Source organism: Cryobacterium sp. W22_MBD10_FK3, from assembly GCF_052113745.1.
GTDB lineage: Bacteria > Actinomycetota > Actinomycetes > Actinomycetales > Microbacteriaceae > Cryobacterium.
The window spans coordinates 1-113,314 of record NZ_JBGQOH010000005.1 but is presented as its reverse complement, the minus strand read 5'-3'; the positions used below and the strand labels follow the sequence as shown (position 1 = coordinate 113,314).

Genomic DNA, 113,314 nt, shown 5'->3' with positions numbered 1-113,314 from the left:
TCTCGGCCAGGTCGCTCGGCGTGTAGGTTTCGCCGGACTTCTCGGCGAACTCCTCGCCGGCCGCGGGCAGGGTGGTGTGCGCGGCGGTGTTGTCGGCGGAGTCGTAGAGCCAGAGGTCCGAGCCGTTCCGGATCAGATTGCGCTCGGACATGGTGTCCTGCACCTGCACCCGGCTCTGGTCGGCGCCGTTCTGGTAGACCCGCACTGTGTGGCTGCCGGTGAGCAGGTCGAGGGCGGCGGAGAATTCGGCGGCAGCAGCATCCCCGGTGCTGGGGATCTCGGGCAAGCCGAGGTCGGAGGTCTGCTCGAGGGTGCCGGAGAAGGTGTCGACGGTGCTGCCGGCGGCGAGCTCGAGCACGTCCTGCGGGGATTTGTCCGGCAGGTCGACGGTGGCACCGGCCTGCAGCGGAACCGCGAGGACCCCCACGGCGATGACGGCGGGCACCGCAACAGCGGGCATCCACTTCAGCCAGGTTCTGGACATGACGAGCAACCTCCAGTGTCGCAATTCGTACTGCCGACACTACGCTTTCAGGCTGAAAGTTCCACTCGACTTTGCTCAGCCGCGCAGGGCCGGCGCCATTGTCACCATCTGGGCCCGCAGCGCGTCCACCACGGCGGCGATCACTGGCTGGCGTTGCGCCTCCGGCCGCAGCACCAGCCAGTACGGCAGCTCCTCGGCGAACTCGCCCGTGAGCACCCGCACCAGGTCGTCGTGCCGGTCGGCCATGAAACAGGGCAGCAGGCCGATGCCGCCGCCCACCCGGGTGGCCTCGATCTGCACGAACACGTTGGTCGAGCTCAACGCGCCCCGCATGCTGGGCACCCGTCGGCGGGGCGCATCCAGGTCGTCCACCTGCAGCATCGAGTCCACGAAGTAGACCAGCGGATGCTCAACCAGCTCGGCGACGCTGCCGGGAGTGCCGTTCCGGGCCAGGTACTCCCGTGACGCGTACATGCCCAGCGTGTAGCGGCCCAGCTCGAAGGCCTCGGCCCGGTGCGCCTGCGGCTGGCCGACCACCACCTCGATGTCGAGACCGGAGCGGTGCTGCAGCGCCTGCCGGGTCACGGTGACGATCTCCACCCGTAGCAGCGGATGCCGCTGCTGCAGCTGGGCCACCGCCGGGGCCGCGATGAACGCGCTGAAACCATCCGTTGCCGAAAGCCGCACCACCCCCGACAGCTCGGTCGCTTTGCTCGACCCGCCCAGCAGGTCGAGCGCGGCCTCCACGTTCTCGGCCGCGCGCACCGCCCGGGTGCCGAGGTCGGTGAGCTCCCAGCCACCCGCCGTGCGGGAGAGCACCCGGCCGGCCAGAGCCGTCTCGAGGGTGCTGATGCGCCGGGAGATCGTGGTGTGGTTCAGCCCGAGCGACTCCGCGGCGGTGGTGAACCGGCCGGTGCGGGCGACGGCAAGCAGCACCAGCAGGTCGTCGGGGTTGGCCGGGGTGGGCCGCGCTTCGGTCATATCTGCAATTATGCACAGCGGGTGGGTGGAAGTGGTCATTGCCGCAGCCTGTTCGAGCAGGAATACTCAGGGGAGCCGTTCACCGTCCCGCAGCCCGCGAGCCGGCCCGGCACACCTTTCCCCCGCCCAGTGTCAATGCCGATACTCAAGGAGATCTCCATGAGCGCCACCCCGCGTGTCCAAGCCGCAAGCGGCACCTCACCCAGCAACGAAACCTCGGGCCTGAAGAAGATCGTCGCGGCCTCCATGGTCGGCACCGTCGTCGAATGGTACGAGTTCTTCCTCTACGCCACCGCCGCGAGTCTGGTCTTCGCCACGGTCTTCTTCCCCAACGCGGGCAGCCAGCTCGATGGCATCATCGCCGCGTTCCTCACCTACGCGGTGGGCTTCATCGCCCGGCCGCTCGGCGGCATCGTCTTCGGACAGATCGGCGACATGCTCGGCCGCAAGCACACCCTGCAGGTCACGATCATCCTGGTCGGCGTCGCCACCTTCCTGATGGGCTGCCTGCCCGGCTTCGACAGCATCGGCTACTGGGCGCCGGCCCTGCTGGTGGCGCTGCGCTTCATCCAGGGCTTCGCCGTCGGCGGCGAATGGGGCGGTGCGGTTCTGCTCGTGGCCGAGCACAGCCCCAACCAGTCCCGCGGGTTCTGGTCCAGCTGGCCGCAGTCGGCCGTTCCGGTCGGCAACCTGCTCGCCACCCTGGTGCTCCTGACCATGTCGTGGGTCCTGCCCGCCGACCAGTTCCTCAGCTGGGGTTGGCGCGTGGCGTTCTGGCTGTCCGCCATCATCGTCGTGGTGGGCTACTACATCCGCACCCACGTCAGCGAGGCGCCGATCTTCCTCGAGGCCCGCGCCCAGGTCGAGGCCGACAAGGCCGCCAACTACGGTGTGCTCGAGGTGGTGCGCAAGTACCCGAAGGGCATCCTCGGCGCCATGGGCCTGCGCTTCGCCGAGAACATCCTGTACTACATCATCGTGAGCTTCTCGATTGTCTACCTGGTCACCGTGCACGAGTACAACACCAGCAGCCTGTTGCTGGCGCTGCTGATCGCCCACGTTGTGCACTTCCTGGTGATCCCGCAGGTCGGCCGGCTCTCCGACCGCGTCGGACGGAAGCCTGTCTACCTCGCCGGCGCCATCCTCGGTTCCACCTGGGCGTTCTTCGCCTTCCCCATGTTCGACACCCAGAACCCGGCGCTGATCGTGCTGGCCATCACCATCGGGCTCTGCTTCCACGCCCTGATGTACGCCGGCCAGCCCGCGATCATGGCCGAGATGTTCCCCACCCGCATGCGCTACTCGGGCGTCTCCCTCGGCTACCAGGTCACCTCGATCCTGGCCGGCTCGCTGGCCCCGATCATCGCCACGGCGCTGCTGAAGGAATTCGACTCCTGGATTCCGGTGGCCCTCTACGTGGCCGCGGCCTGCGTCGTCACCCTGGTTGCCGTCGTGACCCTCAAGGAGACCCGCGGCATCTCGCTGCGTGAGATCGACAAGGTGGATGCCGAGAAGCACGGTCTCACCCCCGTCGGAAGCAACTGATGCTCAGCGACCTCTCCGGCCAGACGGCCCTGGTCACCGGCGGCGCCGGCGGCATCGGGGCGGCCTGCGCGGCGGCCCTCGCCGCCCAGGGCGCCCACGTGATCATCGCCGACCGCGACGCCGAAGCCGCCGACCGTGTGGCCGGGGAGGTCCGCGGCGAAGCCTGGGCCGTCGACCTGCTCGACACCGCCGTGCTGGAGGAGCTGACGCTCACGGCCGACATCCTGGTCAACAACGCCGGCTACCAGACCATCAGCCCGCTCGAGGCCTTCGACCCGGCCGAGTTCCGCCGCATGCTGACGCTCATGGTGGAGGTGCCGTTCCTGCTCATCCGGGCCGCGCTGCCGCACATGTACGCCAGAGGGCACGGCCGCATCATCAACATCTCCTCGGTGCACGGGCTGCGCGCGTCCCCGTTCAAGTCGGCCTACGTGACCGCCAAGCACGGCCTCGAGGGGCTGTCGAAGGTCACCGCTCTCGAGGGCGGCGACCACGGGGTCACCAGCAACTGCGTGAACCCCGGCTATGTGCGCACCCCGCTACTCGAGAGCCAGATCGCGGCGCAGGCCGAGGCACACGGCATCCCGGCCGACGAGGTGATGCACGAGGTGATCCTGGCCAAGAACGCCATCAAGCGCCTCGTCGAACCCGACGAGGTCGCCGCCCTGGTGGCCTTTCTCGCCTCCCGTGACGCCGCCATGGTCACCGGCTCGTCGTACGTGATGGATGGCGGCTGGACCGCCTGAGCGGTCTCGCCCGCCCATCCTCAGCCCGAAGGAGATTTCAATGACCACCCTGCACCTGACCGCCACCGACGCCCTGGCCGGCGCCCTCACCGACGGCTGCATCCTCGCGGTCGGCGGCTTCGGCCTCAGCGGCATCCCCGCCGACCTGATCGAGGCCGTGCGCGACTCTGGCGTCACCGGCCTCACCGTCGTGTCCAACAACATGGGCGTCGACGGACTGGGGCTCGGGCTGCTGCTGGAGGCCGGCCAGGTGCGGAAGGTGATCTCCTCTTATGTGGGCGAGAACAAGCTCTTCGCCGAGCAGTTCCTCGACGGCCGGCTGGAGGTGGAGTTCAGCCCGCAGGGCACCCTCGCCGAGCGGCTGCGGGCCGGCGGGGCGGGCATCCCCGCGTTCTACACGAAGACCGGCGTGGGCACCCAGGTGGCCGAGGGCAAGCCGCACGCCGACTTCGACGGCGCGAGCTACGTGCAGGAACGCGCCATCGTCGCCGACGTGTCGCTGGTGCGCGCCCACACGGCCGACACCGCCGGCAACCTCACCTACCGGTACACCGCCCGCAACTTCAACCCGGTGGTGGCCACCGCCGGCCGGCTCACCATCGCCGAGGCCGAGCACATCGTGCCGGCGGGCGATCTCGACCCCGATCACGTCGTCACCCCCGGCGTCTACGTGCAACGCCTCGTGCCGGCCACGGCCCGCGTGAAGCCGATCGAACAGCGCACGGTGCGCCAGCGCGACGCCGTCAGCACCGCTTTCAGCAGCGAAGGAGCCCTCCGATGAGTTGGACGAGAGACGAGATGGCCGCCATCGCGGCCGCCGAGCTGGCGGATGGCGACTACGTCAACCTCGGTATCGGCATCCCCACCCTGGTGGCCAACAACCTGCCCGCCGGGGTGAGCGTCACCCTGCAAAGCGAAAACGGGCTGCTGGGCATGGGACCGTTCCCGTTCGACGGTGAGGAAGACGCCGACCTGATCAACGCCGGCAAGCAGACCGTCACGGTGCTGCCCGGCGGCTCGGTGTTCGACTCGGCCACCTCGTTCGGCATGATCCGCGGCGGTCACGTCAAGGTCGCCATCCTCGGTGCCATGCAGGTCTCCGGCGCCGGTGACCTGGCCAACTGGACCATCCCCGGCAAGATGGTGAAGGGCATGGGCGGAGCGATGGATCTCGTGGCCGGCACACCGCGCGTGGTGGTGCTCACCGAGCACGTCGCCCGTGACGGCTCGGCCAAAATCGTCGCCGAGTGCACCCTGCCGCTGACCGGCGTGGGCGTGGTCGACCGCATCATCTCCGACCTCGCGGTGTTCGACGTCACGGATGCCGGGCTGCAGCTCGTCCGTCTCGCCCCCGGCGTCACCGTGGAACAGGTGCGTGACTGCACCGAGGCCGCGTTCACGGTGGCTGATCAGACCGAGGTCGTGGCATGAGCCTCGCCACCCGGTTCGGCCTCGACGTGCTGCTCACCGGCTGGGGGCACAGCCGGTTCGGCAAGCTCACCGACGACACCCTCGAGTCCCTCATCGTGCAGGTCACCCGCGAGGCCATCGCGGGCGCCGGCATCGACGCGGCCCAGATCGACGAGATCTACCTGGGCCAGTTCAACTCGGCCCTGGTGCCGTTGGCCTTTCCGTCGTCGCTGGTGTTGCAGGCCGACCCGGTGCTGGCGAACGTGCCGGCCACCCGGGTCGAGAACGCCTGCGCGTCGGGCTCCGCCGCCTTCCAGCAGGGTGTGAAGTCGCTGCTGGCCGGTACCGCGAAGACCGTGCTGGTGATCGGCGCGGAGAAGATGACCCACGCCCCGGCCGACCGGGTCGGTGCGGCCCTGCTCGGCGCGGACTACGACCTGGCCGGCACGCCATCCAGCACCGGGTTCGCCGGCCTGTTCGCGGTTGTCGCCGACGCGTACGCCGACCGCTACGGCGCCATCGGCGACGTGCTCGGCTCGATCGCGGCCAAGAACCACCGGAACGGCGTCGCCAACCCATACGCGCAGTTGCGCCGGGACCTCGGCGAGGAGTTCTGCCGGACGGTGTCGGAGAAAAACCCGATCGTGGCCGGGCAACTGCGCCGCACCGACTGCTCCCCCGTCTCCGACGGCGCCGCCGCGGTGATCCTCAGCACGGATGCCCGCCGCGGGTCCGGCGCGGCCACCGACCCGGTGCGCCTGGCCGGGTTCGGCCAGGCCAACGACTTCCTGCCCGCCGCGCGGCGTGACCCCACCGCGTTCGCGGCCACCCGGGTCTCGTTCGAACGCGCGTTGACCATGGCCGGCGTGGGCCTGGCCGACCTGGACTTCGCCGAGCTGCACGACTGCTTCACCATCGCGGAACTGGTGCTCTACGAGGCCATGGGCCTCACCCCGGCGGGTGAGGGCCGCCGGGCCGTCGAGGAGGGCTGGGTGCAGCCCGGTGGCAGGCTCCCGGTCAACCTGTCCGGCGGGCTCAAGGCCAAGGGGCATCCGGTGGGTGCGACCGGGGTGTCGCAGCACGTGATCGCGGCCATGCAGCTCACCGGCACCGCCGGCGACATGCAGCTGCCCGGCGCCCGCCGCGCCCTGGTGCAGAACATGGGCGGCGTGGGCGTGGCCAACTACGTCAGCATCCTCGAGGCCGTCGCCTAGCCCCAACTGTTCCCGATGCGGACAAATGGTCCCGGTGTGCTGGGTGCATTTGTCCGCACGGGTAACAGTTACACCGTCGGAGGGCGGGTCAGATCAGGCCGTGGCGGCGGAACGCGTTCCAGACGCCGTCGTCGAGCACGCTGGTGGTGACCTCGTCGGCGTGCGCCTTGACCAGATCGGTGGCGTTGCCCATGGCGATGCCGACGCCGCAGACCTGCAGCATCTCGATGTCGTTGTTGCTGTCGCCGATGCCGATGGCGGATGCCGCGTCGATGCCCAGCCGGTCGAGCAGCTGCAGAATCGTGGAGCCCTTGTTCACGCCGCCCAGGGTCACCTCGCCGCTGCCCTTGCCCATGTGCGGGATGGTGCCGGTGATCACGTGGAAGTCGTCGCTGAGCGCCTCGGACACCCGGTCGAAGGCCCGGAGGTCGCCGGCCAGGAAGACTGACTTCGCGATGCCGGTGTAGCTGAGCGGTCGCACATTGGCGAACGCCTTCAGGGCGGGGTGCTCGTCGGAGTCGGTCACGGACTCCAGATCGGTGCGGGTCTCACCCCTGCGCTCCTGGTCATCCTGGAGGTAACTGGCGAAACGCCCCCTAACGCCGGGACTCGGGTACAGCTCGGCGAACGCCTGCAGGTAGAAGTCGTACCCGGACTCCTCGTAGAAGCCGACCATGCGGGCCACGGCGTCCTCCGGCATCGTGCGGGAGATGACCAGCTCGTCGCCGATCTCGGCGAATCCCCCGCCGGCGCTGATGGCCCCGTCGAAGCCGATGTCGCGGATCGCCGCGTAAATCTCCACACTCGCCCGGCCGGTGCTCAGGTACACCAGGTGCCCGTTCGCCCGGGCGGTCTGCACCGCCTCGATGGTGGACGGGGCGATCACCTCGCCCGAGTCGATCAGGGTGCCGTCGACGTCGAGGAAGGCGATGCGGGGCGAAATCATGTGGAGCTCCAAACGAGGTTGTCTCCGGGATCGAAACGCATCCCGGAGACCACCTAAGGGGTGTAAACGTATCTCTCGACGCTAGCGCGTGAGGCTGGCCCCGTTGGACCGGATGACTTCGGCGTACCAGTCGAACGACTTCTTCTTGAAGCGGTCCAGGCTGCCGGTGCCGTCGTCGTTGCGGTCCACGTAGATGAAGCCGTACCGCTTGCTCATCTGCGCGGTGCTGGCGCTGACCAGGTCGATGCAGCCCCAGGGGGTGAAGCCCATGACGTCGACGCCGTCGGCAACGGCTTCGCCGACCTGCACGAGGTGGTCGTTCAGGTACGCGATCCGGTAGTCGTCGATGACGGTCTTGCGGCCGTCGACCTCGACGAGCTCGTCCTTGGCGCCGAGGCCGTTCTCCACGATGAAGAGCGGCTTCTGCCAGCGGTCCCAGAACTGGTTGAGCACGATGCGGAGGCCAACGGGGTCGATCTGCCAGCCCCATTCGGATGCCTTCAGGGTCGGGTTACGCACACCGGGGAACAGGTTGCCCGGGCCGGTGACGCGCTTGGACTCGTCGGCGGTGTCGGCCACGCTCACGTAGTAGCTGAACGAGACGAAGTCGACGGTGTTTTCCTTCAGCAGCGCCCGGTCCTCGGCGGTGATGACCAGGTCGACACCCTGGTCGCGCAGGCTCCGCAGGTAGTAGCCGGGGTATTCGCCGCGCACGTGGATGTCGCCGAAGGCGAGGTTGGTGCGCTCGGTGGTGAGCGATGCCATCACGTCGTCGGGGTCTGGCGTCAGCGGGTAGGTCGGCATCGCCAGGATCATGCAGCCGACCTGGGCGTTCGGGGCAAGCTCACGAGCGGCCTTGGTCGCCAGGGCGCTGGCAACCAGCTCGTTGTGCACCGCCTGGTAGAGGTCGGTCTTGGAGAGCTCCTCCTTGGGCGTGTTGATGCCGCCGGACATCAGCGGGGCGTGCAGCACGGAGTTGATCTCGTTGAAGGTGAGCCAGTACGTGACCCGGGCGCCGTAGCGGGCGAACAGCACCCGGGCGTAACGCTCGTAGAAGCCGATCAGGTCGCGGTTGACCCAGCCGTCGTAGGTGTCGGCGAGGTGCAGCGGCGTCTCGTAGTGCGAGATCGTGACGAGCGGCTCGATGCCGTGCTTCTCGCACTCGTCGATCACGCGGTCGTAGAACGCGAGGCCCTCCTCGTTGGGTTCGGTCTCGTCGCCGAGCGGGAAGATCCGGCTCCAGGCGATGGAGAAGCGGAAGGTCTTGAAGCCCATCTCGGCGAACAGGGCGATGTCTTCGGCGTAGCGGTGGTAGAAATCGATGGCCACCTGCTTGAGGTTGTCATCGGTCGGGCCGTCGGCACGCGGCGTGGTGATGCCCTGGGGCATGACGTCCTGGATCGACAGGCCCTTGCCGCCCTCGTTGTACGCGCCCTCGATCTGGTTCGCGGCAGTGGCGCCGCCCCAGAGGAAGTCAGCGGGGAAAATTGATGAGTTGGTCATTCGTGTACTCCTTTATTACGCACCGCGTGTGTGACGCAGTGCACGGGGTGGAGGAGCGGGCGGGCCGCCCCTCCACCGGGGCGTGCTGGGTGTGCTTTAAGCGAGGGACAATTCTTCTTCTTCGGCAATGGCGAGGAAGAGGGAATCGCCGTGCGCCACTGGGCCCGATGCGGGCGAGCCGATGGTGGGGTACTTCTTGGGGTTGGTGATGATCACCGGGGTGGTCACGTCGTAGCCGGCCGCGGTGATCGCGGCGATGTCGAACTCCACCAGGAGGTCACCGGCCTTGACCTGCTGGCCCTTCTCGACCTTGAGGGAGAAGTGCTTGCCACCGAGTTTGACGGTATCGATGCCGATGTGGATCAGAGCCTCCGCGCCATCGGCGTGCTGCAGGCCCACGGCGTGCCCGGTGGGGAACGCCGCGACGACGAGGGCGTCGAACGGGGCGTACAGGGCGCCGACGCGGGGAACGATCGCGACGCCCTTGCCCAGCGCGCCACCGGCGAACACGGCGTCGGGAACCTCGGTCAGCGGAACGGCGGTGCCGTCCAGCGGGCTGAGGACCTGGAGGTCGGTGCTCTCGATCGGGGCTGCGGTCTCGGCGACCGGGTCCTTGAAGCCGACGATGACGGTCAGGAGGAACGGCACGAGCACGGCGACGGCGAGTCCGAGCCACAGCATGACCAGGTTTCCGGTGCCGAGCAGCGCGGGGATGCCCAGGCCGGACGGAAGGACAAAGGCGTTGGCGGCGATGCCGCCGGCTGAGATGAGGCCACCACCGATGACACCACCGATGACGCCGTAGACGAACGGGCGCTTCAGCGGCAGGTTGACACCGTAGATGGCGGGTTCGGTGACACCGGCGAGGAAGCCGGACAACGCGGCGGGGGCGGCGAGGGACTTGAGGTTCTTGTCCTTGGTGCGCACCCAGACGCCGGTGACGGCAGCGGCCTGCGCCAGGACGGCCGCGAACAGCGGCGCGGTGAGGAAGATGAAGCCGCTGGTCTGAAGTTCAGCGGTCATCAGCGGCACGAAGCCCCAGTGCAGGCCGAAGATCACGAAGACCTGCCACAGGCCACCCATGATGGCGCCGCCGAGCCACGGCACGACGTCGAAGACCCAGCTGATGCCGCCGGCGAGGCCGCCGCTGATCAGGTTGGACAGCGGGCCGATGACGAGGAAGGTCAGCGGAACGAGGATGAGTACCAGGAGCATCGGGGTGACGAAGCGGCGGATGGCGGAGGGCAGCTTGGCGTAGAGCACCCGCTCGGCGTGGCTCTGCATCCAGACGATGACGATGATCGGGATGACGCTGGAGACGTAGCTGACCATCGTGACCGGGATGCCGAAGAAGGTGATGTCCGGTACGCCGTTGAGTGCCACGATCGACGGATACACGAAGGCACCCGCGATGGCGAGTGAGGTGAACTGGTCGGCCTTGAAGTACTTCGCGGCGGTGATCGCGAGCGCGAGCGGCAGGAAGTTGATGAACGCGTCGGAGAGCGCATTGAGGATCACGTAGGTGGTCGTGGTGTTGTCGAGCCAGCCGAAGGTGACCGCAGCGGCGAGGAACGCCTTGAGCAGGCCGGTGCCGGCCAGGGCCCAGAGCAGCGGGGTGAAGATCGCCGAGATCATCGCGATGAAGCGGTTCAGCAGGTTGCCCTTCGGGGCATCCGACGCCTTCTCGTTCGCGGACGGACCGGCGAGCTTGGAGATCTTGGCGATCTCGGCGAACACCTCGGGAACCTCGTTGCCGATGACGACCTGGTACTGGCCGCCGGCTTCTGCCGTGGCGATGACGCCGGCGGTGGCCTTCACTGCGGCCTTGTCGACCTTGGCGTCATCCTTGATCACAAAACGCAGCCTGGTCGCGCAGTGCACGAGCGAGGAGACATTCTCCTCGCCGCCTACGCCCTTGAGAACCGCAGCAGCGGTTTTGGAGTAATCCATCGTTCTGGTTCACCTTCCGCCGCGACATCGCGGCTTCTCTTTCGCAAATGGCAGCCGTTTTCGGGTTTTGGGCAAAAAAAAGACCTGAACTCCGTCACCGCTCATTGGCGGTTCGAGTTCAGGTTTTGCCTGCTTGCGCAGTAACAATCCGAAAAGCTACCACAGGTCGTCTTCGCCCTGCGTCGCTCACGCTATCACACCATCAGGACGTTCCGCCATCAACAACCTGGTTGGCCAGACGCTCGACGTGCACGATCACGTAGAGCAGTTCTTCGTCGGTGAGGTCGGAGCCGGTGGCTTCGCTGACGTAGAGCTTGACGTCGGCGGCGATGGCGTAGGAACGCGGGTAACTGCGCTTGGCGAACTCGAAGAACGACGTGTCGGAGCCGCGCAGCATCGACTGCGCCACGAGCCGTTGCAGGAGGAACTGGATGTGCAGGATGAACCGCGCGTAGTCCGGGCTCGCCGCGTCCAGCTGCACGCCCAGGCCTCTCTCGACCGTCGTGACGACGTGCTGAACCCGCCGGAACAGCAGCGCCGCGGTGCCGTTGGGCTCATCCCGGGTGGCATTCAGAATATGCATCGTGAGGAATACGGCCTCCTCTTCCGGGAGCTCGGCCTCCAGGCTGGCGCTGACCGATCGGGCCATGGCCGTCGCCGCGTCGAACTCCTGCGGGTGCAGCACGCGCAGTTCGGGCATCGCGGCACCCGGGATGCGGATGCCCTTCTGCATCCGCTCGAGCACGTACTGCACGTGGTCGATGATGGCCAACGGCAGGCGTCGCCCGAGGCTGCGGCCCAGGGTGCGCTCCGCCTCCTCGACCGCGGAGGTGACGGCCTCGATGACCGGGTACGGCACGGAGGCGAGCAGCTGGCGGGCATGGTCGGCGCCGCTGCCCTGCTCGAGGATGAAGGTCTTCTCCACCTTGGCGGGATCGATGCGGTCGGTGGGCTGCAGCTGGAAACCCAGCCCGCGACCCATCAGGACCCGTTCCTGGCCGCTCGCGTCGACGGAGATGACCACGTTGTTGTTGAGCACCTTGTGCGCCACCACCGCGGGGGTGCGCGCTCCCGTGGTGCGCGCCACGCTGCGGTCCGTCGTCATGGCCGCAGTTTACAGCTACGGATTTGGCGAAACTGTTGCCAATGCGGACATGTGGTCCCGGTGCGCCGGGTGCAATTGTCCGCAGCGGCAACAGTTGAGGCGGGGGGCTCAGCCGGCGACGTCGTGCAGGTGGTGGCTGGGGTCGTGGCTGAAGTACTGGGCCAGGGTGGTCACCGTGAAGCGGGCGCCGTCGCTGCGGCGGCCGGTGCGCTGCCGGTCGGCGGGCGGCACCGCGGCGAAATTGTCGGCGACGGATGCCGCGGCCGCGGCCAGCTCCGCAGCCACAACGCGCGGGTCCTGCTCGTTGTAGCGCTCGGCGACCGCCGTGGCGTCCTGGTCCCAGTTCGCGAAGAGGGGATCGTCCTCGCTGAGGATCAGGCCGAGCCTGGTGTCGAAGATGCGGAACACGTCGCGCACGTGGGCGGCGTACTCCAGGGCCGACCAGGTGTTCTCGTCGGGCCGCACCGCCACATCCGCCCGCGCGAGCACGGGCGCCCAGGCGGCCGCGTTCGCCCGCACGAGCGCGGGCACGTCGTCGTAGTCGAGGTCGGCGGCGGAGAATCCGCACTCGGCGCACGGGCGCTCGAGCACCCAGGTCCAGTCTTTGGTGTCGGGGGTGATCGGCATCCCCCCAGCGTAGGGATGCCCGCCGGCCCTGGCGCCGTGGCGACTGCCAATCCTCGGGCAACTCCTGCCACTCCCGGCGCCCCACCACCGGCAACTGGTCCCGATGCGGACAATTGGTCCCGGCGTACCGGGACCAGTTGTCCGCAGCGGGCACAGATGGCCTCGCGGAGGGCCGGGCGGGCGGCGGGCCGGGCGGACGGGCTAGGTGCCGGGCGCCAGGGACTCGTAGCGGCGCGGCTTGCCCTCGCCGAGGTCGAGCAGGGTCGGCACCGTGGTCACCGTCACCGGCCGCGCCAGCAACCGCCCGAGCGCCGCACCGATCTGCGCGGCATCGCCACCGACCACCGCGGCGGTCACGCTGCCGTCGGCGGCCTGGTGCACGGCCCAGCCCCTGGCACCGCCGGCCTGCAGCTGCTGGGTGAGGTCGACGCTGGGCACCAGGCTGCCGTCCAGGGCCAGGAACCGGGTGGCCTCGCGGCCCTCCAGATCGGCCAGCGCGGGCCGGCCGGCCACATCGACGAGCCGGCCGAAGTCGCCGGTGCGGTAGCGCACCAGCGGCAGCAGCGGGTTCTCCCCCGCGGTCACCACGATCTCCCCGCGCTGCCCCGCCGGCACCGGGCGGCCGGACGCATCGAGCACCTCGACGTGCACCCGGCGGTCCAGGATCACGAACGGTCCCCCGTCGGCGCTCACGGCGATGGGCCGGGTCTCGTGCAACCCGTAGACGTCGATCACCGGGCAGCCGTAGGCCCGCTCGAGGTCGCGGCGGAGGCCCAGGCTGAGCGCCATGGCCCCGCTGAACAGGGCGAGCGGCCGCAGGCCCGCCACCAGCTCGGGCTGCAGCAGCTCGGCCAGGCTGGTGGGGTTGCCGGTGATCACCTGCGGCTGCTGGTGAAGCAGAAATCCGGTGCGCTGCCCGGCGGCGGGCCACTGCGACGGGTGCAGGTTCAGCCTGGCCATCACGGCCTGACCAAAGCTGCTGATCACCGAGGTGTAGGTGAACGCCTGGCGCTGGTGCACCACGTAGGCCAGCGCCATCCGCCCGGGGTCGGGCCGCCAGTGGATGCCCTGCTCGGCCACCAGGCGCACGAGCAGGTGGAAGCTGCGGGCGACCTCCTCGATGTCGTCGGGAATCTGCAGCGCCCGCCCGGTGGTGCCGGAGCTGGAGCCCTCGATCATGCGGTCGAGGTCGGCATCCAGCGGTACGAAGGCCGAGACGTCGTCGAGCAGGTCGTCGCGGGTCACGGTGGGCCAGCTGGGCAGGTCGCCGAGCGTGTCGGCGACCCGGCGGTACGCGGGCAGCTTGCGCGCGGTGGCGAGGTGCCCGGCCAGCCAGTCGTCCACGGGCAGCGGGGTCCGGGCCCTGGCCACGCCGTCGGCGGTGAGCCGGTCCCCGGTGCGGTGCACCCAGGCCGGGGCGAGCGGATGCCGGGCCACGGCACCCAGCCGCGCGGCGCCGGCCTCGTCGAGGGTGGGCCAGCGCTCCGCGTCGGTCAGCGCCACCGCACCGCCCGCGGCGTACTCGGCCAGGGCCAGTGGGTCATCCGGGTCGGGCGACGGGGCGGCCGGTGCACACGGGTCACTCATTCGAGTACCGGGCGGCCGCCTCGCGGGCCCGGGCCTCCTGCAGCCGCTTGGTCACCTGCAACCGGTGTTCGTGATCGGCCATGGTCTGGGCCAGAGCCGTGTTCTGCTGCAGGGAATCGCGCATGGCCAGGATCGACCTGGCGGTGGCCTCGTCTTCGCCGGCCGGCAGGTGACCCGACCAGAGCAGGAAGGTGCGGGCCGCTTCGTCTCGCCGGTCGGCATCCCGCACCCACTCGGCCGGGTCGACGACCGCAGCCAACCTGAACGAGAGCGCGGCGATGGCTCGGCCGTACCAGACCGGGCTCAGGGGCACCGACAGCGGCCCGTTCAGGTCGTCGCTGGCCCAGAGCCACAGCACCAGGGCGGCGCCTCGGCGGGCGGCACGGGACCCGGTGCCCCGCACCTGGTCCACAATCAGGAGGACCTCCTGCCGTCGTCGGTCCGGTGGCGTCGTTCCAGATGCGCCGTATTCTGTTTCGAGAATATTCTCGGCGAGCTGCAGAACGTCCACGTCGTCGGCGAGAAATGCGGCCGGAACCAGGGACAGCCGGGTGGCGATTTCGGCGGTACTCGCACCGGGCAGGCACGTGCGCCAGACGATGACGTCGTCTTGCTCGCGGGCGAACCAGATATCAAGAAGGGCCTCGGAGTCGACGATGTTCGTGGCGGCCGGTTCCGGCGCGGCCGCGGGCCGGGGCACGCGGTCGGCGGGCGGGGAGAACGGCGTGGTGTTCGTCGCGGTTTCGTTGCGGTCCGGTTCCCTGAGCCCGGCCGAGTTGGTCAGCCGGCGCCAGAACGGCACGGGTCCCTCAGCCACGGAAACCTCCTGATGTTCGCCTGACGCCGCTCGGCTCGCTCTGCGTCAGTCGCCGGGCGAGCCGGGCGCAGGCGGCCGGGGCGTCGTCCATCCGTTGGATGTACTCCACGTCATAGCCGGCCGCGGCGGCGGGCTCCGTGATGGAGCGGCGCGGATCCTGCAGGATCAGGGTGGCCGTGTCGAGACCCCGGCGCACCCGCGCCGCAACGTCGGCATATTGCGGCTGACCCGCGCCGAACATCGACAGCAGGCCCTCGTCGGAGAGCACCACCACGTGCCGGCGCACGCTCGCGCTGGTGCGCCCGAGCCCGGCATAGCGGGTGCCGTACAGGTCGAGGGGAAAGACGGTGCCGCCGCCGAAGTAGTAGGTGAGGTCGCGCAGCGCCTCGAGGCGGTCGCGGGTGAACCTGTGGCCGCCGGCGACCTGCCCGGCCGCCGCGAACGAGGTCACCCGCACCCGGCCGCCACCCCGCAGCACCGAGAGGATGAGGATGGTGCCGGCCAGCACGGCCGGGGACTCGCGTGCCGGGCTCACCATGGACCCCGAGGAGTCGATGTAGAGGTCGAGGTCGAGGCTCACCGAGGCCACCGGCGGCACATCGGGCAGGTACTCGCGGCGGCGGGTCGTCACCCCGGGCACGATGGTGGGGCTCCGCGCCATCGACGCCGCCCAGTCGATGTCGGCCAGGTCGTCGCCCAGCTCCCACGATTCCAGCGGTCCCGGGATCTCGGTGTCGGTCGGCGGCGCTGTCGTGGACCGCTGCAGCAGCGGGCGCACGAAGTGTCGCGCCCGGGTCTGGTACCAGGCGGCGATCACATCGTTGGCGGCGCTGGCGCGGTACAGCTCGAGGGTTTTGGCCAGGCCGTACCCCTGCCCGGTCGACGTCGTGGGCGACCCCATCGAGGTGTCCGAGGTATCCGACATCCCGTGGGTGGTCGCCGGTGCCACCAGGCCGCGGGCCTTGGCCACCGCCGGATGCTCCGGGCTTTCCTGTAGGCGGGCGTCCCCGAGCACGGCCACGAGCTCACCGGCGGTCGCCGGGCCCGCCCCGGTCTCCCCGTCGCAGAGTCCGGCGGGTGCCCCCCGCTTGTTCGCATCCTGTTGCCCCACCAGGTACGGCGCCAGCAGCATCCCGAACCGCAGCGCGCCGCTGACCGGGTCGTCGCCGAAGGTGCGCACCGTTTCGGCCAGCAGTCCGGCGTCCAGGCGGGGGTTGGTCAGCGCCAGGGCGTCGAACTCGCGCTGCACCTCGGCGGCCGCGTCCTGCGCGAGGAAGTCCGCTTCCCGCTCGGCGACCTTCTGCTTGGGCTTGGTGGCCCGCATATTCTCGAGCACGGACTTGCGGTACTGCGCCGTCGACTGCGCCTCCCGACGGCGGCGCTTCTCCTCGGTCGGGTCCACCGGCGCGGCGGGCGGCTCGGCCGGGCAGAGTGCGCCGGCCGGGAGCCCCCAGAGCACCTCGTAGGCGCGCAGAACCACCCACCAGAGGGTGTCGCCGATGCCGTTGCCGCCCAGTACCGTCCACATCCGCACCATTTCGGGCGGCGCGGCGGGGCCGTCCCTGCGGCGCTGCGCCTCGGCCACCCGCACGTTGATGAGCATGTCCGACCACAGGTTCGAGAGCCTGTGCACCTCGTCCTGCACGTTCGGGATGCGGGTGGCGTCGGTGGCCGCCAGCGCCCGCGCGATCTGGTGCTGGATTTTCAGGCTCGTCAGCCGGGTCGACGGCGAGAGGGCGTGGTGGCCGATCTCGTGCGCGAAGATGCTCTCCAGAAAGTCGCCGACGCCCAGCCGGTCGGCCAATGGAAGGTCGAAGCTCACCTGGGGCGGGAAGGTGAACCAGGCGAACGACGGCGCCTTGGCGTGCGGCACGAGCTCGGGGTCGTGCAGCTCGACGCCCCAGAGCGCCTGGGCGCCCCGCCAGGCCGCGCGCTGCTCAGGGGTCAGCCGCGGGCCGGCCGCCACCGGGGTCACCGGCCGTCCTCCGGCATCCACAGCTGCGCGGTGTAGGCGCGCACGGTCAGCACCGCGCCACCCGCACCGGCCTCGGCCAGCCCGTGGGCCGTGTCGCCGGCCGCCAGCCAGCGCGCCTCGGCGCCGGCGGTCTCGGTCTCGGCCTCGTCTGCCGGGAGCCGCACGAGGGTGTGCCCGAAGACATCCGCGGTGAGCTGCCATTCCTCGGCCCCAGCGCCCGCCGTGCCGGTGCGGATGAGGAACGTGCCGGGTCGGTCACCGGCCAGAGCCGCCGCCGGGGGTGCCAGCCACGGGCCGTACAGGCCCCGGAAACCGCCGATCACGGCCAGGAGCTCGCCGGGGGCGTGCAGGCCCGGCCACCCGAAGCGCGAGGTCCGCTGCAGCTGGGTGAACGGGGCGACACCGCCCTCGCCCAGCCCCAACGCGGCGGCGACGGCGCTGAGCGGGGTGCTGCCGCCGGCCAGGGCCAGGTCGAGGCGACGCAGCGCATCCGTGCGAAATGCCAGGGCCCCGGCCCGCCAGGCGGCCAGGGCCGCGAGGGTGAGCAGGTCGTCCCGGCCGGCGCGGGGCTGGGCCGCGAGGGCCCGGCCGATGAAGTGCCGGTAGCGGGCGCCGGCCGCTGCGCCGTGCCGCTCCTGAATGCGGGTCGCCGAGAGGGCGAGGTTCACCGAAGTCTCGGGCAGCGGCTCGTCGGTGAGCACCAGTGACTCGTTCACCAGGTGCCGGGGGTGCTGGGTCACCCGCTGAACCCCAACCAGCTGACGTAGTTGGTGTAGCGCTGGTGCAGGTACTTCAGGGCGAGCAGGTCGTCGAAGTGCCGGCCGTACAGCTTGCCCTGCTTGGCGATCGTCGAGATGAGCGATTCGATGGCGGTGAGCCGCTGGGCGGCCTGCGCCGAGGTGACGCCATCCAGGCCCTGGTTGAACAGGTCGAGGGCGGCGCTGATCGGGTCGTGGTTGTCCAGGCCGAGGGCGGTGAACTGCCGGCGGGACTCGGCGAAGAGGTCGGCCAGCCAGCTGATCGAGTCGGTGGCCAGCTCCCGGTCGGCGCCCACGTCGAAGCGGGGGTGCAGTTCGTTGGGCAGCAGCTTGCCGCGCAGCGCAAACGGCAGCACCGCGGCCAGGTCGTCGAGGCCCACCACGGGCCGACCCCGGAAGTAGGCCATCGCCTTGGCGTAGCGGATCAGGGTCTGCAGCGACCGCACCGAGAGGCTGTTGCTGGTCTGGGAGCCGAGGTCGACCTGCAGGTCGGCACCGGAATTGGCCTCGATCACCTCGGCCGCCTCGCCGCCACCGGTGCGCACGGTGTCTTTGGTGCGGTACTCGAACCGGCGGCCGCCCTGCTGCACGAACTCGAAGTGGCTGGCGAAGAACTCCAGCTGGCGGCGCACGGCACCGGGCAGCGGCACGGCGCGGATGGCCGCCTCGAGCAGCCGCTGTTCGTCGGCGTCGAAGACGAGCTCGGCGGGCAGGTGGTCCTCGGGCCGTTCGCCGGCCTCGACCCTGGCCACGAGTTCGTCGAAGAACCGGTTGTTGAAGCCCTGCGCCGCGACGGTCACGTCCATCCGGTCGCGGAGCGCCTGGATCACCGGGAAGGTGCCGCCGCCGGCGTCGTCGTTGGCGGTGAAGAACCAGCTCTCCACGCCCGATTCTGGCGCGGTCGAGTGCATCTGGTCGTGGCTTTCCACGTACCCCTCGGCCACCATGGTGAGCAGCGCCGACTGGGTTTTGGTGGGGATGCGGTTGTACTCGTCGATGATCTTCACCGGCCGGGTGAGCCAGCTGCGCCAGGCGATCTCGATCTCGGCCAGGCTGCCGGCGGTCACTAGGTCGCGGGGCAGCGGCATCCCGACCAGGTCGCTGACGGTGACCTGCGGTTGGCCCTGCTGCACGTTGCGGCGCACCTCGCGGGCGCTCGACCCGGCGAGCACGCCCATCAGGATCGCCAGGGTGGTCTTGCCGCGGCCGGGCCCGCCGACGAGCAGGCACTTGCCGCCCACCGCGAAGGTGAGCAGCGGCAGCAGCACGTTCGACGAGTAGGACTGGTCGGTGGGCAGGTGCAGTTCGGCGCCGGCGTCGCCGAGGGTGAACGTGACCGGTGACCCGGTGGAGAACTCGACGTCGTAGAACGGCGAGATCACGGCCCGGTTCACCAGCCAGAAGTAGGCCTGGCGGAGCTTCTCGTCCAGCGCCGTGTCGGCCACCGCCGGGGCCTCGGTGAAGAGGTCCTCCGCGGTCAGCTCCTCGGCCAGTGTGGCGGCGTTAGCGCGCGTCGGTGATTCGGATACCTTGTTCCAACGATTCCCCAGCCCCATGGTTTTCAGCCTATCGGGCGGGCCCGGCCGGATCGGCGAGCGCCAGTGCCGCCTGCTGCTCCAGCGGCAGCGCAAAGTGGAAGGCGTCGGCGAGCATCCGGTCGATGGCCGCGGCCGACTGGGCGACCCGCTCGGGCACCGACCCGGTCACCTCCAGCCACGGCACCGCCTGGCCGGCCAGGGTCTCGCGGAAGCGCCGCTGCATGGCGTGCCGGATGTGCTCCCCGTCGCGCATGCCGTCTTGCACGAACGGGATCTCGTCGCCGGTGAGCAGGTAGAGGGCGGGCGGATGCGCCGCGGCGCGCGCCCGCAGCGCGGCCGGGGTGGGCGCCACGTAGCGTTCGTGCCACAGGGTGGTGGCGAGCACGTCGGTGTCGCAGATCAGCAGCGGCCGCGGCACCCGGCGCCGGTACTCGTTCTCCCAGCCGATCTGCCGGTCCACGATGAGGTCGAACTCGTCGCTTCGCCACGGGGTCTCCAGCCCGCCCGCCCGGGTTTCGCTGTGTTCCCGGCCGTATTCGGGCACCCACAGGGTGTCGTAGTGCTCGGCGAGGGCCTCGGCGAGGGTGGTGGAGCCGGTCGATTCGGCGCCGAGCACCACCACGCGGGGGGTCAGCCAGGCGCGCACGGCGGGGGCCAGCGCCCACCAGTGCCCCGGCACATCCGCCCGGATCGCGGTGCCCGACACCGGGGTGTGCCGACGATGGGGGTCGACCTGCACCCATTCGGCGCCCAGGCGCAGGGCGAGTTCGGCGCCGTAGCCGTCGCTGGAGAAGACGGCGTCAACCGGGGCGTCGAGCAGGGCCCGGATCGGCACCATGTGCTCCTCCCAGGCGTCGGCGGAGTCGAAGTCCACCGGGGCGTCGTCGATGGCGCACCTGATGCGGGCGGTGGGGTGCTCCTCGCGGAGCCACTGTTCGCGCACGCTCAGGGGAATGGACTCCTGGCTGGCGCCGAGCAACTGCACGGTGACAGCGTCGCAACGGGCCAGTGCCGTGCGGATCAGGGCCGAGTGCCCGGCGTGCAGCGGGTAGAACTTGCCGAGCACCAGGCCGTGCCGAAAGCGGGCCGGCGACGCGGCGGCATTAGGCACCGCGGCAGGCACCGCAGCAGGCGCGGGAGTCGGCACGGGTCAACCGCCGGCCGGGCCGGCCGGCACCGGCTCGCGGGGCGCGACGGCTTCGGTGTCGCTGCCCTGCCGCGCCCTGGCCCGCATCCAGCCGCGCAGCCCGAAGACGCAGAGCCCGATGAAGAGCAGGTAGAGCGCCGCGGTGATGTTCAGCCCCTTGTAGAGGAACAGTCCCACGTAGGCCACGTCGACGGCGATCCAGACGAACCAGTTCTCCAGCCAGCGCCGGTTGAGCATGTACTGCGCGACCAGGCTCACCGCCGTGGTGGCGGCATCGGCGATCTCGGTGGTGGAGTCGGTGTAGCTGTGCAGGGCGTAGGCGATGATCGCGGTGCCGGCCACCGCGGCCAGGGCCAGCGGGCCGATCGCGCGCCGCGGCATCCGGGTGATCAGGGCGCGGGAGTCGGCGGCCCGGTGCCGCGACCAGCCGTACCAGCCCATCACCCCGAGCACGAGGTAGACGATCTGCAGGCCCAGGTCGGCGTAGAGGGCGGCACCGAAGAACAGCACGATGAAGACCAGGTTGTTCGCGATGCCGAGCGGGAAGTTCCAGATGTTGCGGCGAGCGGCCAGGAACACGCACGCGGCCCCGGTTCCGAATCCCAAAACCTCGGTCCAGTTGTCGATCAGCCATTCCCCCATGCTCCCCATCCTAAAAGACCCACAACTGTTGCCCGTGCGGACAAGTGCACCCGGTGTACCGGATGCAATTGTCCGATTCGGGAACATAACCGGCGCATTCTGGTTGAAGCATGGGTACCTCATAGTGGGGTCGCACCAGTGCCCGTTCGTTAGGACCCCGATGACCGACTCCACCACCGCCACCAGCACCGCTCCCGGCCCCGCAGCCGGCCCCGCAGCATCCAGCGCCGCCCCCCACAGCGCCGCCCCGACCGGCAACACCCCGGATGCCGCGGGCACCAAACTCGTCATCTCGCTGCTGCTGGTCTCGGCGTTCGTCGTGATCCTCAACGAAACCATCATGGGTGTGGCCTTGCCGCACCTGATGAAGGACCTGAACATCACGGCCGGCGCCGCGCAGTGGTTGACCACCGCGTTCATGCTCACCATGGCCGTGGTGATCCCCATCACCGGCTTCCTGCTGCAGCGGTTCAACACCCGCCCGGTGTTCCTGGCCGCGATGACCCTGTTCAGCATCGGCACCCTCATCGCCGCGATCGCACCGGGCTTCGCCGTGCTGATCGTGGGCCGGGTGGTGCAGGCTTCCGGCACCGCCATCATGATGCCGCTGCTGATGACCACCGTGATGACCCTGGTGGCCCCGGCCGCCCGCGGCAAGACCATGGGCAACATCTCTATCGTCATCTCGGTCGCCCCGGCGATCGGCCCCACCATCTCCGGCCTGATCCTCAGTGTGCTCGACTGGCGCTGGATGTTCATCCTGGTGCTGCCGATCGCGCTGGGCTCCCTCGCGCTGGGCGCCGCGCGCATCAAGAATGTGACCACGCCCACCCGGGTGCCCCTCGACATCGTCTCGGTGATCCTGTCGGCGTTCGGCTTCGGTGGCCTGGTCTACGGCCTGAGCAACCTCGGCGAGTCGGCCACGGGCAGCGCCGCCGCCGGCCTGGTGCCGCTGGGTATCGGCGTCGTGGCGATCGCCCTGTTCGTCTGGCGTCAGATCGCGCTGCAGCGCACCGACCGGGCCCTGCTCGACCTGCGCACCTTCGTCTCACGCACCTTCAGCGTCGCCATCGTGATGCTCGCCGTGAGCATGATGGCCCTGTTCGGCACCCTGATCCTGCTGCCCATCTACATGCAGACCGTGCTGGGCCTGGATGCCCTCACCACCGGTCTGCTGCTGCTGCCGGGAGGCCTCACGATGGGCCTGCTCTCCCCGTTCGTCGGCCGGTTCTACGACCGGTTCGGTCCCACGGTGCTTCTCGTGCCCGGTTCGATCATCGTCAGCGGCGCGTTCTGGTTCCTCACCATGCTCACCGCCACGACGCCGTTCTGGTGGGTGCTCGTCGCCCACGTGGCGCTCAGCTTCGGCCTGGCTTTTCTCTTCACCCCGCTGTTCACCTCCGCGCTCGGCGCCCTGCGGCCGCGGCTGTACTCCCACGGCAGCGCCATCGTCGGCACCGCACAGCAGCTGGCCGGGGCGGCGGGCACGGCGTTGTTCGTCACGGTGATGTCCTCCACGGCGGCGACGCAGGTGGCCAACGGCGCCGGCGAGGTCGCCGCAACCGCGGCCGGCACCCAGAACGCGTTCCTCTACGGTGCGATCATCTCGCTCTTCGCGATCCCGCTTGCGTTCTTCATCCGCCGGCCGGCCCCGTCGGTCAGCGACGGGCACGATGCGCCGATGATGGCGCACTGACCGAAAGCCCGCCGAGCCCGGGTCACCGGTTGGCAGCCCGAGGTGCTCCGATTCCCCGCTCGATCTGGAACGGCCCGGCCGCCGACGGCCGCACGTCGAAGTCGAAGATGGCCGTGGGGATGTACACCGTCGAACAGGAGTTGGGGATGTCCACGACACCCGAAAGGCGGCCTTCGATGGGCGCGGCCCCGAGCAGCAGGTAGGCCTGCTCCGGGCTGTAGCCGAACTTCGTCAGGTAGTCGATCGCGTGCAGGCAGGCCCGCTGGTAGGACAGGTGCGAGTCCAGGTACTTCTGCTCCCCGTCCAGGGTCACCGAGGTGCCGGAGAAGGCCAGCCACTGGCTGAACCGCGGGTCGACGGTGCCCGGCAGGAAGATCGCGTTCTCCCCCACCCCGTAGGTCTCCATGCCGCCGCGGATGATGTCGACGCGCAGGTCGATGAAGCCGCCCATCTCGATCGCACCGCAGAAGGTGATTTCACCGTCGCCCTGGGAGAAGTGCAGGTCGCCCAGGGACAGGTTCGCGCCGTCGACGAACACCGGGTAGAAGATCCGGCTCCCCTTCGACAGGTTCTTGATGTCCTGGTTCCCGCCGTTCTCCCTCGGCGGGGCCGTGCGGGCCGCTTCACCGGCCACCCTGGCGAACTCGGCCTCGGGCAGGCTGCCCAGCACCGCATGTTCCGCCTCCGGCGGCAACGCCAGCGGCGGCACCCGGTGCGGGTCCGTGGCGATGAGGGCACCTTCGCGCTTATTCCAGGTGGCGAGCAGCTTCGCCGAGGGGGCCGTGCCCATCAGGCCGGGATGGATCAGTCCGGTGAACGAGACTCCCGGGATGTGCCGCGACGAGGCCACCTGCCCGGTGAAGTCCCAGATGGCCTTGTAGGCATCCGGGAACTGCTCGGTAAGGAAGCCACCGCCGTTGTTCCGGGAAAAAATGCCGGTGTATCCCCAGCCCTGACCGGCGAGGGGGCCGGAATCCTCCTGCGGGATGGCGCCGACGTCCAGGATGTCCACGATCAGGAGGTCGCCCGGCTTCGCTCCCTCCACCGCGAACGGTCCGCTGAGCTTGTGCACGGTGAGCAGCGGGGCGTTGAGGATGTCCTCGGCCGAGTCGTCATTGACGATCGCGCCGTCAAACCACTCCCGGCAGTCGACCCTGAAGGAGCTGCCTGGCTTGACGGTTGCGACCGGCGGGACCTCCGGATGCCACCGGTTGTGCCCCACCTTCTCCTGGTCTTCGAATTTCCTGCTCGAATCCAACGGGAACAGTTGCTCTGGCATGTGGAACCCCTCTTTTTCGGTGCCGGGCGTAGGCGAACTACGGGCGCGGCAGTTTCCTGTGGAGCGGATTGGCCGTGAATTGCGCACCGGAGCCTGGCCGTCGCCCCGGGAGCGCGGACTCGACCACCTCCGGTTCGGAGGCACTGCGCGCAGACGAGTCGATCAGGCCGAACGCGGCGGACCCCGCCGCAGACAGGTGGGGGGCACTCATCAGCCGGCGGGCGGGCGCTCGGCAGGTGGGACAGGCGACGCTCTCCGGGGCCGAACCCATCGGGTGCGTCTGCTCGAAACGGGCGCAGACGTCGCATCTGAACTCATATATCGGCACGGGTTGTCCACTGCATCGTCGTCTTCTCCCGGTGTCGCAGCATCGCTGGTGCGCTTCCTGACCTGGTTCTGGACCGTCGTGTGAACATATTCGGGGTGACACCCGAAGTCAACAACGGCACGGGACCGGCTGATTCGCTCGAAGCGGGGAGATTTGCAACAGAACGTTAACACTTCGGCACCACGTTGGACAGGTCCGCGACCTAGGATCGACATGCACGAGCTGCGTCTCCCTGACCCGCGCTGACACCCCCAAGCATTTCGTGATCCACAGTGCAAGTGACAAGCTCGACTACCCGGTTTTAGCCATTTCTTCACGCACCTACCAAGCAGGGCTCCACATTGACTTCCCCCCACTCCCCCCTTACGCCCGCTGAGACCCGAGACCGGGTCTTGGGCGCGCGCGGCGTGCTTTTCGACCTTGACGGGGTTCTCACCCCCACCGCCGAGGTGCACATGAGCGCCTGGTCGCGACTGTTCACGCCGTTCCTTGCATCTCACGACGTCAAGTCGTACACCGACGCCGACTACTTCGCCTACATCGACGGCAAACCCCGCTACGACGGTGTGCGCTCCCTCCTCGCCTCCCGCGGCCTCACCCTTCCCGATGGCGAGCCCACGGATGCGCCTGAGCTCGAAACCGTCTGCGGGCTCGGCAACCGCAAGAACAAGGCCTTCAACGAGACCCTCGCCGAAGACGGCGTGAGCCCGTATCCGGGTTCCCTCCGGTTCCTCGACGCCGTCGTCGCGGCCGGCCTCAAGGTCGCCGTGGTCACCAGCTCCCTCAACGGGGAGATGGTGCTCACCGCCGCGGGCCTGCGTGACAGGTTCGAGATCGTCGTCGACGGCGTGCGCGCCCGCGCCGAGAAGCTCGCCGGCAAGCCCGCGCCAGACACCTACGCGTTCGCCGCCGAACTGCTCGGCCTCACCGCCGCCCAGTGCGTTGTCGTCGAAGACGCCGAGTCCGGCATCCAGTCCGGCCGCGCCGGCGACTTCGGCCTGGTGCTCGGCGTCGACCGCGGAGTCGGCTCGCACGTGCTGTTCGAAGCCGGGGCCGACACCGTCGTCACCGACCTCGACGAGCTCCTGCCGCTGATCGGCAGCACCGTCCTCACCCCGAGCGGAGTCCACGCATGACCCTCGACGCGACAGTCCAGAACCTCGCCGATCCGCTCGACCGCAGCCGGTTCCCGCTCGACGAATGGGCCCTGGTGGAGACCGACTTCTCCGGCGACGACATGGGCCGCACCGAGACCCTGTTCGCCGTCGGCAACGGCTACCTGGGCCTCCGCGGCAACGTCGACGAGGGCCGCGACGGCCACGTGCACGGCACCTTCATCAACGGGTTCCACGAGACCTGGCCCATCCGGCACGCCGAAGAGGCGTTCGGTTTCGCCAGGGTCGGCCAGACCATCGTCAACGCCCCGGATGCGAAGATCATCCGCATCTACGTCGACGACGAGCCCCTCGTGCTCACCCTGGCCGAACTACTCAGCTACGAGCGCCGGCTCGACTTCGCCGACGGCATCCTGTCCCGCTCGCTGGTCTGGCGCACCCCGTCGGGCAAGCAGGTGCTCATCCGCTCGCGCCGCCTGGTCTCGTTCACCGAACGCCACCTCGCCGTGCTCGAGTACGAGGTCACGATGCTCGACTCCGACGCATCAGTCGTCATCTCCAGCCAGACCCTCAACCGGCAGGACGGCATCGGCGAGTACGACCGGCCCAAGTCCGGCTCTGCCAACGACTGGGATCCTCGCCGCGCGGAGTCGTTCACCGACCGGGTGCTGCAGCCGCGGTTCAAGCGCGCCAACAACGGCCGCTACATCCTCGGCTTCCGGTGCACGAACTCGGGCATGACCATCGCCACGGCGTCTGACCACTCGATCGACACCATCAACGACTTCGACGAGTCGTCGCAGCTCGGCGACGACCTCGCCAAGCACGTCTACAAGGTGAAGGCCAAGATGGGCAACCCCATCCGCATCACCAAGCTGCTCAGCTACCACACCTCCGCCGGGGTGCCCACGCACGAGCTCGCCGACCGCTGCGACCGCACCCTCGACCGCGCCAAGGAGACCGGCGTCGCCGCCATCATCCAGGAGCAGCGCGACTGGCTCGACGCGTTCTGGGCCCGCACGGATGTCGAACTGACCGGCCAGCCTGCCCTGCAGCAGGCCACCAGGTGGAACTTCTTCCAGCTCGCCCAGGCGTCCATGCGCGCCGACGGCCAGGGCGTCTCGGCCAAGGGGGTGTCCGGTTCCGGCTACGGCGGGCACTACTTCTGGGACACCGAGATCTACGTGCTGCCGTTCCTCACCTACACCTCACCGAACGCGGCCAGGAACGCGCTGCGGTTCAGGCACGGCCTGCTCGACCACGCCCGCGCCCGCGCCACCGAGCTCAACCAGCTGGGTGCGCTGTTCCCGTGGCGCACCATCAACGGCCTCGAATCCAGCGCCTATTACGCGGCCGGCACTGCGCAGTACCACATCGACGCCGACATCTCCTATGCGCTCAGCCAGTACGTCGCGGCCACCGGTGACGAGGACTTCCTCGCCCGCGAGGCCATCGACATCCTGGTGGAGACCGCTCGAATGTGGGCCGACCTGGGGTTCTGGCGTGGCAACGGCAACGACGTGTTCCACATCCACGGCGTCACCGGGCCCGACGAGTACACCACAGTCGTCAACGACAACCTGTACACGAACATCATGGCCCGCTCCAATCTGCGCGCCGCCGTGAAGAGCGTGCGCCGGCTGTACTCGGTGGACCGGGCGTCGTTCGACTCCATGTGCGCCAGGCTCAAGCTCGACGAGGCCGAGGTGATGGAATGGTCATTCGCCGCCGAGGCGATGCACATTCCCTTCGACCGCACCCTCGGCATCCACCCGCAGGACGCCCAGTTCCTCGAGAAGGAACGCTGGGACCTGGCCGCGACGCCGCCGGAGAACCGGCCGTTGCTGTTGCACTACCACCCGCTGGTGATCTACCGCTTCCAGGTGCTCAAGCAGGCCGACGTGGTGCTGGCGCTGCTCTTGCAGGGCGACCAGTTCACCCCGGAAGAGAAACGCGCCGACTTCGACTACTACGACCCGCTGACCACCGGCGACTCCACGCTGTCGGATGTGGTGCAGTCGATCATCGCCGCCGAGGTGGGTTACCACGAGCTCGCGCTGAACTACTTCACCTCCGGGCTGTTCGTGGACCTCGCCGACCTGCACCACAACGCGCAGGACGGCGTGCACGTCGCGTCCGCCGGTGGGGTGTGGAGCGCACTGGTCTTCGGGTTCGGCGGTCTGCGCGACCACAGCGGGCGCATCACGCTCGACCCGCGCCTGCCCGAGGACTGGGATGAGCTGATCTTCCGGGTCACGCTGAAGGGCAGCCGACTGCGCGTGGCCATCACGCAGACCAGCGTGCACCTCAGCCTCGAAGAAGGCACCGAAGCGCGCCTCACCGTGCGCGGCCTGCAGGTCGTCGTGACGGCCGGTCAGCCGGAAACGGTTCCGTTGTCGCACCAGGGCGCTCGCGACCCGGGTGCTCCCACGGCGGCGCTCATCGAGAGCAGCCGGCGCGCTGACGGCACCGTCATCACGTCGTCGATCCCCACGATCGCGCACATCACCGAGCAGATGCCCACGCTCGACTAGCGTTCGCGCCAGAGGGCCGTGCCTCCGTTTCGCACCAGCGAGCGGATGCGCGGCCCTTTCTCTGTCCGAACCACTCGACAACCGGTGGGTCACCAGGTCTCGACAAGCTCGACCAACGGGAAGCTCCCGCTCAGTAAAACCCCTCGCGACGTGCCCGCGATCCGCGATCCTGATACGGTGTGGCCACGAAGTTAGCCCGTGGCCGAGGCCACCCGTTGCAAGGATCCGCATGACGATTCAGGCGTATTTCGACTCGATCAAGGCCAAGACCGGCCTCGGCCCCGAGGACTTCCACCGGCTCGCCGCCGAGCGAGGGCTGCTCGGTCCCGATGTTAAGACCGCCGACATCGTCGCCTGGCTGAAGGCCGACTACGGCCTCGGCTCCGGTCACGCCATGGCCCTCGTCTCGGCGCTGGGCCAGGTGCCCGGCCAGCGGCTGTCGGTAAACGACAAGGTCGACGCCCAGTTCACCGGCGCCAGGGCGCACTGGCGCGGCACCTACGACGCCCTGCTGGCTCACGCCCGCCAGTTCGGTGAGGTGAACCTGGCACCCACCAACACCTACATCAGCCTGCGGAAGGGTGGCGGCAAGTTCGCGATCGTGCAGGTCACCGCAAGTCGCCTCGACCTGGGCCTCAAGCTGCCCGGCGTGCCCGGCACCGAGGCGCTGGAGGCATCCGGCAGCTGGAACAGCATGGTCACCCACCGCCTGCGCCTGGCCGACCCGGCCGACCTCACCGCCGAGGTGTTCGACTGGCTGCGCCGCGCCTACGAAACCGCCGCGTAGCCGCCGCGTAGCCCGCCGCGTAGCCCGCCGAGCCCGCGAGAGCGGCCTCGTGGCTGCTTCAGGTCGCTCGAGGTGACCACAGCCCCGCTTTCGCGGAGGCGCAGGCGCACCAGCGATACTGGATGAGCACCCCTCAGCAAGGAGATCATCGTGGATTCCGACACCGTCGTCGCACCCGTCCTTCCCGCCGACCGCGCCCGGCCGCCGCTGGCCATCCGCGGGGCCGTCCTGACGGCCACCGGTGCCGCCAGGCCCTACCGGTCGTCGAGGCCGCTGGAGATCCTCGACCTGCAGCTCGAGGGTCCAGGCCCCGGCGAGATCCTCGTCAAGATCGAGGCCGCGGGCCTCTGCCACTCCGACCTCTCGGTGGTCAACGGCAGCCGGGTGCGTCCCACCCCGATGCTGCTCGGCCACGAGGCGGCCGGCCGGGTGGTGGCGCTGGGCGCCGGGGTCGGTGACCTTCGGGTGGGCCAACGCGTGGTGATGGCGTTCCTGCCCCGTTGCGGCGCCTGCGCCGGCTGTCAGACCGACGGCAAACTGCCCTGCATCCCCGGCAGTGAGGCGAACAATGCGGGCACTCTGCTCGGCGGCGGCCGCAGGCTCACCCACGACGGCAGCCTGGTGAACCACCACCTCGGCGTCTCGGCCTTCGCCGATCACGCCGTGGTCAACCGTTTCTCGGTGGTGCCCGTCGATGACGACGTGCCACCGGACATCGCCGCCGTCCTCGGCTGCGCCGTGCTCACCGGCGGCGGCGCGGTCATCAACGCGGGCCGGCCCGGCCCCACCGACACCGTCGCCGTCGTCGGGCTCGGCGGCGTCGGCATGGCCGCCCTGATCACCGCGCTCTCCCTCGACGTTGCGGGCGTGATCGGCGTCGACTCGGTGCCCGCAAAACTCGATCAGGCCCGCACGCTCGGTGCCGGGGCGGTCTACACCCCCGCGGAGGCGCTCGAGCAGGGCATCCGGGCGAACGTCGTCATCGAGGCGGCCGGGCATCCCCGGGCCTTCGAAACGGCCGTGCGTATCACCGCCGCGGGCGGAACCACCGTCACGGTCGGGCTCCCCGCGGCCGATCAACTCGCGTCGGTGTCCCCGCTCACGATCACCGCCGAGGCGCGCACGATCATCGGCAGCTATCTCGGGTCCGCAGTTCCCGCGCGGGACATCCCGTTCTACGCCCAGCTCTGGCGGGAGGGCAAACTGCCCGTGGAGAGCCTGATCTCCAGCCACATCCGGCTCGACGACATCAACGAGGGCATGGACACCCTGGCCGACGGCAACGCCGTGCGCCAGATCATCCTCTTCGACTGAGCCACGCGCCCGGCTCCCGGGTCAGCCGCCCTGCCGCAACTGGTGCCGGTGCGGACAACTGCACCCGGCACACCGGGTGCACATGTCCGCACGGGCAACAGTTAGCCGCGACCGAAGCCCGCGCCGGAGCCGCCTAGAGGTGGCGGAGGGTCTCCAGGACCACCACGGCGGAGCGTTCGGCCGCGTCGTCCACGTGGGTGAGGTGATCGCCCACCGGACCGCACAGGTCCGAGATGCCCCGGATGGCCACGAACGGCACACCGTGCGCGAAGCAGGTCTGCGCGATGCCCTCGGACTCCATATCGGTGCAGAGCACCCCGGGGAACTCCTCGCGCAGGCTCTCGGCCAGCTCCGCGCCGACGAACTTGTCGTTGGAGACCATGAGCCCGCGCTGCACGACCAGGGCCGAGCCGTCGGGCATCCGGGTCGGGCTCTCGGCGGCGGTGAGTGCCGCCGCATCGCCGGCGTATCGGGCCGGCATGCCGGGCACCTGGCCGAGCACGTAGCCGAACGCCCGGGCATCCGCGTCGCTGCTCAGGTATTCGTGGCCGATCACGACCTCACCCACCTGCACCTGCACGCCCACCCCGCCGGCCGACCCGGCGCTGATCACCAGCGGCGTGGCCCCGGGATGCCCCGCGCGGGCGGTGAGAATCGCGGATGTCGCCGCTCCGGCCGCGTTGACCAGCCCGATGCCGCCCTGCACCAGCAGCACGTTTCGCCCGGCCAGCGTCAGCCGGTATTGCAGGGCCCTGCCCACGCTGACCGGTGGCGCGGCGGCAGCGGCGGCAGCGGCGGCCGCGAGGAACGGCGCCGCCTCCTCCGCCATCGCGACCAGGATGATCGCGTCAACGCTGCCGGCGTCAGTCGGGCCGGGCTCAAGGCTGGAGTCGTCGGTGCTCATGCGGTGACGTTGGCCCAGCCCGCGCGGCCGTCCAGGAACACCGTCACGGCGTCCTGGGCGGCACTGAGCGAGTGGTTCGCGCCCCAGCCGCACTGCACCTCGTTGGCCGCGGGCACCTCGGTGGCGCCGAGGATGTCGGTCATGGTGGCCTCGATCAGCTCGAGCACCTCGGTGTACTCCGGCTGGCCCTGCAGAATCAGGTAAAAACCGGTCTGGCAGCCCATCGGCGAGAAGTCGATGACGCGCGCAGAGTGGTTGCGGGAGTGCTCGGCGAACAGGTGCTCGATCGAGTGCACCGCCGGCATCTCCAGGTGGGCCACGTTGGGCTGGGTGAACCGCACGTCGTACTTCACGATGACGTCGCCCAGCGGCAGAACCTTGGTGTCGGCCAGGCGCACGTATGGCGCGACGACGGTGCGGTGATCGAGGTTGAACGACTCGACGTTCATGCGTGGCTGGTTCACGGGATCTCCTCAAGACGGTGGTGTCAGCTCGGTTCGAGGTGACCAATCGACAGTAACAGGCAGGCCTTGAGCCGGCCGGGAGTGTTTCCCGCACAGCCGGCGTCGAGGCACAGCCGCCCGGGCGGGTGCGGGATACTGGCCCGATGACAACACGGGGGTTCATCAGGATGACGGCCGGCGCTACGGTCCTCGCGCTCACGCTGGCGCTGACGGGGTGTGCGCCCTGGGCCGGGCTGGCCACCGGGGCGCCCGCGGAGATCAGGGCCGTGGTCGACGAGGCTCTGACCGAGATCCGGGCCACCCCCGGCGTCGCCAATGCGACCGCGGAGCTCCGGGTCAGCCGCAGCGACGCCCAGGATGGCGCACTGGCCACCGACCCGGACCTATGGGACGCCCAATTCACGGTGCAGGCCGACAACGAGGGCGTGGACGTGCCGGCCCTGGCCGTTTCGGTCGCCTCGGCCACGCGGAACGGCACCGTCTCGATGAGTTCCGTCGTGCGGATTCCGGGCGAGAAGGGCGCCGCCGATGTGTCGCTGAGCTTCTCGCCGCCCGGCATCGGCGTGATCACCAGCCTCGATCCCGAGCCGATGGCCAATGCTGCACTCGCCCTGCGCGACCTGCCCGGAACCCTGTCGGTATCGGTGTTCCAGCACGGCGAGCCCGTCGCCATCAACGTCGAATCGGCCGCGGTCTGGGCCGAGCTGACGACAACCATCCGGGCGCTGCCCGACTTCGGCAGCGGAGCCCTGCCGGCGGTCACCCTCACCGCGCCGGCGGCGGGCTCGGGCGAGAATTCCTCGCTGACGATCGACCCCACCTCGCCCGGAACCGGCCTCGTCCGGTTTCTCACCGAGCTCAGCACCGACCGGTCGGTCACGTCGGTGCGCTTCAACGGTGGCGACAGTCTCATGGACTCCGCAGCGTGGCGGCCGAACCTGAGCGTGCGGGTGGCCGCGCCCGGAGACATCGACGATGTGGCCGGACTCCTCACCACGCTCGATGGTTCTCAGACCCAGGTCGACGGCCTCCCGCTGGCCTCCTTCGACGTCTCTGCGGCCACCGGCTCAACCGAGACCGTCAGCGGCTACCTGGGTCTGCCGCTCGGTTCGGCCGAGCCCGACGACCGGCTGGCCGGGCTGCCCGGCGCCACTCCCCCGGCCGTCGTCGACCCGGCGGATGCGGCCACCCGGATTGCGGACGACCTCACCCTGGTGACGGCACTGCTGGATGCCGCCGGCGACACCGCGGGCATCCGCGGGCCGGCCGCGGTCGCCACCGCTCCCTGCACCGACGGCTCCGACGGCTCCGACGAGCAGGTTGCGGGCTCGGTCGTGATCCCGATCTTCGAGATCGCCGACAACGCCGACGAGGCGTTCGACGCGATCACAACGGCCTGGGAGATCGGTGGTTTCTCCCGCTCCGACCGCGCGATGGGAACCGACTTCTACTCCGTGCCGGACGGCAGCCTGGAGACCCTGTCGATCCGCGGCACCGCCGCCGGCATCGCCATCAACGCCACGGCGCCCTGCGTGCGCTCTCGATAGGTCAGTCACCCAGCCTGGGCGGATGCGCCATACTTGCAGCCTTGGTGATCGCGCCAGGGGGGATTCGGGGGAAACCATGTTCAGAGCCACGTCCACGCTGCCGATCGCGGCCCTGGTGCTGCTGGTGGCTCTCACCGGCTGCACGCCAGGCACCAGCCTGATCCCGGAAAGCGCCGCCGATGTCACCGCTCGGGAGCTCGACGAGGTGGCCACACCGGACTGGACCGTCGACGCGTCCCTGGTCGGCGACCCCGTCGTGGCGGACGGGGTGGTTCTCGCCTACACGAAGGCGTCCTCCGGCTCACTGCAGGTCGAGGCCTGGGACGCCGCTACCGGCGAACCGCTCTGGGCCGACAGTGCCGTGACCGGTGCGGTGACTGTCGGTGTGCAAGCCTCGGCCACCATCATCAGCGACGGCGACAAGCACTACGCCGCCTACCTGCGCCCTGGCGACGACAGGGACTGGCAGGACCTGGTGCTGGCGGACCTCACCACGGGAACCGTCGTTCCGCTGACCGACAACCGGGTCTGGGCCACCAGCCGACCGTCAGCCTGCGCCGACGAGACCGACATCTGCCTCACGGGCTGGAAGCAGACCGCCTACGACGCCGGCCGGCTGAACTACCGCTTCAGCACCGCCGGTGGCGAGATCGCCCCGGACACCGACCTGGTACTGCCGGACTCGGCGCGCCTGCTCGGCAACCGGGTCTACTCCACCGACAGCCGACCCCCGGAAGGCACCGAGATGCTCGGCAGCAGCGCCGACGGCGAAATTCTCTGGGAACGCCCCTACCAGGACGTCTTCGGTGCGGGCACCTCCTCCGACGGCGGTTGGGCCTGGGTAGAGGAGACGACCACCGGCCTGTTGATCGGCAGCGGAGGTGCGTTCGAGGCCTCCCGTGCGGAGGCCACCGAGTTCACCACCGACGCCACCCAGCGGAGCGTCGTCGCGTTGGATCCAGAAACCGGTGCAACCGTGTGGAGCATCGACGGTGCCGATTTCTGTGACCTGTACGTTGACGCAGAAGCCCGGGCCGACGGCAAGCGCACCCTCTGCGTCTTCAACTCCGGCACCACGTCTGTGGTCAAGAAGTCGGATGGATCGGGTTACGACTCCGCCAGCACCGACTTCGACGTCGATCTCGTCGGCGTCGACGTGGCGACGGGTGAGATCGACTGGACCCTGCCGCTGGGCGGCGATGACTACAACGGCACCAGCGAAGACAAGAAGGTGACCTTCGCCTCGTCCTCCGCCGACAGGGTCATTCTCATCGACGGCGAGTCGACAATCGTGAACGTCATCACCGGGGACCGCACCCAGCCTTCGGCGGAGGCCGTCTACGCCTGCAACGTCAAGCGGGAGCCGCTCGTCGTCCTGTATCCGGGTCTCGGCGAGACCCGGCCTTTCCCCGGCGGCTTCGACCTCCAGGGCTGCGACGAGGCCGGCGAGCTCAGCGACACGTTCTCGATCGGGGCGGTGCGGATGGTCGGAGTCGACGCCGGCGGCGGACACCTGATCGTCGCCTCCCCCGGCGCCCTCCTCGGCTTCACGGTCGAGGACTAGCCGGCTCAGGGCACCCGGTAGCCCGCGGCGCGGAACATCTCGTACCACTCGGCGCGGGTGAGCGGAATCTCCGAGCCCAGCGCGGCCCCGGCCACCCGCTCGGGGCTGGTGGTACCGAGCACAACCTGCATCCGGGCCGGGTGCCGGGTGATCCACGCCGTGGCGATCGCGATCGCGGGAACGTCGTAGGCCGCGGCGAGGCGGTCGATGACCGCGTTGAGCTCGGGGTATTCCGTCGAGCCCAGGAACACCCCGGTGAAGAAGCCCGCCTGGAACGGCGACCAGGCCTGCACGGTGATGTCGTTCAGTCGGCAGTAGTCCAGGATCCCGCCGCCGTCGAGGGTGAGGGACTGCTCCTCGCCGGCCATGTTCGCCGCCACGCCCTGCGCGATGATCGGCGCGTGGGTGATCGACAGCTGCAGCTGATTGGCCACGAGTGGCTGGCGCACGTGCTTCTTCAGCAGGTCGATCTGGCGCGGGGTGTGGTTGGAGACGCCGAAGGCACGAACCTTGCCGGCCGCCTCCAGCTCGTCGAACGCCCGGGCGACCTCTTCGGGTTCCACCAGGGCGTCGGGGCGGTGCAGCAACAGGATGTCGATGTGGTCGGTGTCAAGCGCGGCCAGCGAGCCATCCACGGACTCGATGATGTGCTCATAGGAGAAGTCGAAGTACGGCCCCTCCCCCACAATCCCGGTCTTGGTCTGGATGGTCAGCTCGTCCCGCTGCGACGGCGTCAGCCGCATCGCCTCGGCGAACCGGCGTTCGCAGCCGTGCAGGTCGCTGCCGTAGACATCCGCGTGGTCGAGGAAGTCGATGCCGGCGTCACGGGCGGTGCGCACCAGTTCGCGCACCTCGTCGTCGGTCTTCTCCTGGATCCGCATCAGGCCGAGCACAACATTCGGGGCGACGATCTCGGTACCGGGCATGGTGAAACGCTTCACAGTGGTCCTCTCAGGTGATGCACCGAGGCGGGTGCTGCACGATCGAGCTCGCGCCGCTGCGGTGTCATTCCACCGTATTGAGGCGTGCGCCAGAAGTACAACAACATGCGTCGATGCCATTGAGAACCCGGGAGGGTCAATGCGCCGACGCACGCTTAAGAGGACAAAGGCCGGAAATACGGACGCTGCGCCCGATCCCGTCCTTTTTAAGTCACTTCTTCCTCATTTCGGGCCGCGGGTCCGCCTGCGGATGCGCCGAGAAAGACGAAAGGCCCCCGGTTTCCCGGGGGCCTTTCCTGTTCGCGCAGATTATGTATCCATCGTGCACTTACGTACTGTGCGCGAGGGGGGACTTGAACCCCCACATCCTTTCGAATACTGGCACCTGAAGCCAGCGCGTCTGCCAATTCCGCCACTCGCGCGAACTTGGAAATCCTAGCATTCCCCAGGCCTCCAACGCCATTCGACGCAGATGGGTTGCCTCTTGCCCGTCGAAGCCGACCGCAACCCACCCCATTAGTGGCCTGGCACCAGTACCCCCGTAGGATGACTTCCCGTGCCCCGACCTTGCCCATTGGGCGAGTTAACACGTGGGCCAAGTAACATGCACATAGCCAAACGGACCGGATCGGGAGACCTGTGGGCATACTGGATAACTTTGAGAAAGGTCTTGAGCGCGCCGTAAACGGCGCATTCGCCAAGACCTTCAAGTCGGGCGTGCAGCCGGTGGAAATCACCTCGGCGCTGCGCCGCGAGCTTGACACCAAAGCCGCGGTCGTCTCGCGTGACCGCATCCTCGCGCCCAATCGGTTCACCGTTCGCCTGGCCGAAGCCGACTACCGCCGCATGACCGATCTGGGCACCGCCCTCATCGACGAACTCAGCCAGCTCGTGCAACAGCACGCCGCTTCACAGGGCTACCAGTTCACCGGCGCCGTATCGATCGCCTTCGCCAACGACCCCGGCCTCAGCGAGGGCATGGTGCAGGTCGACTCCACCTCGGTCAAGGGCACCGTCGCCTGGACTCCGGTCGTGGACATCAACGGTCACCGGCACCCGCTGATCAAGTCCCGCACCGTCATCGGCCGCGGTTCGGATGCCGACATCACGATCGACGACACCGGCACCTCTCGGCGTCACGTCGAGATCATCTGGGACGGTGCCCGCGCCCAGGTGCGCGACCTCGGCTCCACCAATGGTTCCCAGCTCAACGGCGCCTCGGTGAAACAGGCCATCCTCGAACCCGACTCGATCATCACGATCGGCCGCACCCGGATTGTCTTCAGGGTCGTCGCCCAGGCCGGCACCGACCGTGCCGAGGCCCGCCGCGTCGACGAGTCCACCCAGCGGCACGACATGGGCGGTTTCTGGGGGCCGAACACATGAATCCCAGTGAACTGACCCTGCTTGTGCTGCGCCTGGCCTTCCTGCTGGTGCTCTGGCTGTTCATCTTCGGCATCGTCTACGCCCTCCGCAGTGACCTGTTCGGTCAACGGGTGCGCAAGATGTCCACGGATGCGCCCGCAGCGGCCGCCGTGCCGTTCGCCACCCCGCCGCCCGCGCCCGTTCCCGCCGGAGCGTTCGCGCAGGCCCCCTCGGCCTCGGCGTCCGCGCCCACCGAGCAGCTCTCCCGCCAGCAGGCGCCCGCTCCGGCCGGCCCGCAGAAGGCCACCACGCAGACCGCCACCCGCCTGGTCATCACCTCAGGGCCCAAGGCAGGCACCGAGTTCCCGCTCGGTTCGGAGCCCATCACCATCGGCCGCTCGAGCGATTCGAGCCTGGTCATCCGTGACGACTACACCTCCACCCACCACGCGCGTCTGATGCTCTGGCACGACGACTGGATGCTGCAGGACCTCGACTCCACTAACGGCACCTTCCTGAGCGGCAAACGCGTGACGGTACCCACCTCGGTGCCGTTGGAGACCACCGTCAAGATCGGTGCGACCAGCTTCGAGCTTCGGCGGTAGTGCATGGCATCGGTTAGTCACAGCGCAGCCGCGTCCAACGTTGGCAAGATTCGGTCCAACAACCAGGACTCCGGGTACGCGGGACACTCCCTGTTCGTCGTGGCCGACGGCATGGGTGGGCACGCCGGCGGCGACGTGGCCTCCGCCATCGCCACCAAGCGCATCATGGAGGCCGACAAGACGTATCTGTCGGCCCAAGACGCCGAGTTCGCGCTGCAGGCCGCCCTGATCGCCGCCAACTCCCAGTTGGCCGAAACCGTGTTCGAGCACGCTGAGCTCACCGGCATGGGCACCACCGTCAGCGCCCTCGTGGTGCTCGGCGACCAGGTCGCCATCGCGCACATCGGCGACTCCCGCATCTACCTGTTCCGCGAAGGCGAGTTGTCCCAGATCACCACGGACCACACCTTCGTGCAGCGCCTCGTCGACAGCGGCCGCATCACCGAGGCCGAGGCGATGGTGCACCCTAGGCGCTCCGTTCTGATGCGGGTGCTCGGTGACGTCGAGTCCTCCCCCGAAATCGACACGTCGATCCTCGCCACCCGCGCGGGCGACCGCTGGCTGATCTGCTCCGACGGGCTCAGCGGCGTGGTGTCGAACACGGGCATCGCCAACGCGCTGAAATCCTCCCTCGATGCCCAGGCCGTCGCCGACCGCCTGGTCAAAGAGAGCCTGGACGGCGGCGCCCCCGACAACGTCACCATCGTCGTGGTCGACATCGGTTTGGGCGAGGAACGCCGCGGCGAACCCATCGTGGTCGGCTCGGCCGCCGCGCCGCTGGCCTTCGGTGAAGAGCCCACCCGCACCCGCGCCCCGCGCATCCCGTCGCTGCGTCTGCACCCGGTGCGCGAGACCCACTTCGAGCCCGACTCGCAGGATTACCTGTCCGAACTGATCGAAGAGGATGCGCGCCGGGCCCTCCGCCGCAAGGTCACCTGGCTGGCCGCCATCGTGCTGCTCGTCGTTGCGATCGTCGGCGCCGCCCTCCTCGGCTACCAGTGGTCGCAGAGCCGCTACTTCGTCGGCGTCGAAGGCAGCACCGTGGCCATCTACCAGGGCATCCAGCAAGACCTGGGTCCCATCAAACTGTCCAGCGTCTACGAAGACACCAACCTGGAACTGAACCAGCTGCGCGTCTACGACCGCCAGCAGGTGGAACGCACCATCAGCGCGTCGTCGCTGGAAGACGCCAAACTGATCGTGGAAAGGTTGAGCAATGCCCCGGCAGAGTAATCCGTCCACGGATGCCCGCGAGGCCGCTCCCCAGACCGGCAAGATCCGCCGGCTGCACCTGCCGCAGAAGCTGCGCAATCTCGAGCTGTTCCTGCTGATCATCGCCTGCGGCATCAACCTCGGTGCCGTCGTGCTCGTGCAACTCGGCGCGCTCGGCCGCATCGACACTACCCTGGTGCTTCTGGGCGCCAGCCTGTCCGGCCTGGTCTTCGCGATGCACGTCGTTCTGCGGTTCGTCGCGCGGGAGGCCGACCCGTTCATCCTGCCGATCGCCACGCTGCTCAACGGCATCGGCATCGCCATGATCTACCGCATCGACATCGCCAACGAGGAGTCCGGTTGGGCCAGCGCCGCCGTGCGCCAAACCGTGTGGAGCGGCCTGGCCATCGCCTGCGCCCTCGCCGTGATCCTCATCATCCGCAACCACCGCGTGCTGTTTCGGTACACCTACGTGGCCGGCTTCGTCGGTGTCGCTCTACTGTTGCTGCCGCTGGTTCCCGGTCTCGGCCGCGAAGTGAGCGGCGCCAGGGTCTGGATCGGCTTCGGCTCGTTCGCCACCTTCCAGCCCGGTGAGATCGCCAAGATCGCCCTGGCCGTGTTCTTCGCCGGTTACCTCGTGCGCAACCGCGACAGCCTGTCGATGGTGGGCAAGAAGTTCTTGGGCATGCGGTTCCCGCGTCTGCGCGACCTCGGCCCGATCCTCGTGGTCTGGGCCCTGTCGATGTCGGTCATCATCTTCCAGCGCGACCTGGGCACCGCACTGCTGTACTTCGGCCTGTTCCTGGTCATGCTCTACCTCGCCACCGGACGACTGAGCTGGGTCCTGCTGGGCATGGCCCTGTTCCTCGGCGGAGCCCTGATCGCCAGCCAGACCCTCGAATACGTCAACGGCCGGTTCACGAACTGGCTGGATGCGCTCAATCCGGCCGTGTACGGCGCCGACGGCGGCAGCTACCAGCTGGTGCAGGGACTCTTCGGCCTGGCCAAGGGCGGCCTACTCGGCACCGGCCTCGGCCAGGGCCGCCCTGAGCTCACCCCGGTTCCGCAGAGCGACTACATCATCGCCAGTCTCGGTGAGGAGCTCGGCCTGGCCGGTATCTTCGCGATCCTGGCCCTCTACCTGCTCCTGGTCGCCCGCGGCTTCCGCATCGGCTTCGCCGGGCAGGACGACTTCGGCAAGCTGCTCGGGGTCGGCCTCTCGTTCGTCATCGCCCTGCAGTGCTTCATCGTCATCGGCGGTGTCACCCGGGTCATCCCGCTCACCGGCCTCACCACCCCGTTCCTGGCCGCCGGTGGCTCTTCCCTCGTCGCCAACTGGATCATCGTGGCCCTGCTGCTGCGATTGAGTGACACAGTGCGCAACCAACCTCGGCTGGTGGTCTAGATGAATCGTGAACTCAAGCGCGTGAGCATCGTGGTGATGCTGATGTTCGTGGCCCTGCTGGCGTCCACCTCGGTCGTTCAGGTCTTCCAGTCCGACAACCTGTCAGCGGATGACCGCAACACCCGCACCCTGCTCGACAGCTACTCGGTCGAGCGTGGCGCGATCCTCGCCGGCGGCGAGCCCATCGCCCAGTCGCTGCCGGTCGACGACAACTACAAGTTCCAGCGCACGTACAGCAACGGCCCGCTCTACGCCCCGATCACCGGTTTCATCCCGGTCAACGGCGCACCCACCGGGTTGGAGCAGGCCCTGAACGGCGAGCTCAGCGGCACGTCCAACGCGCAGTTCTTCGACCAGATCTCCAGTGTCGTCACGGGGCAGGACCCGAAGGGCGCCGCCGTGGAGACCAGCATCGACCCGGTCGCCCAGCAGGCCGCCTGGGATGCCTTGGGCGAGAACACGGGCTCCGTGGTCGTCACCGAGCCCAAGACCGGCCGCGTCCTCGCGATGGTCTCCAAGCCGAGCTACGACCCGAATACCCTGGCCGTGCACGACAGCGCAGCGGTCAACGACACCTACGACGCCCTCGTCGACGCTCCCGGCGACCCGTTGATCAACCGCGCCATCAACTCACTCAACCCGCCCGGCTCGGTGTTCAAGCTGGTGGTGGTGGCCGCGGCCCTGGAGTCGGGCCAGTTCACCCCCGAGAGCACCTTCCCGAACCCGGCCACGTACACGCTGCCCAATTCCAGCTCCGTCGTGATCAACTCCGGCGGCGGCACCTGCGGATCCGGAGACACCGTCACCATCGCCACCGCCTTGCGACTGTCCTGCAACATCCCGATGGCCGAACTGGGTCTGCAGCTGGGTGACGACGCAATTCGGGAGATGGCTGAAAAGTTCGGATTCAACTCCGAATTCAGCATCCCGCTGCCGGTCACGGCCAGTGTTTACCCCGAAGACCCCGATGAGGCCCAGACCGCGCTGTCGGCGTTCGGCCAGACCAGCGTGCGGGCCACCCCGCTGCAGATGGCGCTGGTGTCGGCCACGATCGCCAACGGAGGCATCGAAATGCAACCCAACGTCGTCGACCAGATTCTGGCCCCTGACCTCAGCCCACTGCAAAAATTCGAACCCGTCGCCGCTGACCGTGTGATCAGTGCCGAAACAGCGGCCACCATGACCCAAATGATGGTCAACGGGGTCCAGGACGGGGCCGCGAGCAATGCAAGAATAGACGGAGTCGACGTGGCGGGAAAAACGGGGACTGCGGAGAACGGCGCCGACGATCCATACACCCTGTGGTTCACCGGATTCGCGCCCGCAGCAGATCCGCAATACGCGATCACCGTTCTCATCGAAGATGGCGGGGGACTCGGTCAGACGGGGTACGGCAACTTGCTTGCCGCACCGATAGCGAAACAGGTACTAGAGGCGGTGCTGAATAAATGAGACCCACAGCAGGGCTCACCTTCGGGGGACGATACGAACTGCAATCCCGCATCGCCATCGGCGGTATGGGCGAGGTTTGGCAGTCCGTCGACCTGGTGATCGGGCGCACCGTCGCCATCAAGATCCTTAAAGACGAATACCTCGGCGACCCCGGCTTCCTGGAGCGCTTCCGTGCCGAAGCCCGGCACGCCGCTCTGGTGAACCACGAGGGCATCGCCAACGTCTTCGACTACGGCGAAGAAGACGGCAGCGCCTTCCTGGTGATGGAGTTGGTGCCCGGTGAGGCACTGTCCACCATCCTCGAACGCGAGCACACTCTGCCCGCCGACAAGGTTCTCGACATCGTCGCCCAGACGGCCGCAGCGCTGCACGCCGCGCACGCCGCCGGTCTGGTGCACCGCGACATCAAGCCGGGCAACCTGCTGATCACGCCCGAGGGCCGCGTCAAGATCACCGACTTCGGCATCGCACGCATCGCCGACCAGGTGCCGCTCACCGCGACCGGCCAGGTCATGGGCACGGTGCAGTACCTGTCGCCCGAGCAGGCCAGCGGTCGTTCGGCGTCGCCGACCACGGATATCTACTCGCTGGGCATCGTTGCCTACGAGAGCCTCGCCGGCCGCCGCCCGTTCACGGGCGAATCTCAGGTGGCGATCGCCATGGCTCAGATCAACGAGCAGCCGCCGGACCTGCCGGACACCGTGTCGGAACCGGTACGCAACCTGGTGATCTCCTGCCTGGCCAAGAACCCTGCCGAGCGTCCCGCCTCCGCCGCGCACCTGGCGCGCGCCGCCATCGCCCTGCGGCGCGGCGACGTCGCGGCCGCGGCAGCATCCGTTCCTGCCGTGATGACCGGCCTCACCCCCACTGCAGCGACCATGCTGATGCCGGGAGCGGGCTCCGACGACGCCACCCAGCTGATGCCGGCCGCCGCTGGTGGAACGCAGCCGGGCACCCGCGCCGAGGCCGCCGCCGCGGCAGCCGACTCCAAGAAGAAGAAGAAACGCAGTCCCTGGACCTGGCCGCTGATCGCGCTCATTTCCATCCTGGGCCTGGTGCTTGTCGGCACCCTGGTGACGCTCTTCATGCAGCCCGCCGCCACGCCCGAACCTGCTCCCACCAAGACCTCGGCCGCTCCGGTTCCGTCGAAGACCCCCACGCCGACCCCCACGCCCACCTCCAACACGGTGTCGATCAACGAGGGCGACTTCCTCGGGCTCACGAGCTCCGCGGCCCGGGACAAGCTCAGCGAGCTGGGTCTCAGCGCGAACGTGGTGGCCGATCAGGCGGCCGAGTCAGCCGACCAGGTCGACACGGTCTACGGCATCAACCCCACCGGGTCGGTCGCCAAGGGCACCCAGATCGAGGTTCGCGTCTACGGCCCGATCGCCCTGCCCGAGGCGCCGACAGGTACGCCAACGGTCACGTCGGCGAAGCCGTCCCCGCCCGCCAGCGCCGTCACCATCAGCTGGCCGGCACAGTCCTGCCCGGCCGGCCAGGAACTGGCCGGTTACGAGGTACTCGCCGAGGGCAACGGCGCAACGTCGCCTGGGCCCATCGGAGCGGATACCACCACCGCCACGGTGACCGCGGGAACCGATGACTTCACGGTCAAGTTCCGCTACTTCTGCGGTGACGTGGACTCGGAGTACTCGGGCACGACCACTGTGGACGTCGCGGCGGTCGCCACCCCGCCCACCACCCCGCCAACCACCCCGCCTGCCGGTTAGGCGTTCCTTCCGAAGGCGGGCCGCCCCAGCGGCTGCCCGCCTTCAGATCTTGACTAAAATGACCAACAGTGTCCGCGAGCAGGGAGTTTTGCATTGACTGATGAGGGCCGTCTGCTTGCTGGTCGATACCGCGTCGGGTCGTCGATCGGTCATGGCGGCATGTCCGATGTGCACATCGGTACCGACTCCAGACTCGGCCGCACCGTGGCCATCAAGCTGCTCAAATCGTCTCTCGCCGCCGACCCCGCGTTCCGCACCCGGTTCCGCCAGGAGGCTCAGGCCGCCGCACGGATGGCGCACCCCACCATTGTGCGGGTCTTCGACGCCGGTGAGGAGACCATCACCGAGGACGACGGCTCCGAGTCGCAGATTCCGTTCATCATCATGGAGTTCGTCGACGGCCGCCTGCTCAAGGACATCATCAAGGAGGGCCCGATCGACGCGATCGAGGCCGTCCGCATCATCGACGGCGTCCTGACCGCCCTCGAGTACTCGCACCGCGCCGGTGTGGTGCACCGCGACATCAAGCCGGGCAACATCATGATCACCAAGGCCGGCCAGGTGAAGGTGATGGACTTCGGTATCGCCAGGGCGATCTCCGATTCGGCCACGACGGTCGCCCAGACCACCGCCATCCTCGGCACGGCCTCGTACTTCTCCCCCGAGCAGGCCAAGGGCGAATCCGTGGATGCGCGCACCGACCTGTACTCCAGCGGCGTGGTGCTTTTCGAGATGCTCACCGGGCGCCCGCCGTTCCGGGGCGACACCCCGGTTGCTGTGGCCTATCAGCACGTGAGTGAAGCGCCGGTCAAGCCCAGCTCGATCAACCCCAAGGTCTCGCCGGCTCTCGACGCCGTGGTCGTGCGCGCCCTGGCCAAGGACCGCTTCAGCAGGTACCAGAGCGCCGTGGAATTCCGCAACGACGTCGAGACGGCCGGGGCCGGGCACATCCCGGTGAAACGGCCGGCCGACGACCTGGTCGGCGGTTTGTTCGGTGCGCCGCCGGAAGTGGCATCCACTTCTGAGCTCGCCCTCAAGCAGCTCGCCGAAGACCAAACCATGGACCGTACCCAGCGCCGCCCACCGGTGATCTGGATCTGGGCCGGCATCGTCAGCGTGGTCGTCATCGTGATCGCCGTGATGTTCTGGGCGCTGAGCCTCACGCCCAGCGACAACCTGCCCGATTCGTCACGGCGGGTGCCTGTTCTGGTGGGCTTCAGCTACGACGCCGCCCAGGATGCCCTGCTCGAGCTGGATCTCGCGGCCACCAAGGCCGAAGAGAGCAGCCCCACGGTCGCCAAGGACGAGGTCATCCGCACCGATCCGCCCTCGGGCACCATCGCCCCGCCGGCCACCGTGATCAAGGTGTTCGTCTCGACGGGCGCCGAACTCGTGGCGATGCCCGACGTCGTCGGTCAGCCGTTCGCCGAGGCGGAACCGGCGCTGGTCGAGCAAGGCTTCGTCTCCGGCGCGGTCACCACCGAGAACTCCGCCAGTGCGGCCGAGGGCATCGTGCTGGCCACCACCCCGTTAGGAGGCGACCAGACGCCCGTAGGGTCGATTGTCGACTTCACGGTGTCCAGCGGGCAGGTGAGCATGCCAGACGTCGTGGGGCAGGCGCTGACCGCCGCCAACGCCCTGCTGCAGGCAGACGACCTTCAGCTCGTGCCGAGTCTGGTACCCGACTACACCTGCGAGAGCGAGTCGGGGTCACCCGTGAGCAAACAATCTCTGCCACCCGGTGATGTGCCGCAGAAGTCCGCGGTCGAACTCACCTACTGCGCCGGCTGAGCCGACAGTTCAACCGCTGGTCGAGCTTGTCGAGACCTAGCTGAGCTTGAGCATGGGGGTGAGGTGTTTTGCCCTCTCCCGGGCCTCCGGCAGGCCGGCCAACGCCAGCCAGTTGGCCACCATCAGGTAACCGCCCTCGGTGAGCACAGATTCAGGGTGGAATTGCACGCCGAGGATCGGCGCCGATGCGTGCCGCAGACCCATGATCACGCCGCCCTGGGTGCGTGACGTCACGATCAGGTCGCTGGGCACGGTGCCATTGACCACGGCCAGGGAGTGATAGCGAGTGGCGGTGAAAGGTTGGGGAACCCCGGCGTAGAACTCACTGTCATCGTGGGTGATCTGTGACGTCTTGCCGTGCATGAGCTCTTCGGCGTTGGTCACGGTCGCGCCGAAGGCCTCGGCGATGGCCTGATGCCCCAGGCAGACTCCGAACAGCGGCAGGTTGCTGTCGAGCGCAGCCTCGACGGCCGCGATGGAGACACCGGCGTCCGACGGCTTGCCGGGTCCCGGCGACACGAGCACGCCATCGAACTCGGCTATCCGCGCGGCGACATCCGTCTCGGGGAAGGCGTCGTTGCGCACCACCTCGGTCTCGGCACCCAGCTCACGCAGGTAGCCGTTGAGGGTATAGACAAAGCTGTCGTAGTTGTCGATGACCAGAATGCGCGTCATGGTGCACCCACCGTCACTTCCTGTTGGTTGACCATGGTGTCCACCCAGGGAAACACCCAGGTGGCGAGCGAGTAGAGCACGGCGGCCAACAGCACCAGCACGAGCAGGATGCGCACCCAGACCGGTCCGGGCATCAGTCGCCAGATTGCTGCGTACATGTGGTTGAGCCTCAGTCCTTGTCGTGTCGCTGGTGAATTGATGAGCCGCTACGCGGCAGGGAGCAGGGCGGCCAGCTCGGCCGGAGGACCGGCCGAGGTCGGCTGCCACGACTCGAAGACCCCGTAGGCGATGATCCGTTCCGCTGTGGAGAACAGCGGGTTGCAGGTGGTGAGGGCGATCAGCCGGTCCACGGCTGCGGTATCCGGGGCGTGTGGAACCGGTGCGATGGCTTCGACAGCGGTCGGCGGCACGTATTCGAAGTCCCGGAACCTGTAGGTGTAATAGCCGTCGGCGGTCTGCACGTAGATCGCATCCCCCAGCTGAAGCTCGTTGATGAGGTGCATCCCGCCACCGTTGGCGCTGCGGTGTGACGCGATGGCGAAGTTGCCCACTTCGCCGGGCATCTGCGTGCCCGGGTAGTGTCCGATGCCGAGATCCGGGCTGTTCAGCACGTTGGTGCCGACACCCTCGGCGATGGTGCGCTTGTAGGTGTCTCCGAAACGCGGCACGTACAGCACCGCGAAGGCCGCGGAGTCCCCAGGGGCTGTCGCTACGACGGGATCGCCGTAACCCTCGTCCGCCGCGGGGGCGGGAGCCGGGTCCGGCTTCACCTCGTCGAGCCAGCCCTGACTGATCGACTCTGCGGCGCGAGACTGGGAGGCGGCCATCACGGCGTCGTTCCACCAGAGCTGCCAACCGAGAAACAGGAGCACGAGGACGCCCCCGGTGATCAGCAGTTCGCCGAGCACACCGAACACACTCACCCGGGAGCGCGCCCGCTTCTGCGCCCCCCGCAGGGCTCTCCGCCCGCGCAGGGCCGGAACTTCGGTCTTGGCCGGCTCGGTCATGCAGTCGATTCTAATCGGGCCGACGCTGGTGATCCGCCGACGGTCCCCGGCGGGCCCGCGCAGGCAGTGACGCTAGAATCGCAGGCATGGCACGCACAAATCCCCGAACCAAGCCCGCCCGTCCCGAGGCCCGCGCGGGCGAAGAGGCCCCGAACGCCGTCTGGTTCAAGCCGGTGATGTTCGGCTTCATGCTCATCGGGCTGGCCTGGATCATCGTCTTCTACGTGAGTCAGGGTGCACTGCCGGTGGCGTCCTTCGGGTCATGGAACATCCTGGTCGGGTTCGGAATTGCCTTCATCGGCTTCCTGATGACCACCCGCTGGCGCTGAGACGTCGTTCACCACCTGTTCCTCCCGGTTTAACCACCCGTTCGGGTAGTCAATTACACCCGTGTAATTATCCCCAATGTGGAAACTCCTGTGGATAACTTTCCACCGGCTGTGTACAACCCTGGGGAAACGAGCGATCGGCGCCCGCCGCACCGGCGGGCCCGGCTCAGATGAACAGCTTGCTCAGACTGAGCGCCACGAGCAGGGCGGCGAAGGCGCCGAGCAGAACGAACTGTTGGGTGCGCTTGCTGCGCTCCCTGGTCTGCACGAAAATCAGGCCGATGACCGCTCCCCCGATGAGCCCGCCCACATGCGCCTGCCAGGCGACGTTGAGATTGGGTAAGAACCCGATCACCAGGTTGATACCGACCAGGATCAGCAGCTGGGTGGCGTTGCCGCCGAGCTTTCGCTGGATGACGAGGAACGCGCCCATCAGGCCGAAGATGGCGCCGGAGGCACCGACCACGGCGACACGCGGGTCGGCCAGGAAGAGCACCCCGAGCGAGCCGGCCAGGCCGCTGAGGAGGTAGAGCGAGAGGAACCGGCCGCGTCCGAGCATCCGCTCGAGGATCTGGCCGAAGATCCACAGTGTGTACATGTTCAGCAGCACGTGGAAGATGAACCCCGTGGAGTGCACGAAGACGCTGGTCAGCATGCGCCACGGTTCGAAGGCGATGGGGTAGGAGTAGATGCCGGCGTAGAGCAGCCGGTCGGTCACGCCCAGCCCGGGAACGAGCTGCAGAAGGAAGATGACCACCGTCAGGGCCATGATCGAGTAGGTGACCACCGGCTGGCCGGCCGCGGTCATGCGGCCGAACCCGGTTCGGGCGGCCGACTTGGTGCGGGGCGCGTTCTGGCGCTGCTCACGCATGCACTCGGGGCAGACGACGCCAACGGCGGCCTGGGTCTGGCACTCGGGGCAGATGGTGCGCCCGCAGCGCTGGCAGAGGATGAAGCTCTGCCTGCCCGGATGCCGATAGCAGAAGTTGGCGGCGGTTCCGGGCAGGCTGCTCATGTGCGAGTGGTCCTAGACCTGCTCGACGGTGATGCTCTCGATGACAACGTCGGTCAGCGGACGGTCGCGGCCGTCGGTGGGCACAACGGCGAGCTGGTCGACGATCTTGCGGGAAGCCTCGTCCTCGACGGCGCCGAAGATGCTGTGCTTGCCCTGCAGCCAGGTGGTCGGAACGACGGTGATGAAGAACTGCGAACCGTTGGTGCCGCGGCCGCCCTGGATGCCGGCGTTCGCCATGGCGAGCACGTACGGCTGGGTGAAGTCGAGCTCGGGGCTGATTTCGTCGTCGAACTGGAAGCCGGGTCCGCCGGTGCCCTGGCCCAGCGGGTCGCCGGCCTGGATCATGAAGTCCTTGATGATGCGGTGGAAGACGGTGCCGTTGTACAGGGGATCGGTGGAGGTCTTGCCCGTGGCCGGGTGCTTCCACTCGATTTCGCCGGTCGCGAGACCGACGAAGTTCTTGACGGTCTTCGGCGCGTGGTTGCCGAAGAGGTTGACCTTGATCGGTCCGAGGGTTGTATTGAGCGTTGCGACTGCAGTGTGCTTAGACATACGGATAATTCTTGCACAGCAGGATTCGCCGAATCCGTCTGCTTGTCAGGCATTCAGAGCGCTCACAGGCTATTCAGTGGCAAGATGGGCTGTGTTCACCACAAGAAACGATGGAGGGTCCAGATGAGCCTGTCACGCAAGCGCCGAAAGGAACTCACTCGTCTGCGCAAGAGCGCGGACGAACTGTGGAGTAATCAGCAGGAAGTTCTCGACCGCGCCAACGAGATTGCACGTGAGGCCGGCCGTCAGGCTGGTGTGCTCACTCGTGAAGAAGTAGTACCGCGCGTTCGCCAGGGATACGAGCACTACCTGCTCCCCGGAGTGCACGCCACCCAAGATTTTGCCGGTGGCGTTCGCCACCAGGTCACTGACAAGGTTCTGCCGGGGATCGGAACCGCACTGGGCACCGTTATGTCAGTTGGCGACATCGCCAAGGACGCCCGCATCGCCGCGCTCAACCGCGTTCGGTTCCAGAAGCCGGTCGTCGTTCAGAAGCAGGGTCTCGGCGCCGGAACGTACATTGCCATCGGCGTGGGCATCGCTGCCGCCGCCGGAGTGGCGTACGCCATCTGGCAGACCTTCCGAGCCGATGACGAGCTGTGGGTCTCAGAGGACGAGTCGCTGTTGGACTCGCCGATCGAGAAGTCCACGGACATCTAAGTTCGCAGCACTAACAGCCAAGGCCCTCGTCTCTGACGGGGGCCTTGTTGCGTCCCCCTCCACCCTTGAGCTGCTCCCCCGCCGCCGGTCGACTGTCAAGGCCCGCGCGACGACCTCACGCACGCCACCTGGGTCCGCCGTGGCCTCAGCGGCGCTGTGGGGCGGTGTGGGCGGATGCACCGCTCGTCCGTGCGTCCACGTGCCCAGACCGGCTCCAACGCGGTGACAGCGGCACTGGGGGCCTCTGACCGTTAAACACAAAACCCCCAGCCGGTGAACCGGATGAGGGCGGGTACTGCGGGAATTCTGTGGAGCCACGGGGAATCGAACCCCGGACCTCCTGCTTGCAAAGCAGGCGCTCTACCAATTGAGCTATGGCCCCGAACCGGTTCCTCGCGAGGCGAGGATCTGGCGGAGATGTAAGGCTTTTCAAGTACTACGTGGGGATACCGGGATTTGAACCTGGGACCTCTTCGTTATCAGCGAAGCGCTCTAACCAACTGAGCTATATCCCCCCATTGGGCAGGTTTCAGACTAACGGAAACCGACGGAAAGTCCCAATCGAGGCCGACACTCGGCCCCGATCGGGCATCCGACGGTCAGTTGTTGGTGAAACCGACGAGCAGGCCTCCGGTGACCTTGACGCTCAGGTTGTACAGAACGGCGAAGATCGCGCCCAGGGCGGTGATCACGACGGTGTTGATGACCGCTACGACCACGGCGAAGCCCATCACGTTGCCGATGGACAGAATCGTCGTGAGTTCAGAGGCGCTACCGGCAATATCGGTGTACAGCGCGTCGATCTTGGTGAAGATCCCGGTTCCGTTCAGCACCGTGAAGGTGAGGAACGTGGCGACGATGGTCACCACGGCCATGCACACGGCGATCAGGAAGGACAGCTTGACGCTCGACCAGAAGTCGATGTACACCAGCTTGAGGCGCACCTGTTTCGAGGACGTTGCACCCCGGCTCGACTTCTTGGCCAGTTTCTCGGCGACACTACTCATTTGCTGATTCTACTTTCCCCGGCTCGATCTCGGTTGCAGCCTCAAGTTCGACTACCAGATTGCGCTCGGTGTTTTTCGCGATCGCAATGATCCTGTCTTCGGTCGCGAACTTTGCAAAAACGACGCCCATGGTGTCCCGGCCCTTGGCCGGCACTTCGGCGACGTCAGAGCGTACCACCTTGCCGCTGGCAAGAACCACAAGGACTTCGTCTTCCTCGTCGACGATCAGCGAACCGACCAGGTCGCCGCGGTCGTCGTTCAACTTGGCCACCTTGATGCCCAGGCCGCCGCGGTTCTGCAGGCGGTACTGATCGGCCGAGGTGCGCTTGGCGTAGCCGCCCTCGGTCACCACGAAGACAAAACCGTCGTCGGAAACCACGGAGGCGTCCAGCAGGGTGTCCTCGCCACGGAAGTGCATGCCGATCACGCCGGAGGTGCTGCGGCCCATCGGGCGGAGGGCCTCGTCGGAGGCGGTGAACCGGATCGACATGCCCTTCTTGGACACCAGGAGCAGGTCGGAGTCCTCGTCGACGAGCAGTGCGGAGACGAGTTCGTCACCCTCGCGCAGCTTGATCGCGATGATGCCGCCGGTGCGGTTGGTGTCGTACTCGCTGAGCGCGGTCTTCTTGATCAGGCCCTCACGGGTGGCCAGGGTGAGGTACTGGGCCACGCCGTAGTCACGGATGTCCAGAATCTGGGCGATCTCCTCGCCGGGCTGCAGCGCCAACAGGTTCGCCACGTGCTGGCCCTTGGCGTCGCGGCCGGCTTCGACGGCTTCGTACGCCTTGGCCCGGTAGACCCGGCCGGTGTTGGTGAAGAACAACAGCCAGTGGTGGGTGGTGGTGACGAAGAAGTGCTCGACGACGTCGTCCGCGCGCAGCTGGGCGCCCTTGACGCCCTTGCCGCCGCGGTGCTGGTTGCGGTAGTTGTCGCTGCGGGTGCGCTTGATGTAACCGCCGCGGGTGACGGTGACCACCATCTCCTCTTCGGGGATGAGGTCCTCGACCGACATGTCGCCGTCGAAGCCGAACATGATCTCGGTGCGGCGGTCGTCGCCGAACTTCGCGGTGATCTCCGTGAGCTCTTCACTCACGATGGTGCGCTGGCGCTCCGGGCTGGCCAGGATCGACTTGAACTCGACGATCTGCAGTTCCAGTTCGGCGGCCTGGTCGATGATCTTCTGGCGTTCCAGGGCCGCCAGGCGGCGCAGCTGCATGGTGAGGATGGCGTCGGCCTGCAGCTTGTCGACCGTGAGCAGGTCCATCAGGCCCTCACGGGCATCGTCCACGGTGGGGGAGCGGCGGATCAGGGCGATGACCTCGTCGAGCGCGTCGAGCGCCTTGAGGTAACCGCGCAGGATGTGGGCATCCGCCTCGGCCTTGTTCAACCGGAACTGGGTGCGGCGCACGATGACGTCGATCTGGTGGGCGACCCAGGCGCTGATGAAGCCGTCCAGGGCGAGGGTGCGCGGGATCCCGTCGACGATCGCGAGCATGTTCGCGCCGAAGTTCTCCTGCAACGGAGTGTGCTTGTAGAGGTTGTTCAGCACGACCTTGGCCACGGCGTCGCGCTTGAGCACGATCACCAGGCGCTGGCCGGTGCGGCCGCTGGTCTCGTCGCGGATGTCGGCGATGCCGGTGATCTTGGCGTCCTTGACCAGGTCGGCGATCTTGATCGCCAGGTTGTCGGGGTTCACCTGGTACGGCAGTTCGGTGATCACCAGGCAGGTGCGACCCTGCAGCTCCTCGATGCTCACCACGGCGCGCATCGTGATGGAGCCGCGGCCGGTGCGGTAGGCATCCTGGATGCCCTTGATGCCGAGGATCTGCGCGCCGGTGGGGAAGTCCGGGCCCTTGATGCGCTGAATCAGCGCTTCGAGGAGCTCTTCGCGGTTGGCGTCGGGGTTCTCGAGGTACCAGAGGGCGCCGGCGGCCACCTCGCGCAGGTTGTGCGGCGGGATGTTGGTGGCCATACCCACGGCGATGCCGACGGAACCGTTGACCAGCAGGTTGGGGAACCGGCTGGGCAGCACCGTGGGCTCGAGGGTGCGGCCGTCGTAGTTGTCCTGGAAGTCGACGGTGTCTTCGTCGATGTCGCGCACCATCTCGAGGGCCAACGGGGCCATCTTGGTTTCGGTGTATCGCGGGGCGGCGGCGCCGTCATTGCCGGGGGAGCCGAAGTTGCCCTGGCCGAGGGCCAGCGGGTAGCGGAGGCTCCACGGCTGCACCAGACGCACCAGGGCGTCGTAGATGGAGGAGTCACCGTGCGGGTGGAACTGGCCCATGACGTCGCCGACCACGCGGGCGCACTTGGAGAACGCCTTGTCCGGGCGGTAACCGCCGTCGTACATGGCGTAGATCACGCGGCGGTGCACGGGCTTCATGCCGTCACGCACGTCGGGCAACGCACGGCCCACGATGACGCTCATGGCGTAGTCGAGGTAGGAGCGCTGCATTTCCAGCTGCAGGTCGACCTGGTCGATCCTGCCGTGCTGCGTGAGGTGCGCGGCTGCTGCCGCGATACCGGCAGCGTCCGGAGCGTCCGGCGTGGTGCCGGTGGTGTCGTCAGATGTCAAGGAAACGCACGTCCTTCGCGTTCTTCTGGATGAAGTTGCGTCGGGATTCGACGTCTTCGCCCATCAGGGTGGAGAAAATTTCGTCGGCGGCTGCCGCGTCGTCCAGGGTCACCTGGAGCAGGGTGCGGGACTCGGGGGCCATGGTGGTTTCCCACAGCTCCTTGTAGTCCATCTCGCCCAGGCCCTTGTAGCGCTGGATGCCGTTGTCCTTCGGGATCCGCTTGCCGGCGGCGGCGCCGTCGGCGAGCAGGGCATCCCGCTCGGCGTCGGAGTACACGTATTCGTGCGCCGAGTTGGCCCACTTCAACCTGTACAGCGGCGGCTGGGCGAGGTACACGTAGCCGAGGTCGATCAGCGGCCGCATGTAGCGGAACAGCAGGGTGAGCAGCAGCGTGGTGATGTGCTGGCCGTCCACATCGGCATCGGCCATCAGCACGATCTTGTGGTATCGCACCTTGTCCTGGTTGAAGTCCTCACCGATGCCGGCGCCGAACGCCGTGATCATCGCCTGTACTTCGGCGTTGCCGAGGGCACGGTCCAGACGGGCCTTCTCCACGTTGAGGATCTTGCCGCGCAGCGGCAGGATCGCCTGGGTCTCTGGATTGCGGCCCTGCACGGCGGAACCGCCGGCCGAGTCGCCCTCGACGATGAAGATCTCGGACGCGGCGGGGTCCTTGCTCTGGCAGTCCTTGAGCTTGCCTGGCATGCCGCCGCCCTCGAGCAGGCCCTTGCGGCGGGCGGTCTCGCGCGCCTTGCGAGCGGCCATCCGCGCGGTGGCGGCCTGCAGTGACTTCCGGATGATCTCCCTGGCCTGAACCGGGTTGCGGTTGAACCAGTCGGAAAGCTGGTCTCCGACGACCCGCTGCACGAAGGCCTTGGCCTCGGTGTTGCCCAGCTTGGTCTTGGTCTGGCCCTCGAACTGCGGTTCGGCGAGCTTGATCGAGACGACCGCGGTCAGTCCTTCGCGCACGTCGTCGCCGGAGAGGTTGTCATCCTTGTCCTTGAGGATGCCCTTTTCCCTGGCGTACTTGTTCACCAGGGTGGTCAGCGCCGCTCGGAAGCCCTCTTCGTGGGTGCCACCCTCGTGGGTGTTGATGGTGTTCGCGTAGGTGTGCACGCTCTCGGTGTACGCGGTCGTCCACTGCATGGCCACTTCGAGGGCGATCTTCTTCTCGGTGTCCTCGAACTCGAAGGAGATGATCTCTTCGTTGACCAGCTCGGCCTTCTTGGCCCGGTTGAGGTAGGCCACGTAGTCCATCAGGCCCTGCTCGTACATGAAGCTGTTGCTGAGCGGCTTGTCCTCGGCGTCCAGGCTGTCCGCGCGCTCATCGGTGAGCGTAAGGCGCAGGCCCTTGTTGAGGAAGGCCATCTGCTGGAATCGGGCACGGAGCGTCTCGTAGTCGAACACGACGGTCTCGAAGGTTTCGGCGCTCGGCCAGAAGGTGATGGTGGTTCCGGTCTCGTCGGAAACCTCGTCCTTGTGCAGGGACTCGTTCGGCACGCCGTTGTGGAAACTCTGCCGCCATGCGTTGCCCTGGCGGCGTACCTCGACCTCGAGGCGGCTGGAGAGCGCGTTGACGACGGAGCTGCCGACGCCGTGCAGGCCACCGGAAACCGCGTATCCGCCGCCGCCGAACTTTCCACCGGCGTGCAGCACGGTGAGAACGACCTCGACGGTCGACTTGCCCTCTGCCTTGTGGATGTCCACGGGGATGCCGCGGCCGTTGTCCTGCACGCGCACGGCGCCATCGGGCAGGATGCGGATGTCAATGGTGTCGCAGTAGCCGGCGAGGGCCTCGTCGACGGAGTTGTCGACGATCTCGTAGACCAGGTGGTGCAGACCGCGTGGACCGGTTGAACCGATGTACATTCCGGGTCGTTTGCGAACAGCTTCGAGGCCTTCGAGAACCTGGATGTCTTCTGCGCCGTAAGCGTGCTGCTCCGGCTCAGTTTTCGGTTCAATTGTCATGTGAAATTGGGCTCCTGACCGTCGCACAGGCGACCCCTCAGCCTACCAAACACCCCAAGCCCGAACCGCCAAAACCGCCGTTTGACGCGTTTTATTCGTGGGGTTGACCTGTTTTGGCTACCTAGCCGTAGGTATCGCGTGGACCACGCCCTGGGATTGATCTGGGACCCTTTTTCCAGGAGGGGGCGTTGGGCCCCTGAAAACGAATTGCGGCGATGCCGGCGTCCGGGAACTTTTTCATGATCTGCGTCATGATTTCGACCCGCATCATTCGCAGCTGCGTCGCCCAGGCGGTGGACTCGCAGTGCACGGTCAGGATGCCTTCGTCGATGCCGGCAGGGGTGGAGTGTTTCGCGGTTTCTTCCCCGGCCAGCTCGATCCACGACGCGAGCAGGTCGGACTGGGCCATCGGGGAGTTCCAGCCCAGCTGCGCGGTCAGCGAACTGATCGTCTCACCGAGGCCGCGCGGGTCCCGGCCGGCGCCGAACGGCACGCTCGATCCGATCTGCGGGCTGGCCTTGCGCCTGGCGCGGATCCGCTTCGCGTTCGGGTCGCCGAAGACGTCCTTGAACCGCAGGTACACCTTCGCGGCCTCGCTGTGTTCAGCCATGGTCGGTGCCGCTCTCGGGGCCGGGTGCGTCGACCACGGCGCCGGCGTGGATGTGGATGGCGTGGGCGGCGAGCACCGCGGGAACGTCCTCGAAGACGGCGGCCGTGATGAGCACCTGTTCGTACCCGGTGACGGCTTCGGCCAGGCGCCGGCGACGGGATTGGTCGAGTTCGGCGAACACGTCGTCGAGGATCAAGACCGGGTCGCCGCTGGACGAGTCGCGCCGGAGCAGCTCGGCCGACGCCAGTTTGAGAGCCAGGGCGAACGACCAGGATTCGCCGTGGCTGGCGTAGCCCTTGGCCGGCAGGTTGTTCAGTTCGAAGACGAGGTCGTCGCGGTGCGGCCCGGCCAGGGTCATCCCGCGGTCCAGTTCTTTGCGTCGCAGACCCACGAGTGCGGTGCGGAAGGTGTCGGCGGTTTCCGAGCCGGGGCCTACGGGCTGGGCGGCGGCGGCGGGGGAGGCGGTCTCATCTTCGTCGGCGCCGAGAATGCTCAGCGACGCCACCAGGTTCGGTCCGTGGTCAGCTCCGGCCACCGACCTGTACGCCGCGCTCAGGGGCGGCAAGAGTTGGGCGACCAGGTTGGCGCGCGCGTCGATGATTTCGGAACCGAGGGCCACCAGCCGCTCATCCCAGATATCGAGCGTGCCGAGCTGGGTGGTCTTCAACCCGGATGCCCGGGCCGATTTCAGCAGGGTGTTGCGTTGTTTGAGCACCCGGTCGTAGTCGGTGAGCACGCCGGAGAGGCGGGGGCTCTGCAACACCAGCAGTTGGTCGAGGAACCGGCGCCGGCCGGACGGGTCGCCGCGCACGAGAGCGAGGTCTTCGGGAGCGAAGAGCACGCTGGAGAAGTAGCGGGGGAGTTCGCGGGTTTTGATGACCGACCGGTTGATCTGGGCCCGGTTGAGGCCGGAGCGGTTGATCTGCACCTCGGCGAGGATGTCCCGGCCGTTGTACTCGAGCCGGGCGCGGATGATCGCGGAGTCTTCACCGGATCGCACCATGGCGCCGGTCTGGGACACCCGGTGCGAGCTCAGGGTGCTGAGAAAGCCCAGCGCCTCGACCAGGTTGGTCTTGCCCTGGCCGTTCCGGCCGACGATCAGATTGGGTCCGGCGCCGAACGGGACCTCCGCCTGGGCATAGTTGCGGAAGTCAGTGAGGGAGAGGTGTGTGACCCGCACGCGGGATCAGTCTGCCTTCTTTATGGCATGGCCGCCGAACTGGTTGCGCAGCGCGGCCACGGCCTTCATGGCCGGGGAATCATCTTGCCGGGAGGCGAAGCGCGCGAAGATCGACGCGCTGATCGCGGGTACGGGGACGGCGTTGTTGATGGCCTCTTCAATGGTCCAGCGTCCCTCGCCGGAATCCTCGACGTAGCCTTCGATGTCGGCCAGCTGCGGGTCGTCCTTGAGGGCGCGCACCAGCAATTCGAGAAGCCAGGACCGCACCACGGTGCCGCGCTGCCACGCGGTGAAGACGCCGGGGACGTCGTGGATGAGGTCGTCGCGCTTCTCGAGCAGTTCGTAACCCTCGGCATAGGCCTGCATCAGGGCGTATTCGATGCCGTTGTGCACCATCTTGGCGTAGTGGCCGGCGCCGACCTTGCCCGCGTGCACGAAGCCCTCTTCGCGCGGACCCTCCGGACGCAACGCGTCGAACACGGGCATCGCCCGTTCCACGTCGGCCGCGGAGCCGCCGACCATCAGCCCGAAACCGTTGGTGAGGCCCCAGACTCCGCCCGAAACCCCGGCGTCCACGTAGTGGATGCCCTGTTCGGCGAGCAACGCCTCGTGGGTGAAGTCGTCGGTGAACCTGGAATTTCCACCGTCGATGACCAGGTCGCCGGGGGAGAGCTGGGTGGCCAGGTCGGCGATCACCGAGGTGGTGATGGCACCGGCGGGAACCATGACCCAGACCAGGCGGGGCGCCGGCAGTGCGGCGACGAGCTCTGCGGTTGTCGCGACGTCGGACACCTCGGGGTTGCGGTCATAGCCGGTGACCGTCAGCCCGGCCGCACGAAGACGGTCGCGCATGTTGGCACCCATTTTGCCGAGGCCGACGATTCCGATGTGCATGGCTGTCCTTCGTGGTTCGAGTCGTGCTGGTGGGGCAGGCGCAGTTAGCGCAGCAGCAGGTTCGGCTGCAGCAGGTACCGGTAGCTGTCGGCCCCCGGCTGCTCGCGGGAGGTCTGGCTGGTGATGAGCACAGGTCCCGGCTTGTTGGGGTTCTCGGTCTTGGTGAATGAAATGCGCACGAATTCGGAGTGCACGGCGCCGAGGCCGTCCAGCAGGAACTGCGGCTTCAACGACACGACGGTGTCGCCGCCGGCGAGGATCGCGTCGATGGTCTCCGACGCCTGGGCCTGCTCGGAGCCGATCGCCTCGAGGGTAAGGCCGTCGGCCGTGAAGCTGAACCGCAAGGCCGCTTCGCGCTCGAGAACGAGCTGCACCCGGCGGGTGGCCTCGATGAGCTCCGCCGTGTTCATCACGGCATAGTTGTCGACGTTGTCGGGGAACAGGCGCCGGACCGGCGGGTAGTTGCCCTTGATGAGCAACGACGTCACGGTCTTCTTATCTGCGGTGAACGCGATCAGTTCCCGGTCGTCGGTGTTGGTGATGGCCACGGAGATCGTGCCGCTGTGGCCGAAGGTCTTGCCGACCTCCTGCAGGGTGCGGGCGGGCACCAGGGCGGTGATCGGTTCCTGCGCCTGATTGGTTCCCGGGTCCCAGTCGATCTCGCGAACCGCAACGCGGTACCGGTCGGTGGCGACCAGGCTGATGCTGTTCTCGGTGATCTGCAGCTGCACGCCGGTGATCACCGGGGTGACGTCGTCGCGGGATGCTGCGACGGCGACCTGGGAGACGGCTGCGGCGAATTCCTCGGCGGGGACGAGCCCGGATTGGGCGCTGACCTGGGGAATGCTTGGATATTCCTCTACCGGCATAGACAGCAAGGTGAAGTTTGCGGTGCCGCAGCTCACGGTGATGCGGGAGTCGTTGGTGGAGAACCGTACCGGTGCGTTGGGCATCCGGCTGGCAATCTCGGCCAGGAGCCGCCCGGAGACGAGAACCTTGCCGGTCTCTTCGACGTCGGCCGCGATCTCGGTCTGTGCCGAGACCTCGTAGTCGAACGAGGACAGGATCAGGCCGGTCTCTGTCGCTTCGATCAAGACGCCGCTCAGAATGGGCAGGGTGATGCGTTGCGGAAGGAGCTTGACAGCGAAAGATACGGCTTCGCTGAAGACATCCCGATTGGCCTGAAATCTCACGAAGTCACTCCTGTCGGTGGAGACCTGGATACGGCCTCAATGCTAGTCGGGTTTGTCGCCCGCCCATTTCTTGTGAGCTTCGGCGAGTAAAGGTTGTTGGACCTGGAGCTAATGAAGTTAATCGTTAATCTTCTTAACCGCTGTGGAAACTGTGGATAACTCGGTGGATAGCGCTCGGCGACTGGGAACTACAGACTTGTAACTTGTGGACGGCCTGTGAGCGTTAATGCCAATGAATCACACGAACCGGTCTGGGTAATTCGGAGTTTTCACAAGCGGAGCGTTTGTTTCTACAGGGCGGCCCCGGTTTTCCGTGCAGTTTCCACAGGGTTATCCACAGGTACGAAACACAAAAAAATTTTCTCTTACTTGTAGCGGTGATCCTGTTTGATGCGGTTTGTCAGTTCCGTCACCTGGTTGTAGATGGATCGACGCTCCTTCATGAGTTCGCTGATCTTCTTGTTCGCGTACATCACCGTCGTGTGATCCCGGTTGCCGAACAACTGCCCGATCTTGGGCAGCGACAGATTGGTGAGCTCGCGGCAGAGGTACATGGCGATCTGGCGGGCGGTCGCCACGGCCTGCGACCTGGAGGACCCGTAGAGGTCGTCCACGGTCAGTTTGAAGTAGTCCGCGGTGTTGGTGATGATGTCCACCGGGGCGATGACGTTGTCCTCGTCGAGGGTGATGACGTCTTTGAGTACCGTCTGCACCAGGTTCATGTCCACGGGGGTGCGGTTCAGGCTCGCGAACGCGGTCACCCGGATCAGGGTGCCCTCGAGTTCGCGGATGTTGGAGGACACCTTCGACGCCATGAACTCGAGGATGTCGTGCGGCACCTGCAATTTCTCGCTCTGCGCCTTCTTGCGCAGGATGGCGATCCGGGTTTCAAGGTCGGGCGCCTGCACATCCGTGATCAGGCCCCACTCGAAGCGGGAGCGCATCCGGTCTTCAAAGCCGGTGAGGGCCTTGGGCGGCAGGTCGCTGGTGATCACCACCTGCTTGTTGTGGTCATGCAGGGTGTTGAAGGTGTGGAAGAACGCTTCCTGCGTCTCCGCCTTGCCCTGCAGGAACTGGATGTCGTCGATCATCAGGATGTCGATGTTGCGATACCGGTTCTGGAACGCGGAACCCCGGTTGTTGGCGATCGAGTTGATGAAGTCGTTGGTGAATTCTTCCGAGCTGACATAACGAACCCGGATGCCCGGGTACAGGCTCATCGCGTAGTGGCCGATGGCGTGCAGCAGGTGGGTCTTGCCCAGTCCGGACGAACCGTAGATGAACAGCGGGTTGTAGGCCTTGGCCGGCGCCTCGGCGACGGCGACAGCCGCGGCGTGCGCGAACCGGTTGGACTGGCCGATGACGAAGTTGTCGAAGCTGTACTTGGAATTCAGCCGGGTGTCGTGCGGGCGTTCGGGGGAGGCGCTCTCAAAAACGGACTGCGGGGTGGCCGGCGTTTCGATGTCGGGCTGACGCTCGATGGGTTCCTGCACCGGGCGCAGGGATTCCTGCTCGAGCTCGGGATTGACCACGACGTAGAAGGTGGTGACGGCAGTGGACTCGCTGAGCTGGCCCATCGCGGTGAGCAGCGGGACTCGCATGCGCACGTTGAGCATGCTCGCGGTGAACTCGTTCGGCACCTCGAGGTAGAAGGTGCCGGCGGCGATGCCCTTGGGCTCGACCAGGTTCAGGAAGCCGTACAGCATGGGAGTGACGGTGTCGTCAGACTCCAACAGGGTCAGGACTGACCGCCATGTTTCGCTGATGGGCTGTTCCCCGTCTGCCATGGTTCCCCACATTCTTTTTCTGTCCACCGGTCGACGCGGCGCGATCATCCGTTTTTGTTCACACAGGATGTCCCACCGAGCGATTCATCCACAACGTTATCCACCGCCTGTGGGCAAATAACGACTGGATTCCCAGGGTTTACCCACAACCTGTGGATAACTTGTCCTCACGGTAGTCAATGACCGGCGGTCAGGCCAAATTAGCTTGAAGAATGCCAGCGTGTCTGTGCCGGAAATGGGAATTCAATGGGCAGAATCGTACGTTTGGGCCTCGTCAGTTTGACCGCGGGCGAGCGAAGCCGTAGTTTTAATCAGTTGACCCCAGCCCGTGGGCTACCTCACTCTTTCCCGGCCGCTCGTTTTGGCCTGCGGAGATCCAATACGTGGAGATTGAACAATGAGCAAGAGAACGTTCCAGCCGAACAACCGTCGTCGCGCGAAGGTGCACGGTTTCCGTCTTCGTATGCGCACCCGCGCCGGACGCGCCATCCTCGGTGCTCGTCGTCGCAAGGGTCGCACCGAACTCTCCGCGTAAGCACTCCCGTGCTCGCTCACGCCAATCGCATCACGAGCGGGAGCGACTACAAAGCTGTCGTTCGACGGGGTGTGCGGGTCGTTGGCCCGCACACGGTTGCGTATCTGCGCCAGAACCCTGACCCCACTCCGGTGCGGTTTGGTTTCATCGTCGCCAAGAACGTCGGCGGCGCGGTGGTACGCAACCGCGTGCGACGTCGAATGAAAGCCGCAAGCTTCGATCTCCTTCCTGGCGTTCCCGCCGGGACGGAGATCGTTTTTCGCGCATTGCCCGCCTCGGTGGATGTCAGTTGGCCCGTTCTCGTGGCCGAGCTGTCGAACGCCCTGAACAAAGGGCAGCGCGCACGATGAATTCGGCGATACTCACGCTGTGGTTGCTGCCCCGGAATCTCGGGGTGCTGCTGCTCCGCGTGTATCGCGCAGTAATCTCACCGCTGTACGGCGATGTTTGCCGGTATTACCCGTCTTGCTCGGCGTACGCCCTCGGCGCCGTTCAGGAATATGGCCTGATCGTCGGCTCTTTTTTCGCCGCACGCCGGGTCTTGCGTTGTCATCCTTGGGCTGAGGGCGGAATCGATGATGTTCCCCTGAAACGACACCGTCGCTACACCGTGACGTCGTTTGGATTTGTAGTTCCTTTAGCCACGGAAAGGGCTGACCCGCACGTATGGACCTCTTAGGTACTATCCTCTGGCCACTGAAATGGGCCGTCGAGCTGTTGCTCGTCGCCTTCCACTGGTTGTTCTCCAACATCGGGCTTGACTACAACGACGGCATCACCTGGGTGCTCTCCATCGTCGGCCTCGTGTTGGTGGTGCGTGCAGCGCTGATCCCCATCTTCGTTCGGCAGATCAAGAGCCAGCGCAAGATGCTCGAGGTTGCCCCGCAGCTCAAGAAGATCCAGGACAAGTACAAGGGCAAGAAAGACCAGTTCTCCCGCGAGGCGATGTCCCGCGAGACGATGGAGCTCTACAAGCGCACCGGCACCAACCCGCTCGCGTCGTGTTTGCCCCTGCTGCTGCAGATGCCGATCTTCTTCGCCCTCTTCTCAGTGCTCAACGACGCCCAGCGCTCCAACGCAGGCGTCGGCCCGCTCAACCAGGAACTGGCCACAAGCTTCGGCAACGCCACCCTGTTCGGCGTTGCCCCGCTGCACGACACGTTCGCCCAGCAGTGGACGCTCTGGACCGGCGGGCAGGAATTCAACCTCTCGGTCATGATCATCGCGGCCACCATGGTCATCCTGATGACGGCCTCGCAGTTCATCACCCAGCTGCAGATCGTTTCCAAGAACATGTCGCCGGAGACCAAGGCCAGCCCCATGTTCCGCCAGCAGAAGATCATGCTGTACCTGTTGCCCCTCGTCTTCGCCTTCTCCGGTGTGGCCTTCCCGCTCGGCGTGATGTTTTACTGGCTCACCTCGAACATCTGGACCATGGCCCAGCAGTTCCTGGTCATCCGCAACATGCCCACGCCGGGCAGCGAGGCCGCCAAGGCCCGTGAAGAGCGTCTGGCCCGCAAGGGCAAGCTCATCGCTACCGACGGTGACATCATCGTTGTCGAGGAACCCAAGAAGCCGGCCCAGCGTCAGCAGCCGGTCGGCAAGAACCGCGCCAAGAAGCAGACCGGGCCCAAGAAGTAAGAGGGATGGACAACGTGACTGAGAACACCGACGTGATCAATGCGGATGCCACGTCCGACGAGGCGCCCACCATCGGGCAGCTCGAGCAGGAAGGCGACATCGCCGCGGATTACATCGAGGAATTCCTCGACATCTGCGACCTTGACGGCGACATCGACATCGATGCCCGCAACGGCCGCGCCTACTTGTCGGTGAACTCGGCCGAGGCGAACAACCTGCGGCTGTTGTCTAAGCCCGACACCGTGAACGCGCTGCAGGAGCTCACGCGCCTGGCCGTTCAGAACAAGACCGGGTCATTCTCCAGGCTGATCCTCGACATCGGCGGGTCGCGCGAAGCCCGTCAGGCCGAGCTGACGGACCTTGTCAGCCATGCCATCGAGCGCATCAACGGCGGCGCAACGGAGGCTTCCCTCCCCCCGATGTCCTCCTATGAGCGCAAGCTTGTTCACGACATCGTCTCGGAGCGCGGCTTCGTGTCGGAGTCGCTTGGCGAGGGCCGCGACCGCCACACCGTCATCACCGCAGCGTAATCGCGCCGAGCATGACAGAGACCCTCGAGGCGGAACCCGCCGTCGTCGCCGCGCTGTTCGGTGACCGTATCGAGGTGGCTCGGGAGTTCACCCGGCACCTGGCCGAGCAGGGGGAGGAGCTGGGCCTGATCGGCCCGCTCGAACTCCCGCGGCTCTGGAGCCGACATATCCTCAATTGTGTGGTCGTCGCCCCGCTCCTTCACCCGGGTGTGGTCGGAGACGTCGGATCCGGTGCGGGTCTGCCCGGATTGGTCCTGGCGATCGCGCGGCCGGACGTCTCCTTTGTGCTCATCGAGCCGATGGAACGCCGGGTTGCCTGGCTGACCGGACAGGTCGCCGCCTTGGGATTGACCAACACCCGGGTGCTGCGCGCCCGCGCCGAAGACATCCGTCTCGATGCCCCGCTCGATCAGGTGACCGCTCGCGCGGTGAGTGCGTTCAAGACCCTCATCCCGTTGACGGCACCGCTGCTGCGTCCCGGCGGAGAGCTCGTTCTCATGAAGGGCGCGGGCGCTGCCGGCGAGATCTCTAACGCTGCCAAGGCGATCGCGCGGTTCCACCTGCGAAATGTCGAAGTTCTCACCCTCGGCGAGGGCGTGCTGCAGGACGTTACCCGGGTCATTAAGGCTACAGTGGACTAGTCCCCGGCAACATCCGCTTCCCGTGAGCGGACCGCACCGGGGCGCACTTTCGGGTGGCTCATCAACCGTCGAATGCAAAGGTTTCACGTGAAACATCCTGGTGAAGACCAGCAGGCCGGCACCGCCGGCTCAGGTGTCGACAACAGCACACCCTTGGCCCGCGAGATTTCGGACCTCACTCGTCGCCGGCAGGTGATCGCCGCGGAACGGCTGCCCAAGCCGGAGACCACGCGGGTCATCACCATCTCCAACCAGAAGGGCGGGGTCGGCAAGACCACCACCGCCGTCAACCTGGCAGCGGCGCTGGCCCGACAGGGCGCCCGGGTGCTCGTGATTGATCTTGACCCCCAGGGCAACGCCTCCACCGCGCTCGGTGTCGAGCATCGCGCAGAGACGTCCAGCGTGTACGACGTGATCATCAATGACCTGCCCATGGTCGATGTGGTGCAGAAGAGCCCGGAATTCGGGGCGCTCTACTGCGTGCCGGCCACCATCCACCTGGCTGGCGCCGAAATCGAGCTCGTCTCCCTCGTGGCCCGCGAACAGCGGCTGCGCCGGGCGCTCGATCTGCACATCAAGGAGATGGCGGACCCGTACGACTACGTGTTCATCGACTGCCCGCCGTCGCTTGGTCTTCTCACCATCAACGCCTTTGTCGCCGCGCGCGAAGTGCTCATTCCGATCCAGTGCGAGTACTACGCGCTGGAAGGCCTGAGCCAGCTGTTGAAGAACATCGAACTGATCGAGAAGCACCTGAACCCGCAGCTCCAGGTGTCCACGATTCTGCTCACCATGTACGACAGCCGAACCAATCTCGCGAACCAGGTGGCGCAGGATGTGCGCGATCACTTCCCGAAACAGGTCCTGGATACCCTGATTCCGCGCTCTGTGCGGGTTTCTGAGGCCCCGAGTTACGGGCAGAGTGTGATCAGCTACGACCTCAACTCGGCTGGATCGCTCTCCTACCTCGAGGCAGCGGCCGAAATAGCCCATCGGGGCGTTCCACGAACAGGAGATGCGCAGTAATGGCGAAACGAACAGGTCTGGGCCGCGGAATCGGATCGTTGATTCCGGTGCAGGACAACCCGTCGCAGGCGCGCCCGGTCGACGTATTCTTCCCGTACAACGAGGTGCCGCACGCGGAGGGCACCGCAGGCGCCTCTCCGGTAGCCGGTTCGGCGACGGCCCTGGCGACCGAGGCCGCCGTGACTGACGACACCGACGGCGCGCTCGACCTGCTGCCGGTTCCCGGCGCACGGCTGGCGCACCTGGACCCTGCCGACATCGTTCCGAACGCGGTTCAGCCGCGAAGAGTGTTCAACGAGGACGACCTGGCCGAACTGGTGCACAGCATCCGCGAAGTGGGCGTGCTGCAGCCCATCGTGGTTCGTCCGCTGGCCGAGCAACCGGGCAAGTACGAACTTGTGATGGGTGAGCGCCGTCTGCGCGCCACCAAGGAAGTCGGACTCGACAGCATTCCCGCCATTGTGCGCGATACCGCTGACATCGACATGCTGCGCGACGCGCTGCTGGAGAACCTGCACCGCGCTCAGCTCAACCCGCTCGAAGAGGCATCGGCCTACCAGCAGCTGCTCTCCGACTTCGGCATCACCCAGGAAGAGCTGGCCAGCCGAATCGGCCGGTCGCGACCCCAGATCACGAACACCCTGCGTCTGCTGAAACTGCCCGAAGCGGTTCAGCTTCGGGTGGCAGCCGGAGTGCTGTCCGCCGGCCACGCGCGCGCCGTGCTGTCAGTGGGGGAGCCCGAGGGCATGTTGCGCCTGGCGGACAAGATCGTGAACGAGGACCTGTCCGTTCGTGCAGCAGAAGCCGCCGCGGCCGCCGGACCCAAGCCCGTCACCGTGAAGCCTGCCCCCGGCAAGCGTCAGGGTCATCTCAACGAGATCGCCGATCACCTCGGAGATCGCCTGGATACCCGCGTGAAGATCAGTCTCGGCGCAAGAAAAGGTCAGATCACGGTCGATTTCGCAACGATTGGCGACCTAAACCGCATTCTCGGTGTGCTCGGAGAACCCGGCTTCGGAGCCAACTAGCGCCAGCATGTTTCACGTGAAACATGCCGTCTGCTGAGTCTTTACAGTCTCACCAGAAGAGGGAATCCCGCAGCACAATTCGACGAAAGCACGCCCGGGGTCTCGACAGGCTCGACCAGCGGCGTGGCTGGGTGAGCTTGCTGGTCATCGCGCCCATCGCGCATCTCACATTCCGCTGACTGAGCCTGTCGAAATCAGTGCCGCCAGGGGCCTTGCGGCTTACGAACCGGATGGCCCGGGTCTCGACAAGCTCGACCAGCGGTGTGGCTGTGTCTGATAAATGGCCGGCGCGCCCAGCCCGCTGATTGAGCTTGTCGGAATCGGACTTCAAACCACCTCGGCGCTGGGATCTAAGCGGAGTAGCGGGTCCCGCGGAAGCCCTCCAGCGAGCATGTTGTTGCTTGCGCCAGCCGATTGGACCGGCCAAATAGTCGAATATGGCGACAAATCTCCTGGATTGGGACGGGCTGAGCGAGTTTCTGTGCGCTTTCTCGGTGCGGCGCGACGGGGGAGAGGGCGCAGGATGGCGCACAGCGACGTCAAAATTGCGAAATACAGGCGTTCTAGTGCCGGATTTCGGTCAGATTGAGTCGGATTGGACAGCCGAAGCCGGCGGCCACGAGAAGTTCTGTTGCCGGCAGCGAGGGTTGCACGGTCGTTGCGACTGGTTCGGAAGTGCCGGAAACGAGATGTCGGCATTTGGGACGGCCTCACAAAGCGCGGGGGAGGGGTGTTGCCCGCGACTCGATTGAGGGTTTCACGTGAAACACTCCCAATACGCGGCGTGTGATCCGGAAACAGAAGCGAGAGGCGACACGTGTTTCACTTGAAACGGTTCCGAGATGCGCTGCAGGGACGGGAGGCAGAAGCAACTGGCTGCCTATGTTTCACGTGAAACAGCCCGCAGAATCAGTGCGAGTTTCACGTGAAACATCCGCGCTAACGCAAGCTGGTTGAGGCCGCGCGAGCGAGCGCAGCGTAGACCGTACCGAGGCTCTGGCCAGACGCCTCAATGGACTGCGGGGCGAGCGAGGTCTCGGTCAAGCCCGGCAGCACATTCGCCTCGAGGAACCAGGCGACGCCGTCGGCATCCACCATGAGGTCGATGCGGGAGAGCTGCGCGAGCCCGAGCAGGCTGTGGATCGCGACGGCGGTCTCCGCCACTCGCTGTGCGACATCCGGTGCGATGCGCGCGGGGGTGAAGAACAGGGTCTCACCAGCGTTGTAGCGTGCTTCGAAGCTGAAGACGCCGCTGACGGGCACGATTTCGACCGCGGGCAGCGCCACGGGACCGTCGCCGGTATCAATCACGGTCACCGCCAGCTCGGTGCCCTCGATCTTGGTCTCCACCAGCGCGGTCTCGTCGTAGGTGTACGCATCCACCATGGCGCGGGGGAGACCCGCGGGGGACTCGACGATGGTGACGCCCTGAGCTGACCCGCCTTGGGCGGGCTTGACGACGAGAGGAGTGCCGAGGGCAAGGGTGAGGTGCTCCAGAACACTGGCGGCGCCGAGGTCGCGGAAGGTCTCCCGGGAGAGGGCGATCCAGGTGGGGGTGGCATAGCCCGCGCGCCGCACGAGCTCCTTGGCCGTGGGCTTGGACCAGGCCAGACCGGCCGCGGTGCCACGCGGCCCGACGTGGGGGATGCCGGTCGTCTCCAGGAGGGACAGCAGTGCGCCGTCCTCGCCGGTGGCGCCGTGCAACACCGGCCAGATCACGTCGGGGCGGCGCTCGGCCAGCTCGGTGAGCAGCCCGGCCTGGGGGTCGAGCACCGTCACGGTGTGGCCGAGGCCGGTGAGTTCGTCGGCCACCCGGCGTCCGCTGCGCATGGAGACGTCTCGCTCGTGCGAGATTCCGCCCGCGAGCACCACAATGTCAAGAAACTCGGATTCGCTCATGATCTGGGATTTTCCTTAGCTCGAGCCGGAGGTACGCGGAGGTTAGTTGATGTCGGGCGGCGGGGCGCCGAAGCGACGGCCGTCATGCGCGGGAAACAGGGATCCGGTGCCGGCGAAGGTGTCGAGCAGCTCGAGCTCGTCGCGGATCACGGTGGCGAGTCGACGGATGCCGAGACGGATGTGGTCTGGGGTGGGATAGCAGAACGAGAGCCGGATATTCTGCCGGCCCTGACCATCCGCGAAGAAGGCGGTGCCGGGCGTGTATGCCACGAGTTCTTTCACGGCACGGGGCAGCATCGCCTTGGAGTCCAGCGTCTCCGGCAGGGTGAGCCAGACGTAGAAGCCACCGTTGGGGTTGGTCCAGGTGAGCTCGGGCAGGTACTCCGTGAGGGCGGAGAGCATCGCGGTTTTGCGTTCGCGGTAGACGCCCCGGAAGGTGTTGATCTGGCCCTTCCAATCCGCGGTCGAGAGGTATTCGGAGATCACCAGCTGGCTGAAAGAACTTGGCGAGAGCACGGCCGCTTCGTTGGCCAGCACGAGTTTCTCGCGAATGGCGTGGGGCGCCAGGGCCCAGCCCACCCGGAAGCCGGGGGCCAGGGTCTTGGAGAAGGTGCCGAGGTAGACCACGCCGTCGCGTTCGATCGAACGCATGGCGTCTGGTGCCTTCTGGTCGAAGTAGAGCAGCCCGTAGGGATTGTCTTCGAGAACCAGGATGTGGTTGGCCTTGGCGATCTCGAGAATCTCCAGGCGGCGCTCCCAGCTGAGGGTGACCCCGGCCGGGTTGTGGAAGCTGGGGATCGTGTAGAGGAACTTGATCTTGCGGCCGGCGGCGGTGAGCCGGGCGATGTGCTCGCGGAGGGCCTCGGGAATCATGCCGTGCTCGTCCATCGGCACATGGTCGACATCCGCTTGATAGGACTTGAAGATGACCATGGCGGTGACGTAGCTGGGGCCCTCGGAGATCACGACGTCGCCCGGATCGAGGAAAAGCTTGCTGACCAGTTCCAGGGCGTGCTGGGAGCCGGTGGTGACGACGACGTCATCGGCGTTGGCCCGGATGCCTTCCAGCGCCATGACCTCGAGAATCTGCTCCCGAAACAGGGGAACTCCCTGACCAGAGCCATATTGCAAGGCTACGGGGCCCTGCTTGCGCATGACGGTGTCCATGGCGTTGATGACCAGGTCCTGGGGCAGGGCGGCGACGTAGGGCATGCCCCCGGCGAGGGAGACGACCTCGGGGCGCGAGGCGACGGCGAACAGGGCCCGCACCTCGGAGGCCCGCAGGGCGGCGGCTCGCTCGGCGTAGTGGTGGTACCACGGGTCGAGGTTGTTGCCGGCCTGGGGGGTGCCTATCGCTGTCACGTCATAATCCGTTCTGGTGAGGCCTTAATCGTATGGGGTGTGCCTCGCGGTGGCCGCATCGATACCGAATATACGAAAACACCCGCCCGGCGGGTGCCGGGCGGGTGTGGGGTTCGCGAAGAACCGGCCGGCGGCTACTTGAGGTAGGCGGCCAGGTCGGCTTCGAGGGCGGGCTTCGGCTTGGCGCCGATGACGGTCTTGACGACCTCACCCTTCTGGAAGACCTTCATCGCGGGGATGGAGGTGATCATGTACTTCGCGGCCAGGGCCGGGTGGTCGTCTACGTTCAGCTTGACGATGTCGATCTTGTCGGAGTTCTCCGCGGCGATCTGGTCGAGGATCGGGCTGACGGCGCGACACGGACCACACCACTCGGCCCAGAAGTCCACCAGGACGGTCTTCTCGTTGTTGATGACTTCCTGGTCGAAGGTGGCGTCGGTGACGGCGCGTGCTGACATGTAGTGCTCCTTAGTTGGTGACGCTTGCAAATTCGGGGTCGCCGGCCTGGGCCAGGAGATCCTCGGGGAGGGTGGCCAGGTAGTGTTCGGCGTCCAGGGCCGCCACGGTGCCGCTGGCGGCCGCGGTGACGGCCTGGCGGTAGGTGGGGTCAATGACGTCTCCGGCGGCGAACACGCCCGCCTGGCTGGTCTTGGAGGACCGTCCGGCGACGGCGATGGTGCCCTCGCTGGTGAGGTCGAGCAGGTTGTGCACCAGGTGCGTGCGGGGATCGTTGCCGATCGCCACGAACAGCCCGCCGATCGGGAGGCTACTCTCGGCGCCGGTGACGGTGTCGCGCAGGCGCAGGCCCTCAACGGCCTCTTCGCCGTCGATGCCGACGACCTCGGTGTTCCAGACGAATTCGATCTTCGGGTGCGCGAAGGCGCGCTCCTGCATGATCTTGGAGGCACGCAGGGTGTCCTTGCGGTGGATGATGTACACCTTGCTTGCGAAGCGGGTGAGGAAGGTTGCTTCTTCCATGGCCGAGTCGCCGCCGCCGACAACGGCGATGACCTTCTCCTTGAAGAAGAAGCCGTCGCAGGTGGCACACCAGGACACGCCCCGGCCGCTCAGGCGCTCCTCGTCGTGGATGCCCAGCTTGCGGTACGCGGATCCGGTGGCAAAAATCACCGAGAGGGCCTCGTGCGTCTCTCCGTTGCCGAGGGTCACTGTCTTGACGGTGTCGCCGAACTCCAGCTTGGTGACGTCGTCGTACACGACCTCGGTGCCGAACCTCTCGGCCTGCTCCTGCATCTTGGCCATCAGCTCCGGGCCCTGAATGCCCTCGGCGAAACCGGGGAAGTTCTCCACATCGGTGGTGTTCATCAGTTCGCCGCCGGCCTCGACCGAACTGGCGATCAGCAGCGGCTTCATGTTGGCGCGCGCGGCATAGATGGCGGCCGTGTACCCGGCAGGGCCCGAACCGATGATGATGATCTGACGCACGCGTAGACTCCTTGAAATCAGTGGGAGAGACGCCCTTCGGCGCCTCACATTCGGGTACAACACATCCTAATCGGATGCTATTCCGCTCTGTCCGGCGCCCGGACCGGGTGCACAGCCGCCGTTCAGCAACCGGTCCTCCGTGGGTGGACCGCGACGGGGCCGGGTCAGCGCCGGAAACGGGCCTTCAGCGGCGCCAGGAAACCGTGCAGTTCACTGCTGCGCATGAGCAGCAGTAGGCCGAAGTACAGGCCGGACATGACCAGGCCGATCACAACCATGGACAGGATCGCCGGGACGATGCCCGACACGGCGAAACCGCCGTCGCGGTTGCCGCCCAGCGTGACCAGGAGGCCGAGCCCGGCGGCGACGGGCAGGATAACCGCCACGAAGTACTTCACGAGGCTGCGCAGAATTCGCCGACCGTCGATGCCACCCAGCCGGGTGCGCAGCAGCCAGGCCGCCAGGATCGCCTGCAGAATGCCCGAGATCGTGACGACCAATGCAATGCCGAAGGCGGTCCATTCGCGGGGGAGCAGCGTGCAGGCAAGCACGCCGATGACGACCAGCACAACCTGGAAGAGGGTGAAGAAGAAGGGGGTGCGGGTGTCGCCGAGGGCATAGAAGGTGCGCTGCACGACGAAAAGCACACAGAATGCGACGAGACCCAGCAGGTAGGCGATGATGACGTTGCCGATGGCCTGGGTCTGTTCGAAACTCTCGTGCACGAAGACCGCGGCGAACGGGTAGGCGCACACCATGATGACGGCGCTCGCGAGCACGATCAGAAGGGTGGTGCCGCGGATGGCAGACGACGCATCCGTTCGGAGGCGTGCGGTGTCGTGCCGTGAGGCGTGTTCGCTCATGCGGGTGAAGTAGGCCGTGGCCACCGACACCGTGATGATCGAGTGCGGCAGCATGAAGATCAGCCAGGCCGTACCGAGCACGGCGGTCGACGCATCCTTGCCGGAGGCTCCCGAAACGACCTGCGTCTCGATGATGCCGGCGCCGGTGGTGAGCAGCAGCATGCCGAAGGTCCAGCCGGCCATCTTGCCCGCGGTGCCGAGCCCGACGCCCCGGAACTTGAAGTCGGGACGATAGCGCAGGCCGATGCGCCGCCAGAAGTAATAGAGGACCAAGGCCTGCAGCACGACGCCGAGGGTGGCGCTGCCGGCCAGCAACGCGATCATCGGTGGTGTGAACTCGGTGGCCAGTCTGTGACCGAGGGGATCGGCACCGAACAACGCCATGAAGACGAGCAGCCCGGCGATGGCGATGACATTGTTGAGCACGGGCACCCAGGTGAAGGGACCGAACGATTTGCGGGCGTTCAGGACCTCGCCCAGCACCGTGTACAGGCCGTAGAAGAAGATCTGGGGCAGGCACCAGTACGCGAACGCGATGGCCAGAGACATCTGGTCCGGCGAATAGCCCAGGCCGATGACGCGGGTGATGACGGGTGCTAGCAGGCTGGCCGCGAGCGTGGTGACGGCCAGGATGCCCAGCGCCAGGGTGACGAGTTTGTTGATGTAGGCGGTGCCGCCGTCGTCGTGCAGGCTGGCTCGCACGATCTGGGGAACGAGCACCGCGGTGAGCACGCCGCCGGCGACGATCGTATAGACGGTGTTCGGCAGCTGATTGGCCAGGGCGAAAGCGTCGGCGCTCTGACCGAACTGGCCGATCACCCGCGCGAAGACGATGACCTTCAGGAACCCGAGCAGGCGGGACACCATGGTGCCGGATGCCAGGATCGCGCTGGCCCGGCCGATGCCGCCCTGACTAGCCACGAGGAGCCGGGGGCAGGTCGTCGGAGGCCGGGGGAGTGAGCGTAGGTTCGCCGGGAGCACGGTCGCCCGTGGTCGGTGGCGTGGCCTCCGGGTCGGCGTCAGCGTCGGCAACAGCGTCGGCGGCCGCCGCGTCAGATTCCGACTGGGCCGCCATGGCGCGGTCGTGACGACGGTGCACGATGTTGCGCCACACGCCGAAGCCGAAGAACAGCACGACCATTGCGGCGAAGATGCGGGAGCCGATGCCTTCCCAGTCCGCCCGAACGTTGACCGAGATCTGGGAGGACTGGCCCATCTCGGCTCCGGCGGGTGTGTACAGGGTCACCCGCAGGGTCACCGCGCCGTTGCCGACTGCGGCCGTCACGGGGATGGAGACGGTCTTGGCGGAGCTGGCATCGAGGACGGCCTCGACATCGTTGCCCACGACCAGGCGACCGTTCGAGGGCACCACCTGCACCCGCACGCTGACGGCCTGGCCGAGAGAGTTGTTGAGGGTGACCGGGATGTCGACCTTGCTCCCGACGACGTTGATCGGACCCTTGGTGCTGACGGTGACGGATTGCAGGACGTTGTGGGACGACACCAGAGTCTCACCGACGACAGTGCGCCACTCGTCGGTGTCGGCCTGCCAGGACGTGGCCAGCAGCGCCAGCAGGGTCAGTCGGTACGGTGCCGCAACGGACGCCGGGTCGGCGAGGGCGCCGGAGAAGTCGATGATCTCCGATTCCCGTTCGATCAGTCGGCGTGCGAGGTCGACGCTGCTCTCTGGTTCGGACTGCGCCTTGAAGGTGACGTCGGCAGCGACCGGCGTCGCGGCGGCGACAGTCAGGGTTGTGGGCGCGTACCACGGCAGGGCGGTGAGCGCGTCGAGGGTCTGGGCGAGCCGACCCGCAGTGGGCGGCCAGCCCCGATCGAGGCTCGCGAGAAGGGTGCGGGCCTGGTCGGGGCTCGCTGCGGCGACGACGGCGATCTGGGAGGACAGCTCGGCCATGGCTCCGCGCCAGTGGTCGTCGGTGGTGGCCATGACGGCCGCACGCAGCGCCTGAGAAATGCCGGTGTCGGCGACCAGGCCGAGTTCGCCCGATCCCAGGTCGACGGTGGTGCCGGGTGTGAGCTCGGCGTCCTCCCCGGAGACATTGCCCGACGAGAGAAGCGTGGTGGTCAGGCCGACGGCGGCGAAGGCAGGCAGGTCGGCCTGAGCGACCGAGTTGTCGGCAGGCCAGGCGATGGTTGTGGAGGTGTAATCCCAGGCCAGGAGCTGCTCGAGGGTCGGCACGGCGTCGTCGGCGGGCTGCTCGGGTTGAGGGGTGGCGTCAGTAGATGTCGGTTCGGGAATATTCGGATCGACGTTTCCGTCTTCCGGCGCCGGCACCTCGGTGGGCTCGGCCGGCAGGAATAACTCAGGATCGGTCGCGAAGGCGAGCGAGGTCGGCGTGAGTGGTCCCGTCGCCCCGGATTGCACCGCGAGAGACGGATCCGCATCTGCATACCCGAGTGGGAATGTGTTGTTCTCCGCCTGCGCGAGCCTGGCCAACCAGTCGACCGCGGATGGCGGTGCGCTGGTACCGAGCACCCTGATGGACGCGATGATCATGGGATCGATCGCCAGTGCGACGGAACGATTGACGGCGCCGTCGAGCTGGCGCGTGAGGATCCCGGATTCGGCGGTATACGTCGCGAGGTCCTCGGCGCTGATGAGGCCGGTGCTATTCGAAGGGGTGGTGACCGGCATCGCCACCGCGAGATTGACCGGAGTGACCGCCGGCGGCTGCACGGTTGAGGTGTCCGGGTACCAGACGAAGGTGGACTGGTCGGTGGCGCGCACCGAGTCACCGGCCGTCAGGGAGGCCGCGATCCCGCGCGGTCCCCACGGGCTCCACTCGAACAGGCCAAGCGAGGCGCGCGGAACAGTGATCCCGACGGTGACCGAGCTGTGCGGCTGCACGGGAACGGAGAGCGGCACGCTCGTCATCAGCTCGCCGTCTTCGTCATCCGCGTCGACGTCGAGCCAGTCGTCGAGGTCGGTCCGGGTGGTGAGCGCCCGCTCGGCGAGGTAGACGTCCACGGTTCCGGTGGGAACAGAGGTAGCGGAGTCGTTGGTGACGGTGACGGAGAGTTCAAGGTCCTGGTCGAGGCGCAGGATCGAGGATCCGCTCGGCGTGACCGTCAGGGCGACCGTGTCTTCGGTGGCGGCGGCACCGACGGCCGCGCTCGTGGCTGCGGTGGCGGGGTTCGCCGCGGCGAGGGCCGGCCAGAGCAGCAGGGGAGCGCAGAGCAGTGCGGCGACAAGGCGGCTCTTGTTTCTGGGGAGCGCAGGCCGACGCGCGTGATTCGGATCGGCCAGCATGTACGGGATTCTACGGCGTACCCGGGGGAGAACCCTCCGCGCAGGCTGGGCGGCGCGCGAGCGCGGCGAGCGAGCAACTACCATTGGGGCATGCAGAGCGTCACGGCAGCCCTCGCGAGACTGGGCGACCTGGCTGCCTCCCCCACGGTGTCCCGTCTGGCGAACTCGTTCGCGCAGGCCGGTTTCGAACTCGCCCTGGTCGGTGGTCCGGTGCGGGATGCGTTCCTGGATCGCGTCACCAACGACCTCGACTTCACCACCAACGCCACGCCGGACCAGATCCTGGGCATCGTCAAACCGATCGCCGAGGCGCACTGGGACATCGGCCGGGCATTCGGCACGATCGGCGCGCAGATCGCCGGCGAAAAGGTGGAGATCACCACCTACCGCGCCGACAGCTACGACGGTCAGACCCGCCGTCCCGATGTGGTCTTCGGCAGCAGCCTCGACGATGACCTGCTCCGGCGCGACTTCACAGTGAACGCCCTCGCCCTGCGGCTGCCGCAGGTGACCCTGGTCGACCCCTCCAACGGCATCGACGACCTCCTCAACGGCGTGCTGCGCACCCCCACCTCGCCGGAGATCTCCTTCGGCGACGATCCGCTGCGGATGATGCGGGCCGCGCGCTTCACCGCGCAGCTGGGCTTCACCCTGGAGATCGACACCGCGATCGCGATGGCCGCCATGGCCGAGAGCATCAACATCATCTCGGCCGAACGCATCGGCGACGAACTCGGCAAGCTGCTGCGCTCGGCTAACCCGCGGGCCGGCATTGAACTGCTCGTGGAGTCCGGGCTGGCTGCGATCGTGCTGCCGGAGATCCCCGCCCTGCGGCTGGAGATCGACGAGCACCACCATCACAAGGACGTCTACCAGCACACCCTGACCGTGCTCGATCAGGCCATCGGCTACGAGCGCACCCGCCGGAACCTGACCGAACCCGACCTCGTGGTGCGCCTGGCTGCGCTGTTGCACGACATCGGCAAGCCGGCCACCCGACGGCTCGAGGCCGGCGGGGTGGTGAGTTTCTACCACCATGACGTGGTGGGTGCGAAGCTGGCCAAGAAGCGCTTGCGTGCCCTGCGTTTCGACAACGACACGATCTCTGCCGTCGGCACCCTTGTCGAACTGCACCTGCGCTTCTTCGGCTACACCGAGGGCGCCTGGACCGACTCCGCTGTGCGCCGGTACGTGCGAGACGCCGGCGACCAGCTCGAGCGGCTGCACATCCTCACCAGAGCCGACGTGACAACCCGCAACCGCCGCAAGGCCGATCGCCTGGGCTTCGCCTATGACGACCTGGAACAGCGCATCAGCGAGCTCAAGGCACAGGAACAGATGGACTCGGTTCGCCCCGACCTCGACGGCGAAGAGATCATGGCGATTCTCGAGCTGAAGCCGGGCCGCGAGGTCGGTGAGGCCTACAGGTACCTTCTGGAGCAGCGGCTCGACGACGGCCCGCTCGGCACCGAGGAGGCCACTCGCCGCCTGCAGTCGTGGTGGGCGACCCGCTCCGCCTGACCCCTCCGCCTGGTTCGCACCACCAGGCCGTCCTCCACAGGTCGCGCCCACACGGGTTGTGCACCGGCACCGCTGCGGGCACCGTCGCGCGGAGGCCGGTGCGTGACGCTTTTTGGCGAGGCGCACCTTGATGCGGAGGGCATCGGGAGGAATTGTGGCGGAAGAGCCACGGTTCCGGTAGTCTTGGCAGGTTGTCTGTGCGCCGGAGTCCCGGCCTCCACGTTCAACACATGCACAACCCTCCTGTTGCAGAAATACTGCAGCCGTTTTAGTCCGAAGGAGGTGGGTTAGTCATGCACCAGTACGAATTGATGGTTATCCTCGATCCCGAGATCGATGAGCGCACCGTAGCTCCCAGCCTTGACAAGTTCCTCAACGTTGTTCGCAACGATGGCGGAACCATTGACAAGGTTGATGTTTGGGGTCGCCGCCGTCTCGCATACGAGATCAACAAGAAGGCCGAGGGCATCTACGCCGTCGTCGACTTCACCGCAAACGCCGCAGCAACTGCCGAGCTCGACCGTCAGCTGAAGCTGTCGGAAGCCGTCATGCGCACCAAGGTGCTTCGCGCAGAAGAGGGCATCGCCCAGGTTGCCGTTGCAAGCAAGCTTGCCGCCGAGAAGGCCGCCCGCAAGGCAGCCAACCCGAAGGCTGCTGTTGCTCCGGTCAAGGCCGACGCTCCTGCCGCAGCTCCCGCTGCCAAGGTCGCCGCATCCGCCAAGCCTGCAGCTGCTCCGGCAGCCCCGGCCGCCGTGGACGCTCCTGCCGAGGCAGACGCCGACAAGGCAAGCGACAAGTAGCCCATGGCCGGCGAGACCGTAATCACCGTGGTGGGCAACCTCACCAGCGATCCGGAACTGCGTTACACGCAGAACGGGCTGGCGGTAGCCAACTTCACCATTGCCTCCACTCCGCGCAATTTCGATCGCGCAACCAGTGAGTGGAAAGATGGCGAGGCACTGTTCCTGCGCGCGAGCGTTTGGCGTGAATTCGCCGAACACGTGGCCGGTTCACTGACCAAGGGTTCCCGTGTCATCGCTTCCGGGCGTCTCAAGCAGCGTTCGTATGAGACCAAGGAAGGTGAAAAGCGCACGAGCATGGAGCTCGAGATCGACGAAATCGGTCCTTCGCTGCGCTACGCCACCGCCTCTCTCACTCGCGCGCAGTCATCCTCTGCTCCCCGCGGCGGCGCGCCCGTCGCGCAGCAGCAGGGTAACGACGAGCCCTGGGCACCCAGCGCCCCCGCAGCCAACACCGGCGGCGGAGATGTCTGGAACACCCCGGGTAACTTCAGCGACGAGACCCCCTTCTAAGCCGAACCTTCACGGTTGACGGCTGCACTCACACGTTTTAAGAAAGTAAGGAAATCATGGCTGGAAAGTCGAGCGGCGACCGCCGCAAGCCGCTCCGCGGTGCTAAGGGTGGCAAGAACGCTGCCCCCGCGAAGTCGATCCGGGTTGGTGTCATCGATTACAAGGATGTCCCCACTCTTCGGAAGTTCATCTCAGAGCGTGGAAAGATCCGCGCCCGCCGCATCACCGGCGTCTCCGTCCAGGAGCAGCGCCTGATCGCGCGTGCCGTCAAGAACGCCCGCGAAATGGCCTTGCTGCCCTACGCCGGCTCAGGCCGGTAAGGAGCCCTCACATGTCGAAACTGATTCTGACGCACGAGGTCTCTGGCCTCGGTACCCCCGGTGACATCGTTGATGTCAAGAACGGGTTCGCTCGCAACTACCTTCTCCCCCAGGGCTTCGCTGTTGCGTGGACCCGCGGTGGCGAAAAGCAGATCGAGCAGATCAAGGCCGCCCGCGTAGCCCGCGAGCACGCCACCCTCGAAGAGGCCCAGGCTCTCAAGGTCACCCTTGAGAACACCAAGGTCAAGCTGGTCGTCAAGGCCGGCGCCGGCGGACGCCTGTTCGGCTCCGTCAAGACCACCGACGTGGCCGAAGCGGTTGCCGCTGCCGGTCTCGGTGCCATCGACAAGCGCAAGATCGAGCTCAGCCCGATCAAGGCGACCGGTGAGCACACGGCGACGGTTCGTCTCCGCGACGAGGTCAGCGCGACGATCACCCTTCAGGTGGTTGCTGCCAAGTAGTCTCGTTTCACCGGGAGTAGCGGTGGTTCCGACAGGAGCCACCGCTACTCCTTTTTAATGCAAGCGCCATACCCCCGTTATTGGCACATTTGTCGCGAGTTTTGCACCCCTTTGTGCACAGGTGTCCACCTATTTCATCAACATTCAATCCACCGTTGAAACTAGTTTCCCCACACAGGTGTGAATAGTTTAAAAGCCCGGTCAGGTCCGGTTAAAAGTTAGAAACTCGTGAGTTCTCCACAGGACAGTGCACAGGTTGTGCACAAGCCGCACGGCGTTTCGCGCAGATTACTCACAGAGTTATCCACAGGGTGGTTTGGCTGCGGCGGGGAGTCTCTCTAGGGTGGGCAAGCGGGTAGTCGCGCAGAGTGCGCCTTCGTGCCGGAGGACCGCTGTCTGCGGCTCCTGATACACCTGAACCACACCAACACGAGGAGGCTCGGCGTGTCGATTGCTCACCTGGGTTACGCCGATCAACGCGGCTCAGATCAACGCGGCTCCGAGTACCGGGGTAACTCCGAACCACGTCACTCCGAGCGCACCCCGCCACACGACCTGCTGGCCGAGCAGAGCGCACTGGGCGGCATGATGCTGAGCAAGGATGCCGTCGCCGACGTTGTCGAGACCGTGCGCGCCGCCGACTTCTACGTTCCCAAGCACGAGATCATCTTCGACGCGATCCTGTCCCTCTATGCCCAGGGTGAACCCACCGACGTCATCACCGTCACCGACGAGTTGACCAAACTGGGCGAGATCTCCCGGGCCGGCGGCGCTGACTACCTGCACACACTGACCAGCCTGGTCCCCACCGCCGCCAACGCCGGCTTCTACGCCACCATCGTGGCCGAACGCTCCATGCTGCGAAAGCTCGTGGACGCCGGCACCCGGATCGCCCAGATGGGCTACGCGGGGGAGGGCGAGGTGCTGGACCTGGTCAACACGGCCCAGGCCGAGATCTACTCCATCACCGGCAGCACCGAGACCGAAGACTACGTGCCGCTCACCGACGCCGTCACCGCCGCCATCGAGGACATCGAGGCGGCCAAGCTCAAGGACGGCCAGTTCACCGGTGTGCCCACCGGCTTCGCCGACCTCGACGAGCTCACCAACGGATTCCACGGCGGCCAGCTCATCATCGTCGCCGCGCGCCCCGCCCTGGGTAAGTCCACCCTGGCGCTGGACTTCGCCCGGGCGGCGTCCATTCACCACGACATGCCCAGCATCTTCTTCTCGCTCGAAATGGGTCGCAGTGAGATCGCCATGCGCCTGCTCGCCGCGGAGGCCTCGGTGCCCCTGCAGAGCATGCGCAAGGGCAACGTGGAGGCCCGGGACTGGACCACCATCGCGGCGACCCGTGGGCGCATCAACGACGCTCCGCTCTACATCGACGACAGCCCCAACATGACTCTCGTCGAAATCCGCGCCAAGTGCCGCCGGCTCAAGCAGCGGGTGGGCCTCAAGCTGGTCGTGATCGACTACCTGCAGCTGATGACCTCGGGCAAGAAGGTCGAATCCCGCCAGCAGGAGGTCAGCGAGTTCTCCCGGGCGCTCAAGCTCCTGGCCAAGGAACTGCAGGTTCCCGTGATCGCCCTCTCTCAGCTGAACCGTGGGCCGGAGCAACGGGCAGACAAGATGCCCGCCATCTCCGACCTCCGTGAGTCGGGCTCGCTCGAGCAGGACGCCGACATGGTGATCCTGTTGCACCGCGAGAGCGCGTACGAAAAGGACAACCCCCGCGCGGGCGAGGCCGACCTGATCGTGGCCAAGCACCGTAACGGCCCCACCCGCACCGTGACGGTGGCCTTCCACGGTCACTACTCCCGCTTCGCCGACATGGTGCCCGGCGCATAGCTGTCGGCTGACCGTTGGGTGTGTCGCTGCCCTAGCCCAGGGCTGCGCGGCGCGTGGTGTGCCGGGTGGGTACGGCGGACCAGGGGTCCTCCGGCCAGGGGTGCTTCGGGTAGCGTCCGCGCATCTCCGCTCGCACCTGCGAGTACGGACCTGCCCAGAAAGATGCGAGGTCGTCGGTCACGGCAAGGGGATGCCCGGCGGGGGAAAGCAAGTGGAACAACACCGGCACTCGTCCTCTGCAGATTCGTGGGGTCTCTGCCCATCCGAAGCATTCCTGGAGTTTCACAGCCACAACGGGACGAGCCGACGCATCATCGACGGGTGGGTAGCTGAGACGGACCTGCGAACCGCTGGGAACCCGGAAGCGCTCCGGAACCAGAGCGTCCAGGTCGACCGCGGCGGGCCAGGGCAGGGTACGGCGGAGAGCAGGGGCAAGGTCGATGCGCGCGGCCGGAGTGCCGGCGGCCAGGTCGCTCAGCTCGGGGCCGAGCCAGGCATCGAGCGTAGCGAGCAGACCCGCGTCTGAGACATCCGGCCAGGGCGATCCGAGCTCGCGATGCAGCAGCGCGAGGCGACGCCGCAGAGCGTCCGCGGCGTCTGACCAGATGAACACTCCAAGGCCGTGCGCTGCGACGGCACGGCGCACGGCATCCCGTCCGCCATCGTCCGCCGGTACGCGCACCGGCACGGACGAGCGAATGATCGCACCGATCCGACGTTCACGGCGCGCAACGACGCGCCCGTTCACGAACTGGGCTTCGACCCGGTCTGTGCAGAGCTGGGGCGCCACCTGCTCCGCCTGGTCCTCGGAGATGACGGCGGCAGAGCGGATGAGCGCTCCGGTTCCCGCGGCCGCTCGCCCCTGTGCGCGAGTCACGTCCGCCACCGCCAACCAGTCGGCACTCGCGAGCTGACCGGTGATCCCGGCACGGGTGCCGGAGGCGAGAAGGAAGGTTGCACCGTTGGGCGATTGATCGACGCGGCGGGCGATCCACTCGGGAAAGGCGAGCGCGATGATCAGTCCGGTCTGATCAGCGCCACCTCGCGCCGTGTCACTCGCCCCGGCGAAGCGCTCGAGACGGCGGACATCCTGCTCCCATCGGCGGGCATCCGGGCTTCGTCCAGTGCGCAGCGCGTTGAGCGTGGCCTGGGCGTCTCCGTCGTGAACGCGGAGATCACCTGTGAGCAGCGCGACGACCTCGGCCGCGGTGCGCCCGCCGACCAGGTCACTCCCGGCGCGCAGTGCGCGGGCGAGGCGCGGAGCCGTCGGGACGCGGGCGAGCGCTCGCCCTTCGTCGGTGGCGCGGCCATCGGCATCGATCGCGCCGAGCCCACGCAGCGCGGCAAGGGCCTCGTCCAGGCTGCCAGACGGGAGCGGATCGACCAGCCGCAGGCCCACGCCACTGGGGGCGCCCCAGCAGGCGAGGAGCAGGGCTGCATCGGTGAGATCTGCCGCCTGGATCTCGGGGGCAGCGTGCGACGGCGCCGTGGCGAAGGTGCGCTCGTCGACGCAGCGGACCACGACGCCAGGCCCCTGCCGGGTGGCGCGCCCCGAGCGCTGGATGGCGGAGGCCTTGGGCGTCGGGCCGGTGACGAGACCGCTCATGCCGCGCGCAGCATCCCGCTGCGGAGCACGAGACAGGCAGGTGTCGACGACCAGGCGTACGCCGGGCACGGTCAGAGAGGATTCGGCCAGTGACGTCGTGACGATGATCCGTGCCGCAGCATCGGGGCTCCGCCCGCTGATCACCGCATCCTGCTCTGCGGCGGGGATCTGGCCGTGCAGTTCCCGCACGTCGAACTCCGCGGCGAGAGAACGGATGCGTCCGGCGATCTCGGAGACCTCACGCGCACCCGGAGCGAAGACGAGAGCATCGGCGGCCGGATCGGTGCGCACGAGGGTGCGGTGTGCGGCAACCGCGGTGCTCGCGACGTGGTCGAGGAAAGCCCAGGTGACCCCCCGCTCATCCAGTCGAGGTGTGGGAGAGGGCGCCCAGCGCACCTCGAGCGGATGGGCCGGTGCGCTCTGGGTCACGATCGGGGCCGGGCACGCATCCGTGCCGAGAATGGTCGCGAACCTCTCGGCGTCGAGGGTCGCGGACATCGCGATGAGGATGAGGTCGTCGCGCAGCTCGCGGACCTCGCCGAGCAGCCCGATCAGCAGGTCCGTCTCCAAAGCCCGTTCGTGCACTTCGTCGATGATAACCGCATCGATCCCGTCGAGACCAGGGTCATCGAGCAGTCGGCGCAGAAGCACGCCGGCGGTAACGAACTCGATCAGGGTGGATGGACTCACCTGGCGGTCGCCACGGACGGTGTATCCGACGCGAGAGCCGAGAGCGGATCCGTCCAACTGCGCGAGTCGCCGGGCGGCAGCGCGGGCAGCGACCCGGCGTGGCTGAGTGACGATCACACGACCCGGAACCCGATCGGCGACGATGGGCGGCACGAGTGTGGTCTTTCCCGTGCCCGGCGGCGCGCTGACGACCACGGTGCGGCTCCGATCAAGCGCAGCACTCAGATCATCGATCGCCGAGGCGAATGCGAGCCCGCGACCGAGTCTCGGCGGATTGAACGAAAGACGGGTCACGTCCTCAGTCTGTCGCGTTTGGGGGGTGTGTGCTCACGTGTCGCAGGTACCGAGCCTCGACTCTGGGGCCCACACGACTTGCCTCAGCGAGCCGACAGGCGGCACGGGCAACCCTCCACCTAGAAGGTCGGGGCCACCGTCGGTCATCCGGGCAGGGTCTTTGGGCCCTGAAAACCGCCTCGGACCGCCAGAGCCCGACGGTACGCTACGAAGTGAGATCGCCCTGGGACGCGCGAACGACCCCGTTTACGCTCGTCCGGTGGCAGATGCGTCAAAGGAGTGGTTACCCGTGAAGGTTGGCATTGGGCGAGAACGCCGAGACGGCGAAAAACGTGTCGCCGCAACACCGGAAACGGTGACCCAACTCACCGGGCTCGGGGTCGACGTCACCGTCGAGGCCGGTGCAGGCCTGGCCTCCGGATACTCCGACTCCGCCTATGAAAAGGCCGGCGCGCAGCTGGTGACCGAGTTCGATCCCGCCGCATTCGACGTGCTCTGCCACGTGCGCCCGCTCACGGCCGAGCTGGCCGCGTCGCTGTCGGCCGGCACCATCACGGTGGGCCTGGCCTCACCGGCGTCGGAGCTGCCCACCGTCAAGGCCCTCGCGGCCGCGAAGGTCACTTCGTTCGCCCTGGAACTGGTGCCGCGCATCTCCCGGGCCCAGTCCATGGACGCGCTCACCTCACAGGCCCTCGTCGCCGGCTACCGGGCGGTGCTCGAAGCCACCATCCGCTTCCCCAGGTTCTTCCCGCTCTACATGACCGCCGCCGGCACCATCCCGCCGGCCCGCGTGCTCGTGCTCGGTGCCGGCGTCGCCGGCCTCCAGGCCATCGGCACCGCCAAGCGCCTCGGTGCCAGGGTGTCCGCCTACGACGTGCGCCCGGCCTCGGCCGATGAGGTCACCTCCATGGGCGGCACCTTCATCAGCCTCGACCTGGCCGCGGTGGAGGGCGCCGGCGGATACGCCAGCGAACTCGCCGAGGATCGGGCCGTGCGCCAGCGCGAGCTGCTCGCCCCGCACGTGGCCAAGGCGGATGTGCTCATCACCACCGCGGCGATTCCAGGCCGGCCTGCCCCGCTGCTGGTGACCCAGGAGATGGTCGCGGCCATGCCCGCCGGCTCCGTGATCATCGACCTCGCCGCCGAAACCGGCGGCAACGTGGAGGGCGTCCTGCCCGGTGTCGACCAGCCCGTGGCCACCACGGCCGGTGACGGTTTCGTCACCCTGGTCGGCATGCGCGATGCCGCGTCCGCGATGGCGTCCGACGCATCCAGGCTGTATGCGAAGAACGTCGCCAACCTGCTCGCGCTGATGACCACCGACGGCCAGGTCGTTCCCGACTTCGCCGACGAGGTCGTCGCCGGCGCCTGCCTCACCGCGGACGGCGAGGTGCGTCACGCACCGACCGCTGCCGCGCTGGAAGGAAAAAACTGATGGATCCGATCACCCTCCTGACGGTCATCGTCTTGACCGTCTTCGTCGGCTTCGAGGTGGTCTCCAAGGTGTCCAGCACCCTGCACACCCCCCTGATGAGCGGCGCCAACGCCATCCACGGCATCATCCTGATCGGCGCAATCATCGTCGCCGGCCAGCTGGACGACCCGTGGCTGATATTCGTGGCCCTGCTCGCCGTCGCCCTCGCCACCGCCAACCTCGTCGGCGGCTTCGTCGTCACCGACCGCATGCTGGGCATGTTCCGCGGCCGTAAGCCCGCCGCCACCCCGAAGGACACCACCAAATGAGCATCCTGAACGCCGAGTGGACCGCACTGCTCTACCTCGTCGCGGCCGTCTGCTTCATCCTCGCCCTCAAGGGCCTGAGCTCACCCAAGACCGCGCGCCGCGGCAACCTGATCGGCGCCGGCGGCGCCACGCTCGCCGTGATCACGGTGTTCCTGTCGGCCAAGCTCGACAACATCCCGTTCATTCTGCTCGCCATCGCCGTGGGCTCCGCGATCGCCGCCCCCATCTCCCGGCGGGTGCAGATGACCCAGATGCCCCAACTGGTGGCCCTGTTCAACGGCGTCGGCGGCGGTGCCGCGGCCCTGGTCGCGATGCTCGAACTCGGGCACAGCGAGGGCCCGTGGGTTCTCGTGGCCGTGGTCTTCACCATGCTCGTCGGTGCGGTCTCGTTCGCCGGCTCGGCGATCACCGTGGCCAAGCTGCAGGAACTGATCACCACCCGGCCCGTCGTGTTCCCCGGCATGAAGTGGGTCATGACCCTCGCCGTGGTGGCCGCGCTGGTCATCGGCGGCTTCGTCGTTGCCACCGGGTCGACCGGCTGGGCCATCCTGCTGCTGGTGATCGGCCTGGCCGTCGGCCTGCTGCTCGTGCTGCCCGTGGGCGGGGCCGATGTGCCCATCGTCATCTCGCTGCTGAACGCCTTCACCGGGCTCGCGGTCGCCGCCTCCGGTGTGGTGCTCGACAACGTGCTGCTGGTGGTCGCCGGCACCCTGGTGGGTGCCAGCGGTACCATCCTCACCCGGGCGATGGCCTCAGCCATGGGCCGTGGTGTCAGCGGCATCATGTTCGGCGCTTTCCGCGGCGGGTCGACGGCCGGTTCCACGGTGCAGAGCAACCGCCCGGTGCGTTCGTCCAACGCGGAGGATGTCGCCGTGATGCTCGCCTACGCGCAGCGGGTCGTCATCGTGCCCGGCTACGGCCTGGCCGTGGCCCAGGGGCAGCACACCATCGCCGAGCTCGCCACGACCCTCGAGGCGCGGGGCGTCGACGTGGCCTTCGCCATCCACCCCGTCGCCGGTCGGATGCCCGGCCACATGAACGTGCTGCTCGCCGAGGCCAACGTGCCCTACGAGTCGCTCAAGGAGATGGCCGAGGTCAACCCCGAGTTCAAGAACACCGATGTGGTGCTCGTCGTCGGCGCGAACGATGTGGTCAACCCGGCCGCCAAGACCTCGCCCGGTTCGCCGATCTACGGCATGCCCATCCTCGAGGTTGAAGACGGCCGGCAGATCGTGTTCCTCAAGCGGTCGATGCGACCGGGTTTCGCCGGCATCGAGAACGAGCTGCTCTTCGACCCGAAGACCACGCTGCTGTTCGGCGACGCGAAGGACTCGCTCACGAAGGTGCTCGGCGCCGTCAACGCCCTCTAGCGCTCGTTTGCCGGGGCGGCGGCTGGGTGAGCGGTAGGCGGGCTCAGCCGAGGGTGCCCCAGAGGTTGCGGTCGGCGAGCACCGACCGCAGGCGTGCCTTGGTGTGGTTGGAGCGCACTATCCAGCGGGCGTCCGGGTGATCGCTTTGGGTGAGGCCGCGGAAGGCGGCCAGGCCCGCCTCTGGGCTCGCGGCGATCGCGACACTCCAGCCGTAGCCGAGGGCCTGCCGCAGCACCCGGTGCGCCTCCCGAGCGCGAACCGGATCGGCCTCCAGCGGCGCGCCCTGCAGCAGCAGGGCGGTGGCCCGGTCGCAGACCCGCAGGGCCAACGCCTGGGCATCTGCGGATTGCAGCAGCCTGGGCTCGCAGATCGCAGCGACGGCGGCCCGGGCCAGCCAGGCATTCTGCTCAGCCGACCAGTCTTCGATGATGCCCTGCATCAGAACCGGATCGGCATCCCCGATCAGCTGCAGCGCGCGGGCGGCGCCCTCCCGCACGCGCCAGCGCTCGTCCGCGGCCGCGCGGCGGAGCGTGAGGAGGGCATCGGGCCGGTCCGGGGGAGTGAGTGCCAGCCGGCCGAGCCCTACGGTGGCGCAGAAGGCCAGGTACTCGTCCGGGGACTCCGCCAGGAGCCGGATCAGCCCCGCCGGGGCCGAGGCGGCGAAGACGTCGGCGAGCGGCAGGTTGGCGCGCGGCCCGGGCAGACCCGAGCGGCTGGTCAGAAAGGCGGGAACCTCGCCCGGCGAACGCGCGAGCAGGTCCGCCAAGGCGGCCTCGTCTTCGGCGGGACTGACCCGCACACTGCCTGCCGGAACGTTCGATGCGACCACGATGGACTCCCTATCGCGCCTGACGGTAGTCGCTGATCCCGCCGCCCGCTACGCCCGACACCGAACCCGGCCAGATGCGCCGCGTAGACTGGGAGGACTCCCTGCGACGAAAGAGGTGCCCGCGTGGCGCATGCCCCGGCAGCAGCCGTCATCGGTGCCCGATACTGGACCGTGCCCGTCGCGCGAGCCCTCGTGGCCCTCGTGCCGGCCGCGGTGATCACATTCAACGCCGATCACTCCGCCGAATTCGGCCTTCTGGTGTTCGGCGCGTTCGCGCTGGTCAGCGGCCTGGTCACCGGGGTGCTGAGCTGGAGGACCGTCACCGACCCCCGGGACCGAAGCCTCTTCACGATTCAGGGCGTCGTCGGTGTCATCGCGGGCGTGCTCGCGCTCGCCCTGAATGCCGGCGGGCTGGGCTTCTTCCTCTACATCGTCTCGGTGTGGGCGGCGGTCACCGGCGTGCTCGAGGTGTACGCGGGCATCCGGGTGCGTGGACGCGGGCAGGTCACCAGGGACTGGCTGGTCGTCGGTGCGCTCACCGCGGTGCTCGCCCTGGTCTTCCTGCTCCTGCCACCGCACGCCGTCGTGGCGGTGGGTCTGCTCGGCGCCTACCTGGTGATCATCGGTGTCTACCTGGTCATCGCCGGCGTCTCCCTCTCCTCTGCGCACGCGGATGCGCCGCGCGACCTGGCCTCCTCCTCCACAGATTCGGACACCCCGTGACCCAGAACACCCCGCACAAGCCCAGCCGGTCTGAGATTCTCAAGCCCATCGAACTCGTCGGCATCTCCGCCGCCATGGGCCTCTTCGTCGGGCTCACCATCCTGCTGGCCACGCGCAACTGGGCGCTCTCGTCCATCGCCCTGGGCATCACCTTCATCATCGCCCTGGTGGTCATCGCGATGCTCGCCCTGGGCATGAAGCCCAACGCGGCCGAGAAGAGCGACCTCGACGAGCAGAACAAGACCGGCGAAACCCCCGGCCACTAGCCGACAGGCATCCCGGGGCTGCTAGTCCGGGATGCCCGATCGAGGGCGCTCAGCCCAGGTAGTCCACCAGCGGGTCGGCCAGGCCGACGTAGCCGCCCGGAGTGAGTTCGAGCAGGCGGGCCTTGGCCGCATCGCCGATCTCGAGGTCCTGCACGAAGGCCACCAGGTCGGCCCGGTTGATCCGCTTTCCGCGGGTGAGCTCCTTGAGTAGGGCGTACGGGTCGGCGATCGAGGAGCGGCCGGCGCTGACCTCGGCGCGGATGACCGTCTGGATGGCCTCGCCGAGGATCTCCCAGTTGGTGTCCAGATCGTGGGCGAGCAGCTCACGGTCCAGGTCGATCTCGCCCAGACCCCGCACGAGGTTGTCGAGCGCGAGCAGCGAGTGCCCGAAGCCCACGCCGATGTTGCGCTGGGTGGTGGAGTCGGTGAGGTCGCGCTGCAGCCTGGAGGTGACCAGGGTGGCCGCCAGCGAATCCAGTAGGGCGCTGGAGAGTTCGAGGTTGGCCTCGGCGTTCTCGAACCGGATCGGGTTGATCTTGTGCGGCATGGTGGAGGAGCCGGTGGCGCCGGCCTGCGGCACCTGGCGGAAGTAGCCGATCGAGATGTAGGTCCAGATGTCGGTGGCGAGATTGTGCAGCACCCGGTTGGCGTGCGAGACCTTGCCGTAGAGCTCCGCCTGCCAGTCATGCGACTCGATCTGGGTGGTCAGCGGGTTCCAGCCCAGGCCAAGGCCCTCGACGAACTCGCGGGACACCGCCGGCCAGTCCACCGAGGGGTCGGCGGCCACGTGGGCAGCAAAGGTGCCGGTGGCGCCGCTGAACTTGCCGAGGTACTCGTTCGCCTCGACCTGCTTCTGAATGCGCTCGAGCCGGTAGACGAAGACCGCCAGTTCCTTGCCCATGGTGGTGGGGGTGGCGGGCTGGCCGTGGGTGCGGGCGAGCATCGCGTCGGCCCGGTAGTCGGTGGACAGGGCCCGGAGAGCGCCGATCAGGGCGCGGAGCTTGGGCAGCCACACCTCCCGGACGGCCTCGGAGACGGTGAGGGCGTAGGCGAGGTTGTTGATGTCTTCGCTGGTGGCGGCGAAGTGGGTGAGTTCGCTGATCTGTTCCAGCGCCAGCGGAACCAGGCGGCGGCGCACGAGGTACTCCACGGCCTTGACGTCGTGCCGGGTGACGGCCTCCAGGGCGGCCAACTCGTCGATCTCGGCCTGCCCGAAGTCGACGACCAGTGCCCGCAGGCCGGTCTTCTGGTCGATGCTGAGCGGGCTCGAGCCGAACAGGCTGCGGTCCGTGAGGGCGATCAGCCACTCCACCTCGACCTTGACCCTGGCCCGGTTCAGTCCAGCCTCGGACAGGTGCTCGCCCAGTTCGGTGACGGCGGCCTGATAGCGGCCGTCGAGTGGACTGAGGACCTGCGGGGGTAGAGGACTCATCGGACTCCCTGTCTGATTGCGGGTGCGAGCTGCGCGAAGAGCGCAAGATTGGCTCTCTCAATCATGCCTAATACGGAGTCAAACAACGCATCGTCGGAATAGTAGGGGTCCGGCACGTCCCGCAGCGCGGCCTGTTCCCGGTCGAAGCTGAGCAGCAGGCGCACCTTGTTGCGGTCCCGCTCGGTGGGCGCCCAGTTGCGCAGGATGCGTTCCTGCGAGCGGTCGAGCACCACCACGAGGTCGAGGTCGTCGAACCAACCCGCATCGAACTGCCGTGCCCGGTGGTGGCTGCCGTCGTAGCCGCGCTTGGCCAGCGCCGAGATCGTGCGGGTGTCGGCCTGCTCGCCGACGTGCCAGTCGCCGGTTCCGGCGGAGCTCGTCGTGATGAGCCGACCCAGCCCGGAGCGCGTGACCAGGTCGCGCAGCATCACCTCGGCCATGGGCGACCGGCAGATGTTGCCGGTGCAGACGAAAATGATCCGGAATGGCGTCGACTCATCGGGACTGAGCGCCGCAAAATTCATGTGTCCATTGTGTTCCACAATCCCCTCCTCCACATCCGCCCGACCAGGCGACTTTCCCCGACTCGACCGGGAGCCGAAAAACCCGCGCCCGAGCCGGTTCAGTCTGGGCGGAACGAGGAGGGGCGATGGAAACTGCGGGTGCCGGCATCCTGCCGGATGTGAGCGGCGCGCCTAATGCCGAAACTCTCGCCAGGTTGCGCAGGCAGCGCGGGCTGGTGCGGGAACTGCGGGACGCTGTGGAGGTGTCGGGTCGCCGGCTGGCGGGCCGGGAGGCCGGCCCGGCGTGGCGGTCGCCGGCTCAGCGGGCGTACGGCACCGGACTGGTCGAGCTGAGCGCCACAGTGCAGAGTGCCTGGCGCGCCCTTGATGATGCGCTCTGGGCCGTGGACGAGGCCATCGAACGGGTGAAGGCGGCCCTGTGAGCGATTCAGACGGCACTGGCGGAGGCACTGGCAACGGTTTGGACGGCGGTGCCGGCACAGGCGGCGGCGTCGGCACGCTCACGGTGTCCGGCGGCGGCATCCAGGTCGCCACCGACACCGTGTTCGCCGAGTTGGCCGCGCTCACCCTGCTGCACGATGACGCCGGGCACTGGCAGGGGCAGATCGACCGCATCCGGGCGTTGGGCCTCGGCCCCGCACCGGGCTGGCAGCCGGATGACCTCGGCGCCTGCGTGTTCGGCGCCTCCGTCGCGATCGACGCGATCGCCGAGCGGAGCCGCCGGCTGGCCGATGCCCTCACCCAGACGGCCGAGGAATACGGCCACCTCGAGGCGGGCCTGGCGACGGCGATGCGGGTCGCCGGCGGCTGGCTCGGGCACACCCTCGGCCTGCTGGCGCCGCTGGTGGCGCTCTCCGTGGCGACGCCGCTGGCGTATCTGGCCGCCGGTTCTCTCCTGGCCAATGCGGTCCTCGGCCGCTCCACGTCGGTCGTGCCGCCAGGGCTCAGCGACTGGCTGCGGGAGAACCCCCGACTGCTCACGAATCCGGTAACCGTGGCCATGGTCAGGGCTCTCGTGTCCTCCGCCGACGACGTGGTCCTGGGCCGGATGGGGGTGCCGTACCCGGTGGCGGCGCTGCTGGGCGAAGACGGTGCCGGCGTGCTCGATGCCCGGGCGTCGGCGCTCGGCCTGCTGGTGGCGGCTCGGGCGGCCGGGATGCTGCGCGAGACGCCGGTGCGGGTGACCCAGGTGAGATCGTCGACGGCACCGGTCGGCGGGGGCGGCGCACAGTTTCTGTCCCCGGGCCCGGCGACCGGGCTGCCGGGCCTGCCCCTTGGACCTGCGCTCGGCCGACCGGGCCTGCCGGTTGGCCCTGCGACCAGCAGGCCGGGCCCGCCGCCGCCCTTTCCGCTGGGCCCCGGTGCCGGCCCTCCGGCCCTGCCGTCGACCCTGCCGCCGACGCCGCCGTCGACCATGCTGCGAAGCCCAGCGGCCGGCACTGAGGGGAGGAATCTGCCGCCGGTCACGGTCGACCTGCCGCAGCCGGTGCCGCCGGCGGGATTCGGCGACCTCGCCGACCGCATCCCCACCGAGGAGGATGGCGGCCAGGTACGCATCGAGCGGTACGGCGACGCGGAGCATCCGGCCTGGCTCGTCTACATCGGCGGCACCGTGGAATGGAGCCCGACCGGCTCGAGCGACCCGTGGGACATGACCTCCAACGTAACGGCGGTGGCCGACCAGGAGGCCGGATCGTACCGGGCGGTGCTGCAGGCAATGCAGGCCGCCGGGGTGCAGCCGGGCGACCCGGTGCTGCCGGTGGCGCACTCGCAGGGCGGGTTGATCGCGAACGAGCTGGTCGCCCGCGGCGAGATCAACGCCGTGGGCATGGTCACCTTCGGGTCGCCGGAAACCGGCCTGCCCCTGCCCGACGGACTGCCGGCCATCGCTGTGGAACACTCCGACGACATCGTCCCCGCGTTGGGCAGCACCGCGCACGAGGACGGGCGTCTCTACGTGCGCCGTGAGCTGTTCGCGGGAACCGCGGTGCCGGCCGACGAGCCTCTGCCCGCCCACCAGCTGGTCGGCTACCGCGACACGGCCCGCCTCGTCGACGGCTCCCCGGATCCCACGGTGCTGGCGTTCCGGGAGCGGCTCGACCAGATCGTGGGCACGACGCCCGGCCAGCAAAGCCTGTGGCGTTCCGAACGGGCGGAGTGACGTGAGCGGTGCGGTGGCGTCGGCCTACGAGCTGGAGTTGTTCAGCGGTCGCACGAGCAGGCCGAACAACCAGCTGAAGATGCCGAGCACGAACGCGCCCAGCACGCCCCACCAGAAGTTCTCGACGACCAGGCCGAAGCCGAGCAGACCGGAGATCCAGGCCACCAGCATCAGCAGCAGCCCGTTCACGATGAAGGAGAGCAGCCCGAGCGTGAGCACATAGAGGGGGAAGGCGACGATGCGCACGAAGCCGCCGATGAACCCGTTGACGAAGCCGAAGATCAGCGAGATCAGCAGGTAGGTGAGCACCACGGCGACGGTGTCCGGCGCGTACGGCTCGACCCGCACACCGGCCACGATCAGCGTGGTCACCCAGAGGGCCACGGCATTGACGATGAGCTTGATCAGGAAACTACCCATGCCTCCACTATGGCAGCCGGGGCCGGCACCCGGGAGGTTTTCGGCGCCGGCATACACGGTGCGAGCATGCGGCACCGCGAATATGTCGCGGCGTAGACTCGCCGAGTGAGCCCTACTGACCAGCCCTCGGTCCGCCTGCGCCCAGAGATCGTTGCGCTGCCGGCGTACCGGCAGGGCAAGGCGGCCAACGCATCCGCCTTCAAGCTGTCAAGCAACGAAAACCCGTTCGACCCGCTGCCCGGCGTCGTCGACGCAGTGAACGCGGTCTCGGCATTCAACCGCTACCCGGATGCGTCCGCCCTCGCCCTCCGCGAGCGGCTCGCCGCCCGCTACGGGCTGTCCTCCGACGAGGTGCACATCGGCGCCGGCTCCGTGGCGCTGCTCTCCCAGCTGATCCTGGCCGCGGCCGGCCCCGGCGACGAAGTGCTCTACTCCTGGCGCTCCTTCGAGGCCTACCCGAGCCTGGTCACGGTGTCCGGCGCCACCAGCGTCACCGCCCCGAACCGAGCCGACCACGGTCACGACCTGCCCGCGATGGCCGCGCTGGTCACGCCGCGCACCCGCGTTGTGATCGTCTGCAGCCCCAACAACCCCACCGGCGTGGTCGTCACCGCCGACGAATTCGCGGCCTTCATGGCGCTGGTGCCCACCGACCTGCTCGTGATCCTCGACGAGGCGTACGCCGAATTCGTCACCGACCCGGCCGCCGTCAACGGGACGACGCTGCTGAAGCGCTACCCCAACCTCGTCGTGCTGCGCACGTTCTCCAAGGCCTACGGGCTCGCCGGACTCCGGGTCGGCTACGGACTCGGCCCCGTCGGCATCCTCGATGCCGCCCGCGCCACCGCGATCCCGCTCTCGGTCACCGGTCAGGCCTCGGCCGCCGCCCTCGCCTCACTCGATGCCGAACCCGAGCTGCTGGCCCGGGTCGGCGTGATCGCCGAGCGCCGCGACGGCATCCGTGCCGCTCTCGTGGCCGCTGGCCTGGAGATCCCGGTGTCGCAGGCCAACTTCGTCTGGCTGCCGCTGGGCGAGGCGACGGCCGCGACCACCGACACTTTCACCGATGCCGGGCTCGTCGTCCGGCCCTTCCACCCGGAGGGCATCCGGGTCTCGATTGGCGAGGAGGAATCTGTGGCAACGCTCCTACGGATCGGCGCTGAGATTGTTCAGGATCTACCAACAGGCCATCCGGCCCGGCGGCTAGGTTAGTACGGTGCCAGTGACCTCCAACGACGCACCCGTGCGCACCCTGACCTCTCCCACCGTGCAGCTCCTGTCGACGGATGGGTCGTTCGCGCCGTCCGAATCGGCGGCCGAGTTCCTGCCCTACTTCGAGCGCCTCACCGAGGCCGACTACCGCAAGTTCTACCGCGACATGGTCGTCGTGCGGAAGTTCGACACCGAGGCCGCCAACCTGCAGCGCCAGGGCCAGCTCGCCCTCTGGGTGCCCAGCCACGGCCAGGAGGCCGCCCAGGTCGGCTCCGCCTACGCCACCCGGCCACAGGACCACGTCTTCCCCTCCTACCGGGAGCACGTCGTCGGCATGATCCGCGGACTCGACATGGTCGACATCCTGCGGATGCTGCGCGGCGTCACCCTCGGCGGCTGGACCCCGGAGGAGCACGGCAACTTCCACCTCTACACGCTGGTGCTCGCCTCGCAGACCCTGCACGCCACCGGCTACGCCATGGGTATGCAGCTGGACGGCGCCACCGCGACCGGCAACCCCGAGACCGACCAGGCGGTGATCGTCTACTACGGTGACGGCGCCTCCTCGCAGGGCGACGCCAACGAGGCCCTGGTCTTCGCGGCCAGCTACCAGACCCCGCAGGTCTTCTTCCTGCAGAACAACCACTGGGCCATCTCGGTGCCGGTGTCGCGCCAGTCGCGCTCCCCGCTCTACCTGCGCGCCGGCGGCTTCGGCATGCCCGGCATCCAGGTCGACGGCAACGACGTGCTCGCCAGCTACGCCGTGACCGCCAAGGCCATGGACGACGCCCGCGCCGGCCACGGCCCGTCGCTGATCGAGGCGCTCACCTACCGGGTCGGTGCCCACACCACCGCAGACGACCCCACCAAGTACCGCGACCCCGACGAGCTCGCCTACTGGGTCGCCCGCGACCCGATCGTGCGCTTCCGCGCCTACCTCAAGGGTCTCGGCGTGGAGCAGGAGTTCCTGGACTCCGTCGACGAAGAGGCCGCGGACCACGCCGCGGATGTGCGTCGCCGCGCCCTGGAGATCACTTCGCCGGACCGCGACGTGATCTTCGACAACGTCTACGCCGAACCGCACCCGCTGGTGGTGGAGCAGAAGGCCTGGCTCGACGGCTACGAGACCTCGTTCGACGGGAGTGAGTCCTGATGACCATTGCAGACACCACGACCGTGGCACCGACCAGCGCGAACCTGCCCATGGCCAAGGCCCTCAACCAGGGCCTGCGCCAAGCGATGCTCGACGACCCCAAGGTGCTCATGATGGGTGAGGACATCGGCCCGCTCGGCGGCGTCTTCAGGGTCACCGAGGGCCTGCACGCCGAGTTCGGCGAGAAGCGGGTGCTGGACACCCCGCTGGCCGAATCCGGCATCATCGGCACCGCCATCGGCCTGGCCATGCGCGGCTACCGGCCGGTCTGCGAGATCCAGTTCGACGGTTTCGTCTTCCCCGGCTTCGACCAGATCACCAGCCAGCTGGCCCGGATGCGCAACCGGCACGAGGGCGGCGTCACCATGCCCGTCGTCGTGCGGATTCCCTACGGCGGCCACATCGGCTCGATCGAGCACCACCAGGAGAGCCCGGAGGCGTACTTCGCACACACCCCGGGACTGCGCGTGGTGAGCCCGTCGAACCCGCACGACGCCTACTGGATGATGCAGGAAGCGATCGCGTCGAACGACCCGGTGATCTTCTTCGAACCCAAGAGCCGCTACTGGCCCAAGGGATTGGTGGACTTCACCGCGGCCGGAACACCCCTGCACGCCAGCAAGGTGGTGCGCACAGGCACGAGCGTCACCGTCGTCGGCCACGGCGCCATGGTGAGCGTGCTGCTGCAGGCTGCCGAACTGGCCGCGGCCGAGGGCATCAGCCTCGAGGTCATCGACCTGCGCTCGATCTCACCGATCGACTACGGGCCGGTTCTCGAGTCGGTGCACAAGACCGGGCACCTCGTCGTGGCGCAGGAGGCCGCCGGCTTCGTCAGCGTCGGCTCTGAGATCGCCGCCACCGTCACCGAGCGGGCGTTCTACTCGCTCGAGGCACCCGTACTGCGGGTGTCCGGCTTCGACACCCCGTTCCCGCCCGCCGCGGTGGAGACGCACTTCCTGCCCAGCCCCGACCGGGTGCTCGAAGCCGTCGACCGCTCCCTCGCCTACTAACCACACACCGCCGGAAAGGCACCCCATGAGCGTCTCCCGATTCACCCTGCCCGATGTGGGCGAGGGCCTGACCGAGGCCGAAATCGTCGAGTGGAAGGTCGCCCCCGGCGACACCATCTCGATCAACCAGGTGCTCGTCGAGATCGAAACCGCCAAGTCCCTGGTTGAGCTGCCGTCGCCGTACGTGGGCGTCGTCGGTGAGATCCTCGTCGAATCCGGCACCACCGTCGACGTCGGCACCGTCATCATCACGATCCTCTCCGAGGCCGGCGCCACCGACGACGATGCCCCGGAGGCCGCCGCCCCGGCCGGCACCGCCCCGGCCGTCGACGACCTCACCGCCGCCGCCCAGGATGCCGGTGGCACCATCTCGCAGGAACCCGCCGAGGAGTCCCCGGCCGTACTCGTGGGTCGCGGCGCGGCCGCCTCGATGCCCACCCGTCGTCGCCGGCACGTCGTGGCGCCGGCCGCGCACGAGGCCCTCGCGCCCGCCCCGACCGCGCCCCCGCAGGGTGGCCCGGCTGCCTCCGGCCCGCGCTCGACCAGCGCCGCCACGGGCCCGGCCCGTACGGCTCCGCCGGCCCGTTCGGCCGCCGCGCCCGCCGCATCCGCCAAGCCCGCCGCCGCGCCCGCCCGCCCGGCCGGCCCGGTGATCACCAAACCGCCGATCCGCAAGCTGGCCAAGGACCTCGGCGTCGACCTCAGCCAGGTGGAACCAACCGGCCGGTTCGGCGACGTCACCCGGGAGGACGTGCTGCGGGAGGCCACCCAGGCCAGCGTGTTCCGCAATATCCAGACGCCGGAGTGGCCCACCGACCGTGAGGAGCACATCCCGGTGAAGGGTGTGCGCAAGGTGATCGCGCAGACCATGGTGCGCAGCGCCTTCACCGCGCCGCACGTGAGCCTGTTCGTCGACGTGGATGCCACCCGCACCATGGAGTTCGTCAAGCGGCTCAAGGTCTCCACCGACTTCGCCGGCGTCAAGGTGTCGCCGCTGCTGATCATGGCCAAGGCCATGATCTGGGCCGTACGCCGCAACCCCACGGTCAACTCGGTCTTCACCGACGAGGAGATCGTGATCAAGCACTACGTGAACCTCGGCATCGCCGCGGCCACCCCGCGCGGCCTTATCGTGCCGAACATCAAGGAAGCCCAGGACATGAGCCTGCTCGAGCTGGCATCCGCCCTCGAGAAGCTCACCATCACGGCTCGCGACGGCAAGACCAGCCCGGCCGAGATGGCCAACGGCACCATCACCATCACCAACATCGGTGTCTTCGGTATGGACACCGGCACGCCGATCCTCAACTCCGGCGAGGCCGGCATCGTGGCGCTGGGCACGATCAAGCAGAAGCCCTGGGTCGTCGACGGCGAGGTGCGCCCGCGCTTTGTGACCACCATCGGCGCCAGCTTCGACCACCGCGTGGTCGACGGCGACGTGGCCAGCCGGTTCCTGGCCGATGTGGCCAGCATCATCGAGGAGCCGGCGCTGCTCCTGGAGTAGCCCGCTCGGCTTCCGGCCGCCGGCCCCCGGCCCGCGAGGGCGGCGGCGCGCCGCGGCCCTCGGCGCACCCGGCCTCGGCGCACCCCGTGCGGGCGAATGCGCCCGCTACAGCGGGCGCATTGAGCCACAGGGGGTGCAGCGATGAGCCGACGTCGTGATCACGCCGTGCCGGTTACGCCGTGCCGATTAAGCCGTGCCGATCACGCCGTGCCGATCACCACGGTGGCGTCCAGCGCTTTCGATCTGACCACGCGCGGCGCGAGTCCCTGCCGGGCGAAGGTCTCCACCGTCTGCGCGGCCTGCCCGGCGCTGGTCTCGATGAGCAGGTGACCGCCGGGGGCCAGCCATTCCGGGGCCGCCGCCACGAGCCGGCGCTGCACGTCGAGCCCGTCCGCGCCGCCATCCAGCGCCACGTGGGCCTCGTGCAGTCGCGCCTCGGGCGGCATCCGGGAAATGGCATCCGTGGGCACGTACGGGGCGTTGGCCACGATGAGGTCGACCTGCCCGCGCAGCGTGCGCGGCAGCGGCGAGAACAGGTCGCCGGTGAGAACCCTTCCGCCCAGCGGCTCAAGGTTCTCCCGCGCGCAGGCCGTGGCCGCCGGGTCGATGTCGACGGCGTAGAGCAGCAGCCCCGGCTCTGCGCTGAGCAGGGCGGCCCCCACGGCGCCGGTGCCGCAGCACATGTCGACCGCCACCGAGCCGGGTCGACCGAGCCGTGCCGCCCGGCGCACCAACAGGCCGGTGCGGCGGCGCGGCACGAAGACGCCCGGCCGCACGGTGATGCGCAGCCCGCAGAACTCCACCCAGCCCAGCACCTGTTCGAGCGGCAGGCCGGACGTGCGCCGGGTGAGCAGGTGCTCCAGCTCGGCCGGGGTGCCGGCGGCCGCCATCAGCAGCCTGGCCTCGTCTTCGGCGAAGACGCATCCGGCCGCGCGCAGGCGGTCGATCACCTCGGTGGGGGCAGCTGGGCGCGGCGGCATGGCGGGTCAGCCGGCCGGGTGCTGTCGCCAGCCGCGCAGCGCGGCCAGTTCGAGGTCGGTGAGCCCCGCCGCGGCGAGCAGGGCAGGGAGGTGGAGGCCGGCCAGCGCCGCGCGGAAGGCCGCCTCCGTCGAGGTGCCCAGCGATCGGCAGAGGGCCTCGCTGGCGGCTTCGTCGTCTGCGCGCCCGGATGCGACGGCGCGTTGCTCCGCGCGACGCACCGTCTCCAGGTAGTCGTCCACGATCGCCTCCGGTTCGGCGCCGACGATGCTCAGCAGCAGCAGGGCAATCTGCCCGGTGCGGTCCCGCCCGGCGACGCAGTGGAACAGCACGCCGCCCGGCGGCGCCGTTGCCAGCGCTGCCAGTGCGGCCCCGGAGCGCTCCGGCATCGTGGCGAGGTGCGGCAGGTAGTACAGGGCGGTGCCCACGAGCCCGTTGTCCCAGTAGTCGGCCCAGAAAGCCGTGTTCTCCAGGCCGTCGAGGTCGACGTTCACGGTGGTCAGCCAAGCGGGGCGCGGCTGGGTGTCGCGGGCTCGCTCGCCCGGTTGCCGCAGGTCGACGACGGTGCGGATGCCCGCCGCGCGCAACTGCTCCCAGCCCGCGCTGGTGGCCTGGTCCAGGTTCTCCGACCTGAAGAAGACCCCGCGCGGGGTGGTTCCGCCGCTCCGGAGCGGGATGCCGCCCAGGTCCCGGGCGTTGGCGAGCCCGTCAACGGCCAGATGCCGCTCGGCCGCCCGGAACGACGGCGAGCCCGGCGGCTGGACGGACGGCGACGCGGCCATGCTGCTAGGCGAGGAAGGTGGGCAGCAGGCGGACCGGGGGAGGCGCATCCGTGCGCAGTCTGGCGTGGGTCTCCACGTCGAAGCGTTCGGTGCCGTACTTTAGCTTCTGCCGTTCGACGCCCTCCGCGACGAATCCGGCCTTGGTCGCGACCTGGCAGGAGGCCGGGTTGTTGGTGCGGTGGCCGAGCTCCAGCCGGTAGAGGCCCTGGTCGGTAAAGGCCCAGTCGGCGATCGACGCGAGGGCGAGTGTCGCCAGGCCGCGCCCGCGCACCGCGGCCGAGACCCAGTAGTACACCCAGCCGGTGCCGTGTCGGTGTTCCATGCTGCCGACCCCCACGTTGCCCACCGCGACACCGTCCACGCTGATGGCGAGGTTCTGCCTGGCCGTCGTCCCGGTTGCCAGGTTGTCGGTGATGAAGCTCTCGCAGCGGGCGACTGTGGACAGCTCGATGGCGCCGAGCTGGGCGGCGAGGTCGCCGCTCACCGTGAAGGCGGTCTGCAGGCTGATGGCATCGTCGAGCCGCCAGGGCCGCAGCACCGCCTCCGGGGCGGGGGCAACCGGCCGGATGGCCCGGGTCGCGCGAGCGAATCGGCCGGGTGTGGCCTGTCTCCTGGCGGGAGTGGCGCTGCCCGTGCCTGCTGCTGCTCTCATGGCAACAGAGTAGACGGCGGCAGGGCTCGCCCGCGAGTTGCGGCAGATACCCCAGCCCACCCAGTGCGGGGGAGCGTGGTGCATGTCGACGGTGGTGCGCCCGCCCTGACTCCGCCCAGTGCCCCTGGCGAGCAGCGGGGATGTGGCGGAACTCCCGAACGGCGGGGGAGGATGGGGCATGGCCTTTGAGCGCTACCCCCTCCGCCGCGTCGAGGAGGACCCGGACCACGGGATGGACCGCGGCTCCTGGCCGGCCACCCTGCCGCCGGTGGCCCAGCTGCTCGCCGACGGGCTCGACCTGGGGCCGGCGACGGTCTTCGTGGGCGAAAACGGTGCGGGCAAGTCCACCCTCGTGGAGGCGATCGCGCTGGCCTGGGGCCTCTCGCCGGAGGGTGGCTCCACCGGCGCCCGCAATTCCAGCCGGGTGAGCGAGTCCCCGCTGCACGATCATCTGCGGCTGGTGCGAAGCGGCGGCAGCACCCGGCGTGGTTACTTCCTGCGCGCTGAGACCATGCACGGCTTCTTCACCTACCTGGAGGAGAACCCGGGCAGTAGGCCGGAACCGCGTTTCCACGAGATCTCGCACGGCGAATCGTTCCTCGAGCTCGCCATCGACAGGTTCCGCGGCCGGGGTTTGTGGGTGCTCGACGAGCCGGAATCCGCGCTCTCGTTCTCGGGCTGTCTGGCGTTGCTCGGCCACCTCAAGGATCTGCTGGCCGAGGGCGGTTCCCAGGTGATCATGTCGACACACTCCCCGTTGCTCGCGGCCCTGCCCGGCGCCCGCATCCTCGAGGTGGGCGAATGGGGCCTGCGCGAGAGGGCCTGGCGCGACCTCGACCTGGTCACGAACTGGGCCAGCTTCCTCGACGCACCGGAACGGTACCTCCGGCACCTGTAACCGGCCGCCCTCCGCTCTAATGGTTTTGACAATCATTATCAATAGGCGTAGCGTTTCGAAGGTGAAGACCCCCAGACTCCTCCTCCCCGCCCTGGCCGCCTCCGCAGCGCTCGTGCTGGCCGGATGCTCAACGCCCGCCACGTCAGCGTCCGAGGGATCGGACGGCGACCTCCAGGTCGTCGCAACGACCACCCAGATTGCCGATCTCACCCGCAACATCGTCGGTGACGCGGCCGGAGTCACGGTCACCCAGCTGATCCAGCCCAACCAGAGCGCGCACAGCTACGACCCCTCGGTCGCCGACCTCACCGCACTCGGCGAGGCCGACGTGCTCGTGATCAACGGCGTCGGGCTCGAAGAATGGCTCGACGACGCGATGGAGGCCTCCGGCTTCGACGGCGTGACCATCGACTCCGACGAGGGCATCACCATTCTGGACGGCGAGGCCGGCAACGAGGACGAGGCCGCGCATGAGGATGAGGCCGCGCACGACGACGAGGCCGCCGAGGAGCACGACCACGCCGGGGGCAACCCGCACATCTGGACCGACGTGGCCAACACCGAGAAGATGGTCGCCACCATCGCCGAGGGACTGGTCGGTGCCAGCGCCACGCACGCCACGGACTTCGAAGCCAACGAGACCGCCTACGCCGGCCAGCTCGCCGAGTTGGATGCCTGGATCCGTGAGAACGTCGATGCCGTGCCCGCCGACGAGCGTCTGCTGGTGAGCAACCACGACGCCTTCGGCTACTTCACCGCCGCCTACGGCATCACCTACGTCGGCAGCGTCATCCCGAGCTTCGACGACAACGCCGAGCCGAGTGCCGCCGAGATCGACGCCCTCGTGGCCGCCGTCAAGGCCACCGGAGTGAAGGCGGTCTTCTCGGAGGCCTCGATCAATCCCAAGGCCGCCGACACCATCGCCGCCGAGGCCGGTGTGGCGGTCTACTCCGGCGACGACGCCCTCTACGGCGACTCGCTCGGTCCGGCAGACAGCGACGGCGCCACCTACATCGCCTCCCAGCTGCACAATGTCAGCCTGATCCTGGAGTCCTGGGGTGTGACGCCCAGCGCCGTACCCGCCGACCTGCAATAGTTGAACAGTGAACGAGAACCCTTCTCAGCAGCGGATGCCCGCAGCGCTCGCCCTCCGCGTAGCCGGGGCCTCGTTCGCCTACGCCCAGACGCCTGCCCTCACCGGCATCGACTTCGATCTGCACGCCGGTGAGGCCGTCGCGCTGATCGGGCCCAACGGCTCGGGAAAGTCCACCCTGCTCAAGGGCATCCTGGGCCTGATCCACCGCACCGCGGGCACCGTGGAGGTGCTCGGCCACGCCACGGCCCCGGCCGGCACTGTCGGCTACGTTCCGCAAACGGACGAGCTCGACCCCGAGTTTCCGGTGAGCCTCGAGCAGGTCGTGATGATGGGCCGCTACCGCGCGCTCGGCTGGTTGCGCCTGCCCGGCAAGAAGGACCGCCAGGCCGTGGCGGCCGCCCTGGACACCGTCGGCCTGAGCCATCTGGCCAAGACCAGGTTCGGGGAGCTCTCCGGCGGTCAGCAGCAGCGCGGTCTGCTCGCCCGCGCCGTGGCCGCCGGACCCCGCCTGTTGCTGCTCGACGAGCCGTTCAACGGGCTCGACCAATCCAACCGGGACGCCCTTGTCGGTACCGTCGAACGGCTCAAGGCCGACGGCGTCGCCGTGCTCGTCTCCACCCACGACCTCGAACTGGCTCGGGCGGTCTGCGAGCGGGTGCTGCTGCTCAACGGCAGTCAGGTTGCCTTCGGCGCGCGCGAGAGCGTGCTCACCCTCGAGAACGTGCAGCGCACCTTCCACGAGGTCGGCGTCGAGATGGACCAGCACACCCTGGTCATCCCCGGCCACGAAGGCCACTGAATGGCCGAGTTCTTCGGGCCGCTGGTCTCCGCGTTCGCCCTGCCGTTCATGGCGAGGGCGCTCGTGGTGCTGCTCGCCCTCAGCCTGGTGGCCGGCATCGTCGGGGTACTGGTCAACCTGCGCAGCCTCGAATTCATCAGCGACGGCCTCACCCACTCGGTCTTCCCCGGCATCGCGATCGGGTTCGTCTGGGGCGGCCGCGAGGGACTCTTCGTCGGCGCCATGGTCGCCGCCATCCTGGCCGCGATAGTGCTCACCCTGATCACCCGGCGAGCCGTCTCGGGGGATGCGGCCATCGCGATCGTCTTCACCGCCATGTTCAGCATCGGCATCCTGGTGGTCTCCCGGCAAACCAACTACGCCGGCCAGCTCGAACAGCTGCTCTTCGGCCGGCTGCTCACGGTGACGACCGCCGAGGTGGCCCAGACCCTGACGATCTGCGCGATCGCCCTGCTGCTTGTGGGCCTCACCCTCAAGCAGCAGGTCTTCCGGGCGTTCGACCGCACCGCCCTGGCGGCGGCCGGCTACCGCCCGCTCCTGCTGGACCTGGTGCTCAACATCGCCATCGCCCTCGTCGTGGTCGCCGCGTCGAGCGCTGTCGGCAACCTGTTGGTGCTCGCCGTGCTCATCGTGCCCGGCGCCGTCGCCCGCCTGATCACGGTGCGGCTCTGGCTGCTCTTCCCGCTCGCGGCGGTGTTCGCCGCACTGTGCGCCTGGGTGGGTCTGGCCGTCGGCTACGAGGCCTCCGTGACCGCCGGCATCGATCTGCCCAGCGGAGCTACCGTCGTGCTCGTGCTCGTGGCCGGCTACCTGCTCGTGCTCGTCGGCCGGCTCGCGGTCGACCGGATGCGCCGCCCCGCCTCGGCGGTGCCGACAGCCGGGGCCCAGCCGGAAACGGTGGCCACCTGATGGGCTACTTCGAGAAGGCCCTGTTCGCGGCCGCCGTGATCGGCGCGTTGAGCGGCCTGGTGGGCACGCTGGTGCTCCTGCGCCGCCGCACCTTCTTCGCCCAGGCGCTCACCCACGCCACCTTCCCCGGCGCCGTCGCCGCGGCCCTGCTGGGTGTCAGCATCCCGCTCGGTGCCGCCGTCGCTGCGGCCGTGATCGTCATGATCATGACCCTGCTGGGCCGGGTGCGCCGGCAGGGCAGCCAGGTGGCGTCCGGCATCATGCTGACCGCCGGGTTCGCGCTCGGCGTGCTGCTCCAGGCCCTCAACCCGTCGTTGCCCGTGCACGTGGAGTCCTATCTGGTCGGCTCGATCCTCACCGTCACCGATGGCGACGTGATACTGGCCGCCACGGTGCTCGGCGTGGCGGTGCTGGTTGCGGTTCTCTTCGGCAAGGAGATCCTGTTCTCCACCTTCGATCGCACCGGTTTCCGTGCGGCCGGCTACCGGGAGTGGCCCATCGAGCTGCTCACCCTGGTGCTCATCACCGCCACCGTGGTCACGGCGATGCCCGCGGTGGGCGCCATCCTCGCGATCGCCCTGATCGCCGCCCCGGCCGCGGCCGCCCGCCTGGTGGTGCGCACCGCGGCAGGCATCGTCGTGCTGGCGCCCCTGATCGGCGCCGGATCCGGCATCATCGGCGTGCTGCTCTCCCGCTCCCTCGACGTGGCGGCAGGGCCGGCCATCGCGCTCGCCGCCGCCGCCTGCTTCCTGCTCGCACTGGGGGTGCGTTCGCTCGGGGCACGCGTGCGAGGGGTTCATGCACCCGGCCGGGCGGGGTTACGGTTGGAAACATGAAGCGAAACACCTGGCAGCGAGAGGCCGTGCGCACCGAGCTCGGTCGCGCCGAAGGGTTCGTCAGCGCCCAGGGCCTGCACTCCGCCCTGCACACCAGCGGTTCCCCGATCGGCCTGGCCACGGTGTACCGCGCCCTCGCCGACCTGGCGCTGGAGGGCGACGCCGATTCGCTGCAGTCGCCCGACGGGGAGAGCCTGTACCGGGCGTGCAGCACCACGGAGCACCACCACCACCTGATCTGCCGCAACTGCGGGCTCACGGTGGAGATCGAGGTCGCCGCGATCGAGAATTGGGCCACCGACGAGGCGTCCAAGCACGGCTTCACCGAGGCCGCCCACGTGATTGACATCTTCGGCCTCTGCGCGGCCTGCACCGCGCTTGCGTCGACCCGCCCGACCCCGTAGGCTGGGTAGCTGCTGCGCATATCTGTGCGTGCATTGCTTGTTCGTGTCTTTTCCTCCCATTCGAACCAGCCACCGGAAGTCACCTTTCGGCAGGCCGCTTCCGGGTGGAATCCCACGCGAATTGGCCGACAAGAGATCTTGGGAAGGGCAATCGCCCTTCGGTATTGGAGGAAAACCATGGCAGCAACCTGCCAGGTGACCGGAGCCGTTCCCGGCTTTGGACACAACATTTCACACTCGCACCGGCGCACCAAGCGTCGTTTCGACCCGAACGTGCAGACCAAGAAGTACTTCGTGCCGTCGCTTCGCCGCAACGTCACGTTGACCCTCTCGGCAAAGGGCATCAAGGTTATTGATGCTCGCGGCATCGAGTCGGTCGTCAAGGACCTGCTCGCACGTGGGGAGAAAATCTAATGGCTAAGGCACAGGACGTACGTCCGATCATCAAGCTGCGTTCGACGGCAGGCACCGGTTACACGTACGTGACCAAGAAGAACCGTCGCAACAACCCCGACCGTCTCGTACTCAAGAAGTACGACCCGGTCATCCGCAAGCACGTTGACTTCCGTGAGGAGCGCTAAAAATGGCGAAGAAGAGCATGATTGCCAAGAACAACCAGCGCAAGGTCATCGTCGAGCGCTACGCCGCGAAGCGCCTTGAGCTCAAGAAGGCCCTGGTCAACCCGGCCGGCACCGATGAGTCCCGCGAAGAGGCTCGCAAGGGCCTCCAGAAGCTGCCCCGCAACGCCTCGCCGGTTCGCCTGCGCAACCGCGACGCGGTTGACGGTCGTCCCCGTGGCCACCTCTCCAAGTTCGGCATCTCGCGCGTGCGTTTCCGCGACATGGCGCACCGCGGCGAGCTGCCCGGCATCACCAAGTCCAGCTGGTAATTACCAGCTACTGGTCGCCTGAACGCGATCAGCGCAGCATCCACAGGGGATGCCGACCTCGGTCGGCATCCCCTGTTTTGTGTTCGGCGTGGGTGACACGGTTCGGCCCGAACGGGGGCGACCAGTTCGCGCACAGCGAAAACGGGCCCGTTCGGCGCCCTAAAGAGCTCCGAAACGCCGTAAATCCGCGGAATCCTGCGGATCAATGCTAGATTCAACCCGGTCGAACCGACCAACGGAGGCGTTTTCCAAACGCGCCCGCTTCACCTGAATACCTGTTTTTTACAGACGAAGGTCCGAGGAGGACACTCAATGGCTGACAAGTCGCTGAACAAGACCGAGCTCGTTGCCAAGGTTGCCGCAGACTCTGGCCAGAGCCAGGCTGCTGTCGATGGCGTTCTGAACGCTTTCTTTGCAACCCTCGCCGACACCGTTGCAAACGACGGCAAGGTCACCATCCCGGGATGGCTCGGCGTCGAGCGCACCGCAACCGCTGCTCGCACCGGCCGCAACCCGCAGACCGGCGAAGAGATCGCCATCGCAGCAGGCCACCGCGTCAAGCTGACCGCTGGTAGCAAGCTCAAGGCCGCCGCCAAGTAGGCAGCAGGTCTAGAACGTATCGGTGGGCGTCGACTTCGGTCGGCGCCCACCGTTCGTTAACCGGGCGGTCCGGCGCCCAGGCCAGGGACGGCAAGTCTCGCCCCGCCGGTTAAGCTGGACTGGTGCCTCGTTATGTGCGGATAGTCGGGCCGGCAGCGCTGCTGCTGGCCGCGATTCTGGCGACGCTGGCGGCGCTCGCCTACGGCGGTGGCGCCGAGGCGCAACTGCTCGCCGACCCCGGCAGTGTCGTGCGGTGGGGCCTGCCGGTGGCCAAGCTGCTCGTGAACATCGGTGCGGCCGGCACCATCGGTGCCCTGGTGCTCACCTGCTTCGCGCTCAGCCCCGACAAGCCCGAGTACGGCACCGCGATCGACCTGGCCGCCGCCTCCGCCGCCTTCCTCACCATCGCGTCCGCGACCACCGGCTTCCTCACCTTCCTGCAGGTGACCAACGTCACCATCAGCTTCGACGACAGGTTCAGCGCCACCGTCGGGCAGTTCTTCAGCCAGATCGAACTCGGCCAGGCGTGGCTGGCCACCACCCTGATCGCCGCAGCGGTCACGGTGCTCTGCTTCGCGGTGCGCAACCAGACCGCGCTGGTCTTCGTCACGGTGCTCGCCCTGCTCGCACTGCTGCCGATGGCCCAGCAGGGCCACTCCGCCGGCGCCGCTGGCCACGACGCGGCCATCACCGCCCTGGGCCTTCACCTGATCTTCGCCGCCGTGTGGCTGGGTGGCCTGCTCACCATCATCCTGCTGCACCGGCAGCTCACCTCCGCACGTCTGCGCGAGGTCATCGGCCGGTACTCCACCCTCGCTCTGGTCAGCTTCGTCGTCGTCGCGGCCTCCGGGTATGTCAGCGCCGAGCTCCGCATCGGCAGCTGGGACAACCTGCTCACCGGGTACGGCGTCCTGGTGCTCGCCAAGGTGGCCCTCTTGTTCGTGCTCGGCGGTTTCGGGGTGCTGCAGCGCCGTTACCTGATCGGCCGGATGCAGAGCGGCGCCGGCCGCACCGACAGCTTCTTCTGGTGGCTCGTCGTGGGCGAGATCGCGTTCATGGGACTGGCCAGCGGCGTGGCCGCTGCCCTCGCCAGGACCGCCACCCCGGTGACCCAGGTGATCACCACGGCGATCCCCACCGCCACCCCGGCCCAAATCCTCACCGGCGAGCCGTTGCCGCCGGAACTCACCTTCGCCCGGTACTTCACCGAGTGGAACTTCGACCTCGCCTGGGTGCTGTTCTGCGCGTTCGGCATCTTCTTCTATCTTGCCGGCGTGTGGCGGTTGCGGCGCCGCGGCGATAAGTGGCCGCTGCACCGCACCATCCTCTGGGTGGTCGGCATGATCACACTGTTCTACATCACCAACGGCGGCGTAAACGTCTACGAGAAGTACCTGTTCTCCACGCACATGCTCGCGCACATGGCCCTGACGATGCTGGTGCCGGTGCTGCTGGTTCCCGGCGCCCCGGTGACGTTGGCGGCCCGCGCCATCCGGATGCGCCGCGACGGCAGCCGGGGCCCGCGCGAGTGGATCCTGCTGGCCGTGCACTCCAAGTTCGCGGGCGTCATCTCCAACCCGCTCGTGGCCGCGGTGCTCTTTGCCGGCTCGCTGTGGGTGTTCTACTACACGTTGTTGTTCAGCTGGGCCACGACCGACCACATCGGCCACCAGTGGATGATCGTGCACTTCCTGATCACCGGCTACCTGTTCGTGCAGTCGTTGATCGGCATCGACCCGGTGCCCTACCGGCTGCCTTACACGTTCCGGCTGCTGTTGCTGCTGGGCACCATGGCGTTCCACGCCTTCTTCGGTCTGGCCCTGATGACCGGCACCGGTCTGCTCCTGGCGGACTGGTACGGCGCGATGGGCCGTGACTGGGGCGTGAGTGCCCTGGCCGACCAGCAGGCCGGCGGCGGCATCGCCTGGAGCGTCGGGGAGATCCCGACCATCGCTCTGGCGATCATCGTGGCGATCCAGTGGGGACGCAGCGACGACAAGGAAACCAAGCGTCGCGACCGCACCGCCGATCGCACCGGCGAGGCGGAGCTGAACGAGTACAACGAGCGCCTCGCCCGGCTGGCCGCGCACGACCGTTAGAGCTAGCGCAGCTGGATGGCCAGGGCGCCGTCGGACTGGATCGTGACGCTCAGGCCGACCGAGAACGGCACATCCTCTTCGCGGGTGCTGAGGTCACCGTCGTACAGCGACTGCACGTCGACCACGATGTGAGCCTGGCCCTCGGTGGCCGGCATGTCGAACGAGCTTTCCCCACCGGCCAGGGCAACCTCGGGGTACTGCGCGATGGACCACACCGGCGCTGACTTCACCCGGTTGTCGATCTCGATGCCGAAGGGACAGCTCGACGGCTGCAGCACCTGCTGGGTGGCGCACTCGTCGAGGAACTCGTTGAGCTTGGCCTGCACCTGACTGGTGAAGGTCTCGTTCGGCATCGCGTCAACCGTGACATCCGCGGCGCCGGAGGCCACGACGGGCACCTTCTGCGCCGGGGCCGTGAGCATCGCGGAGTCGTGCGAGATGCTGTAGACCGCCGGGGCGAAGGCGAGGTACGCGCCCTGGTTGGAGAACGTGACCGGGGCGTCGGCCGCCGCGTGGGCACGGGTGTCCAGGGTGAGGCCGTTCACCGAGAAGTCCGCCTCGTGCAGCACCGTCACCTGCAACACCGCGAGGGGGCTGGTCACGAACCCCCACGTGCTGAAAAGGCCGGCAACGCTGCCGACGCGTTCAACGGTGAATTCCATCGAGGAATCCTTGCCGTCCAGGTTGAAGTCGTAGAGCACGGTGTGCTCGTCCGCCCCGTCACCGTCTTCGGCGGGCACGGCCGTGTCACTGACCAGGTGGATATCGGTGATCGACCCGAGCACCGAGGGACGCAGCAGCGTGCGGGGCAGGTCTTGGGGGAGCCCGGCGGCCTCGAGATCGGCATCCGTCGGTTCGGCGCCGGGCAGGGCCAGAGCGGTGTCGGTGTCGTGCGCCGCGAGAGCCTCGAGGTACTGGCGCACGAACCCGCCGGCGCTGTACAGATCGCGGTTGAGCGCTCCGATCGCGGCGACCAGGGCGGCGCAGAGCACGGTGCTGACAACGATCACCGCGATGGCGGCACGCAGATAGCGCGCCCGCCGCACCCCGTTCCCGACCCCGTAGCTCACCTGCACATCCTACGGGGAGTGCCTCCGGGCTCCGTGCGGATTGGCTGTGCACCGAGCGACCCGGCTGCCCGGTTTCGCGCACGCGAGCTACACTCCGAGCGTCTGATGAGAGGAGCGTTCCGTGCTCAACAGCGAATCCACCCCGGCCAGGCACCGACCTGAACGGAGACCGACCGCCATTGGGGCGGTTCTCCTGCTCTGGGCGCTGGTGGCCTGTGCGCCTGGCCCGGCTCCCGCGCCGTCGGGGAGCAGCAGCGCCGAGACCGCCGCCCCCACCGACACGCAGTCCCCTCCGACCTCTCTACCCATCGACATCGACAGTCCGGTGGCCGACGCCCCGGTCACGATCCCGGTCAGCGTGCGGGGCACCGCCGGCGCCCCCGACACGGCGCTCGTCGTCGACCTGCTCGACGAGGATGGGCAGACGCTGTGTGTGCGGAATCTCACGGCGGCGGCGGCGGCGTCGGGGGCCGGGGGCGCCTGGCATACCGACCTGGCGTTCAGCCCGCCGGATGCCGAGCAGCCGGTCACCCTGCGCGCCTACGAGCTCAGTGCGGAAGACGGCAGCGCCACCAACGTCAGCGAACGTCCCCTCACCCTCACCCCTGAGCGGCCGCCGGTCATCATCACGTCTCCGGTCTGCGGTGCGAGCATCGCGGCGGGTGGCGTTCTAGAGGTGAGCGGGCGAGCGATGGTGCCCGAGGGCCAGTTCACCGTCGAACTGCGCGATTCGGCCGGTGCCCCCGTGCTCACCGAACAGGTCACGGCTGCCAGCGGTTCCGAGGAGTCGGACTTCAGCGTCACGCTCCCGGTGCCGGCGGGAATCGCCGCCGGGTATTACGACCTCGTCGGCTTCGACAACAGCCTGAAGGACGGCAGCGTGCAGTACGAGTTCCCGGTGCAGCTGGTTCTGCAGTAGCCGAGCCGCGTGCGCCCGCCCGGCCAGTTATCCACCGGGGGGCCAGGAAGGGTCCGGTGCGCCGGTCGGACGGTTACAGTGGAGGGGAAACCGATGTTCTCCTGGCCACCGCCCGCATCGCCTCCGCATCCCACCGAAAGTTCTCCCGTGACCGCGCTTCCCCCCGAGATTCCGCTTTCGCGCGAGCAGGCCGAGGTGTTTGCCGCCATCGAGGGCACGAAGCAGAACGTCTTCGTCACCGGCCGGGCCGGCACAGGTAAGTCCACGCTGCTCAACCATCTCTCCTGGAACACCAGCAAGCAGATCGTGATCGCGGCGCCCACCGGTGTCGCCGCCCTGAACGTGGGCGGCCAGACCCTGCACTCCCTGTTCCGGCTGCCGATCGGCGTGATCGCCGATCACGCCATCGATCAGAACGATCAGCTGCGCAAGCTGCTCAACACCATCGACACCGTGGTCATCGATGAGGTCTCCATGGTCAACGCCGACCTGATGGATGCGATCGACCGCAGCCTGCGGCAGGCCCGGCAACGCCCGCACGACACCTTCGGCGGTGTGCAGATCGTGCTCTTCGGTGACCCGTACCAGCTCGCCCCGGTGCCGGGGGATCCCGAGGAGCGCGCGTACTTCGCCGACACCTACCGCTCGATGTGGTTCTTCGATGCCAAGGTCTGGCAGAGTGCCGAACTCAAGATCTTCGAGCTCACCGAGATTCACCGCCAGCACGACGCCGGCTTCAAGACCATGCTCAACGCGGTGCGCTACGGCCAGGTGACTCAGGAGATCGGCGGCGCGCTCAACGGTGCGGGTGCCCGGACCCCGCCGACCGAAGGCGTGATCACACTGGCCACCCGCAACGACGCGGTCAACCGCATCAACGCGGCCGCACTCAAACGGCTCTCCGGCAAGTCGCTCTCGGCCAAGGCCGAGGTCACCGGCGACTTCGGCGGACGCACCTACCCGGCCGACGAGGTGCTCGAGCTCAAGGTGGGCGCCCAGGTCATGTTCCTCCGTAACGACAACCCGCTCGACGGCGGCCCGCGTTGGGTGAACGGCACCATCGGCACGGTGACACGGGTGGATTCGACGGTGTACGTGGACATTGACGGCACCACCCACGAGGTGGAGCCCACAGTGTGGGAGAAGTTCAAGTACACCTACAACGCGGCCACGAAGAAGCTCAGCAAGGATGTTGTTGCCGAATTCACCCAGTTCCCGCTTCGACTGGCGTGGGCGGTCACGATCCACAAGTCGCAGGGCGCCACGTACGAGAGGGCCATCGTCGACCTCGGCACCCGCGTGTTCAGTCCCGGCCAGACCTACGTGGCCCTGAGTCGCCTGACCAGCCTGAACGGCCTGTACCTCACCCGGCCGTTGCGGCCGAGCGACATCATCGTCGACGAGAACGTGCTCCGTTTCATGGAGGGCCTGCGCGTCACGCCCGCCGTTGAGGGTGCCTGACTTCCGCCGCTGACAGCTACCGCTGACCGCTGCCGCAGATTTCTGCCGCTGCTGCTGCCGTCTGGCTACGCCGCGGGCCGGGCCGGTACCGCCGACGAGCGATCAGGTGTTGAACTCCCGCCGTCTCCCGTGTGGGTGGGCGCGAGCCCTCTCGGGGTGTTGAACCCCACCGTCACCGGGCGCTGAGCCCGAGGCGTGTGGTTCGCATTTCCAGCGGGCCGTTACGGCAGTTGCTGGAGTGTGGTGGGGCTCTTGCTGGGCATGTGGATCAGTGTCTGGCCGGGGTCGATGCTGGCGGGTGGTCTCAGCCAGTAGCGGCCGTGGTGTTCGAAGATTTGCCAGCTTTGGTTGTGCAGGAGGCGGTGGTGGGCGGGGCAGAGCAGGATGCCCAGGCGGAGGTCGGTGGTGCCGTGGTCGCGTGCCCAGTGTTCGATGTGGTGGGCTTCGGTGAGGGCGGGTGGTTTGGTGCAGTCGCCCCATCGGCAGCCGCCGTCGCGGGCGGCTAGGGCGAGGCGTTGGGCGGGGGTGAAGAGGCGTTCTTCGCGGCCGAGGTCGATGGGTTGGCCGGTGGGGTCGATGGAGATGGTGATGGTGCCGGAGTTGCAGATGAGTCGGTCGATGGTGGGTTGGGCCAGGGGGGCGGGGTTGCCTTCGAGGTAGCCGTGTCCGGTGCCGTCGGGTATGGGGGTGAGGATCTGGGTCGGGTCTCGCAGTAGGACCAGCGACGTGGCGGGTGGTGCCGGCGGTGACGTCAGGCCTGGCCGGGCGGTGGGCTCGGGTGCCGTCGGGGTGAGCGGTTTCGGTGCTGGTGCGGCGGGTGGGGTGGTGGGCTGGTTGAGGCGTTGGTCGTCGAGCTGGTTACCGGGTTCGCTGCGGGGCGCGCTGCCTGGTCGGTCGTTGGATGGGCTGATGGGTGGGCTGCCGGGCTGGATGCTGGCTCGGCCGCCGGGCTGGCCGTTGAGTTGTGTGCCGGGCTTGATGCCGGGCGGACTGATGGATTGTGCGCCGGCCTGGGCGGCGGGTTGGCCGCTGGGCTGTGCCCCGGGTTGGCCGGGCTGGCTGTGGGGTTGGCCGCTGGGCTGTGCCCCGGGTTGGCCGGGCTGGCTGTGGGGTTGGCCGCTGGGCTGTGCCCCGGGTTGGCCGGGCTGGCTGTGGGGTTGGCCGCCGGGCTGTGCGCCGGGTGGGCGGCCGGGCTGCGTTGTGGTGGGTTTGGTGGTGGTGGTGGTAGGGGTGGCGGTGGTGAGGATGCGCACGGCGGGTTGGCGGCCGCCGAGCATTCGGTGGGGGTTGACTTCGGTTCCGGCTTTGAGGAGGTCGAGGAAGTTGTCGGCAGTGAGTTGGTCGGTGCTTCTGGGGTCATCGCGCACCGACTGCGCCCATTTCGCGCGGTCCGGGTCGACGAAGCGCACGCCGCCGCGGCGAGGGCTGGTGAGGCTGTCGAAGGTGGAGACGATGAATTGGCCCTGTTCGGGCGGGAAGAGCCCGTTGATGCAGATTTGCCCGGTGGGCAGGGCCCAGACTCGTAGGTAGCGGTCGTCCCAGGCTTTCTGTTCCCGCACGGCGATGCCGGCCTCGTCGAGGCTGTCGCGCATCCGCCGGGCCCGTTTGAGCAGTTGGTCGGCGTTCATCGTGACCGCGTCGGTGAGCAGGGTTGTCAGGGCGTCGGTGAGTCTCTGCCCGGTGACGACGGTATCGACGTTGCCCAGGCCGGTGCGGATCGCGTGCGCCGCGGCTACCGTCAGCGTTCCGTCGGCGACGGCCTGCGAGATCGGGGCGTGCCAGGGCAGCGGCCCCGGCGCGCCGCCGCGATCGCCGGCTGCGC

106 protein-coding genes, 3 tRNA genes and 1 pseudogene (1 of these 110 cut by a window edge) are annotated in these 113,314 nt (G+C 67.9%); 59 read left to right on the top strand and 51 right to left on the bottom strand.

Annotated features, from left to right (window positions below; all coding sequences use genetic code 11):
• Positions 1–484, bottom strand: partial view of a LolA family protein gene (locus tag ACEN2M_RS07595; protein ID WP_441647502.1) — the beginning only. Its footprint begins 578 nt before the window's first position; the window shows 484 of its 1,062 coding nt (coding positions 1–484); it begins with the start codon at positions 482–484; its stop codon lies off the left edge, out of view.
• Positions 485–559: 75 nt separating this feature from the next.
• Complete coding sequence (locus ACEN2M_RS07590; protein ID WP_441647501.1) at positions 560–1,465, bottom strand: LysR family transcriptional regulator; 906 nt, start codon at positions 1,463–1,465, stop codon at positions 560–562.
• Positions 1,466–1,624: 159 nt separating this feature from the next.
• Here ACEN2M_RS07590 and ACEN2M_RS07585 point away from each other — a divergent pair, with 159 nt between their 5' ends.
• The 5 genes from ACEN2M_RS07585 to ACEN2M_RS07565 are packed head-to-tail and all read left to right on the top strand — an operon-like array spanning position 1,625 to position 6,380.
• Positions 1,625–3,010, top strand: coding sequence for an MFS transporter (locus tag ACEN2M_RS07585; protein ID WP_441647500.1), 1,386 nt, complete (start codon positions 1,625–1,627; stop codon positions 3,008–3,010).
• Positions 3,010–3,756, top strand: a complete 747-nt coding sequence (locus ACEN2M_RS07580; protein ID WP_441647499.1) for a 3-hydroxybutyrate dehydrogenase — start codon at positions 3,010–3,012, stop codon at positions 3,754–3,756. The genes ACEN2M_RS07585 and ACEN2M_RS07580 overlap by 1 nt, the downstream gene beginning before the upstream one ends.
• A gap of 40 nt (positions 3,757–3,796) precedes the next feature.
• On the top strand, positions 3,797–4,537 hold the full coding sequence (locus tag ACEN2M_RS07575; RefSeq protein WP_441647498.1) for a CoA transferase subunit A: 741 nt from the start codon (positions 3,797–3,799) through the stop codon (positions 4,535–4,537).
• Positions 4,534–5,187, top strand: coding sequence for a 3-oxoacid CoA-transferase subunit B (locus ACEN2M_RS07570; protein WP_441647497.1), 654 nt, complete (start codon positions 4,534–4,536; stop codon positions 5,185–5,187). The genes ACEN2M_RS07575 and ACEN2M_RS07570 overlap by 4 nt, the downstream gene beginning before the upstream one ends.
• Positions 5,184–6,380 (top strand): acetyl-CoA acetyltransferase, encoded by a 1,197-nt coding sequence (locus tag ACEN2M_RS07565; protein ID WP_441647496.1) that lies wholly within the window; start codon positions 5,184–5,186, stop codon positions 6,378–6,380. The genes ACEN2M_RS07570 and ACEN2M_RS07565 overlap by 4 nt, the downstream gene beginning before the upstream one ends.
• 88 nt (positions 6,381–6,468) lie before the next feature.
• On the opposite strand, the gene ACEN2M_RS07560 is transcribed toward ACEN2M_RS07565, so the two are convergent.
• The 12 genes from ACEN2M_RS07560 to pnuC form a co-directional block, all read right to left on the bottom strand.
• On the bottom strand, positions 6,469–7,326 hold the full coding sequence (locus tag ACEN2M_RS07560) for a Cof-type HAD-IIB family hydrolase (protein ID WP_441647495.1): 858 nt from the start codon (positions 7,324–7,326) through the stop codon (positions 6,469–6,471).
• 81 nt (positions 7,327–7,407) lie between these two features.
• Positions 7,408–8,829: a glycoside hydrolase family 1 protein gene (locus ACEN2M_RS07555; protein WP_441647494.1), complete on the bottom strand. Its 1,422-nt coding sequence runs from the start codon at positions 8,827–8,829 to the stop codon at positions 7,408–7,410.
• A 96-nt stretch (positions 8,830–8,925) separates the two neighbouring features.
• Positions 8,926–10,779 (bottom strand): beta-glucoside-specific PTS transporter subunit IIABC, encoded by a 1,854-nt coding sequence (locus tag ACEN2M_RS07550; RefSeq protein WP_441647493.1) that lies wholly within the window; start codon positions 10,777–10,779, stop codon positions 8,926–8,928.
• A 202-nt stretch (positions 10,780–10,981) separates the two neighbouring features.
• A complete protein-coding gene (locus ACEN2M_RS07545) occupies positions 10,982–11,884 on the bottom strand; it encodes a PRD domain-containing protein (protein WP_441647492.1) in 903 nt (300 codons plus the stop codon).
• A gap of 108 nt (positions 11,885–11,992) precedes the next feature.
• Positions 11,993–12,511, bottom strand: coding sequence for a DinB family protein (locus ACEN2M_RS07540; protein WP_441647491.1), 519 nt, complete (start codon positions 12,509–12,511; stop codon positions 11,993–11,995).
• Between the two features lie 201 nt (positions 12,512–12,712).
• Positions 12,713–14,098 (bottom strand): AMP-binding protein, encoded by a 1,386-nt coding sequence (locus ACEN2M_RS07535; RefSeq protein WP_441647490.1) that lies wholly within the window; start codon positions 14,096–14,098, stop codon positions 12,713–12,715.
• A complete protein-coding gene (locus ACEN2M_RS07530; RefSeq protein WP_441647489.1) occupies positions 14,091–14,915 on the bottom strand; it encodes a phosphohydrolase in 825 nt (274 codons plus the stop codon). The genes ACEN2M_RS07535 and ACEN2M_RS07530 overlap by 8 nt, the downstream gene beginning before the upstream one ends.
• On the bottom strand, positions 14,908–16,890 hold the full coding sequence (locus ACEN2M_RS07525) for a VWA domain-containing protein (protein ID WP_441647488.1): 1,983 nt from the start codon (positions 16,888–16,890) through the stop codon (positions 14,908–14,910). Before ACEN2M_RS07525 ends, ACEN2M_RS07530 begins: the two co-directional genes overlap by 8 nt.
• A complete protein-coding gene (locus ACEN2M_RS07520) occupies positions 16,887–17,630 on the bottom strand; it encodes a hypothetical protein (protein ID WP_441647487.1) in 744 nt (247 codons plus the stop codon). Before ACEN2M_RS07520 ends, ACEN2M_RS07525 begins: the two co-directional genes overlap by 4 nt.
• A complete protein-coding gene (locus ACEN2M_RS07515; RefSeq protein WP_441647486.1) occupies positions 17,627–19,204 on the bottom strand; it encodes an AAA family ATPase in 1,578 nt (525 codons plus the stop codon). The genes ACEN2M_RS07520 and ACEN2M_RS07515 overlap by 4 nt, the downstream gene beginning before the upstream one ends.
• A gap of 10 nt (positions 19,205–19,214) precedes the next feature.
• Positions 19,215–20,297 carry an AAA family ATPase gene (locus ACEN2M_RS07510; RefSeq protein WP_441647485.1) on the bottom strand — a complete coding sequence of 361 codons (1,083 nt, stop codon included), beginning with the start codon at positions 20,295–20,297 and terminating at the stop codon, positions 19,215–19,217.
• Between the two features lie 39 nt (positions 20,298–20,336).
• Positions 20,337–20,975: a nicotinamide riboside transporter PnuC gene (gene pnuC, locus ACEN2M_RS07505; RefSeq protein ID WP_441647484.1), complete on the bottom strand. Its 639-nt coding sequence runs from the start codon at positions 20,973–20,975 to the stop codon at positions 20,337–20,339.
• 160 nt (positions 20,976–21,135) lie between these two features.
• Here pnuC and ACEN2M_RS07500 point away from each other — a divergent pair, with 160 nt between their 5' ends.
• Complete coding sequence (locus tag ACEN2M_RS07500; RefSeq protein WP_441647483.1) at positions 21,136–22,671, top strand: DHA2 family efflux MFS transporter permease subunit; 1,536 nt, start codon at positions 21,136–21,138, stop codon at positions 22,669–22,671.
• Positions 22,672–22,693: 22 nt separating this feature from the next.
• On the opposite strand, the gene fmdA is transcribed toward ACEN2M_RS07500, so the two are convergent.
• Together fmdA and ACEN2M_RS07490 are read right to left on the bottom strand one after the other, a co-directional pair.
• Entirely contained in the window at positions 22,694–23,950 is a 1,257-nt protein-coding gene (gene fmdA / locus ACEN2M_RS07495; protein ID WP_441647482.1) for a formamidase, read from the bottom strand.
• Positions 23,951–23,987: 37 nt separating this feature from the next.
• Positions 23,988–24,278, bottom strand: a complete 291-nt coding sequence (locus tag ACEN2M_RS07490) for an FmdB family zinc ribbon protein (protein WP_441647481.1) — start codon at positions 24,276–24,278, stop codon at positions 23,988–23,990.
• Between the two features lie 407 nt (positions 24,279–24,685).
• On the opposite strand from ACEN2M_RS07490, the gene ACEN2M_RS07485 reads away from it, so the two are divergent.
• The 4 genes from ACEN2M_RS07485 (at position 24,686) to ACEN2M_RS07470 (ending at position 30,028) form a co-directional block, all read left to right on the top strand.
• Entirely contained in the window at positions 24,686–25,414 is a 729-nt protein-coding gene (locus ACEN2M_RS07485) for an HAD family hydrolase (RefSeq protein WP_441647480.1), read from the top strand.
• A complete protein-coding gene (locus ACEN2M_RS07480) occupies positions 25,411–27,927 on the top strand; it encodes a glycoside hydrolase family 65 protein (RefSeq protein WP_441647479.1) in 2,517 nt (838 codons plus the stop codon). Before ACEN2M_RS07485 ends, ACEN2M_RS07480 begins: the two co-directional genes overlap by 4 nt.
• 229 nt (positions 27,928–28,156) lie before the next feature.
• The gene (locus tag ACEN2M_RS07475) at positions 28,157–28,714 is read left to right on the top strand and encodes a DUF4287 domain-containing protein (RefSeq protein WP_441647478.1); all 558 of its coding nucleotides are present in this window, start codon (positions 28,157–28,159) and stop codon (positions 28,712–28,714) included.
• Positions 28,715–28,921: 207 nt separating this feature from the next.
• Positions 28,922–30,028: an alcohol dehydrogenase catalytic domain-containing protein gene (locus ACEN2M_RS07470; protein WP_441647585.1), complete on the top strand. Its 1,107-nt coding sequence runs from the start codon at positions 28,922–28,924 to the stop codon at positions 30,026–30,028.
• Between the two features lie 133 nt (positions 30,029–30,161).
• On the opposite strand, the gene mtnN is transcribed toward ACEN2M_RS07470, so the two are convergent.
• A complete protein-coding gene (gene mtnN, locus ACEN2M_RS07465) occupies positions 30,162–30,932 on the bottom strand; it encodes a 5'-methylthioadenosine/S-adenosylhomocysteine nucleosidase (RefSeq protein ID WP_441647477.1) in 771 nt (256 codons plus the stop codon).
• Positions 30,929–31,381 (bottom strand): S-ribosylhomocysteine lyase, encoded by a 453-nt coding sequence (locus ACEN2M_RS07460; RefSeq protein ID WP_441647584.1) that lies wholly within the window; start codon positions 31,379–31,381, stop codon positions 30,929–30,931. The genes mtnN and ACEN2M_RS07460 overlap by 4 nt, the downstream gene beginning before the upstream one ends.
• Positions 31,382–31,539: 158 nt before the next feature.
• Here ACEN2M_RS07460 and ACEN2M_RS07455 point away from each other — a divergent pair, with 158 nt between their 5' ends.
• Positions 31,540–32,943: a hypothetical protein gene (locus ACEN2M_RS07455; protein ID WP_441647476.1), complete on the top strand. Its 1,404-nt coding sequence runs from the start codon at positions 31,540–31,542 to the stop codon at positions 32,941–32,943.
• 76 nt (positions 32,944–33,019) lie between these two features.
• The gene (locus ACEN2M_RS07450) at positions 33,020–34,507 is read left to right on the top strand and encodes a hypothetical protein (protein WP_441647475.1); all 1,488 of its coding nucleotides are present in this window, start codon (positions 33,020–33,022) and stop codon (positions 34,505–34,507) included.
• 5 nt (positions 34,508–34,512) lie between these two features.
• On the opposite strand, the gene ACEN2M_RS07445 is transcribed toward ACEN2M_RS07450, so the two are convergent.
• Together ACEN2M_RS07445 and ACEN2M_RS07440 are read right to left on the bottom strand one after the other, a co-directional pair.
• Complete coding sequence (locus tag ACEN2M_RS07445; protein ID WP_441647474.1) at positions 34,513–35,448, bottom strand: aldo/keto reductase; 936 nt, start codon at positions 35,446–35,448, stop codon at positions 34,513–34,515.
• A gap of 338 nt (positions 35,449–35,786) precedes the next feature.
• Positions 35,787–35,870: transfer RNA gene (locus tag ACEN2M_RS07440), tRNA-Leu, on the bottom strand.
• 217 nt (positions 35,871–36,087) lie between these two features.
• On the opposite strand from ACEN2M_RS07440, the gene ACEN2M_RS07435 reads away from it, so the two are divergent.
• From ACEN2M_RS07435 to pknB, 7 genes are all read left to right on the top strand, one after another.
• Entirely contained in the window at positions 36,088–36,834 is a 747-nt protein-coding gene (locus ACEN2M_RS07435) for an FhaA domain-containing protein (protein WP_441647473.1), read from the top strand.
• On the top strand, positions 36,831–37,418 hold the full coding sequence (locus ACEN2M_RS07430) for an FHA domain-containing protein FhaB/FipA (RefSeq protein WP_441647472.1): 588 nt from the start codon (positions 36,831–36,833) through the stop codon (positions 37,416–37,418). Before ACEN2M_RS07435 ends, ACEN2M_RS07430 begins: the two co-directional genes overlap by 4 nt.
• Positions 37,419–37,421: 3 nt before the next feature.
• Positions 37,422–38,651: a protein phosphatase 2C domain-containing protein gene (locus ACEN2M_RS07425; RefSeq protein WP_441647471.1), complete on the top strand. Its 1,230-nt coding sequence runs from the start codon at positions 37,422–37,424 to the stop codon at positions 38,649–38,651.
• Positions 38,635–40,035: an FtsW/RodA/SpoVE family cell cycle protein gene (locus ACEN2M_RS07420; RefSeq protein WP_441647470.1), complete on the top strand. Its 1,401-nt coding sequence runs from the start codon at positions 38,635–38,637 to the stop codon at positions 40,033–40,035. The genes ACEN2M_RS07425 and ACEN2M_RS07420 overlap by 17 nt, the downstream gene beginning before the upstream one ends.
• A complete protein-coding gene (locus tag ACEN2M_RS07415; protein ID WP_441647469.1) occupies positions 40,036–41,487 on the top strand; it encodes a peptidoglycan D,D-transpeptidase FtsI family protein in 1,452 nt (483 codons plus the stop codon).
• Positions 41,484–43,217: a protein kinase domain-containing protein gene (locus ACEN2M_RS07410; protein ID WP_441647468.1), complete on the top strand. Its 1,734-nt coding sequence runs from the start codon at positions 41,484–41,486 to the stop codon at positions 43,215–43,217. Before ACEN2M_RS07415 ends, ACEN2M_RS07410 begins: the two co-directional genes overlap by 4 nt.
• Before the next feature lie 93 nt (positions 43,218–43,310).
• On the top strand, positions 43,311–45,008 hold the full coding sequence (gene pknB / locus ACEN2M_RS07405; RefSeq protein ID WP_441647467.1) for a Stk1 family PASTA domain-containing Ser/Thr kinase: 1,698 nt from the start codon (positions 43,311–43,313) through the stop codon (positions 45,006–45,008).
• 36 nt (positions 45,009–45,044) lie between these two features.
• Here pknB and ACEN2M_RS07400 read toward each other — a convergent pair whose 3' ends face one another.
• The 3 genes from ACEN2M_RS07400 to ACEN2M_RS07390 are packed head-to-tail and all read right to left on the bottom strand — an operon-like array spanning position 45,045 to position 46,690.
• The gene (locus ACEN2M_RS07400) at positions 45,045–45,683 is read right to left on the bottom strand and encodes an anthranilate synthase component II (protein WP_441647466.1); all 639 of its coding nucleotides are present in this window, start codon (positions 45,681–45,683) and stop codon (positions 45,045–45,047) included.
• On the bottom strand, positions 45,680–45,841 hold the full coding sequence (locus ACEN2M_RS07395) for a hypothetical protein (protein WP_441647465.1): 162 nt from the start codon (positions 45,839–45,841) through the stop codon (positions 45,680–45,682). Before ACEN2M_RS07395 ends, ACEN2M_RS07400 begins: the two co-directional genes overlap by 4 nt.
• Before the next feature lie 48 nt (positions 45,842–45,889).
• Positions 45,890–46,690, bottom strand: a complete 801-nt coding sequence (locus ACEN2M_RS07390; RefSeq protein WP_441647464.1) for a class E sortase — start codon at positions 46,688–46,690, stop codon at positions 45,890–45,892.
• 86 nt (positions 46,691–46,776) lie between these two features.
• On the opposite strand from ACEN2M_RS07390, the gene ACEN2M_RS07385 reads away from it, so the two are divergent.
• Entirely contained in the window at positions 46,777–47,019 is a 243-nt protein-coding gene (locus tag ACEN2M_RS07385) for a cell division protein CrgA (protein WP_441647463.1), read from the top strand.
• A 166-nt stretch (positions 47,020–47,185) separates the two neighbouring features.
• Here ACEN2M_RS07385 and ACEN2M_RS07380 read toward each other — a convergent pair whose 3' ends face one another.
• Together ACEN2M_RS07380 and ACEN2M_RS07375 are read right to left on the bottom strand one after the other, a co-directional pair.
• Positions 47,186–48,034, bottom strand: coding sequence for a rhomboid family intramembrane serine protease (locus tag ACEN2M_RS07380; RefSeq protein WP_441647462.1), 849 nt, complete (start codon positions 48,032–48,034; stop codon positions 47,186–47,188).
• A 12-nt stretch (positions 48,035–48,046) separates the two neighbouring features.
• Positions 48,047–48,586: a peptidylprolyl isomerase gene (locus ACEN2M_RS07375; protein WP_441647461.1), complete on the bottom strand. Its 540-nt coding sequence runs from the start codon at positions 48,584–48,586 to the stop codon at positions 48,047–48,049.
• 123 nt (positions 48,587–48,709) lie between these two features.
• Here ACEN2M_RS07375 and ACEN2M_RS07370 point away from each other — a divergent pair, with 123 nt between their 5' ends.
• Positions 48,710–49,246 (top strand): hypothetical protein, encoded by a 537-nt coding sequence (locus tag ACEN2M_RS07370; RefSeq protein ID WP_104163727.1) that lies wholly within the window; start codon positions 48,710–48,712, stop codon positions 49,244–49,246.
• Positions 49,247–49,555: 309 nt separating this feature from the next.
• On the opposite strand, the gene ACEN2M_RS07365 is transcribed toward ACEN2M_RS07370, so the two are convergent.
• The 10 genes from ACEN2M_RS07365 to dnaA all read right to left on the bottom strand — a co-directional run bounded on the left by ACEN2M_RS07365 (position 49,556) and on the right by dnaA (position 60,461).
• A tRNA-Ala gene (locus ACEN2M_RS07365) sits at positions 49,556–49,628 on the bottom strand.
• A gap of 59 nt (positions 49,629–49,687) precedes the next feature.
• Positions 49,688–49,761 (bottom strand) — tRNA-Ile (locus tag ACEN2M_RS07360).
• An 84-nt stretch (positions 49,762–49,845) separates the two neighbouring features.
• Positions 49,846–50,253, bottom strand: coding sequence for a DUF3566 domain-containing protein (locus ACEN2M_RS07355; RefSeq protein WP_441647460.1), 408 nt, complete (start codon positions 50,251–50,253; stop codon positions 49,846–49,848).
• Positions 50,246–52,774, bottom strand: coding sequence for a DNA gyrase subunit A (gene gyrA / locus ACEN2M_RS07350; protein WP_441647583.1), 2,529 nt, complete (start codon positions 52,772–52,774; stop codon positions 50,246–50,248). Before gyrA ends, ACEN2M_RS07355 begins: the two co-directional genes overlap by 8 nt.
• Positions 52,775–52,817: 43 nt before the next feature.
• A complete protein-coding gene (gene gyrB / locus ACEN2M_RS07345; protein ID WP_441647459.1) occupies positions 52,818–54,797 on the bottom strand; it encodes a DNA topoisomerase (ATP-hydrolyzing) subunit B in 1,980 nt (659 codons plus the stop codon).
• Between the two features lie 121 nt (positions 54,798–54,918).
• Complete coding sequence (locus ACEN2M_RS07340) at positions 54,919–55,407, bottom strand: DUF721 domain-containing protein (RefSeq protein ID WP_441647458.1); 489 nt, start codon at positions 55,405–55,407, stop codon at positions 54,919–54,921.
• Entirely contained in the window at positions 55,400–56,587 is a 1,188-nt protein-coding gene (gene recF / locus ACEN2M_RS07335) for a DNA replication/repair protein RecF (protein WP_441647457.1), read from the bottom strand. The genes ACEN2M_RS07340 and recF overlap by 8 nt, the downstream gene beginning before the upstream one ends.
• Positions 56,588–56,593: 6 nt before the next feature.
• Positions 56,594–57,481: a phosphogluconate dehydrogenase (NAD(+)-dependent, decarboxylating) gene (gene gnd / locus ACEN2M_RS07330; protein WP_441647456.1), complete on the bottom strand. Its 888-nt coding sequence runs from the start codon at positions 57,479–57,481 to the stop codon at positions 56,594–56,596.
• Positions 57,482–57,525: 44 nt separating this feature from the next.
• On the bottom strand, positions 57,526–58,674 hold the full coding sequence (gene dnaN, locus ACEN2M_RS07325) for a DNA polymerase III subunit beta (RefSeq protein ID WP_441647455.1): 1,149 nt from the start codon (positions 58,672–58,674) through the stop codon (positions 57,526–57,528).
• Between the two features lie 365 nt (positions 58,675–59,039).
• On the bottom strand, positions 59,040–60,461 hold the full coding sequence (gene dnaA, locus ACEN2M_RS07320; RefSeq protein ID WP_441647454.1) for a chromosomal replication initiator protein DnaA: 1,422 nt from the start codon (positions 60,459–60,461) through the stop codon (positions 59,040–59,042).
• A 397-nt stretch (positions 60,462–60,858) separates the two neighbouring features.
• Between dnaA and rpmH the strand changes: the two genes are divergently transcribed.
• The 8 genes from rpmH to ACEN2M_RS07280 all read left to right on the top strand — a co-directional run bounded on the left by rpmH (position 60,859) and on the right by ACEN2M_RS07280 (position 65,862).
• Complete coding sequence (gene rpmH / locus ACEN2M_RS07315) at positions 60,859–60,996, top strand: 50S ribosomal protein L34 (protein WP_010204566.1); 138 nt, start codon at positions 60,859–60,861, stop codon at positions 60,994–60,996.
• Between the two features lie 8 nt (positions 60,997–61,004).
• The gene (rnpA, locus tag ACEN2M_RS07310; RefSeq protein WP_441647453.1) at positions 61,005–61,346 is read left to right on the top strand and encodes a ribonuclease P protein component; all 342 of its coding nucleotides are present in this window, start codon (positions 61,005–61,007) and stop codon (positions 61,344–61,346) included.
• Entirely contained in the window at positions 61,343–61,675 is a 333-nt protein-coding gene (yidD, locus tag ACEN2M_RS07305; protein ID WP_441647452.1) for a membrane protein insertion efficiency factor YidD, read from the top strand. Before rnpA ends, yidD begins: the two co-directional genes overlap by 4 nt.
• Entirely contained in the window at positions 61,663–62,637 is a 975-nt protein-coding gene (gene yidC, locus ACEN2M_RS07300) for a membrane protein insertase YidC (protein WP_441647451.1), read from the top strand. Before yidD ends, yidC begins: the two co-directional genes overlap by 13 nt.
• Before the next feature lie 5 nt (positions 62,638–62,642).
• Positions 62,643–63,167, top strand: a complete 525-nt coding sequence (locus tag ACEN2M_RS07295; protein ID WP_441647450.1) for a Jag family protein — start codon at positions 62,643–62,645, stop codon at positions 63,165–63,167.
• Positions 63,168–63,178: 11 nt separating this feature from the next.
• Positions 63,179–63,808: a 16S rRNA (guanine(527)-N(7))-methyltransferase RsmG gene (rsmG, locus tag ACEN2M_RS07290; RefSeq protein WP_441647449.1), complete on the top strand. Its 630-nt coding sequence runs from the start codon at positions 63,179–63,181 to the stop codon at positions 63,806–63,808.
• 87 nt (positions 63,809–63,895) lie between these two features.
• Positions 63,896–64,834 (top strand): ParA family protein, encoded by a 939-nt coding sequence (locus tag ACEN2M_RS07285; RefSeq protein ID WP_441647448.1) that lies wholly within the window; start codon positions 63,896–63,898, stop codon positions 64,832–64,834.
• The gene (locus ACEN2M_RS07280) at positions 64,834–65,862 is read left to right on the top strand and encodes a ParB/RepB/Spo0J family partition protein (protein WP_441647447.1); all 1,029 of its coding nucleotides are present in this window, start codon (positions 64,834–64,836) and stop codon (positions 65,860–65,862) included. The genes ACEN2M_RS07285 and ACEN2M_RS07280 overlap by 1 nt, the downstream gene beginning before the upstream one ends.
• A gap of 939 nt (positions 65,863–66,801) precedes the next feature.
• Here ACEN2M_RS07280 and ACEN2M_RS07275 read toward each other — a convergent pair.
• From ACEN2M_RS07275 to ACEN2M_RS07250, 6 genes are all read right to left on the bottom strand, one after another.
• Positions 66,802–67,761, bottom strand: coding sequence for a D-alanine--D-alanine ligase family protein (locus ACEN2M_RS07275; protein WP_441647446.1), 960 nt, complete (start codon positions 67,759–67,761; stop codon positions 66,802–66,804).
• Positions 67,762–67,803: 42 nt separating this feature from the next.
• The gene (locus tag ACEN2M_RS07270; protein WP_441647445.1) at positions 67,804–69,123 is read right to left on the bottom strand and encodes an aminotransferase-like domain-containing protein; all 1,320 of its coding nucleotides are present in this window, start codon (positions 69,121–69,123) and stop codon (positions 67,804–67,806) included.
• Positions 69,124–69,257: 134 nt separating this feature from the next.
• A complete protein-coding gene (gene trxA / locus ACEN2M_RS07265; protein ID WP_066598673.1) occupies positions 69,258–69,581 on the bottom strand; it encodes a thioredoxin in 324 nt (107 codons plus the stop codon).
• A 10-nt stretch (positions 69,582–69,591) separates the two neighbouring features.
• Complete coding sequence (gene trxB / locus ACEN2M_RS07260) at positions 69,592–70,566, bottom strand: thioredoxin-disulfide reductase (RefSeq protein ID WP_441647444.1); 975 nt, start codon at positions 70,564–70,566, stop codon at positions 69,592–69,594.
• 164 nt (positions 70,567–70,730) lie between these two features.
• Complete coding sequence (murJ, locus tag ACEN2M_RS07255) at positions 70,731–72,350, bottom strand: murein biosynthesis integral membrane protein MurJ (protein ID WP_441647443.1); 1,620 nt, start codon at positions 72,348–72,350, stop codon at positions 70,731–70,733.
• Positions 72,343–74,697 carry a DUF6049 family protein gene (locus ACEN2M_RS07250; protein ID WP_441647442.1) on the bottom strand — a complete coding sequence of 785 codons (2,355 nt, stop codon included), beginning with the start codon at positions 74,695–74,697 and terminating at the stop codon, positions 72,343–72,345. The genes murJ and ACEN2M_RS07250 overlap by 8 nt, the downstream gene beginning before the upstream one ends.
• A 90-nt stretch (positions 74,698–74,787) precedes the next feature.
• Between ACEN2M_RS07250 and ACEN2M_RS07245 the strand changes: the two genes are divergently transcribed.
• From ACEN2M_RS07245 to dnaB, 6 genes and pseudogenes are all read left to right on the top strand, one after another.
• Positions 74,788–76,218: a CCA tRNA nucleotidyltransferase gene (locus ACEN2M_RS07245; protein WP_441647441.1), complete on the top strand. Its 1,431-nt coding sequence runs from the start codon at positions 74,788–74,790 to the stop codon at positions 76,216–76,218.
• Positions 76,219–76,511: 293 nt separating this feature from the next.
• Positions 76,512–76,874, top strand: a pseudogene (gene rpsF / locus ACEN2M_RS07240) (30S ribosomal protein S6); the annotation flags it as partial.
• Between the two features lie 147 nt (positions 76,875–77,021).
• The gene (locus ACEN2M_RS07235; RefSeq protein ID WP_088457765.1) at positions 77,022–77,531 is read left to right on the top strand and encodes a single-stranded DNA-binding protein; all 510 of its coding nucleotides are present in this window, start codon (positions 77,022–77,024) and stop codon (positions 77,529–77,531) included.
• Between the two features lie 56 nt (positions 77,532–77,587).
• A complete protein-coding gene (gene rpsR, locus ACEN2M_RS07230) occupies positions 77,588–77,851 on the top strand; it encodes a 30S ribosomal protein S18 (RefSeq protein WP_035835236.1) in 264 nt (87 codons plus the stop codon).
• An 11-nt stretch (positions 77,852–77,862) separates the two neighbouring features.
• Entirely contained in the window at positions 77,863–78,312 is a 450-nt protein-coding gene (gene rplI, locus ACEN2M_RS07225) for a 50S ribosomal protein L9 (protein ID WP_441647440.1), read from the top strand.
• Positions 78,313–78,756: 444 nt separating this feature from the next.
• Complete coding sequence (dnaB, locus tag ACEN2M_RS07220; RefSeq protein ID WP_441647439.1) at positions 78,757–80,163, top strand: replicative DNA helicase; 1,407 nt, start codon at positions 78,757–78,759, stop codon at positions 80,161–80,163.
• A 31-nt stretch (positions 80,164–80,194) separates the two neighbouring features.
• Here the strand turns inward: dnaB and hrpB are convergent, their stop codons facing one another.
• Positions 80,195–82,753, bottom strand: coding sequence for an ATP-dependent helicase HrpB (gene hrpB, locus ACEN2M_RS07215; RefSeq protein ID WP_441647438.1), 2,559 nt, complete (start codon positions 82,751–82,753; stop codon positions 80,195–80,197).
• Positions 82,754–83,042: 289 nt separating this feature from the next.
• On the opposite strand from hrpB, the gene ACEN2M_RS07210 reads away from it, so the two are divergent.
• Genes ACEN2M_RS07210 through ACEN2M_RS07200 form a run of 3 tightly spaced genes read left to right on the top strand, consistent with a single transcriptional unit; the run spans position 83,043 to position 85,866 of the window.
• Positions 83,043–84,188 carry a Re/Si-specific NAD(P)(+) transhydrogenase subunit alpha gene (locus ACEN2M_RS07210; RefSeq protein ID WP_441647437.1) on the top strand — a complete coding sequence of 382 codons (1,146 nt, stop codon included), beginning with the start codon at positions 83,043–83,045 and terminating at the stop codon, positions 84,186–84,188.
• Positions 84,188–84,496 carry an NAD(P) transhydrogenase subunit alpha gene (locus ACEN2M_RS07205; RefSeq protein ID WP_103460053.1) on the top strand — a complete coding sequence of 103 codons (309 nt, stop codon included), beginning with the start codon at positions 84,188–84,190 and terminating at the stop codon, positions 84,494–84,496. Before ACEN2M_RS07210 ends, ACEN2M_RS07205 begins: the two co-directional genes overlap by 1 nt.
• Positions 84,493–85,866 (top strand): NAD(P)(+) transhydrogenase (Re/Si-specific) subunit beta, encoded by a 1,374-nt coding sequence (locus ACEN2M_RS07200; RefSeq protein ID WP_441647436.1) that lies wholly within the window; start codon positions 84,493–84,495, stop codon positions 85,864–85,866. Before ACEN2M_RS07205 ends, ACEN2M_RS07200 begins: the two co-directional genes overlap by 4 nt.
• A gap of 43 nt (positions 85,867–85,909) precedes the next feature.
• Here the strand turns inward: ACEN2M_RS07200 and ACEN2M_RS07195 are convergent, their stop codons facing one another.
• Positions 85,910–86,695, bottom strand: coding sequence for a HEAT repeat domain-containing protein (locus tag ACEN2M_RS07195; protein WP_441647435.1), 786 nt, complete (start codon positions 86,693–86,695; stop codon positions 85,910–85,912).
• 123 nt (positions 86,696–86,818) lie between these two features.
• Here ACEN2M_RS07195 and ACEN2M_RS07190 point away from each other — a divergent pair, with 123 nt between their 5' ends.
• Positions 86,819–87,418, top strand: a complete 600-nt coding sequence (locus ACEN2M_RS07190; protein WP_441647434.1) for an HdeD family acid-resistance protein — start codon at positions 86,819–86,821, stop codon at positions 87,416–87,418.
• Positions 87,415–87,684, top strand: a complete 270-nt coding sequence (locus ACEN2M_RS07185) for a hypothetical protein (protein ID WP_441647433.1) — start codon at positions 87,415–87,417, stop codon at positions 87,682–87,684. Before ACEN2M_RS07190 ends, ACEN2M_RS07185 begins: the two co-directional genes overlap by 4 nt.
• 49 nt (positions 87,685–87,733) lie before the next feature.
• Here ACEN2M_RS07185 and purB read toward each other — a convergent pair whose 3' ends face one another.
• The gene (purB, locus tag ACEN2M_RS07180; RefSeq protein WP_441647432.1) at positions 87,734–89,116 is read right to left on the bottom strand and encodes an adenylosuccinate lyase; all 1,383 of its coding nucleotides are present in this window, start codon (positions 89,114–89,116) and stop codon (positions 87,734–87,736) included.
• Positions 89,113–89,640 (bottom strand): low molecular weight protein-tyrosine-phosphatase, encoded by a 528-nt coding sequence (locus ACEN2M_RS07175; RefSeq protein ID WP_441647431.1) that lies wholly within the window; start codon positions 89,638–89,640, stop codon positions 89,113–89,115. The genes purB and ACEN2M_RS07175 overlap by 4 nt, the downstream gene beginning before the upstream one ends.
• A gap of 125 nt (positions 89,641–89,765) precedes the next feature.
• On the opposite strand from ACEN2M_RS07175, the gene ACEN2M_RS07170 reads away from it, so the two are divergent.
• Entirely contained in the window at positions 89,766–90,062 is a 297-nt protein-coding gene (locus tag ACEN2M_RS07170; RefSeq protein WP_441647430.1) for a hypothetical protein, read from the top strand.
• Positions 90,059–91,801 carry a hypothetical protein gene (locus ACEN2M_RS07165; protein WP_441647429.1) on the top strand — a complete coding sequence of 581 codons (1,743 nt, stop codon included), beginning with the start codon at positions 90,059–90,061 and terminating at the stop codon, positions 91,799–91,801. Before ACEN2M_RS07170 ends, ACEN2M_RS07165 begins: the two co-directional genes overlap by 4 nt.
• A 24-nt stretch (positions 91,802–91,825) precedes the next feature.
• Here ACEN2M_RS07165 and ACEN2M_RS07160 read toward each other — a convergent pair whose 3' ends face one another.
• Positions 91,826–92,221 (bottom strand): phage holin family protein, encoded by a 396-nt coding sequence (locus ACEN2M_RS07160; RefSeq protein ID WP_441647428.1) that lies wholly within the window; start codon positions 92,219–92,221, stop codon positions 91,826–91,828.
• A 105-nt stretch (positions 92,222–92,326) separates the two neighbouring features.
• Between ACEN2M_RS07160 and ACEN2M_RS07155 the strand changes: the two genes are divergently transcribed.
• Genes ACEN2M_RS07155 through ACEN2M_RS07140 form a run of 4 tightly spaced genes read left to right on the top strand, consistent with a single transcriptional unit; the run spans position 92,327 to position 97,100 of the window.
• On the top strand, positions 92,327–93,433 hold the full coding sequence (locus tag ACEN2M_RS07155) for a histidinol-phosphate transaminase (protein WP_441647427.1): 1,107 nt from the start codon (positions 92,327–92,329) through the stop codon (positions 93,431–93,433).
• Between the two features lie 4 nt (positions 93,434–93,437).
• Entirely contained in the window at positions 93,438–94,586 is a 1,149-nt protein-coding gene (pdhA, locus tag ACEN2M_RS07150) for a pyruvate dehydrogenase (acetyl-transferring) E1 component subunit alpha (RefSeq protein ID WP_441647426.1), read from the top strand.
• Positions 94,586–95,596 carry an alpha-ketoacid dehydrogenase subunit beta gene (locus ACEN2M_RS07145; RefSeq protein ID WP_441647425.1) on the top strand — a complete coding sequence of 337 codons (1,011 nt, stop codon included), beginning with the start codon at positions 94,586–94,588 and terminating at the stop codon, positions 95,594–95,596. Before pdhA ends, ACEN2M_RS07145 begins: the two co-directional genes overlap by 1 nt.
• A gap of 25 nt (positions 95,597–95,621) precedes the next feature.
• On the top strand, positions 95,622–97,100 hold the full coding sequence (locus tag ACEN2M_RS07140) for a dihydrolipoamide acetyltransferase family protein (RefSeq protein ID WP_441647424.1): 1,479 nt from the start codon (positions 95,622–95,624) through the stop codon (positions 97,098–97,100).
• Between the two features lie 200 nt (positions 97,101–97,300).
• Here ACEN2M_RS07140 and ACEN2M_RS07135 read toward each other — a convergent pair whose 3' ends face one another.
• From ACEN2M_RS07135 to ACEN2M_RS07125, 3 genes are read right to left on the bottom strand one after another with little or no spacing between them, the layout of a single operon-like run.
• The gene (locus ACEN2M_RS07135; RefSeq protein WP_441647423.1) at positions 97,301–98,080 is read right to left on the bottom strand and encodes a putative protein N(5)-glutamine methyltransferase; all 780 of its coding nucleotides are present in this window, start codon (positions 98,078–98,080) and stop codon (positions 97,301–97,303) included.
• A gap of 6 nt (positions 98,081–98,086) precedes the next feature.
• Positions 98,087–98,860, bottom strand: coding sequence for a tyrosine-protein phosphatase (locus ACEN2M_RS07130; RefSeq protein ID WP_441647422.1), 774 nt, complete (start codon positions 98,858–98,860; stop codon positions 98,087–98,089).
• Positions 98,861–98,864: 4 nt separating this feature from the next.
• Positions 98,865–99,512 (bottom strand): GNAT family N-acetyltransferase, encoded by a 648-nt coding sequence (locus ACEN2M_RS07125; RefSeq protein WP_441647421.1) that lies wholly within the window; start codon positions 99,510–99,512, stop codon positions 98,865–98,867.
• Between the two features lie 178 nt (positions 99,513–99,690).
• Here ACEN2M_RS07125 and ACEN2M_RS07120 point away from each other — a divergent pair, with 178 nt between their 5' ends.
• The 11 genes from ACEN2M_RS07120 to ACEN2M_RS07070 all read left to right on the top strand — a co-directional run bounded on the left by ACEN2M_RS07120 (position 99,691) and on the right by ACEN2M_RS07070 (position 108,042).
• Complete coding sequence (locus ACEN2M_RS07120) at positions 99,691–100,410, top strand: AAA family ATPase (RefSeq protein ID WP_441647420.1); 720 nt, start codon at positions 99,691–99,693, stop codon at positions 100,408–100,410.
• Between the two features lie 61 nt (positions 100,411–100,471).
• Complete coding sequence (locus tag ACEN2M_RS07115) at positions 100,472–101,506, top strand: metal ABC transporter substrate-binding protein (RefSeq protein WP_441647419.1); 1,035 nt, start codon at positions 100,472–100,474, stop codon at positions 101,504–101,506.
• A gap of 7 nt (positions 101,507–101,513) precedes the next feature.
• The gene (locus tag ACEN2M_RS07110) at positions 101,514–102,305 is read left to right on the top strand and encodes a metal ABC transporter ATP-binding protein (RefSeq protein WP_441647418.1); all 792 of its coding nucleotides are present in this window, start codon (positions 101,514–101,516) and stop codon (positions 102,303–102,305) included.
• Positions 102,306–103,214, top strand: coding sequence for a metal ABC transporter permease (locus ACEN2M_RS07105; RefSeq protein WP_441647417.1), 909 nt, complete (start codon positions 102,306–102,308; stop codon positions 103,212–103,214).
• Positions 103,214–104,050, top strand: coding sequence for a metal ABC transporter permease (locus tag ACEN2M_RS07100; protein ID WP_441647416.1), 837 nt, complete (start codon positions 103,214–103,216; stop codon positions 104,048–104,050). The genes ACEN2M_RS07105 and ACEN2M_RS07100 overlap by 1 nt, the downstream gene beginning before the upstream one ends.
• The gene (locus ACEN2M_RS07095; RefSeq protein ID WP_441647415.1) at positions 104,047–104,454 is read left to right on the top strand and encodes a Fur family transcriptional regulator; all 408 of its coding nucleotides are present in this window, start codon (positions 104,047–104,049) and stop codon (positions 104,452–104,454) included. The genes ACEN2M_RS07100 and ACEN2M_RS07095 overlap by 4 nt, the downstream gene beginning before the upstream one ends.
• Before the next feature lie 177 nt (positions 104,455–104,631).
• Positions 104,632–104,868 (top strand): 50S ribosomal protein L28, encoded by a 237-nt coding sequence (gene rpmB, locus ACEN2M_RS07090; protein ID WP_066598603.1) that lies wholly within the window; start codon positions 104,632–104,634, stop codon positions 104,866–104,868.
• The gene (gene rpmG / locus ACEN2M_RS07085) at positions 104,868–105,035 is read left to right on the top strand and encodes a 50S ribosomal protein L33 (protein ID WP_130176355.1); all 168 of its coding nucleotides are present in this window, start codon (positions 104,868–104,870) and stop codon (positions 105,033–105,035) included. Before rpmB ends, rpmG begins: the two co-directional genes overlap by 1 nt.
• Positions 105,036–105,037: 2 nt before the next feature.
• The gene (rpsN, locus tag ACEN2M_RS07080; protein ID WP_035880538.1) at positions 105,038–105,343 is read left to right on the top strand and encodes a 30S ribosomal protein S14; all 306 of its coding nucleotides are present in this window, start codon (positions 105,038–105,040) and stop codon (positions 105,341–105,343) included.
• Positions 105,344–105,655: 312 nt separating this feature from the next.
• Positions 105,656–105,943, top strand: coding sequence for an HU family DNA-binding protein (locus ACEN2M_RS07075; protein ID WP_066598601.1), 288 nt, complete (start codon positions 105,656–105,658; stop codon positions 105,941–105,943).
• A gap of 122 nt (positions 105,944–106,065) precedes the next feature.
• The gene (locus tag ACEN2M_RS07070) at positions 106,066–108,042 is read left to right on the top strand and encodes a cytochrome c oxidase assembly protein (protein WP_441647414.1); all 1,977 of its coding nucleotides are present in this window, start codon (positions 106,066–106,068) and stop codon (positions 108,040–108,042) included.
• A 2-nt stretch (positions 108,043–108,044) separates the two neighbouring features.
• Here ACEN2M_RS07070 and ACEN2M_RS07065 read toward each other — a convergent pair whose 3' ends face one another.
• On the bottom strand, positions 108,045–109,112 hold the full coding sequence (locus ACEN2M_RS07065; protein ID WP_441647413.1) for a hypothetical protein: 1,068 nt from the start codon (positions 109,110–109,112) through the stop codon (positions 108,045–108,047).
• Between the two features lie 121 nt (positions 109,113–109,233).
• Here ACEN2M_RS07065 and ACEN2M_RS07060 point away from each other — a divergent pair, with 121 nt between their 5' ends.
• Complete coding sequence (locus tag ACEN2M_RS07060; protein ID WP_441647412.1) at positions 109,234–110,031, top strand: Gmad2 immunoglobulin-like domain-containing protein; 798 nt, start codon at positions 109,234–109,236, stop codon at positions 110,029–110,031.
• Between the two features lie 147 nt (positions 110,032–110,178).
• Complete coding sequence (locus ACEN2M_RS07055; protein ID WP_441647411.1) at positions 110,179–111,492, top strand: ATP-dependent DNA helicase; 1,314 nt, start codon at positions 110,179–110,181, stop codon at positions 111,490–111,492.
• 221 nt (positions 111,493–111,713) lie between these two features.
• On the opposite strand, the gene ACEN2M_RS07050 is transcribed toward ACEN2M_RS07055, so the two are convergent.
• The coding region (locus ACEN2M_RS07050) for a DUF222 domain-containing protein (protein WP_441647410.1) at positions 111,714–113,314 on the bottom strand (1,601 nt) is incomplete at its 5' end.

Excerpts from the sequence above, each read along its gene's own strand:
- ACEN2M_RS07590 (WP_441647501.1), bottom strand. The coding sequence starts at position 1,465 with ATGACCGAAGCGCGGCCCACCCCGGCCAACCCCGACGACCTGCTGGTG.
- ACEN2M_RS07585 (WP_441647500.1), top strand. The coding sequence starts at position 1,625 with ATGAGCGCCACCCCGCGTGTCCAAGCCGCAAGCGGCACCTCACCCAGC.
- ACEN2M_RS07580 (WP_441647499.1), top strand. The coding sequence starts at position 3,010 with ATGCTCAGCGACCTCTCCGGCCAGACGGCCCTGGTCACCGGCGGCGCC.
- ACEN2M_RS07575 (WP_441647498.1), top strand. The coding sequence starts at position 3,797 with ATGACCACCCTGCACCTGACCGCCACCGACGCCCTGGCCGGCGCCCTC.
- ACEN2M_RS07570 (WP_441647497.1), top strand. The coding sequence starts at position 4,534 with ATGAGTTGGACGAGAGACGAGATGGCCGCCATCGCGGCCGCCGAGCTG.
- ACEN2M_RS07565 (WP_441647496.1), top strand. The coding sequence starts at position 5,184 with ATGAGCCTCGCCACCCGGTTCGGCCTCGACGTGCTGCTCACCGGCTGG.
- ACEN2M_RS07560 (WP_441647495.1), bottom strand. The coding sequence starts at position 7,326 with ATGATTTCGCCCCGCATCGCCTTCCTCGACGTCGACGGCACCCTGATC.
- ACEN2M_RS07555 (WP_441647494.1), bottom strand. The coding sequence starts at position 8,829 with ATGACCAACTCATCAATTTTCCCCGCTGACTTCCTCTGGGGCGGCGCC.
- ACEN2M_RS07550 (WP_441647493.1), bottom strand. The coding sequence starts at position 10,779 with ATGGATTACTCCAAAACCGCTGCTGCGGTTCTCAAGGGCGTAGGCGGC.
- ACEN2M_RS07545 (WP_441647492.1), bottom strand. The coding sequence starts at position 11,884 with ATGACGACGGACCGCAGCGTGGCGCGCACCACGGGAGCGCGCACCCCC.
- ACEN2M_RS07540 (WP_441647491.1), bottom strand. The coding sequence starts at position 12,511 with ATGCCGATCACCCCCGACACCAAAGACTGGACCTGGGTGCTCGAGCGC.
- ACEN2M_RS07535 (WP_441647490.1), bottom strand. The coding sequence starts at position 14,098 with ATGAGTGACCCGTGTGCACCGGCCGCCCCGTCGCCCGACCCGGATGAC.
- ACEN2M_RS07515 (WP_441647486.1), bottom strand. The coding sequence starts at position 19,204 with ATGGGGCTGGGGAATCGTTGGAACAAGGTATCCGAATCACCGACGCGC.
- pnuC (WP_441647484.1), bottom strand. The coding sequence starts at position 20,975 with ATGGGGGAATGGCTGATCGACAACTGGACCGAGGTTTTGGGATTCGGA.
- ACEN2M_RS07500 (WP_441647483.1), top strand. The coding sequence starts at position 21,136 with ATGACCGACTCCACCACCGCCACCAGCACCGCTCCCGGCCCCGCAGCC.
- fmdA (WP_441647482.1), bottom strand. The coding sequence starts at position 23,950 with ATGCCAGAGCAACTGTTCCCGTTGGATTCGAGCAGGAAATTCGAAGAC.
- ACEN2M_RS07480 (WP_441647479.1), top strand. The coding sequence starts at position 25,411 with ATGACCCTCGACGCGACAGTCCAGAACCTCGCCGATCCGCTCGACCGC.
- ACEN2M_RS07475 (WP_441647478.1), top strand. The coding sequence starts at position 28,157 with ATGACGATTCAGGCGTATTTCGACTCGATCAAGGCCAAGACCGGCCTC.
- mtnN (WP_441647477.1), bottom strand. The coding sequence starts at position 30,932 with ATGAGCACCGACGACTCCAGCCTTGAGCCCGGCCCGACTGACGCCGGC.
- ACEN2M_RS07460 (WP_441647584.1), bottom strand. The coding sequence starts at position 31,381 with ATGAACGTCGAGTCGTTCAACCTCGATCACCGCACCGTCGTCGCGCCA.
- ACEN2M_RS07455 (WP_441647476.1), top strand. The coding sequence starts at position 31,540 with ATGACAACACGGGGGTTCATCAGGATGACGGCCGGCGCTACGGTCCTC.
- ACEN2M_RS07450 (WP_441647475.1), top strand. The coding sequence starts at position 33,020 with ATGTTCAGAGCCACGTCCACGCTGCCGATCGCGGCCCTGGTGCTGCTG.
- ACEN2M_RS07430 (WP_441647472.1), top strand. The coding sequence starts at position 36,831 with ATGAATCCCAGTGAACTGACCCTGCTTGTGCTGCGCCTGGCCTTCCTG.
- ACEN2M_RS07425 (WP_441647471.1), top strand. The coding sequence starts at position 37,422 with ATGGCATCGGTTAGTCACAGCGCAGCCGCGTCCAACGTTGGCAAGATT.
- ACEN2M_RS07420 (WP_441647470.1), top strand. The coding sequence starts at position 38,635 with ATGCCCCGGCAGAGTAATCCGTCCACGGATGCCCGCGAGGCCGCTCCC.
- ACEN2M_RS07415 (WP_441647469.1), top strand. The coding sequence starts at position 40,036 with ATGAATCGTGAACTCAAGCGCGTGAGCATCGTGGTGATGCTGATGTTC.
- ACEN2M_RS07410 (WP_441647468.1), top strand. The coding sequence starts at position 41,484 with ATGAGACCCACAGCAGGGCTCACCTTCGGGGGACGATACGAACTGCAA.
- ACEN2M_RS07400 (WP_441647466.1), bottom strand. The coding sequence starts at position 45,683 with ATGACGCGCATTCTGGTCATCGACAACTACGACAGCTTTGTCTATACC.
- ACEN2M_RS07395 (WP_441647465.1), bottom strand. The coding sequence starts at position 45,841 with ATGTACGCAGCAATCTGGCGACTGATGCCCGGACCGGTCTGGGTGCGC.
- ACEN2M_RS07390 (WP_441647464.1), bottom strand. The coding sequence starts at position 46,690 with ATGACCGAGCCGGCCAAGACCGAAGTTCCGGCCCTGCGCGGGCGGAGA.
- ACEN2M_RS07385 (WP_441647463.1), top strand. The coding sequence starts at position 46,777 with ATGGCACGCACAAATCCCCGAACCAAGCCCGCCCGTCCCGAGGCCCGC.
- ACEN2M_RS07380 (WP_441647462.1), bottom strand. The coding sequence starts at position 48,034 with ATGAGCAGCCTGCCCGGAACCGCCGCCAACTTCTGCTATCGGCATCCG.
- ACEN2M_RS07375 (WP_441647461.1), bottom strand. The coding sequence starts at position 48,586 with ATGTCTAAGCACACTGCAGTCGCAACGCTCAATACAACCCTCGGACCG.
- ACEN2M_RS07370 (WP_104163727.1), top strand. The coding sequence starts at position 48,710 with ATGAGCCTGTCACGCAAGCGCCGAAAGGAACTCACTCGTCTGCGCAAG.
- ACEN2M_RS07355 (WP_441647460.1), bottom strand. The coding sequence starts at position 50,253 with ATGAGTAGTGTCGCCGAGAAACTGGCCAAGAAGTCGAGCCGGGGTGCA.
- gyrB (WP_441647459.1), bottom strand. The coding sequence starts at position 54,797 with ATGACAATTGAACCGAAAACTGAGCCGGAGCAGCACGCTTACGGCGCA.
- ACEN2M_RS07340 (WP_441647458.1), bottom strand. The coding sequence starts at position 55,407 with ATGGCTGAACACAGCGAGGCCGCGAAGGTGTACCTGCGGTTCAAGGAC.
- gnd (WP_441647456.1), bottom strand. The coding sequence starts at position 57,481 with ATGCACATCGGAATCGTCGGCCTCGGCAAAATGGGTGCCAACATGCGC.
- dnaA (WP_441647454.1), bottom strand. The coding sequence starts at position 60,461 with ATGGCAGACGGGGAACAGCCCATCAGCGAAACATGGCGGTCAGTCCTG.
- rpmH (WP_010204566.1), top strand. The coding sequence starts at position 60,859 with ATGAGCAAGAGAACGTTCCAGCCGAACAACCGTCGTCGCGCGAAGGTG.
- yidD (WP_441647452.1), top strand. The coding sequence starts at position 61,343 with ATGAATTCGGCGATACTCACGCTGTGGTTGCTGCCCCGGAATCTCGGG.
- yidC (WP_441647451.1), top strand. The coding sequence starts at position 61,663 with ATGGACCTCTTAGGTACTATCCTCTGGCCACTGAAATGGGCCGTCGAG.
- ACEN2M_RS07295 (WP_441647450.1), top strand. The coding sequence starts at position 62,643 with ATGGACAACGTGACTGAGAACACCGACGTGATCAATGCGGATGCCACG.
- rsmG (WP_441647449.1), top strand. The coding sequence starts at position 63,179 with ATGACAGAGACCCTCGAGGCGGAACCCGCCGTCGTCGCCGCGCTGTTC.
- ACEN2M_RS07280 (WP_441647447.1), top strand. The coding sequence starts at position 64,834 with ATGGCGAAACGAACAGGTCTGGGCCGCGGAATCGGATCGTTGATTCCG.
- ACEN2M_RS07275 (WP_441647446.1), bottom strand. The coding sequence starts at position 67,761 with ATGAGCGAATCCGAGTTTCTTGACATTGTGGTGCTCGCGGGCGGAATC.
- trxA (WP_066598673.1), bottom strand. The coding sequence starts at position 69,581 with ATGTCAGCACGCGCCGTCACCGACGCCACCTTCGACCAGGAAGTCATC.
- ACEN2M_RS07250 (WP_441647442.1), bottom strand. The coding sequence starts at position 74,697 with ATGCTGGCCGATCCGAATCACGCGCGTCGGCCTGCGCTCCCCAGAAAC.
- ACEN2M_RS07245 (WP_441647441.1), top strand. The coding sequence starts at position 74,788 with ATGCAGAGCGTCACGGCAGCCCTCGCGAGACTGGGCGACCTGGCTGCC.
- ACEN2M_RS07235 (WP_088457765.1), top strand. The coding sequence starts at position 77,022 with ATGGCCGGCGAGACCGTAATCACCGTGGTGGGCAACCTCACCAGCGAT.
- rpsR (WP_035835236.1), top strand. The coding sequence starts at position 77,588 with ATGGCTGGAAAGTCGAGCGGCGACCGCCGCAAGCCGCTCCGCGGTGCT.
- rplI (WP_441647440.1), top strand. The coding sequence starts at position 77,863 with ATGTCGAAACTGATTCTGACGCACGAGGTCTCTGGCCTCGGTACCCCC.
- ACEN2M_RS07205 (WP_103460053.1), top strand. The coding sequence starts at position 84,188 with ATGGATCCGATCACCCTCCTGACGGTCATCGTCTTGACCGTCTTCGTC.
- ACEN2M_RS07200 (WP_441647436.1), top strand. The coding sequence starts at position 84,493 with ATGAGCATCCTGAACGCCGAGTGGACCGCACTGCTCTACCTCGTCGCG.
- purB (WP_441647432.1), bottom strand. The coding sequence starts at position 89,116 with ATGAGTCCTCTACCCCCGCAGGTCCTCAGTCCACTCGACGGCCGCTAT.
- ACEN2M_RS07175 (WP_441647431.1), bottom strand. The coding sequence starts at position 89,640 with ATGAATTTTGCGGCGCTCAGTCCCGATGAGTCGACGCCATTCCGGATC.
- ACEN2M_RS07170 (WP_441647430.1), top strand. The coding sequence starts at position 89,766 with ATGGAAACTGCGGGTGCCGGCATCCTGCCGGATGTGAGCGGCGCGCCT.
- ACEN2M_RS07160 (WP_441647428.1), bottom strand. The coding sequence starts at position 92,221 with ATGGGTAGTTTCCTGATCAAGCTCATCGTCAATGCCGTGGCCCTCTGG.
- ACEN2M_RS07145 (WP_441647425.1), top strand. The coding sequence starts at position 94,586 with ATGACCATTGCAGACACCACGACCGTGGCACCGACCAGCGCGAACCTG.
- ACEN2M_RS07140 (WP_441647424.1), top strand. The coding sequence starts at position 95,622 with ATGAGCGTCTCCCGATTCACCCTGCCCGATGTGGGCGAGGGCCTGACC.
- ACEN2M_RS07135 (WP_441647423.1), bottom strand. The coding sequence starts at position 98,080 with ATGCCGCCGCGCCCAGCTGCCCCCACCGAGGTGATCGACCGCCTGCGC.
- ACEN2M_RS07130 (WP_441647422.1), bottom strand. The coding sequence starts at position 98,860 with ATGGCCGCGTCGCCGTCCGTCCAGCCGCCGGGCTCGCCGTCGTTCCGG.
- ACEN2M_RS07125 (WP_441647421.1), bottom strand. The coding sequence starts at position 99,512 with ATGAGAGCAGCAGCAGGCACGGGCAGCGCCACTCCCGCCAGGAGACAG.
- ACEN2M_RS07120 (WP_441647420.1), top strand. The coding sequence starts at position 99,691 with ATGGCCTTTGAGCGCTACCCCCTCCGCCGCGTCGAGGAGGACCCGGAC.
- ACEN2M_RS07105 (WP_441647417.1), top strand. The coding sequence starts at position 102,306 with ATGGCCGAGTTCTTCGGGCCGCTGGTCTCCGCGTTCGCCCTGCCGTTC.
- ACEN2M_RS07100 (WP_441647416.1), top strand. The coding sequence starts at position 103,214 with ATGGGCTACTTCGAGAAGGCCCTGTTCGCGGCCGCCGTGATCGGCGCG.
- ACEN2M_RS07095 (WP_441647415.1), top strand. The coding sequence starts at position 104,047 with ATGAAGCGAAACACCTGGCAGCGAGAGGCCGTGCGCACCGAGCTCGGT.
- rpmB (WP_066598603.1), top strand. The coding sequence starts at position 104,632 with ATGGCAGCAACCTGCCAGGTGACCGGAGCCGTTCCCGGCTTTGGACAC.
- rpmG (WP_130176355.1), top strand. The coding sequence starts at position 104,868 with ATGGCTAAGGCACAGGACGTACGTCCGATCATCAAGCTGCGTTCGACG.
- rpsN (WP_035880538.1), top strand. The coding sequence starts at position 105,038 with ATGGCGAAGAAGAGCATGATTGCCAAGAACAACCAGCGCAAGGTCATC.
- ACEN2M_RS07075 (WP_066598601.1), top strand. The coding sequence starts at position 105,656 with ATGGCTGACAAGTCGCTGAACAAGACCGAGCTCGTTGCCAAGGTTGCC.